This is a genomic window from Pseudoscardovia radai (assembly GCF_002259605.1).
In the GTDB taxonomy this organism is placed as follows: domain Bacteria; phylum Actinomycetota; class Actinomycetes; order Actinomycetales; family Bifidobacteriaceae; genus Pseudoscardovia; species Pseudoscardovia radai.
On record NZ_MWWR01000002.1, the window covers coordinates 57,672 to 173,014 of the forward strand.

A 115,343-nucleotide genomic window follows, 5' to 3' on the forward strand; every position below is an offset into this window, starting at 1 on the left:
CGCACCGTTCTCATCGGTCGCGATGAGGGCGGCGATGGACGGCGGGAGCTCGGCGGACTTGCGATGGGCGTAGATCTCGACGTGCGGACCGGAGATGGTGGCGAACTGGCCGATCTTCACGTGCTCGTGGAAGAGCGCGCCGGCCTCCTCGACGGTCTCCTTGACCGTGCCGGACTTGGACGGGGCGGCCTCGACCTCGGCGACCGTGGTGGCGCCGGCCTTGACGATGTCAGCGATGACCTCGTCGCCGAACTCGACGAACTGCGGGGTCTTGGCGACGAAATCGGTCTCGGAGTTGAGCTCGATCGCGTAGCCGATCTGACCGTCGGCGACATCGGCGACCTGGGAGGCCACGAGGCCTTCCTGAGCCTCGCGGCCCTCGCGCTTGCCGGCCGCGGCGATGCCACGGGCGCGGATGATCTCCTTGGCGCGGGCGATGTCGCCCTCGGCCTCGGTGAGCGCCTTCTTGACATCCATCATGCCAGCGCCGGTCTCGTCGCGCAGCTCCTTGATGAGCTTGGCGGTAATCTGTGCCATCTGTTTTGCTCCTTCATAGCTTCCCCATGCCATGCGGCACGGGAATCTTTCAAGCCTCGCGGCTTGCAATACGTCGGAAAGGGTCCCGACCGGCGAACCGGAGGGGACCCGATGCTCACTCGGCCTTGGCCTCGTCAGCCGGCTTGGCCTCGTCCGCGGCGTCGTTGGTCAGGAGGTTCTTCTCCCACTCCGCCATCGGCTGGGCCTCGCCCTTGTCGTCCGCCTTCTCAGCCTTGCCGTTGCGCTCGAGCAGGCCGTCGGCCACGGCGTCAGCCATGAGCGTGGTCAGCAGCTCGACGGCGCGGATGGCGTCATCGTTGGCCGGAATCGGGTAGTCGACGCTCTCGGGGTCGGTGTTCGTGTCGGCAAGGGCGACCACCGGGATGCCCAGGATGTGGGCTTCCTTGACGGCGAGCTGCTCCTTGTTGATGTCCACGACGAACAGAGCCGACGGCACGCGGTTCATGTTGCGGATGCCGCCAAGCTCCTTGACGAGCTTGTCCTTCTCGCGCTCAAGAAGGAGGAGCTCCTTCTTGGTCAGGCCGCTGGCGTGCACGTCGGTGAAGTCGATCTTCTCGAGCTCCTTCATGCGCGCGACGCGCGTGGAGACGGTCTGGAAGTTCGTGAGCATGCCGCCGAGCCAGCGCTCGGAGACATACGGCATGCCGACGCGGGTTGCCTGCTCGGCGATCGTCTGAGCGGCCTGCTTCTTCGTGCCGACGAAGAGAACGGTGCCGTTGTGGGCGACGGTCTGCTTGATGAAGTCGTACGCCTGGTCGATCTTCTCGAGGGAAGCGAACAGGTTGATGATATGGATGCCGTTGCGCTCCATGAGGATGTACTGCTTCATCTTCGGGTTCCAACGGCGGGTCTGATGACCGAAGTGGACACCAGCCTTGAGCATCTGGCTCATGGTGATCTGTGCCATGATTGACCTTTCTTGTCGGTTGTTTCCTGGCCATGCGAACCTGAGTGCAGCCTCTCCCCCACGGGTTTGGCCGACCGACACAGGCCGTCGCCGACATGGCGCGTATTTGGCGCATCATAGACGATAGATCGCGCCCCGTCGGCCTGCGACTGCCGGCGGTGCGCATAGGCAATGCACCACCGGGGATTATACAGGGTTTCCCCGGAAAAACACAACCGCCCCGTCACGGGTGACGGGGCGAGGCGGTTACGGGGCGGTTTGGGGCGGTTGCCGGGGCGCGGCGCGGCGCGCTTTGACTGCGTTCAAGGTGTGCCGTGGGCGCGCGGCGACCCAGGACGGGGCGGCGGGGCTTGGGCCGACGGCTGTGTCAGGTGCGGCTACGGGCGGAGCAGACGACGGCTCCGGCTGAGCCGGAGGCGTCAGGCCGCGTGAACCCTCATGTAGTGCATGGCGGCCTTGCGCTGGTCCTTCTCGAGGCGGTCGATGTAGACATGGCCGTCGAGGTGGTCGGTTTCGTGCTGGAGCATGCGAGCCATGATGCCCTCGCCCTCGAGTACTACGCGCTCGCCCTTGAGGTTGATGCCCTCAACCTTCGCGTAATTGGCACGACGCGTCTTGAACCACAGGCCGGGAAGCGACAGGCATCCCTCGTCACCGTACTGCTCCCCCTTGAGCTCCAGCACCTTGGGGTTGAGCAGGTAACCGATCTTGCCCTCCACGTTGTAGGAGAAGGCGCGCAGGCCCACGCCGATCTGGTTGGCCGACACGCCGGCGCGGCCGGGGTCATCGACGGTGTCGAGAAGATCGCGCACGAGCCTTTCGACACCCGGCGTGATCTTGGTAATCGGATCGCACGGCGTGCGAAGCACCGGATCGGGGACGACGCGAATCTCTCGAACAGTCACAGCGGACTCCTGTCTCGTATTTGTTTGTTGCATGACGCATCGAAGGATGCCGCAGGTGCATAAGGACGCGCCGGGGGGCGCGCCGTCAGGCATCCGCGTGGGCATCCGACGATAGCGGACCTTTCCCGATAATAGTGCTCCCGCCCGGACGGGGCGGGAGCACTGAGCCCCATAAGGGTACGGGGGCAAGGCACGGGTCGAGGGCACGGGGCAGCATGTGGACGGAGCGGCGAAGCGGGGCGTCGTCCATACGGGCGAGGCCCCGCCTAGTCAGTCCAGCGATGTCAGCCCCAGCGATGTCAACCCACGCCGATATCAGCCCACGGCGATATCAGTAACCGCGATATCAATCAACGGTGGGTTGGGTCTTCGCATCGGAGGACGGTGCGGCGCCCGTCGCCTCCGTGCCGCGAGCCACACCATCGTCGGTGCGCGCAGCGGAATCCGCCGCGGCATCGTCGGACGGGGCATCATCGCCGGTTGCCACATCGTCCGAGGCCCCGTCACCGGACGGGGCGGCGGACGATGCGCCGAAACGGTCCTTGACCTGCGCCGCAGTCTGGCCGATGCGCTCCTTGGCCTGGTCGAGGTAGGGGCTGATGGCGTCGATCGTCTCCTCCGCCTTGTTCTGCGCGATCTGTCCGGCCTTATCGGTCGCGTCGAGAATCTTGGCGCTGAACGGGGCGGGGATGGTGCTCGGCTTGGGCGCGTACAGCACCGTGTCGATCAGCGAACGGTACTTCTTGATGACGGCGGGGCGCACCACCTTGAGGCTCGGCGTGAGCGTGCCGTCGTCCGTCGTGAACTCCTCGGGGAGGATTTCGAACTTGCGCACGGACTCCGCACGCGACACCGTGGCGTTCGCCTTGTCGACGTACTGCTGGACGAAGGCGCGCACGGCGGGGTTCGATGCCGCCTGCTCCAGCGTCATCGTGGTGTCGAGGCCCGCGGATTCCAGCCATGTGGCGAGCATGCCGGGGTCGAGCGTCACGATGGCGGAGACGAAGGGCTTTCCGTTGCCCAGCACCACGGCCTGTCCGACGACGGGGCAGGATTCGATGATCTCCTGGAGCGGCTCCGGCGATACGTTCTTGCCACCGGCCGTGATGATGATGTTCTTCTTACGTCCGGTGATGGTGATGTAGCCGTCGTCGTCGATCGAGGCGAGGTCGCCGGTCAGAAGCCATCCGTCCCTGAAGGCCTCGCGCGTGTGCTCCGGATCGTTGCGGTAGCCGAGGAATACCATGGGGCCCTTGATCTCGAGCTCGTCATCGTCCGCGAGGCGAACGCTGATGCCGGGGCCGGGGCACCCGACGGTGCCGATCTTGTTAAGCGCCTGGGTGTTGACGACGCACGGGGCGGACGTCTCGGTCATTCCGTAGCCCTGGATGAACGTGATGTCATCCAGTCCGTTGAAGAAGTGGCCAAGGTCCTCGTTAAGCGGGGCGCCGCCGCAGGCGAGCCAATGCAGGTTCGGGCCGAGGGCGGTGCGCAGCGATCCACCGACGGCGCTCTGATAGAAGCGGTGGCGCAGGCGCTCGATGGGGCCGTGCATACGCCCCTCCTGCTCCGCCTTGTCCCAGGCGACGAAATGCTTCGTCGCACGGGCGAAGACGCGTCCCTTGAATCCCGCGCCGGCCTTCTGCGATGCGGCGTTGTACACCTTCTCGAACACGCGGGGCACGCCGAGCAGCAGCGTGGGCTTGAACTCGCGCAGGTCCACCAGCAGGTGGCGTGCGTCGGAGACGTAGCCGATGATGCCGTTGCCGCCCATCATGGTGTACTGGATGTACCGGGCGAAGCAGTGCGCCAGTGGCAGGAAGAGCAGGAGGCGCGCCGTGTCGGTGCCGGGGGCGCCGAGCATGTCGGGCAGCACGTCGTATCCGTCGAAGGCGACGGAGAGGAAGTTCCGGCTTGACAACATGACGCCCTTGGGTTTGCCGGTGGAGCCGGAGGTGTACACAATGGTGGCGAGGTCGTCGGCCTTGACCTGGGCGATCGCCTCGTCGAGGGTGGCCTCGTCGACGCCGTCGCCGAATTCTCGGACCGCCTCGATGCCGCCGGACTGGAAGTTGAAGACGTAGGTGAGGCGCACCCCATCCTCACCGCGCACGGCCTCGAGGGTGTGCGTGCGCGCGTCGCCGTAGGTGAAGGCGACGATGGGGTCTACCTCGCGCGTCAGGGCGGAGGCCTGTGCTTCGGAATCGGTCTCGTAGATCGGAACCGTCACCGCGCCGATGGCGTTGGATGCGAAGTCGATAAGGCCCCACTCGTAGCAGGTCGGCGAGTAGACGACGATGGCGTCGCCCTTCGACACGCCGAGGGCGAGCAGGCCGCGGGCGACGGAGCGCGCCTCGGCGAGCATGTCCTCCGCCGTGACGTATGTCCATTCCTGGCGGGGGCCGCTTTTGTGGGCGGCGACGTAATCGGACGGCAGCCGATCCGCCCTGTTGGCGAGCAGGGAGTAGATGGTGTCGTCATCGGTGGTCTTGCTGATGGCTGGAACTGAGAATTCACGCAACATGCCACCAATCATATGCGTCCGGAAATGCCGTGCTTTGTAGCTTTTTCCAATTGTTCACACCGTGTCGGAGCCGATGGCGGGCCGCAATGGAGCCGGAGACGGACAGCGCAGAGGCGGGACGGGGCAGACGATGGGAGGGCAGACGATGGGAGGGATGGGGCGAGCGACGCGGAAAGGCGGAGGGGATCTGCGACGGGGCCGGACGATGGGGTCCGGCGGGGCAATGCCCCGACGGTCGGCAATGCGCAGCGACGGCGCGGCGCATGGCATCTGCCATCGGCCACGCCGTCGCTGTGCCGGCCGCTCCGTCAGCCGATGTCACACAGGGTGCACATCCAGCGGCTCCCCTGCCTCTCCCATTTCATGCTCGACCAGCATCGCCTCACATCCACCATCATGGACACATTGATGTCCATGATGTCGCGCGATTTGACGATGGACCGGACCCGGCGCGAGACAGGCGGCGCCTCGACGCCGCGGAGCTTGCCCATGCGGCGGCACAGCCAGCTGGTTTTCTTCGATGAGATATACGGCTGGCATTCCGCAATAAGCGAGGACAGTGACACGAGTTTCGTGACATAGCTCCCTTCGATGAACCGATGCAGGCCGTCGGGGCTGAGACGGCCGCGGACCACGTCGATGACGAGGGTGGCGATGGACGCCGCCACGTAGGAGACGCGCAGGGATTCGTCGATGTCGAGGTCCTCCTCGGAGACGTAGCTCACGCGTATCGGCACCGGCTGGGGAGACAGGCCAATGGGCAGATGGGCCTCGATGTATCCGTCGCCGATCAGACACGTGGTGGCGTCGACGACGCGCCGTGCGCTTTCCCAACTGGTCTCCGAATGCAAGGGGCTGCGTCTGCCGGGCGAAGCCGGCTTCGTCGGCGCATGCGTCCGGTCCGGATGTGTCCGTTCTGAGGGATGTGAGGGATGGGTCATGGTGCTCTTCTCTTTTTCTCTCGCGCATGGGCTGCCATGCGTGCAGCCGGCTGCATGCCTCGGCGCGACGTCCCTATCAATAATCCGTCACAGCCGTTGTGGCCTGCCGTCGGTCTACGGCTATCAGGTTTCCGTCCATCCGACGCCTTCTGGGCGCCCTCAGGCGACGTCCCGCTCCCCCGATGGCGCTGTGGCGCCGACGACGTCGCGATACGCGCGGCATCCCGACGGTCCACCCTTGCGCCCGTCGAAGCGCCGCACCCTCCATTGTGACGGATGAAGGGACGCGGCAGGAGCCAAAATCGAAAAAACGCACACTTTGGGGGTCGAGTGTGCACGAACAGACACGAAACGTTCGATAAAGGCGATGCGCGATGCGCACGAGGCGGAACGCACGGACCATCTGGCACACCCCGACCCATGGACGCGACACGCCTCGAACGGTGCGGGTCCGCCGCCGACAATAATCGCGCCCATGTGCTCAGGAAAGATGCAGATCAGACAGGCCACGTCACCGCACACGGAAACACGAATCCGCGGCACGCCGCGGATTCGAGGCGTGTCGGCATCTAGGACGGAATATTGGGAGCGGAAAGACGAGCGCGACGGGCCGGGCATCCGGGTCCCGTCGCCAAAACGCACGGACTCGACGCCCTGGACGGCGGCTCATTCGCGCGCCACTGCGGACACGGTGTTACTCACGGCATGGGAACAACGAAAACGCCCCGTTCCATGCAACGGGGCATGGAACGGGGCGACAAGGCACGCCATCGGCGGAACGGCACCGTGCGGCGGCACCAGCGACGGAGGCGGCGTCAGGAATTGGCGACAACCACCTGGGCGCGCTGGAAATCGTGCAGACCGACATAGCCGGTCGATGCCATGGCGCGACGCAGGGCGCCGATGTAGTTCGTCGAACCGTCGACCTGATGGCTGGGGCCGAACAGAATCTGCTGGAGCGACCCCACGGTGCCGACCCTGGCGCGGCGTCCGCGCGGGAGGGTGGGATGCACCGCCTCATGACCCCAGTGGGTGCCGTGGCCGGGCGCCTCCGTGGCGCGCGCCAGCGGGGTGCCGAGCATAACCGCGTCGGCGCCCAGGGCGAAGGCCTTGATGAAGTTTCCGGAATCGCCCATGCCGCCATCCGCGATGACCTGCACGTAGCGGCCGTCGGACTCCTCCATGTAATCCTTGCGAGCCGCCGCGATGTCGGCGATGGCCGTGGCAAGCGGGACGTGGATTCCGGTGATGGTGCGCGCCGTGGAGACGGCGCCGCCGCCGGAACCGACGAGGATGCCCGCGGCGCCCGTGCGCATGAGGTGCTTGGCCGCGCGGTAGTTGGCGGCGCCGCCGACGATGACGGGGACGTCGAGGTCGTAGATGAACTGCTTGAGGTTCAGCGGCTCGTGGCTCTTGGAGACATGCTCGGCGGAGACGGCGGTGCCGCGGATGACGAACAGATCGACGCCGGCATCGAGCACCGTCTGGTACAGGTCCTGCGTGCGCTGGGGAGACAGGGCGCCGGCGACGGTGACGCCGGCATCGTGGATCTCATGGAGGCGATCGGCGATGAGACCGGGCTTGATGGGCTCGGAATACACGCGCTGCATGTATTCCGTCGCCTCGTCATCGGGGCATTCGGCGATGTTCTCGAGGATAGTGGTCGGATCGTCGTAACGCGTCCACAGGCCTTCGAGATCGAGGACGCCCAGACCGCCCTGCTTGCCCAGTTCGATCACGGTCTGGGGGCTCATGACGGAATCCATCGGCGCACCGATGACCGGAATGTCGAATTCGTAGGCATCGACCTGCCACGACGTGTCCACGTCCTCGGGGTCGCGGGTGCGCCGCGTCGGGACGATGGCGACATCGTCAAGGGAATAGCTCATGCGGCCGGTTTTGCCCAGGCCAATCTCGATATCCTGAATCATGCCTCCTAACCTACTACCGCGCCACGATGACGGGACGCCGCTAGGGCCGCATCGCGGAACGGAGGGGTGGCCCCCGTCCAAGCCCCCATGCCGGACGGCCCCGTCACGACGCTCCCCGTTCGCCCCGTGCAGGCACCTGTCATGGACACATTGACGCATTCGTAGCACGGGGCGGCCATAATGGTCGTGTCTCATCACAGAATGTGCAAGTCCCAAGGAGAAATGCATGTCGAAGATTGCAGTCAAGGGGAAAATCGTCGAACTTGACGGCGACGAGATGACCCGCGTGATCTGGAAGCAGATCAAGGACCGTCTCATCCTCCCCTACCTTGATGTCGACCTCGATTACTACGACCTCGGCATCCTGAACCGCGACGCCACCGACGACCAGGTGACCATCGACGCCGCGAAGGCCATCCAGCGCGAGCACGTGGGCGTCAAGTGCGCCACCATCACGCCCGACGAGGCCCGCGTCAAGGAGTTCGGTCTCAAGAGGATGTACCGTTCCCCCAACGGCACGATCCGCAATATCCTCGGCGGCACGATCTTCCGCGAGCCCATCGTGATCTCCAACATCCCGCGCCTCGTCCCTGGCTGGACGAAGCCGATCGTCGTGGCTCGCCATGCTTTTGGCGACCAGTACAAGGCCACGGATTTCCGCGTTCCGGGCGCCGGCCGCCTCACGGTGACCTTCACCCCGGCCGACGGCTCCGAGCCGATCGAGCACGTCGTGTACGACTATCCGGGCTCCGGCGTCGCGCAGGTGCAGTACAACCTCGACGACTCGATCACCGGCTTCGCCCGCGCCTGCTTCAACTACGGCCTCATGCGCGGCTACCCCGTGTACCTGAGCACTAAGAACACGATTCTCAAGGCCTATGACGGCCGCTTCAAGGACATCTTCGCCAAGGTGTACGAGGAAGAGTACAAGGACAAGTTCGAGGCAGCGGGCCTGACCTACGAGCACCGCCTCATCGACGACATGGTGGCCTCGTCCCTCAAGTGGCACGGTGGCTACATCTGGGCGTGCAAGAACTATGACGGCGACGTGCAGTCGGATTCCGTGGCGCAGGGCTTTGGCTCCCTGGGCCTCATGACCTCCGTGCTCATGACCCCCGATGGCAAGACCGTCGAGGCCGAGGCGGCGCACGGCACCGTGACGCGTCATTACCGTCGTTGGCAGAAGGGCGAGAAGACCTCCACGAACCCAATCGCGTCCATCTACGCATGGACCGGCGGCCTCAAGCAGCGCGCCAAGCTCGACGAGACCCCCGAGGTAGCAGACTTCGCGAAGACGCTCGAGAACGTCATCATCAAGACCGTCGAGGGCGGGCAGATGACGAAGGACCTCGCCATGCTCGTCGGGCCGGAGCAGAAGTGGCTCGACACCGACGGCTTCATGGACGCGCTCGCCGAGAACCTCGACAGGGCGCTGTCCGCCAAGGAGTAGCGAATCCCGTCGCATAGCCCGCGACGCTGCGGCGCCGGACGCTGCGACGAATCCCAGGGCACGGGGCCCGTCGCGACCGCAAGGTACGCGGCGGGCCCCGTGCGTTCCTCCCCCGATTCCGCCTTGCCCACACTGCGGCCTGCCTGCTCCGTGACCTGCCTACACTGCGGCCTGCCCACACCGTGGAGTAGGTTTATGTGTGTTCACAGGCGGTCCCACGGGAGGGACCCCGGAAGCGAAGGACCATTGTGAAAAAAGCATCCACAGCACGACGCATCATCGCGATGTGTGCGACCGCCGCGCTTCTGATCGCAGGCGCCGGCGCCTGCAGCTCGTCGACAACGCCCCAGACGGGGCAGTCGGCATCGGACGGAACGGGACAATCCATGGGCACGGTGGCCATGTTCGTGCCATCCGACGGATTCACGCTGAGCAATTCGACACCCCAGAACACGTGGAAGGCCTTGGCCGATGACACCCAAAGCGAGCTCGAGTCCATCGGCATGGACGGCGGCTCCATCTCCGTGCAGACCGCGTCATCGCTGACAGACCAGACGAAACAGCTGGATGAGTACCTCACCGGTCTTGGCGTCGACACGTCTCAGGTCTCGTCACCCACGATGACAGCCTCGGCCTCCGGCACCGAGTCATCCGATACGGCATCATCCGACGGATCCGCCGATACGTCGGCGGCGTCATCGTCCGACGGCACCGCCTCATCGGATGCCGCCTCGTCCTCCGCAGACACGACGTCCGCAGACACGACGCCGTCAGGCGCCACCCCGTCCGCGACGTCCGCTCCGTCGGCCTCGGGGCCGGCCTCCGGCACGACTATCCTCATCGCGCCGGCGATATCGTATTCGAACGATGACAAGCTCTACGGCGATTACGTGCCGCATGACGCGGCGGACAGCGACTCCACGGAGAGAAACGACCTGGCCGAGCTCGCGGTCCTCCTCACCACGGCGCAGGACAACGGGGCGTCCGTGATGCTCATGTCCACGCAGCTCGAGGACTTCTCCCCCTCCGTCTTCGTCGACCTGTCCAGCGCGCGCGGCATCGGCCGGCTCCAGGCACAGTACGTCGTGAACAAGCTCAGGCTCGTGGCGAACAGCGACGCGGGCGCCAAAGCGGTCGAGATCCTGCTCCCCTATGACGACGACACGGAATTCGTACGCGAGGCGTTCCTCGGCATCTGGGACGTGCTCGGCCCCTATTACCGTGACGGAAGCATCTACAGCCCCTCGGGCAAGATCACGGCGTCCTCGACTGACGCATCGTGGCAGGACGTGGCGTACAAGGCTTCCTCCGACGACGGCACCAAGAACGAAATCACCTCACGCCTTGACGCCAGCGCCTACGGCAACGTGACGACGATGAAACTCGACGCGCTGATCTGCCTCAACGACAAAGTGGCATCCACGGCCGTCTCCACGCTCAAATCCCTGGGCTACACCGGCACGAGCGCCACGATCAACCCGAACACGTCGGTGACGGGCATCATCGACAACATCCGCGGCAACAAGGACGTCTCGAAATCCGAGGTGCCGGCCCCGTCGACCGATGCCGGCAGCAAAAGCAAGCGCTCCTCGCTCAGCGCCGACGCCATCGACCAGATCAGCGCCGTGCTCCGCTCGCAGAACGATGACGACCAGTGGCCCCTCGTCACCGGATATGGGGCCTACAAGTCGCAGCTGCCGTCAATCGTGAACGGCACCCAATGGATGACGGGCATCGAGAACCGCAAGCAATACGCCAGCGCCATCGCCCACACCGCCATCGGCCTCAACGAGGGGCAGACGACACAGGCCCTGTCCGGGCAGATCGCGGCGCTCAAGGAGACGGACGGCTCGAATCCCTCCCTTGGGCCGGCGATTCTGTCGATGTCGCTGCTGGGCGTCACGGCAGACAACATCAAGGCGGCGCTTATCGATCCGGGCTACGTCTCCGCGGCCGACGCCGATCTGTGACGGGTCGGGGCGCCCTCTGCGGCGCCTCACCCCGCCCCGTCAGGCAATGCCCGCCCCGTCACGCCCAGGCGGCGATGCAGGCTCAGTGACCGTTGGGAATATGGTTGTGCCCCGGAAGGAATCCTTCCGGGGCACAACCGTCCCTTTCCCCTCTGTGAGTGCGGGAGCCTTGTCGGCTCCCTTCTCTGTGACGCCGCAGAAGAGGGCTGTCAGGCCTTCTTACGCGGCACGTAGATGACGTTGTCGATCAGGTCCTTGTAGTGCTTCGTGATGACGGCGCGCCTCGTCTTGAGGCTCGGCGTCAGCAGGCCGTTGTCCACGGTCCACACGTCGGGCACGATCTCGAACTTGCGAATCGATTCGGCGCGGGAGACGTTGTCGTTCGCGGCGTTGATGACGCGGTCGACCTCGGCGCGCACGAGCTGGCTCTTCGACGCCTCCTCGAGGTCGGCGCACGGCTCGCCGCCCTGGTCCTTGAGCCACGCGTTGACACCCTCGAGGTCGAGGGCGACGATCGCGGCGACGAAGGGCTTGCGGTCTCCCACCATGAGGCAGTGATCGATGATCGGGCTCGTCACGATAAGCGATTCCAGCTTATCAGGTGATACGTTCTTCCCGCCAGCCGTGATGATGAGATCCTTCTTGCGCCCCGTGAGGCGGATGAAGCCGTCGTCATCGATGCTGCCCAGATCGCCCGTATGCAGCCAGCCGTCGACGATTTGCTCCTTCGTGATCTCCGGGTGGTTGTGATACCCGCGGCACACGGAGGGGCTCTTGATAAGCAACTCACCGTCGTCGGCGATAGCGAAGCTCATGCCGGTGAACGGGCGGCCGATGGTGCCGATGCGGAAGGCGTCGAAGGTGTTGACGGCGCACGGGGCGCACGTTTCGGTCATGCCGTAGCCCTCGAACAGGGGCAGGCCGCAACCGTTGAAGAAATGCGCCAGCTTATGCGAAAGCGGCGCGCCGCCGGAGATGGCGCACTTGGTGTCCCCGCCGAACACATCGAGAATCTGGCGGTAGACGAGCTTGGAATACAGGGTGTGCTTGGCGCGCGCCGCAAGGGAGGGGCGGCGCCCGTCCTGCGTGGTGACGCTCCATTCGCAGGCGGCGCGGGCGGCGCGGGCGAACACCTTGCCCTTGAAGCCCGACCCGACGCGCTGCGTGGCGGCGTTGTACACCTTCTCGAAGATACGGGGCACCGACAGGATGTACGTCGGCTTGAAGTCGGCGAAATCCTTGAGAATCGTCTTCATATTCGACGTCAGCGCCATAACGCAGTTGCCGCCGATGCACAGGAACTGCATGTAGCGGGCGAAGACATGCGCCAGGGGCAGGAACAGCACGAGGCGGTTGCCCGGATCGTAGGTGACCTCGGGAAGCGTCTGGTAGCCCGCGTCGATGCAGTACATGAAGTTGGCATGGGTCAGTTCGATGCCCTTGGGCGTGCCGGTGGAGCCCGACGTGTACACGATGGTGGCGAGCATATCGCCGTGCGTGGCGTTCTTGCGCTCCTCGAACTCTTCGTCGCTCACGCCGCGCCCCAGCTCCACCATGGCGTCGATGGCGCCCAGCTGGATGACGAGCACGCCCTTGAGGGTCGGCGCCTCGTCCATGATGGAGTCGACCTTGTCGCGCTGCTCGTCATCCTCGGCGAAGATGTAGGAGATCGTGGAATCGCTGCAGATGGATTTGATCTGCGCAGGCGAGTCGGTCTCGTAGATCGGCACGGTGACGCAGCCGATGGAGACGAGGGCCATGTCGATCGCCGTCCACTGCCAGGAGGTGTGGGCCAGGATGCCGACGGAGTCGCCGGGCATGAGGCCCTTGGCAATGAAGCCCTTGGCGATGCCGATCACCAGATCGCGGAACTCCGTGGCGGTGAAGCCCGCCCAGGCGCCGTTCTCGTCGCGGTATTCGATGATGGTCTGGTCGGGCGTGCGCGACACGCGGTCCTCGAGCAGCCAGAAGATGTTCTTGTCCTTGTCGATCGGACGCTTGAGCGGCGTCGTGTATTCCTTCACCATCGTCATGTGCGGTTCCATATCCCTTCGCCGTCTTTCGACGGGCGTGTGCGCTTCCTCGCGGCCGCGAGGACCAGTCCTGCGACTGCTGACAGTGTACCGTCGCGGGACGGTTTCGCGCGCTACGGGAAGCGACAAAAAATCCGCGATCGCTTTGTTAGGTGCTACAAAACGATGGTGTGACGCCGCGAGCGCGCTTCGTCTCGACCGAGGCGGAGGGCATGCCGTTTCGGAGCTCCATACGTCGGGCACGATTCCGAATTTGCGGATGGCTTCGGCGCGGGGCACCGCATCATTGGCCTTAAGGCGGCGTGGTCGACCTCGGAACGGCTCACGTGACGATATGCCCGCACCGGGCGCATCGTCTGGCGTTTCCCACGGGCTCGCCGCTTTGCGCGGAGGATCCGCTGCCGCTCGGTCTTTCCGGATGGGGGGAGCCGAAACGGAACCGATAGGGCCGCGTCCACCCGGGTGGCGTCCCGTCGCGTGACGCTGTCATGCCGCTTCCTTGCGTCCCGGTCCTTTGCGTCCGGGAGCCGCGCATTCGGGAGCCGTGCATTCGGGAGTTTCGTATCCGATAACCCGCGGTGACGGGGCTATCCGCATCGTCGCGAGGATTCACAGCGTCTCGGGGATTCACATCAGCTCGGGGATTCAGTGGGACGGCGGACAGGAGAGCGCGCGCCGAGGCGATTCGCACGGCGGAGAACGCGCCGATCTCCTTGCCCAGGTGCATGCGGACCAGCAATGCGCCGGACATGCGTTCGAATCCCGGTTCCAGGGAGGTCGGTTTGAGAACGATGCGCGATCTCGAGACATACGCCGCGGGGTCCAGATATGTTTTCTTTCCCCGGCGCAGGCCCCAGTGGAGGCATTGGTCGGCGCAGTGGTCCGACCCGCCGTCCACATGTGCGACGACCTGCCCTCGGCGCACCGCGGCGCCGACCGGCTCGACACCCGTGGCGGGTTCGAATGTGGTAACGAGATCCCCGCCGAGCGACAGGGAGACGACGTTCTTCCCCGCCACCATGCCGCTGAAACGCACCGTGGCGTCGGCGGGCGCGAGGATTGGCGTACCGGGCGCCGCCGCAAGGTCCACTCCCCTATGGCCGGCGAGCCACGGCTTGCCAGGGTCATCGAAATCGTCAAGGATGGTCGGCGCATCGGCCTCGGATGCCACAGCATCGCCTGAGGTTGCGGCGCCACGGGAGGGCATCGTGTCATCGGATGCCACGGCGCCCTGGGATGTCACAGCGCCGTCGGAGGTTGGCGCGTCATCGGATGCCAGGGCACCATCGGATACTCCGGCAGGCGTCGGTTCAGACGGCGCTGCGCCGGAACGGATAGGCCACGACAGTCCGGCGGCGCACGGACTGTCGAGAGCCACTGTCGGTTTGGACCGGAGCACCGACCGGGGCACCGTATCAGGTTCGATGACGTCGGTGACAACCACCTCCGCATCGGCGGGCGCGACGGGCTCCGCATCAGAGGTTCCCTCCGGCACGACGGCGGACGGAGGAGGCGCCAGATCGGAGTCGGCATCGCATCCGGGGCCGTCGGCGGAACGACTAGCCACGTGCTTCCCTGCGACGGAGACAAGGAACGGGACAAGAAGCGACGCTGCGAACACGGCAACCGTGCAGGCGGCGACGACCATATTCAGGCGGGCATTTTTCTCATTTTCGCGGCGATATGCCCGACGCCGCTTCCAGATTGAATATCTCATAAGCACATCGTCCCTGAAACACGCCGATGACGTGGCCGACTTCGGACAATGTGGACAAACGTCAGCAAAACGGGCGAAAAAGGCCCTTTTTATCCACATTCCCCATCTCGCGAGCGCCACCTGTGCCCGTTTGGGAGTATCCGACACGCCGAAGTTGCGCGATTCGAATCCGGGGATATTATTTATGTCTTGTCAGCCGCTGAGAGATCAGCCAAGACAAACAGACATTCCCGCATAGCTCAGTTGGCAGAGCGTCTGACTGTTAATCAGAATGTCGCTGGTTCAAGCCCAGCTGCGGGAGCGGTTCAAGCCCCGGACTTCGGTCCGGGGCTTTTCGTTTTCTTCTTGACGTTGACGTCATCGTATCGCACTCCCTGCCCGGCTATTCCCTGGCTGCCCTCGACCGCGCTCCGCTCTCCGCCGCGCCGGACCTCCGGCCTGCGCCCATGGGCCCCGTATACGCGGCGGCGGGGCGCCCCAGGCATACGCCGGGCGCCCCGCCGCCGCGGTCGCGTGGGAGAACGTCGCGGCCATCAGTAGACGTATTCGGTTACGATCTGCGGCGCGTGGCGGACGTCGAACTGCTTGCCGGTGATGCGGAACGTCGCGACCGCCGGTCCTTTGTATGTGGTCGTGGTGGCGTGCAGCGACGGGTCATCGTAACTGTCGACGGTTGTGTCGGTGGTGTCGGGCGTGTCGTCGCTCTGGATCACGGTGCCGTGGGAGACGATGGCGTGGCGTCCGCGAGCGCCCTGTGGCTCGGTGATGGCGAGCGTTCCGGTGCCGGTGAGCCGGATGGTGTCGATGTGGTGTTTTTTCAGTCCGAAGGCTCCGGTGGCGTAGCGCAGGGTGGCGGCGTCGCCGAGCGGCTCTGTGTCGGCGAGGGTGTAGGCGATGGTTCCGTTGTCCGGGGTGTCGAAGGTGTAGGTGATGCCGGTGGGATACGGGGCGCCCTCGTCGTCGCCTGCGGTGGCGGTGCCGGTGACGGTGCTGTGGCAGTGGGTGTCGAGGGTGTCGGAGTATGCGAGGATGCCTCGTTCGTTGGTCAGGAAGATCATGGGGTACCGGATGTAGCCGGTGCGGTGTGCGCCGGTGATGTCGACGAGGGTGAGCGTCATGCCGTGGAAGCGCTGGGTGACGGTGAGCACGTGGTTCCAAGCGTCGGACGGGGCGATGGTGCCCCATTCGTGGGTGTGGCGGGCGTGTCCGGTGACGTGGCGGGGCATGCCGTCGATGACGATGGTTCCGCTGATGGTGGCGACGGGCATGGGGCTGAGCCAGCCGACGCAGCTCCTGGCGTCGTGTCCGTAGTCGAAGATGCCGGTTGCGGGGCGCAGGGGGCGGGCCTGGGTGTCGAGGTGCAGGTCGAAGCCGGTTCCGTGGATTGTGTAGGGGGCGTCGTCTTCGTCGTCCGTCTCCCCTGCCGTCGTGTCCTCACCGTCGGCCGTCTGATCGTCGGCGGCCTCGTCCGAAATGGCCGACGTGTCGTCGGAATCCAGGGTGAGGTCGGTGGCGGTCAGGCGCAGGGAGCGCAGGTCGCCCCGTGCGTGGCAGTCGTCGAAGCCGAGGTCGAGGCCGCCTTCGCCGAAGGTGCAGCGGTCGGCCTCGATGCTCCGGGTGGCGTGGGTGACGGTTCCGTCGGGCCCGGTGAGGGTCAGGTCGATGACGGGCGCGTCATCCGCGGATCCGATATGCGCGGGGTCCTTGGTGGCGTAGGTGATGTCGAGGAGGGTCCCGTCGTCGAGGGTGGCGCCGACAGTCCAGGTCTCCCAGGCGTTGCGGGCACGGGGGCTTCGTCTCTGCGCCTCCCAGTCCTCGACTTTCTTGGGATTGAGTCCCAGCCTCTGGTAGTCCTCCATGTCGTTCATGAGGCGCATGTCCATCCCCGTCTCCTTTCGGTCTGCGATGCGCGGATGCCGCGGGTCGCGTCGGGCGTTCCGTCTTCTACGACTATCGCACGATGAGGGGAGGACCGTGTGATTTTCCCGAAAGATTCCTGACAATCGCGACGACGGGGCCGTATGGTGCGCCCGGTACGGGGCCGGGTCTGGACGACGGGGCGGGCAAAGACAAGCCGCGCGTCGACGGCAGGCGCGCGGAGGCAGGCGTGCCGCGCGGCGTCGGGGAGATTCCGGCCGCGTCCCGGCCCGGGTCGTGCCACAGTGCAGACACTCCCCACCGGATACGGAAGACCCCGGCGGCATAAGCACGCCGGGGTCGTAAGAGTGTCCCAGGGCCTTCCCGTGAGCGTTCGGAACGCTTTCTGACAGGCCGCTGGCGCCGTTCAGGAGAAGCGCCGCTGGCGGTGCTTGACGATGGCGTTGGCGATCGCCTGCACCACCTGGACGAGCACGATCATGATGATGACCGCCGTCCACGTGACGGTCTGGTCGAACTTCTGGTAGCCGTAGGCGATGGCGAAGTTACCCAGGCCGCCTCCGCCGATGTATCCGGCCATGGCGGACATGTCGAGCAGCGAGACGAACAGGAACGCGTACGCGAGGATCAGCGGCGAGAGGGCCTCGGGGATGAGCACGGTGCGGATGATCGTGAAGCGCGAGGCGCCCATGGCGCGCGCCGCCTCGATGACGCCGGGGTCGACGGGCAGCAGGTTCTGTTCCACGAGACGCGACGTGGCCACGGTGCACATGATGACCATCGGGAAGATGGCGGCGGCAGTGCCGATGGACGTGCCGACCACCTTGATGGTCAGGGGCTGCATGGCGGCGAGGAAGATGATGAACGGGATGGGCCGGATGACGTTCACGATAACCGACAGGATCCGGTACAGCACCGCGTTCTCGAACAGGTTGCCCGGGCGCGAACCGTACAGGAGGATGCCGAGCACCAGTCCAAGGAACCCGCCGATGACCAGCGTCACGAGGACCATCTCGAGGGTCTGGCCGATGGACTGCACGAGAAGCGGCTTGAGGACGGTCCAGTTGCCCCGCGACGCGAAGGTCTGCGTACGCTCCGTCACGGCGAGGGGCGCCGCGAAAGCCGGAACAACGCCCGTTGCGATGATGCTCATTTCGTCTCCTTCCGTTCGCCGGATTCGCCGGCCTGGGCGTGGGACTCGCGGCGCGGCGCGGCGGCCGTGCCGAAATCGATGATGTCGTTGGTGCGACGCAGATCCTCGAGGAAGGGGCCGAGCGCCGCCTCCGTTTCATCGAACCCGTAGGTCAGGGCACCGATGGCGGAACCCTGCACCGTGTCCATGCCACCGTAGATGAGGCTGCTGTGCACGCCGTGGCGCGCGATAAGCGCGGAGACGTCCTGGCCGGAGGCCGGCACCGCCCCGTGCCCGTCGCGGGCCGGCACGTCCTTCTGACGCACGAGGACGCTGATGATGCGTCCCGGCCAGTCGCCACGGAGCCGTTCGATGCACGCCTCGTCCGGCAGGCCGGACACCGACGTGGCGATGAAGCGGCGCGTCACCGGGTCGTGCGGGGCGGCGAACACGTCGTACACGGGGCCGGTCTCCACGATGCGCCCGTCGCTGACGACCGCCACGCGGTCGGCGATCTGACGCACCACGTCCATCTGGTGCGTGATGAGCACGATGGTGACGCCCAGCTGCTCGTTCGCCCTCTTGAGCAACTGGAGCACCTCCCCCGTCGTCTCGGGGTCGAGCGCGCTCGTCGCCTCGTCGGCAAGAAGGATGCGCGGGTTCGTCGCCAGGGCGCGGGCGATGCCGACGCGCTGCTTCTGCCCGCCGGACAGCTGCGCGGGGTACTTGTCGGCCTGCTCCGTCAGTCCCACGAACTCGAGCAGCTTGGCCACGCGCCGCTCCAGATAGTCCTGGCGCCAGCGGTCCAGCTCAAGCGGGTAGGCAATGTTCTGCGCCGCCGTCCTCGTGGAGAACAGGTTGAACTGCTGGAACACCATGCCGATGGATCGGCGCGTCTCGCGCAGCTGCCGCTCCTTCAGGCGCGTCATGTCCGTGCCCATGACGACGACGGAGCCGGACGTGGGTTTCTCGAGCGCGTTGATCATGCGCACGAGGGTGGATTTGCCGGCGCCGGAGTATCCGATGACTCCGAAGATCTCGCCGGGCGCGATCGACAGCGAGATGTCGTCGAGCGCACGGAACGGCGTCTTCGACCCGCGCCGCTGGAATTCCTTGACCACATGGTCGAAGGTGATGATGGGTTCGTCTGCCATAAGCCTCTCCTCGGTGGCTCCTGTCTTGGATGGTTCCCGGATTGGAATTGTGGCCGCGCCGCGCCCGTCCGGGGCGGCCAACGCAGCGGGGCCCGGCGCCTTGCGGAACCGGGCCCCGTCGGGCCCCGTCGGCCGAGTGTAGCCGCGGGGCCCGCCATGCGCGCGTCACTGCGAGTTGCGCGCATCCTCCTCGATCTTCGCGAGGTACTGCTGGAGTTCGTCGGCGGTGAAGCCCGAGGCGGACACCGCGGTGTTGCCGGACTGCTCGTTGAGCTTCTGCCACACGCCGTCGGACTGGAAGATCTTCACGAGCTTGAGGTACGTCTCGTTGTTCACGTCCTCCTTGCGGCTGACGAACACGTTGATGTACGGGTGTGCGTTCTCGCTGCTCGCGTCATCGTGGTAGATGGCGTCGTTCGGGTCAAGGCCCGCGTCGGAGACGTAATCATTGTTGATGACGCCGGCGGTGACGGTCGGGTCGCCCAGGGAGTTCGCCACCTGCTCGGCCTTGAGGGCCGTGACCTTGACGACGGACTTGTCGGTGTCGATGTCATCGGGCGTCGTGAACGCGGTCCACTCGCTCTTGAGGGTGACGAGGCCGGCGGACTCAAGCACGCCGATGGCACGCGCCTGGTTCGTCTCGTCGTTCGGAATGGCGATGGTGTCGCCGGCCTTGATGTCGCTCACGCTGCTGACCTGCTTGGAGTACAGGCCGAGCGGGAAAATGGCGGTGCCGCCGATCGGCTGCAGGTCCTTGTTATTCGACACGTTGTAGTTGGCGAGGTACAGCAGGTGCTGGAACTCGTTGAGGTCGAGATCGCCCGCGTCAAGCGCCGGGTTCTCTGACGTGTAGTCCTGGAAGTCGACGATGTCCACGTAGATGCCCTGCGCCTCGGCCTCCTGCTTGAACTCCACCCACTGAGGGTCGGTGGCGCCCACGACGCCGATCTTCACGGGGTTGTCCTTCGTGCCTTTGGCAGCCGCGGCGGCGGACGTCGACGCGTTCGACGAGTTGCGGCGCACCGCCACGATGACGCCGACCGCGACGAGCACGAGGACGACGAGCGCAATGATGATGTTGCGCGCCGTGTGGCTTTCGCGCTTCGGGGCGTCGCCCTCGAGCGCCAGGGAGTTCGCCCCGTCCTGCGCCTTGCCGGTATCCGGTTCCTTGCCGTTGTTCGTATCCGCCATGTGTAGCCTCTTTCGGTCTCTTCGATGAATGATGCCGCGACGAGGGAATGGAATGGGGCGGCGCCCCGCGTCCTCATCACGTGATGAGACCAACCATATGGGCGGCGCAAGCGGAAAACGCGACGGAAGGTATACGGATTATTTATTGGAAAATATAACGATGGCCGGTTCCTCGCCTTGATCGCCGCAACCATGCCCGCGCCGCCCGCCGTCTCCCCCGGCTTTCGGAAAACGCCTACGCCTGCTTGAGCCCCTCGTCGGAGCGCAGCACCAGCTCGGGCCGGGCCGCACCGTCCACGGACGCCTTGGTGACGATGACCTCGCTCACGTCGTCGCGATCCGGGATCTCGTACATCGTGGACTCGAGGGTGCTTTCCATGATGGAACGCAGCCCGCGCGCACCCGTGCCGCGTTCGAGCGCCACCTGCGCGATGCGCTCCACCGCCTCCTTCGTGAACGTGAGCTTGACGCGTTCGGCGGCGAACAGCTTCTGGTACTGGCGCACGAGGGAGTTGCGGGGCTCCGTCAGGATGCGCGCCAGATCGATGGCGTCGAGGTCGTGCAGGGTCGTGACGATGGGAAGCCTGCCGATGAACTCGGGAAGAAGCCCGAACTCGGCCAGGTCGTCGGGCGTGGCGTGTGCCATGAGCTCCTCGGACGGCATGTCCTGCGCGCTCCAGTCCGAACCGAATCCGGAGAAGCGGCGCCCCATGCGGTTGCGCACGATCTGGTCGAGCCCCACGAACGCGCCGCCGCAGATGAACAGGATGTTATGCGTGTCGATGCGCACCTGGTCCTGCTCGCGGTGCTTGCGCGTGCCCTCCACCGGCACCGTGGCGACGGTGCCCTCGATGATCTTGAGCAGCGCCTGCTGCACGCCCTCGCCGGACACGTCGCGCGTGATCGACGTGTTCTCCCCCGATTTGCGCGCGATCTTGTCGATCTCGTCGATGTACACGATGCCCTGCTGCGCCCGCGACACGTCGCCGTCGGCCGCGTCGATAAGCCTCTGGAGAACCGTCTCCACGTCGTCGCCCACGTAGCCCGCCTCGGTGAGCGTCGTGGCGTCGACGATGGCGAAGGGCACGTTCATGACCTTCGCGAGCGTCTGCGCCAGATACGTCTTGCCCGTGCCCGTGGGGCCGAGCATGAGGATGTTGGACTTGGCCACCTCCACGTCGCGCAGCGGGTCCGCAGGCACGTCCGGGGAACGGCGCCCCGCCTTCCTGTCGAAGGGGCTGCCGTCGAAGGGGCCGCCGGAGCGCGACGCATCCTGGAAACCCCCGTCGCGCGACCCGTGCGCCGGCAGGGCGGCGGCCTGCGCGATATCGAGGTTCACGCGCTTGTAGTGGTTGTACACGGCCACGGACAGCGTGCGCTTGGCCTCGTCCTGCCCGATCACGTAGCGGTCGAGGAACTCACGGATATGGCTGGGCGATACGAGGCGGATACGGCTTGCGTTGGCGTCCTTGCGCCGCTCGTCGGAGATGATGTCGACGCACAGGCCGACGCATTCCTCGCAGATGGCGACGCCAGCACCCGTGACGAGCTTGTCGACCTCATGCTCGGTCTTGCCGCAGAAACTGCAGCGCGGAATGTCGTCGCTGTAGCTGACGATCTGTCCCATGGAACCTCCCGGCTTCTGCACGTCCCGCCGACGGGGCGGACGTGCGGCGTATCCGGGCCAGAGCGCCCGGACGGCGACGCCTGTCTATGCGAAAGGCGCCGGTGCAGGCGGCACCGGCGCCCCGTATGTGGCGCGCCTACTCGCGGCTTGCGAGAACCTCGTCCACGATACCGTACTCCTTCGCCTCCTGGGCGGTCAGGATCTTATCGGTCTCGATATCCTTACGAATCGTCTCGACCGTCTGCCCCGTGTGCTTGGCAAGGGTCTCCTCGAGCCACGTGCGCATGCGCAGCATCTCGTTGGCCTCGATCTCGATCTGCGTGGCCTTGCCGAAGTCCTGCTCCATGGCGGGCTGGTGGATGAGCACGCGGGCGTTCGGCAGCATGAGCCTCTTGCCCTTCGCGCCGGCGGCGAGCAGCACGGCCGCGGCGGAGGCGGCCTGCCCGAGGCACACGGTCTGCACGTCGGGCTTGATGTACTGCATCGTGTCGTACACGGCGGTCATGGCCGTCATGGAGCCGCCGGGAGAGTTGATGTACATCATGACGTCGCGCTGCGGGTCCTGGCTTTCCAGGACGAGCAGCTGGGCCATGATGTCGTCGGCGGACGCGTCGTCGACCTGCACGCCGAGGAAGATGATGCGGTCCTCGAACAGCTTGGAGTACGCGTCGGTCGTCTTGTAGCCGTACGGCGTGCGCTCCTGGAACTGCGGCATGATGTACCGCATCTGCGGGCCGGCGAGGCGCCCCGCGCGGGAGATGAACTGTGCTTCTTGGCTTGCCATGTGTCCTCCTAAGCCTCGGCGCCGTCGGTGCTCATCGTTCCGGGCGTCGTCACGATCTTGTCGACGAATCCGTACTCGAGGGCCTGCTGCGCGGTGAACCAGTGGTCGTATTCGTTGTCGCGGTAGATCTCCTCGAGCGTGTGCCCGGTCTGCTCGGCGGTGAGCTCGGACAGCGTCTTCTTCATGTCCATGATGAGCTCGGCGCTGATGCGCACATCCGTCTGGGTGCCGCCGATGCCGCCGGACGGCTGGTGCATGAGCACGCGCGCGTGGCTCGTGATGAAGCGCTTGCCCTTGGTGCCGCTCGACAGGAGGAACTGGCCCATGGACGCGGCCATGCCGACGGCGACGGTCGCGACGTCGGGCTGGATCAGCTGCATGGTGTCGTAGATGGCCATGCCCGCGGTGATGGAGCCGCCCGGGGAGTTGATGTACAGCCAGATGTCCTTGTTCGGATCCTGTGCGGCGAGCATGAGCATCTGCGCGCAGATGACGTTCGCGTTCTCCTGCTTGACCTCGTCCCCCAGCCAGATGATGCGGTCCTTGAGCAGGCGGGAGTAGATGGGGTTCATCATCCCGCCCATCGCGGGAGCCTCCTCGTCTTCCATCGACGGAAGCGCGGGAAGCATCGGTGACGTCATGGTGGTCACTGTGACTCCTTCTGTTGTTTCCTTGTTGTCTTGAGATTAGCGCGTTCAACCGACGCATGCTCGCGATTGCGCTGCGCGCGGAACGCCTGCTCGCGCCCCCGTGGGGCGCCCCGCATGCCCGGCGGCGAGGGGAAGCTCGGTGACGGGCGCCATGCGGGCGAGCACAAGGCGCGCCACGATGGTGGCCACGATGCACGCCAGACCGACGGGCAGCGCGAAGCCGACGGGCAGCGCGCACAGTTCGAGAAGAAGGCACGACGCCATGAGCGGAGCCTGCTGGGAGCCGGCGAGAACGGCAGCGGCGCCGACGAGGGCGCACGCGGCCACGCTGTCGGACGGGACAAGCGCCGTCCACCCCAGGCCGAGGGCGGCGGCAAGGCACGCTCCGATGGCGATGGCGGGTGTGATGACGCCGCCCGACGCGCTGGCGCGGATCGTCAGGAGCGTCAGGACGGCCTTGAGCGCGGCGAGGGCGAGAAGCGTCCCGACAAGCGCCGCGACACCCGTGCCCCGCGCCCCGGAGGACGAGACGTTGAACGCCGTCTGGGCGGCGGCGCGGCCGTTGCCGCAGACCTGGGGGAAGACGATGGCGACGCCCGCCGTCACGAGCGCCACGAGGGGCAGCATCCACAGAATCGTGGCGCCCCGCGCATGACGCGAGCCGGCCCACTGGTTGCCGCGTCGGAACAGGGCGCCCGCCACGCCCCACAGCGGGGCGGACAGGAGGGCGAAGACGACGAGGGTGGGCGTGGGCGTCAGGTCGAGCCCCGGCAGCACGTAGAAAGCGTCGCGCCCCTTGATGAAGCCCGACACGTAGGCGCTGACGCAGGAGGAGCCCAGGGCGACGGCGACGGTGCGCCAGCTCGAGTCGACCAGAAGCATCTCGATGGCGAAGAAGGCGCCCGCCAGGGGCGAGTTGTATACGCCGGCGAATCCGGCGCCCGCCGCGGCCGCGGTGATGAGGCGCCAGTCACGCTCGTCGAGGTGCATGGCCTCGGCGTAGCGCTGCCCCATCATGGCTCCCAGCTCACGGGGCGCCGTCTCACGTCCGATGCTCATGCCGCAGCCGACGATGCCGATCTGGAGCAGCACGTGCACGACGGTGGGCACGAGGGGCATGCGCGAGCCGGAGACGGCGCGCGCGACGGAGGGCACGGGGGTGCACCTCGACCTCAGGAACCACCAGCACAGCGCCGACAGGACGCCCGCCGTCAGGAGGCTGGCGACGAGGCGCCACGCCGGAACGCCGACGGGGCCGGGCATGACGGGGCTCTCCGTGTAGCCGAGGAAAACGCCTTGCACGAGGTCGAGCACGAGGTACAGCACGCCGGCGGCGCAGCCGATGAGGGCGCCGACGAGCAGGACGAAGCCGGCGAGCTTCCAGCCCTGGGCAACGGAGCCGGGGCGCGTATCCCGCCCCGTCGCGTCCTTTGCGCCCGTCGGGCCCGTTGCATCGTCCCGCCCCGTCGCCGGTGTGCTCGCCATGGATTCCCTCCGTCCGCTCGATATCGTGACCATTGTGCCACGCACGTCGGGCAACCGCCCCGTCGCCCAGGCATAACGAAAGGGGTCGGAACCCTTTCGGGCTCCGACCCCTTGATACCCTGCGGAATCTCAATCCGCAGCATTACGAATCCGCAACGTCATGCGGCGGATTCTCGGCAACGTCCGCCGAATCCGGCGGCATTACACCGCCCCGTCCGGAGATGCGCCGCATCGGGCTGCGCCCGCCGCGCCTTACTCGGCGTCGGCGGCGTCGCCCTCCTTGGTGGCCTCGGCGGCGACGGCGGCAGCGGCCTCGGCGGCCTGCACGCTCGCCTGCTCGTCGGCGGCGGCCTCCTGCTCGACCTGCTCCTCTTCCTCACCGAGGAACTTGCTCAGGTCCACGTCCTCGCCATCGTGCTGGAACGTGACGGCGCGCATGGCGGCGAGCAGGCCCTTGGAGCGGGCCACCTCGGCGGCTGCGCCCTGGAGCTGGCCGTTGCGCACGACGGAGCTGATGAACTGGTTCGGGTCCATGCCGTACTGCTGGGCGACGGACGCGAGGAAGTTGATGACGTCGTTCTGGGAGACCTTAACATCGAGGCTCTCGGTCAGGGCGTCGAGGAGGATCTGGTCGCGCAGCTGCTTCTCGGCCTGCTCCTCGGCCTCCTTCTTCTGCTCGTCGGTGGCCTTGGACGGGTCGGCGACCATGGAACGCAGGTTCTGGTCGGCGGTGCGCTCCTTGAGGCCGGACGGAACCGGGATGTCGAGGTCGTCCTCGAGCTTGCCGAGGAAGGCGTCGCGGGCCTCGGTGGCCTGGCGGGCCTCGGCGACCTCGGCGCTGTCCTTGCGCAGCTGCTCCTTGAACTCCTCCAGCGTGTCATACTCGGAGGCCTCGGTGGCGAACTCGTCGTTCAGCTCCGGAAGCTGCTCCTCCTTGACGCTGTTGAGCGTGACCTTGATCTGGGCCTTCTCGCCCTCGTGCTCGCCCGCTTCGAGGGTGCCTTCGAACGTGGTGTCCTCGCCGGCGGAGAGGCCTTCGAGCGCCTCGTCCATGCCGTCGAGCATGGTGCCGGAGCCGAGCTGGTAGCTCACGCCCTCCTGGGAGTCGACCACGTCGCCGTCGATGGTGGCCTCGAGGTCGATGTTGGTGAAGTCGTCGGCCTTGGCCGGGCGGTCCACGCTCACGAGCGTGGCGTAGGACTTGCGCAGGGTCTCGAGACGGTTGTTCACGTCGTCGTCGGTGACCTCGGCGGCCGGGATCTCGATGACGAGGGAGGACAGGTCGGGCAGGTCGAACTGCGGGCGGACCTCGACCTCGGCGGTGAACTCAAGCGGGGTCTCGGAGGTCTCGGAGTCCGGCGTGGAGGTCACGTCGAGCTTCGGCTGGTCCATCGGCCTCAGGTCCTTGTCCTGGATGGCCTGGTTGTAGAACTCCGGCACCGCGTTCTGCACGGCCTCGCCGGCGATGGCGCCGAAACCGAAACGCTGCTCCACGAGCTTGCCCGGAACGTGGCCCTTGCGGAAGCCAGGGAGATTCACCTGCTTGGCGATCTCCGTGCGGGCATCGTCAATGTACGGCTTCAGCTCGTCGTTATCGACGGTGATGGTGAGCTCGACCTTGGTCGGCTCGAGGTTCTTCACGCTGATTTTCACTCTGCGCTCCAATTCGTGTTGATACTCTTCGCCCTAAGGCAACCGTTACATAGTATATCCAATCGCGGACGGCCGCCCCTCGTCGCGTCGCGGGGTCGCGCATCGGAACCCGTCATACGATTGCGCCGCCCGCTGCCTGCATCGAACCGGCCCGCTCCGGCGCCCCGTGTCCCTGCGGCTCCCAGGCCTGCCGGTCCTCCTGAGTCTGACGCTCCTGCGCTTCGCGCATCTGCACCGCCAGGGGGCGCGACAGAAGCGACACCTGCCAGGGGCGCGCGTCCTGCGAGCGCAGGAATCCGGCGACGGCGTCCTCGGAGGCTTCGACGAAGCCCTCCCCCGCCTGCCAGCACAGGTTGCGCAATGCCTGGGGCCTGAGCAGCACGTCGACGGGCGTGTTCGTATCCTGCGAAATGACGTTGAGCCTGGCGCGCTCGTGCTCCAGAAGGTCGAAGCGGTCGGGGTGGTGGACGCGCCAGTACTTCATGGAGCGGGGCGCGTTCGTGCCCTCCTCGACGCGGTCCTGCCCGCCCGAGGCGGAGGGCAGGTCGGATTCGGGCAGTGCGAGGGCGCGCAGGATGGCGTTCTTCCACACGGAGGGCTTGACCTTGCGCTGGAGCGGGGCGTAGCGTTCGAACATCTTGTCGCGCTCTCCGCCCACATGCATGCGCACGCGCTCGTTGAGGATGCGAATCTGGGAGAACTGGCGCGAGTTGCGCGGCTTGGCGACGGCGGCCTTGATCAGGGCCGCGTCGGGCAGCAGGAGGGTGGGCGCGATGTCGAGCTCGCGGGCGAGGGCGTCGCGCTCCGTCCACAGTTCCCTGACGATGGCCAGGCCGCGGCGGTCGTGGTTGAGCTGGGTGATGTGGCTCGTGCGACGCCACGGCTCCTCGGGCGGGTCCTTGGGCGTCGTGCCTTTGCGCAGCAGATGGGCGAATTCCTCTCGCGCCCAGCCTTCCTTGCCCTGTGATTCGATGTCATCGACCATCCTGGCGCGCAGTTCGATAAGCACCTCGACGTCAAGGGCGGCGTAGTCGCGCAGGTCGCGCCCCAGGGGGCGGTACGACCAGTCGGCGGCGGAATGCTCCTTGGCCAAGGTCAGGCCCAGGTAATGTTCGGTGCAGGCGGCGAGGCCGAAGCGCTGGCGGCCCAAAAGGCGCGCCGCGAATTCGGTGTCGAACAGGGCCTTCGGGGCGAGGCCGATCTGCACGAAGCCGGGCAGGTCCTGCAGGGAATCGTGGATGATCCATTCGGCGTCGCCCACCGCCTCGTTGAACGGGCCCCAGTCCACGCCGCGCTGTGCGAGGGCGACGGGATCGACGAGGGCGATGCCGGCGCCGGCGCGCTTGAACTGGACGAGCCAGTCCTGCTGGCCGTACCGGTACCCCGACGCCCTTTCGGCGTCGGCGGCGAGAGGGCCGTCCGCCGCGGCGTATCGGTCGACCATGCGGAAGAACTCGTCAGGCGTATCGATTACATCGGGAACGCCTTCACGCGGTTCCTTGAGAAGAACGGGTTCCTGAGCTGCCATGACGGGACGAGGGCCTTCTTTCACATCATCGTTGCCCCTCCGACGGCGCGACGGCGCGCGACGCGGAACAATCTGTACCAATCTCTAAGCAGTATAGCCATACGGCGGAAGACGCGGGATGCGGGGCGGGCACGCCATGAGGCGGAGTCTGTGCGCCCATCGTGAACATTGCGCCCCGCTTCGCCCCGTTCAGAGAGCGAGGGAGACGGCGTCGCCTATAATCTGAACGACACACGCGCCCCGCGCGGCACAGGACCGCGCCCCTGCGCCGACCGCACGCCCCGCGCGGAGCGACGCGAACCACGAGGCGACGGCCCATGAAACGACGAACCACGGAGCGATACGCCACGGGGCGATGACCCAAGAGGAGATGCACGATGACCACAGGATCGGACGAGCACGACCGCACGCCGCAGACAGCCGATTCCGCCGCCGGCTCCTCCGCGGGCCCCGCCACCCCGTCGGACACGCGCCGCCTGCGCCTGCGCATCGCCGCTGCCGTTGTGGCGGCGCTTCTCGTCCTGGGCGTGGTGACGTTCCGCATCGTCGCGTCGCTGAACTCGCCCGAGAAGGTCATCAAGAACTACATGGCGGCGCTCGCAAGCGGCCGCTACGGAGATGCCGCGGACCTGTCGCAGCTGACGCTGGACGACGGGCAGCGCGCCCTGCTGACCAACGAGGTGGGCGAACAGTCCGCCCAGTACCTGACCGACTATTCCATCGGCGAGCCGCTGAGCGTCGACGGGGGCCTCGCCTACCCCATCACCTACCGTCTGGGCAACGGCCACTACACCGATACCATCACGGTGGCCCGCCAGGGCCGGGACGGCCTCGTGACGCGCTGGGCCGTCGACGGGGGCCTCATCGGCACCCTCATGGTGTCGAACCCGGGCAAGGACTACGGCACGGGGCTGTCCGACGGCTACGCCTTCTCCATCAACGGGGCGGCGGTCAGCCCCGACGACACCTACACGGTGTCTGACGGCGCGTCCGGCGGCACCGACGCCGCCCCGTCATCCACCCCGTCCGGCGACACGATGAGCTTCGCCGCCTTTCCCGGCTCCTATACGCTGTCGGTGGACACGGGTACGAGGTGGCTGACGTGGGCGTCCGAGACGGAGAGCCTGGCGGGCGGCCCCACCACCCAGGGCAGCGGCGCGTCCATCGACACCGCGTATTTCTCGAGCGAGCCGCGCATCAGCTCCGGCCTGTCGACCTATGTGGCGAACCTTATCGACGACCACGTGGCGTCGTGCATCTCCTCGGCGACGTCCTACGACCTCGCCTCTCTCGACTACTCCTGCCCCGTCCCCGAGATCCTCGCCATGAAAGGCGACGCCTCCGCCTCCGTCGCGACGGACGGCGGCACGACGGCGCTGCGGACGGATACCGGTATCTTCCGATACGATTCCCTGGCCCAGCAGGACAAGACCTCGGCCACGGTGGGACTGGACTCCGACGGAGCGGGCTTCGTCGTCTCAGCCGCCAGCGGCTCCCTGACCGCGGCCTACACGACGGCCGACGGAAAGGATGGCGCCGCGCAGGACGGACAAACGCAGGACAACCAGCACAGCACGAGCGCCGTGACCCGGTACGACTACGCCGGCATTCCGCTGACGATCAGCGGTGATGACGTGACCCTTGATTGGAAGGCCGTCGATGCCTCGATGAGCGCATACGCGGCCACCACGGCCGGCACCGCGGTTCCGCTTCTGGCCGACGGCGCGACGTCCCTGCCCACCTATCTGCACTGCTCCGTGGAAGACGCCGCCTCCGCGGAAAGGTAGGCGCAAGACGGGGCGCCCCGATATGCGCCCCGCGCCCCAATCGCCGCCCGCCCCTATACAACCTCATACGCCCCCCATTCGCCCCCATATACTCGCCACGGCGCATGAACGGCACTCCCCCGTTCATGCGCCGTGGCGTTTCGTGGCAACTCCCCCGGCTCCCGCGAAATCTCAGAACACCACGAAGCCGTGGTCCCTGAACTGACCGCGCACGCGGTCCAGAAGCGCCGCATCGGGGCCCTTGGCCGTCTCGAGCGGATAATCGTAGCGCAGCGCATGCCATTTCGGACGCCCCAGCTGGTGGAACGGCAGCACGTCGATATGCTCCACCGCGTCGCCGAAGCTTTCGCAGATTCCGGCCACGTTCTCGACATTCTCCTCCGAATCCGTCAGGCCCGGCACGAGCACGAAGCGGATCCAGATCTTGACGCCGTGCGCGCTCAGGCGCCGGCCGAAGTCGATCGTCGGGGCCAGCGCCCCGCCCGTGACCTTGTGGTACGTGGCCTCGTCGCCGCTTTTGACGTCGAGCAGGCACAGGTCGATGTCCTCGATCTGCTTGTCGCTCCACGTGGCCCCGAGGAACCCCGACGTGTCGAGGCATGTATGCACGCCCATCTGCTTGGAGGCGTGGAACACGCGCGAGACGAACGCCGGCTGCATCATGGACTCGCCGCCGGAGAAGGTGATGCCGCCGCCCGTGTACTGGAACACGTCGGCGTAACGTTCGATCTTCTTCATCATCGCGTCGAAGTACACGGGTTTGCCGTCGCGCATCTTCCACGTGTCGGGGTTCTGGCAGTACTGGCAGCGCAGGGGGCATCCGCTCATGAAGACGGTCATGCGCGTGCCGGGGCCGTCCACCGACGTGTTGAGGTCCCAGGAATGCACGAAGCCGAGGTCGCCGGTGCGCAGTGCCTCGATGCGGTCGCGCCTGTCGAGCCCGACGGGCGATTCGAAGCCCGACAGGCCGCCCATGAGGGTCTGGCGCTGGTATTCCTTGTCGGTGCGCAGCATATGCGGCGTCGTCGTGCGAAACTGTGACATCGCTGTCTCCTTCCGTATGCTTCCGTATGCCGCCCGCCCGGAAAAGGCCGCGGGGCCGGCAGACGCTTAGGTCCGGCCGGCCCCGCGGGATTTGGGGCGGGTGTCAGTCCGTCGGGTATGGGCCCGTCAGTCCGTCACGGCGCCGTTGTGGAACGTGCGGGAGATGACGTCGAGCTGCTGCTCGCGGGTCAGGCGCACGAAGTTCACGGCGTAGCCGGAGACGCGCACGGTCAGGTGCGGGTACTTCTCCGGGTTGTTCATGGCGTCCTCGAGCTGCTCCTTGCGAAGCACGTTGATGTTCGCGTGGTACAGCCCATGGCCGTTGCCGGAGTCGAGGATGCCCACGAGGTTCGTGATGCGGTCGTCCTCGTCGCGGCCCAGGCCCTCCGGCGTGATCGTGTTCGTCAGCGAAATGCCGTCGAGCGCGTCGTCGTAGTCGATCTTGCCGACCGAGAACATGGACGGAAGCATGCCGTGGGTGTCGCGGCCGTTCTCCGGGTTGGCGCCTGGGGCGTACGGCGTGCCCTTGTGGTGGCCGGACGGGAAGGAGCCGGTGTTCTTGCCGTATTCCACGTTCGACGTGATGGTGAGGATGGACTGCGTCGGCACCGCGTTGCGGTACACCGGCAGGCGGCGCACCTGGCCCATGACGGTGGACACGACCCACTTGGCGAGGTCGTCGGCGCGGTCGTCGTCGTTGCCGTAGATCGGGTAGTCGCCCACGGTCTTGTAGCCCACGATGAGGTCGTCCGGGCCGTTCTCGCAGTACTCGTCGGTTCCCTTGGCATCCTTGTTGTAGATCGGGTACACCTTGGCGTACTTGAGGGCGGAGAGCGAGTCGGCGGCGATGGACAGGCCGGACATGCCGCAGCCGAGCGTGCGGTAGACCTCCTTGTCGTGCAGCGCCATCTCGATGGCCTCGTAGGCGTACTTGTCATGCATGTAATGGATGATGTTCAGCGCCTCGACGTAGGTCTCGGACAGCCACTCGAGGGCCTTCTCGTAGTTCGCCTTGACCTTCTCGAAGCTCAGCGTGCCGTCGGCCTCGGGCTTGACGGGGTCGATGTAGCCCTCGTCGATGACGCGCAGGCCGGTCATCTCGTCGATGCCGCCGTTGATGGCGTACAGCAGGGCCTTGGCGGAGTTCACGCGGGCGGCGAAGAACTGCATCTGCTTGCCCACGCGCATCGGGGAGACGCAGCACGCGATGGCCGCGTCGTCGCCCCAGTGTCCGCGGATCTGCTTGTCGGACTCGTACTGGATGGCGGAGGTGTCGATGGAGATGCGGGCGCAGAAGCGCTTGTAGCCGTCGGGCAGCTTCGGATCCCAGAAAATCGTGATGTTCGGCTCGGGGCCGGGGCCCAGATGGTCGAGCGTCAGCGTGTTGAGCAGACGGAACGACGTCTTGGTGACCATGCAGCGGCCATCCTCGCCGAAGCCGGCGTCGGACCAGGTGGCCCAGTACGGGTCGCCGGAGAAGATCTTGTCGTAGTCCTTGGTGCGCAGGAAGCGCACGATGCGCAGCTTCATGACGATGTTGTCGATGATCTCCTGCGCGTCGGTCTCGGTGATGAGGCCCTTCTTCAGGTCGCGCTCGAAGTAGATGTCGAAGAACGCGGAGAGGCGGCCGATGGACATGGCGGCGCCGTCCTGGCTCTTGACGGAGGCGAGATAGCCCATGTAGGTCCACTGCACGGCCTCCTGAGCGGTCTGCGCCGGGCGGGACAGGTCGAGGTTGTACTCCTGGCCGAGCTTGATGAGCTTCTTGAGGGCCTTGATCTGCTCGTCGTGCTCCTCGCGGAAGCGGATCCAGTGCTCGATCTCGGTCTCGGTGAAATCGTTGCGGTAGGGCACGGAGTCCTTGTCGCGCTGCTTGAACTTAATCAGCGCGTTGACGCCGTACAGGGCCACGCGACGGTAGTCGCCGATGATGCGGCCGCGGCCGTAGGCATCCGGCAGGCCGGTGAGGATCTTGTTGTGGCGGGCGCGCTTGATGCGGTCGGTGTACACGCCGAACACGCCGTCGTTATGCGTCTTGCGATAGCGGGTGTAGATCTTCTTGACCTCGGGGTCGACTTCCTTGCCGGCCTCCTTGATGGCCTGCTCGACCATGCGCCAGCCACCGTTCGGCATCATGGCGCGCTTGCACGGGACATCGGTCTGCAGGCCGACGATGACGTCGTCCTGGTCATCGATGTAGCCGGCCGGGAAGGCGTCGATGTCCGCCGGGGTGTGGGTGTCGACGTCGTAGACGCGCTGCTTGCGCTCGACGGCGAGGTAGTTGTCGTCCAGCGTCTTCCACAGATGCTTGGTCTTGGCGGTCGCCGGGGCGAGGAACGATTCGTCTCCCTCGTACGGCGTGTAGTTCTTCTGGATGAAGTCGCGGACGTCGATGTCCTCCTGCCAGTGGCCACCGGCAAAGCCCTCCCAGGCCTTGTCGTTCAGCTCCTGCTGGGTCGCTGCTGTCTGGCTCACCACTTCTGCCATAAGGGCTCCTTTACTCGGTTGGTGATGACGACGCTGCATTGTGTCGCCCTGTACTGGCCATTTTATCGGCCCGCGCCGCAAAATTGGCTGGGAAACGACGTGATGTACATCACACCGCGGCGTGACGCGGTGTGACGACGGGGCATGGCGCGGCAGCAGGGTGCGATGCATCGCATGACGGGGGCGGCGCGGGAATGACGAGGCGCAGAGAAAATGCGGCGGCGACACGATTCGGCGACATGGCAAAACCGGCGTGCCACGGCGCACGACACGCCGCGACACGCCGGTTCCCGTCGCATCGCCCCGTCAGGCGGAGGGCACCCCATGGCGCCGCACCGCCCGACGGGCATCATCTACGAACGCCACTCGCGATCGTCCTTCTCCCACTTCGCGTTGCGCTCGCGCACGATCTGCCACGCCTTGAGCGCGGCCTCGCGCGACTTGTACGGCCCCAGGCGCACGTTGGCCGGGGATTTGGGCCCCAGTTCGGGCTGCCCCGTCTTCGTGTTGAAGAACCACTGATCCTTCATGTCGGTCATGCATTCCTTCTTTCCGCCCGGCATGCCGGGCAACGGCTATTCGCGGAACGCGCTGGTGACGGGCAGACGCCGGTCGCGTCCGAAGGCGAGCGCCGTCACCTTGGGTCCGAGCGGGTACTGGCGGCGCTTCCATTCGGCGCGGTCGACGAGGCGCATGACGGTGTCGACCGTCTTCTCGTCGAATCCGTCCGCGAGCAGGTCGGCGCGACCGTGCGCTTTCTCGATGTAGGCGGCGAGCACCTTGTCGAGCAGGGCATATTCGGGCAGGGAGTCGGAGTCCTTCTGCCCGGGGCGCAGCTCAGCGCTCGGCGGCTTCGTAATGGAGTTCTCGGGGATGGGGGGCACCTGGCCGAGCCGGCGCGCCTCGTCGTTGCGCCAGCGGGCGAGCTCCCAGACGCGGGTCTTGAGCAGGTCCTTGATGGGCGCGTATCCGCCGACGGCGTCGCCGTAGATGGTGGAGTATCCGCAGGCGAGCTCGCTTTTGTTGCCCGTGGCGAGGGCGAGGGCGCCCTTGGAGTTGGAGTAGGCCATGACGATGACGCCGCGGATCCTGGCCTGGAGGTTCTCGGCGGCGACGCCCTCGAGCCCCAGCTGCTTCTCGAAGGCCGTGAACAGGGGCTCGATGGGCTGCACGTCGTAGTGGGCGCCGAGGTTGCGGGCAAGCTCGGCGGCGTCGTCCTTGGACCCGTCGGAGCTGTACATGCTGGGCATGGAGATGCCGTAGACGTTGGCGCCGCCGCACGCGTCGGCGGCCATGGTGGCGACAAGGGCGGAGTCGATGCCGCCGGACAGTCCCAGGGTGACGGAGGTGAAGTGGTTCTTGGCCATGTAATCGCGCAAGCCCAGCACGCAGGCGCGGTACACCTCTTCGTCGGCCCCCATGGCGGGGGCGAGGGTGGAGACGGAGGACGCGAGGGCGCGGGCGTCGTATGCGGAGGTGGCGGGCAGCGTCCAGTAGTCGAGGGATTCGGTGAACTGGGGCGAGCGCTCGAGGGTGGCGCCGTTCGGGGAGACGACAAAGCTGGCGCCGTCGAAGACGAGGTCGTCCTGCCCTCCCACCTGGTTGACGTAGATGACGGGGGCGTCGACCTCCTGGGCGCGGCGCACGCACAGGTCATGGCGCGTATGGGTCTTGCCCTCCTCATAGGGCGAGCCGTTGATGGTCAGGAGCACGTCGATGCCGCGGTCGGCGAGGTCGGCGACGGGGCCGCCTTCCTGCCAGATGTCCTCGCAGATGGCGACGCCGATGTGGCGTCCGCGCACGTCGAACACGACGGTGCGGTCGCCGGGCGCGAAAATGCGGAATTCGTCGAATACGCCGTAGTTGGGCAGGAAGTGCTTGTCGTATCCGGCCCAGACGAGGCCGTTATGCAGAACGACGAGCCTGTTCTGCGGCAGCTCCCCGTTGCTTGCGGTGCCGACGGTGCCGACGACGACGTAGAGGTCACCCAGACCGTCGTCCGACAGCCGGGTGGCGAGCTCGTCCGCCTTGCGCCATGCTGCGCGGCGGAAGGTGGCGCGGAAGGCGAGGTCCTCGATCGGGTAGCCGGTGAGCGTCATCTCGGGGAAGACGACGACGTGGGCGCCGTGGCGGGCCGCCTCGCGGCAGTTCTCGAGAACCTTTGCGGCGTTCCCGTCAAGGTCGCCGACGCATGTGTCGATCTGGGCTAGGGCGAAGGTGACGTCGCGCGGGGCGGCTCCCCCGTCGGCGCGGCCCGTCGGCGATTCGGTGTGTGCTGTGGTCTGCTCTGTGCTGCTCATAGGCACCATCGTAGACCCGCCGCCGCACGCGTTTGCAACGCGCCGCCCCGTCATCGCGCATTCCGGGGGTCCGGACCGTCATCGGTCCGAGCCCCGTCGCATATCCAGAGCGTCTCATCGCCGATACCGGACGCCGCCATGGGGCGCGGGACGGGCCACAGATCAGGCGGCGCCTGCCGTGCCGTCGACGTCATCGCCGGGCGCCGCGGAACCATCGTGTTCCCCGCCGCCGTCGGACGTCTGCGAATGCAGGATCCGCCTCACGGCGTTCAGACGGCGCCCCACCTCGCGCTCGTAGCCGCGGTCACTGGGAGTATAGTATTCGCGGCCGCGCAGCTCCTCGGGCATGTATTCCTGCGGCGCCACCGCCTGGGGCCAGTCGTGCGCGTAACGGTAGCCCTCGTGGTTGCCCCACTGCTTCATCAGCTTGGTCGACGCGTTGCGCAGGTACAAAGGAACGCTGCCTATGTGGCCCGCATCGATATCCGCGAGCGCGTCGTTGATGGCTTTGTAGCTCGCGTTGGATTTGGGTGCCGTGGCGACGGCGATGGTGGCCTCGGCGAGGATGATGCGCGCCTCGGGCATGCCGATCATGTCGACCGCCTGCGCCGCCGCGACGGCTACCTGGAGGATCTGCGGCTCCGCCATGCCCACTTCCTCGCTGGCGGCGATCATGATGCGGCGGGCGATGAAACGGGGGTCCTCCCCCGCCCGCAGCATCTGGGCGAGGTAGTGGATGGCGGCGTCCGGGTCGGAGCCGCGCATGGATTTGATGAAGGCGGAGATGACGTCGTAATGCTGGTCGCCGTCCTTGTCGTAGCGCACCGTGGCCACGTCCATGACGGACGACACCACGTCGGTGGTGACGAAGGGGCGGCGCGCACCCTTGCGCCGCTCCCTGTCGCCGGTGACGGCGCCGGCTGCCGCCTCGAGAATCGTCAGCGCCTTGCGCGCGTCGCCGCCCGACATGCGCACGATCTCGTCCATCGCATCGTCCCTGACGCGCACCTCGTCGGCAAGGCCCTGGGGTGCATGGACGGCGCGGTCGAGCACGGTGCGGATGTCGTCGGACCCCAGGGAGTCGAGTTTGACGACGACGGAGCGCGACAGGAGGGGCGAGATGACGGAGAAGCTGGGGTTTTCCGTAGTCGCTGCGATGAAGGTGACGTCGCGGTTCTCGACGCTGGGCAGCAGCGCGTCCTGCTGGGATTTGGAGAAACGATGCACCTCGTCGATGAACAGCACCGTCTCGCGCCCTTCGGAGACAAGGCGGTCGTGGGCGCGTTTGAGCACGTCGCGCACGTCCTTGACGCCGGAGGTCACGGCGGAAAGCTCCTCGAACGCGCGTCCCGACTGACGCGCCACGATGTAGGCAAGCGTCGTCTTGCCGACGCCGGGAGGTCCGAACAGGATGATGGAGGTGGGGGCGGTCGGGGAATTCGCATGAGCGGGTTCGGCCACGCGGCGCAGCGGGGATCCGGGCGCGAGGGCGCGCTCCTGCCCGACCACGTCGTCGAGCGTCTGGGGCCGCATGCGCACCGCCAGGGGGCGCGTCATGGCATTGTCCGCGGCATCGGAAACATCGAAAAGGTCCTGCATGGCTTCCACGATAGCAACACGTCGGATCGACGACGACCGGTTCCACGCCGTGGTCGAGGGCCCCGGAAAATACGTCGATAAACTGAGCCCCTATCGCTTCGTGCTGACGCCCGACGTATCGCAATACGCTGACCTGCCGCTGTGCTGGCAAATCACGGCCGTGGAGCGGAACCGGATGTGCGGGGCCATGTGGCAGCAGAACGGGCTCGTGGTCATTCCCACGGTCAGCTGGGGGTCGAGGGATTCCTATTCCGTTTCCTTCCTAGGAATCGAGAAAGGATCCATCGTCGCCGTCGCCACATACGGATGTCGGAAAAGGGAAAAGGCATTCCTGGAGGGATACAAGGCGATGCTCGAGGCCATCGAGCCCTGCGCCGTCATCTGCTACGGCGCCCCGTTCGATGGCATGGAAGGCACGATATTCGAGGTCGACCCCATGGCCTCGAGAAAGGTGGATCGAAATGGGAGGTAGGGGAACCTACTCCACCGGGCAGGAGCCCGAACAAAAATACCATGCAGTAGGCGAGATCGACGGCGTCAAGATCCTGGAACCCATCGACGGGAAACAATGGAGACTGCCGGAGGAAAACCATTCCAGTACCGCATACATCCTCCTGCATCCCGACGGCACCTTCAAACGGTACCGCGAATACAATGAGGACCACACCGCCAAATTCGACATCGACTACCACCCCGAAGACAAGGCACTGGGCACGGGCAAACGCCCCATCCTCCACATACACGAATATCACATGAAGAAAGGCACTTTAGTCCGCGAACCTGCCCGCTTCATGACTGAAGAGGAATACACCACTTACAAGCGATTCTTCGTCAATGTACCGGAAGGAGCATACCTGCCATGAAAAACGAATCACACGCCGAATTCGTAGAGGACCTCCACTTTCAGGAACTCGCCATCCAGTACAAGGACCAGAAATGGTTCCTCGACTGCGGACTATGGTGCAGGCAAGGCCTGAGCAAGGAATACCCCGAAGAACACTTCGAAACGCATGCCTTCGGTCTCACCGACAACGTCGCGGACAAATCGTTCACCTACGTCGGGGAAACGATCGAGGAGTGCTTCAAGAACTTCATCAACGGATTCCGCGAACTCGACGGCAAGACCATCTTCGAAGCCGAACCCGAACTCGAAATCGTCGACGACACCCCCGAACTAGAAGACATCGACTGACCGGAAGGAGCAAACCTGCCATGAAAAACGAATCACACGCTGAATTCGTCGAAGACCTGCACCGTCAGGAGCTCGCCATCCAGTACAAGGACCAGAAATGGTTCCTCGACTGCGGAATGAGCTATCTAGCGGGGCAAGACAAGACGCACCCCGAACCGCATTTCAAAACGTTCGTCTGGGGCATCACTGACAACGTCGCAGACAAAGATTTCGTCTATCTGGGAAACACCAATGAGGAGTGCTTCGAGAACTTCATCAATGGATTCCGCGAACTCGACGGCAAGACCATCTTCGAAGCCGAACCCGAACTCGAAATCGTCGACGACACCCCCGAACTCGAAGACATCGACTGAGCAAACCGCATAACTTCATGCCAATGCCATATTCGGAGCCACTATCGGACTCCGGGAAAGGTCAGCATCATGGGAGGTAGGGGAACCTACTCCACCGGGCAGGAGCCCGAACAGAAATACCATGCCGTAGGCGAGATCGACGGCGTCAAGATCCTGGAGCCCATCGACGGGAAACAATGGAGACTGCCGGAGGAGAACCATTCGAGCCACGCGTACATCCTTCTGCATCCGGACGGCACCTTCCACCAGTACCGCGAATACAATGAGGACCACACCGCCAGGTTCGACATCGACTACCACCCTGCGAAAAAGGAACTTGGAACCGGACGGCAGCCAATCCTGCACATCCACGAATACCATATGAAAAACGGCTTTTGGGAACGTGGTCCTGCCCGATTCATGACCGAAGAGGAATACACCACATACAAACGGTATTTCGTCAACGTACCGGAAGGAGCATACCTGCCATGAAAAACGAGTCACACGCCGAATTCGTCGAAGACCTCCACAACGAGGGATTAGCCATCCAGTACAAGGACCAAAAATGGTTCCTCGACTGTGGAATGGCATACCGAGAGGGCGACGACAAGGATCATCCAGAACCCCATATCCAGACCAACGTCTGGGGCCTCACCGACAACGTTGAGGACAAGTATTTCACCTACGTCGGTGCGACAGACGAGGAGTGCTTCGAGAACTTCATCAACGGATTCCGCGAACTCGACGGCAAGACCATCTTCGAAGCCGAACCCGAACTCGAAATCGTCCAACCCACCACCGAACTCGAAGACATCGACGACTGACAGGAAACCGCGCCGCACGTTGGGCAACGCGCCCCGCGCGCAAAGACACCAAGGGAACCACACCAAGGAACGGACCATGGGGAAGAACATCATCGACATACAGACGCTGGGATACCGCATCCGCCAGGCACGCACCGAAGCCGGCTACGCGACGGCGGAGGATTTTGCCAACGCCATCACGGAGCAGACAGGCGTTCCAGTGTCGAAGCAGACGATCTACAACATCGAAAGCGGCAAGCAGGAGCCCCGTCTGACCCTCTACCTCGCCATGCTGCGTCTGCTCCATCCCGACGAGCAGCTCCCGATCGACGAGATGCTGCGCAGCACGCTTCCGCCGCGCTGGCGCATTCCCCTGAACGCCGCGCAGGCAATCGAGGCCCTGCAGGACGCCGATGCCTCAGAGACGGCGGACGAAGCGGCGAACGATGCGCACGGCGAGGACGACGGAACCATGCACCGCAAGTTGACCATCGACGACGCCGCGAAAACCTATGATGCGATCAATGCCATGGCGATGAACACCCTGTACAACGCCAACGTGCAGAACGCAATCAGCGAAATCACAAAAAACATAGGGACGTACCTCATGCAATCCGGTATGCAGGACACCTTGCACAAATCCCTGTCCCAGATAAGCTCAAGCATGTCGAAGCTGGCGCTCGGCAACATGGCGAAGGCCTTGGAGAGCGCCGACACCCCCGGCAACAGAACCGACGGGGCGAAAGACAAGAAGTAGGACGCGCCTCTACCCCGCCATGCCTATTGGCACCGCCTATCGGCACCACCCGGCTTGCGAGCAGCCATCGTCACCCGTCACTTCCATGCGCGGTTCAGCGACGCAATGCCCTTGGTGAGCGGTCGGCACTGCGGATGGCGCAGACCCACGACGCGCATCATATGCGCCACGCCGCGTCGCCCGGGCCACTGCTCGATCGTCTGCGTCAGGTAGCGGTAATCCGACGGATGCCCCGTCAGAAGGCCGCCGACAAGGGGCAGGACGATGGCGTCATACAGGCGGTATGCGTTCGATAGAAGGGTACCCGAGGGCATGTCGAAGTCCAGGGTCACGATGGGGGCGCCGGGCCTGGCGACACGGCGCATCTGCTCCAGGGCAGCGACGGGGCTGGGCATGTTGCGCAGTCCGTAGCAGCAGGTCACGGCATCGAAACGGTTGTCTGCGAAACCCATGTCGCATGCGTCCGCGATGCAATAGGTGACGGCGCCGCATCTCCCGTCCGCGCGGGCGGTGACCACGTCGCGCCCCGTCTCGCGACGCCGTGCCTCGGCGACCATGCCTTCGGACACGTCGCATCCGATGACGTCTGCCCCCAGCCGTGCGAGCGCGCGGCTGCTGGTGCCCGTGCCGCAGGCGACGTCGAGGATATGCAGGCCCCGGAGCGGAAGCCGATTGAGTGCAGGGCTATTGGACACGGGGCTATCACCGGGGCGCCCTTCCGCGCGGTCCACGCTCGTCGCGTCCGCATCCGCCCGCTCCGCATCCGCGGGCCCCGCATCTACAGACTCCACGACGGCGCGGGCGAAGGCGCGCGTCCATCGCCGGCTGCACCCCAGGGAGGCCACGTCGTTCACCAGGTCGTAGCGATCCGCGATGCGATCGAAACGATGCGCCTGGCGCTCGGGGTCGCGCGACCCCTCGTCGAAATACGCTCCGAACATCCGATCCTCCTTTTGCACCTTCGTCTCGCTACTGCGCCGTCGTCTCGAACGGGCCGAGCTGGTCGACGGCGCCCACCCTGTAATCGGCGAACACCACGTCGGAGCCCTCCTGGGTGGCGTCGAGGTCCACGTAGGCGTCGATCGCCCAGTCGTGGTCGCCCTCCCAGTCGGCGAGAATCTGCCGTACATGCCACACGTGGCCGGAGCGTTCGCGGGTGTCGTCGAGAAGCACGTACTTGGAGCTGCGCGCGTCCATGTCGGTGTCGAGGCCCTCGTGGGCGTCGTAGAACATGTCGAGCGCGTCCTCCCACGCGTGCACGCCCATGCCCCAGTCCTTGTCGAGCGCGCCAAGCGCCTCGGGGTCGTCGTTCGCGATGAGCTGGACGCGGCGGAACAGGGCGTTGCGCACGAGCACGGTCAGGCCGCGACGGTCGGAGACCACCTGGTCCTTCGGCACGGGCGGCGCGCCCGCACCCGCGGAACCGGCGGCGCCCTCCCCCGTTCCGCGAGGCGCCCCGCTGACGGCGCTCTCCCATTCGTCCACGAGGCTGGAGTCGATGGAGCGCACCATGACTCGCAGCCACGAGATGATGTCGCGCAGGTCATCGTTGAGCTTGTCATCGGGAATCGTGCGGGACAGCGAACGATACGCGTCCGACAGGTATCGCAGCAGCGTGCCCTCGCTGCGCGCGATGCCGTAGCGTGCGATATACCCGGTGAAATCCGACGCCGTCTCGATCATGTCGCGCACGACGGACTTGGGGCTCAGCTCGTAGTCGTTGGCCCAGGGCACGTCCTTCTTGTACCGGTCGAAGGCCTCGTCGAGAAGCTCCTTGAGCGGCATGGGGTACGTGACCTCCTCGAGGCGCTCCATGCGCTCCTCGTAGTCGAGCCCCTCCTCCTTCATGCGCCCCATGGCCTCGTCGCGCGCCTGGCGGCGCTGCGCCTTGAGCACCTGCTTGGGGTCCTCGAGCGTGGCCTCCACCATGGAGATCAGGTCGAGGGTGTAGCCGGGAGACTCGGGGTCGAGCAGCTCGATCGCGGCGAGCAGGAACGGCGAGAGCGGCTGGTCGAGGGCGAAGTCCTCGGGAAGGTCCATCGTCGTCGTGTAATCCATGCTTCCGTCGTCGAGCTCCCACTTCTCCACGACACCCGAATCCATGAGAGTGCGGAAGATCTCCGCGGCGCGCTGGAACAGACGCTCCTTGCTCTCGTCGCTCTGGTCGGATTCGTCGATAAGTGCGCGCACGCGGTGCCACGCGTCGCCTCCCTGCGCCACCTCGGCGAGCACCATGGAGTGGGTGATGCGCATCTGCGGGACGAGGGTCTCCGGCTGGGCGTCGATGAGCTTGTGGAATGTGGCTTCGCTCCAGTTGACGAAGTTCTCCGGCGGCTTCTTGCGCTTTATCTTCTTGAGTTTCTTCGGGTCGTTGCCCGCCTTCGCGAGCGCCCGGCGGTTCTCGATCTCGTATTCGGGCGCCTCGGCGATGACGAGGCCCTCGGTGTCGAATCCGGATCGGCCGGCGCGGCCCGCGATCTGGTGGAATTCACGGGCCTTGAGACGGCGCATGCGCGTGCCGTCGTATTTGGTCAGGGCCGTGAGAATCACCGTGTGGATGGGCACGTTGATGCCCACGCCGAGCGTATCGGTGCCGCAGATGACGGGCAGGAGGCCCTGCTGCGCGAGCTGTTCGACGAGCCTGCGGTAGCGTGGCAGCATGCCGGCGTGGTGCACGCCCACGCCGGTGGTCAGGAGGCGGTGCAGGATCTTGCCGAAGGCGGTGGTGAACTTCGTGCCCTTCATGGCCTCCTTGATGGCGTCGCGCTGCTCGCGCGTGGTCACGCCGGCGGCGCTGAGGTTCTCGGCGGTTTCGAGGGCGGCGTCCTGCGAGAAGTGCACGACGTAGATGGGCGCATGCCCTTTCGACAGCTCGTCGGACACCGTATCGACGAGCGGCGTGTCGACATACTCGTAGCTCAGGGGCACGGGGCGGGGCGCGTCGGCGATGATGTCGACGGCGCGGCCCGTGCGCCGCTCCAGCGACTGCGCCAGATGCGACACGTCTCCCAGCGTGGCGCTCATGAGCAGGAACTGCGTGTGCGGCAGCGTGATGAGCGGCACCTGCCAGGCCCATCCGCGCTCGGGGTCGCCGTAGTAGTGGAACTCGTCCATGGCGACCATGCCGATGTCGGCGCCTGCCCCCTCGCGCAGCGCCTTGTTGGCTACGATTTCGGCGGTGCAGCAGATGATGGGCGCGTGCGGGTTGATGCTCGAGTCGCCGGTGACCATGCCGACGTTGCGGGCGCCGAACACCTCCATGAGGTCGAAGAACTTCTCGTTGACGAGGGCCTTGATGGGCGCGGTGTAATACGATGTCCTGCCCTGGCACATGGCCTGGAAGTGCATGGCGAGGGCGATAAGGGACTTGCCCGAGCCGGTCGGCGTGTTGACGACGACGTGGTCGCCCGACAGCAGGTCGAGCGCCGCCTCCTGCTGGTGTTCCCACGGCTCGATGTGCTTCGTGTCGGAGACCCATGCGAAGAAGCGTTCGAAGATCTCCTCGTCGTCCAGACGCTCCCCCTCGTCGGGCAGATAGTTCACGATGGTCCCGGTCGCCGCATCCGGCGGCGCCGTCCACCCGTCGCCGTCCTCGTCCTCGTACCGGCGTTTCGCCGCCTTGTCGAAGGCCGCGAAACGGCCGTCGTCGATCTGGTCCATGTCACTCATGCCTCCCAGTGTATCGAGATGGGCGCCGGGCGGGCGGGACCCCGCCCATGTGCACAGACGAAAGGGCGTCTCATCACGCATCGCATGATGGGGCGCCCTTGAAAACCGGAACAGGAACCGGCGCCGCGGGACGGCGGACCGGACTGGTCCGAGTCCTCCGACTAGTCCTCGTCTTCCTCGTCCGGGTCGTAGTCGACGCCGGTCTCGGCGCGCTGCTCATCGGAGATCGGGGCCGGCGCTCCGGTCAGCGGGTCGCGGCCGCCGCCCGCCTTCGGGAAGGCGATGACGTCGCGAATCGTGTCGGTGCCGGCGAGCAGCGACACGGTGCGGTCCCATCCGAGGGCGATGCCGGCGTGCGGCGGGGCGCCGTACTTGAAGGCCTCGAGCAGGAAGCCGAACTTCTCGTCGGCCTCCTCCTTGGAGATGCCGAGCACCTTGAGCACACGGTCCTGGATGTCGTCGCGATGGATACGCACGGAGCCGCCGCCCATCTCCTCGCCGTTGCACACGATGTCGTAGGAGTCGCTCATGGCGTGTTCCGGATCCTGGTCGAAGGTGTCGATCCAGTCCTTGCTCGGCATCGTGAACGGGTGATGCATGGACGTCCACTTGGAGTGGCCCACGGCCACGTCGTCGTCATCGGGGTCGTCGGTGGGCTTGAACAGCGGGAAGTCCACGACCCACGTGAAGGCGAACTTCTTGGGGTCGAGCAGGCCCTCGCGGCGTGCGATCTCGACGCGCGCGGCGCCGAGCAGCAGCTGGGAGGATTCCTTGGCTCCGGCCGCGAAGAACACGGCGTCGCCGTCCTCGGCGTGCACGGCCTCCTTGAGGCCCTCGCGCTCGGCATCCGACAGGTTCTTGGCCACGGGGCCCTTGAGCACGCCGTCGGCGGTGAACTGCACGTAGGCCAGGCCCTTGGCGCCGCGCTGGCGCGCCCACTCCTGCCATGCGTCGAACTGGCGGCGCGGCAGGTCGGCGGCGCCCTTGTACACGACGGCGCCCACATACGGGGCCTGGAACACGCGGAACGGGGTGTCCTTGAAGTACTCGGTCAGGTCGACGAGCTGGTTGCCGAAACGCAGGTCGGGCTTGTCGGAACCGTACTTGTCCATCGCGTCCTTCCAGCTGATGCGCTGGATCGGCAGCTGCACGTCGTAGCCGGCGACCTTCCAGATGGCGGCGATGACCTTCTCGGCCATGGCCATGACGTCCTCCTGGTCGACGAAGCTCATCTCCATGTCGAGCTGCGTGAACTCGGGCTGGCGGTCGGCGCGGAAGTCCTCGTCGCGGTAGCAGCGGGCGAGCTGGTAGTAGCGCTCGACGCCGGAGACCATGAGCAGCTGCTTGAGAAGCTGCGGGGACTGCGGCAGCGCGTACCAGGAGCCGGGCACGAGGCGGGCCGGCACGAGGAAGTCGCGGGCGCCCTCCGGCGTGGACTTGATGAACGTCGGGGTCTCCACCTCGGTGAAGTCCATCTCCTCGAGCGCATGGCGGGCGGCGCGGGCCATATCGCTGCGCAGCTTGAGGTTGGCCTGCATCTGGGGACGGCGCAGGTCGAGGTAACGGTACTTCAGACGCGTCTCCTCGCCCGGCAGCTGCTGCTCGGTCTCGTTGGCCAGGGCCGTGGAGACCTGGAACGGCAGCGCGGCGGACTTGGCGAGCACCTCGATGGAGTCGGCCACGATCTCCACCTTGCCGGTGGCGAGGTGGTCGTTCTCATTGCCCTCCGGGCGCAGGCGCACGTCGCCGGTCACCTGCACGACGAACTCGCTGCGCAGCGGGCGCGCGAGCTCCTCGTCGTAGACCACGACCTGCACGAGCCCCGAGGCGTCGCGCACGTCGAGGAATGCGACGCCGCCGTGGTCACGGCGACGGTCGACCCAGCCTGCGATCGTGACTTTCTGGCCGGCGAGGCTCTCGTTCACCTCGTCGACATGATGCGTTCTGTAAGCCGTCTGATGGCTCATCGGTTCCTCTATTCCGTTGTGTCGTTGATGCGGTGGGCGGTGCGCTCGCGCCGTTTGCCGCGTTAACCGCGCACTACCCTACCGCAAGCCCATGAAGTGGGCCAATCGTCGGTGTCATTGCCCCGCGCGCGTGGCGCGGACACCCGCGGTCACTCTTTCCCGAGCACGACGCCCTGGGCGGCGTAATCTTCCGCGGGGTTCCAGGTGGCGGCGTCCGCCTGCTCCTGATCGCCGGTCACGATGTTCTTGACCTCGTCGGGCGCCCCGGCCTCGTCGTTGGCTCCGTTGGGGAACCACACATACGGGATGCCCAGCTTGTCGGCGTACTTGATCTGCTTGCCGAGCTTGGCGGCGGTGGGCGCCACGTCGGCGCTGATACCGCGGGCGCGCAGGGCGGCGGCGATGCGGTTGGAGTCGAGACGATGCTCCTCGTCCCACACGGCGATGAGCACGGAGGACGGGGAGACGCGCGTGGCCGTGGCGTGCGCGGTGTGCAGCATGTACGACACGAGGCGCGACAGGCCGATGGACAGGCCGACGCCCGGGTACTTGCGGTTGCCCTGGGAGGCGAGGTTATCGTAGCGGCCGCCCGAGCAGATGGAGCCCAGCGATGCGGCGCCGTCGAGGAAGGTCTCGTACACGGAGCCCGTGTAGTAGTCGAGGCCGCGGGCGATCTTGAGGTCGGCGATGACGGAGCCGGGGCGGATGGCGGCGGCTTCGTCCACGATCATGGCGAGGGTGTCGACGCCTTCGGATGCGAGGGCGTAGGCGTCGCCGTCGCGGGCGATGGAATGCGCGTCGCACAGCGCGTCGAATTTCTCGCGCAGCTGCGCGCCGTCGGCCGCTGTCATGTCGGCCAGATCGAGGCAGGCGGCGGCCTGGGCCTCGGTGGCGCCGCATTCGGAGACGAGCAGCTTGGTGACCTCGTCGGGGCCGATCTTGTCGAGCTTGTCGATCTCGCGCAGCACGCCCTCCACGTCACTCAGGCCCAGTCCGCGGTAGAAGCCCTCGGACAGCTTGCGGTTGTTGGCGTGCACGGTGGCCTTCGGCAGGCCGTACTCGCGCAGGGCCTCGAGCGCGGAGACCATGACGAGGGGCAGCTCCACCTCGTAGTGGTCGGGCAGGCTGCCGTTGCCGACGACGTCGATGTCGGCCTGCACGAACTCGCGGAAGCGGCCCTCCTGCGGGCGCTCGCCGCGCCACACCTTCTGGATCTGCCAGCGCTTGAACGGGAAGGCGAGGTCGCCGGAATGCTCCACCACGTAGCGGCTCAGCGGCACGGTGAGGTCGAAATGCAGGCCGAGCCTGTCCTCGACCGGGGTGTCGTTCTCCTCGCCGGCGGTCACTTCCTGGAGGCGGGACAGCAGGTAGATCTCCTTGCTTGTCTCGCCCTTCTTGAGCAGGCTCGCGCCGGTTTCCACCGCGCGGGTCTCGATTCCTATGAAACCGTTGAGTTCGAATATGCGCCGCAGGGTGTCGATGACGCGCTGTTCGACGACGCGTTCCTGCGGGAGCCATTCGGGGAAACCAGATATTGATGCACCTTTAGCCATGATTCCATATAATAAGTTATGTTGTGGAAATCCGCGGCCCCGCGAGGCCCCTTCGGACACCCGGACATCGTCCCGGGCACCGCCCCGCCGCGCCTCTTCCTCCCCTCATCTATGCCAAGGAGATGACCATGTCCGAAGAGACTGTCACCACGCCCGATAACGAATCCGCCGACGCCGCGCAGGCGGCGGGAACCACTCCCGCCACGCCCAAGGCAGCGAAGCCCGCGCAGCCGGCCACCCCGAAGAACACGCCGAAGCCGGGCGCGCATCCGTCGCCCGCCGCCTTCGCGAAGAAGGCCAAGAAGGCGTCCGTCAAGCCCGTCGCATCCACCACGTTCTCCCCCGAGGACGTCAAGGCCGCCGAGGCCTTCGGACGCGTCGGCGACGACGGCACGGTGTTCGTCAAGGACGGGGACAACGAGCGCGCGGTCGGCCAGTACCCGGGCGCCGAGAAGGACAAGGCACTCGAGCCCTACGCCCTGCGCTACCTCGAGCTCAAGGCGACGCTGGAGCAGTTCGCGGCCCGTCTCAAGGGCTCCTCCGTCAAGCCCGGCGAGATCACCCGCACTCTCGCCCAGCTGCAGTCCGACGTGGCCGAGCCGCAGGTCGTGGGCGACCTCGACGCGCTGCGCACCGTCTTCGGCGAGATCAAGGTGGCCGGCGAGGCCAAGCGCGCCGAGCTCGAGAAGTCCCGCAAGGAGGCGTACGACAAGGCTCTCGCCGAGCGCACCGCCATCGTGGAGAAGGCCGAGGCCATCGTGGCCGGTCTGGGCGACAACACCAACTGGCGTAACACGGGCGACGAGCTGCAGAAGGTCTTCGAGGAGTGGCAGCACCACCAGAAGACCACGATCCGCCTGAACAAGCAGGACGCCGACGCCCTGTGGCACCGCTTCTCCTCCGCGCGCTCCACCTTCGCCAGCCGCCGCCGCAAGTGGAGCCAGGCCCGCGACGCGCAGCGCACGCAGGCGAAAACCGCCAAGGAGCAGATTATCAAGGAGGCCGAGGAACTCAAGGATTCCAAGGAATGGGGCGAGACCTCCCGCAAGTTCAACGACCTCATGGCCCGTTGGAAGAAGGCCGGCCACGCCGGCCGCCAGGAGGACGACGAGCTGTGGTCCCGCTTCCGCGCCGCCGCCGACGTGTTCTACGGCGCCCGCCAGGCCGACCGCGACAAGGAGAACGAGGGCGAGAAGGAGAACCTCGCCAAGAAGGAGGAGCTGCTCAAGCAGGCGCAGGCCCTTCTTCCGGTCAAGGACATCAAGGCCGCCAAGCAGGCGCGCCAGAAGCTGAGCAAGATCCAGGAGCAGTGGGACGAGATCGGCTTCGTGCCGCGTTCCGACGTGCACCGCATCGAGTCCGCGCTCGACGACGTCGACAAGCAGATCAAGGCCGTCGAGGACACCGAGTGGACGCAGTCCGACCCGGAGACCGAGGCGCGCAAGTCCGACTTCGAGCGCCAGCTCGAGGAGCAGCTCGCCGAGCTCGACAAGAAGATCGCCGCCGAGACCGACCCGAAGAAGAAGGCCGACCTCGAGGCCGAGAAGGCCACGAAGGAGAAGTGGCTGTCCGTCGTCAAGTGATCGGCCGCGCCATCAGGCGCGCCGCGGCCATCGTCGCCGGCGCGGCATCGTCCGATTGCATTCGCGCAGCGCGGCCCGGGGCCGGGCCCGCCGCGCGAATGGGCGCGGATGCGACCGGCAGCCTGCGGCAGTGCGACGCATGACGAGTGGCGATAGGGAAACGAACGGGGCGGGTTCCGCATTGCGGGCCCGCCCCTGTTTTTGCCTGTTTGGCGTTGTTCGGCGATTTTCGTTTTCCGTCGTCCGCTCTCCGCCCGACGGATCCGGGTCAGTGGATGTTGCGGATCCTGAGGGAGTCCTGCGAGGACTGGCCTGTCAGGCGGTAGCAGTCGAAAACGCCGTCGATCTTGCGGATGTCGGCGAGCAGGCGGTCGAGGTTCTGCGGATCGGCCATCTCGAAGGTGAACTGCTCGATGGCCACGCGGTCCTCGCCCGTGGTCTGCGAGCCCGACAGGATGTTGACGCCGTGGTCGGCGAGCACCTTCGTGATGTCGCTGAGCAGATGCCCGCGGTCGAGCGCCTCGGTCTGAATCTTGACGAGGAAGTTGCCGCGGTTGCTCGTCCACTCCACCTCGACGACGCGGTCGGGCTGGCTTTTGGCGAGGTTGATCATGTTCACGCAGTCGGCGCGGTGCACCGACACGCCCTGCATGCGCGTGACGAAACCCATGATCTTGTCTCCCGGAACGGGCATGCAGCATTTGGCGAGCTTGACCCACACGCCGTCCACGCCCTTGACGGACACGCCGACGTCGTCCTTGCGCTGGTTGTGCTTCGGGGCCGACGGCAGCGCCGCGTGCTCCACCTCGCGCACCGCTTCGTCGGAGCTCGAGTCCTTGACCATATGGGCGATGACGTTCTGCGTGGAGATGACGCCTTCGCCGATGTTCGCAAACATCGTGTCGGAGTCCTGGAAGCCGAGCTCCTCCGCCACGCGCGTGACGCTCGCCGCAGACATGAGGATGGCGACGGGCATGTTGCGCCGGCGCATGGCGTGCGTCAGGTCGTCGCGGCCCGTGTCGATCATCTCGGTGCGGCGCTCCTTGGTGAACCACTGGCGAATCTTGTTGCGGGCCTTGGGGCTTTTCACGAAGCTGAGCCAGTCATGCGACGGGCCGGCGTTCTCCGCCTTCGACGTCAGCACCTCCACGGTGTCGCCGTTCTGCAGCTCCGTGTCGAGGGGCACGAGGCGGCCGTTGACGCGCGCGCCCATCGTGTGGTGCCCCACCTCGGTGTGCACGGCGTAGGCGAAGTCGACGGGCGTGGCCTGGGCTGGCAGCGCCACGATCTTGCCCTTCGGCGTGAACACATACACCTGCGCGGAGCCCAGGTCCTCCTTGAGGGTTCCGAGGAATTCGTCGGAGTCCGGCGTTTCGCTCGTCCAGTCGGCGAGCTGCTGGATCCACTTGAGGTTGTCGGCCTCGCTGAGCTCCTCGCGCGAGGCGGAGTCGGCGGACTGAAGCTGCTTCTCGCGCTTGCGGTCGGAGGTGTCGGGCTTGCTCAGCGCGCGCCCCGCCTGCCCGTTCTCCTTGTACTTCCAGTGCGCGGCGATGCCGAACTCGCTGCGCCGGTGCATCTCCCACGTGCGGATCTGGATCTCGACGGGCTTGCCGCCGGGGCCCACCACCGTGGTGTGCAGCGATTGGTACATGTTGAGCTTCGGCATGGCGATGTAGTCCTTGAAGCGCCCGGGCACGGGGCTCCAGCGGGCGTGCACGGCGCCGAGGGCGGCGTAGCAGTCGCGGATGGAATCGACGATGATGCGCACGCCGAGCAAATCGTAGATATTCTCGAACTCGATGCCGCGCACCACCATCTTCTGGTAGATGCTGTAGTAGTCCTTGGGGCGGCCCGTCACATACGCCTTGACGCCCTGCTCCGCGAGATCCTCGGTGATCTCGTCGATGACCTGCTTGAGGTAGACCTCGCGCTGACCGGCGCGGTGCTTGACGAGCAGCACGATCTCGTTGTAGATCTTCGGCTCGAGCGTTTTGAACGACAGCTCCTCGAGCTCGGTCTTGATGGCGTTCATGCCCAGGCGGTTGGCCAGCGGCGCGTACACGTCGAGCGTTTCGCGCGCCTTGCGCTGCGCGCTGGAGGTCTTGACGTAGCGCCACGTGCGCGCGTTGTGCACGCGGTCGGCGAGCTTGACGACGAGCACGCGCACGTCGCGGCTCATGGCGACGACCATCTTGCGGATGGTTTCGGCCTGGGCGGATTCGCCCACGTCCATCTTCGTCAGCTTCGTGACGCCGTCCACGAGGCCGGCGACCGTGTCTCCGAACTCCTCCCGGCACTGGTCGAGCGTGTAGTCGGTGTCCTCCACCGTGTCATGCAGCAGACCCGCGGCCACGACGGTGGGGCTCATGCCCAGGTCGGCGAGGATCTGCGCGACGGCGAGCGGATGGATGATATAGGGCTCGCCCGACTTGCGCCTCTGCGAACTGTGCTGCCTGACGGCGCGCTCGTAGGCGCGCCTGAGGATCGACAGGTCGACGTTGGGATGATGCTCCTCGCACATGCGCCAGATCGGCAGCAGGGGGTCCGTGGGATCGGAGCTGATCTCGCAGCCGAGTTTGCTGGCGGCGATGCTCATGTTGTCCTTCAGGTCTTTGTTGTCGCCCATGTCGCTGCTCTCCTTGCTCCACCGATTCGCATCGATTGTTCACATCACATCATAGTGTGCCATACCGCGCGCCGTTCATCGTGATGCGGGTATGAGAACACGCCAGCGCATGCGTGGCCGCGTTGCGCGGCGCGCATGCGCTGGCGCGAGTTCGGGACCCGTCCCCGTCAGTCCTTGGACGACGAGCTCGCGGACGACGACAAAGAGGACTGCGAAGAACCGTCCGGCAGCTGCGATTCCTCGCCGGGCAGAAGGATTTCCTGATTGTTCGAGTCATACACGATAACCTTGTAGTCGGGCCATCCCTGCTTGGCGAAGGAGCGGATGAAGGTGACGGCATTCTGCTGCGCCGCGTCCATGGCTCCGTTGTTGGTGGCATCCCGCTCGGCGGTCTCCTTGAGCTGCTTCACGGCATCGTTGTTCTCCTGAAGGGAGATGTTGTTGAGCGGGCTCTCGTTCTCCTCGTAAACCGTCAGCGAGTCATAGTCCACCTCGTCGCTGAGCACTTCCGTTTCAGGAAGATGCACCGAGATGACCTTGCTCTCTTGGTCCACGTCCTCCGTGGCTTTGGTGAAGTCATACCCGAACTTGATGACGACGTTGTAGCTGTACAGGTATTTGCTCTCGGTAAACGGAAGCCCCCAGCTGAAAAGATGCTTCGAATCATCCGTTTGGTTGACAACCGTCATGTAGGCGGATTCCGTGGCGAACTCGCCGATGTTCTTAAGGCCCAGCGACACCGACTGGCTCTTGCTCTCCGGCTCCTGGACCTGCTGCGTCTGGTCCGCGTGCATCTTCAAACGGACATACAGCGCACGCCCGGCCAGAAAAGCGATCACAATCACAACCAGGAAGACGATCAGCTTCCCCTTCAGCGGAAGCCGCTTCCACTTTTTTGTGAACCAATTGGGTCTCTTACCTACCCACCGGCCGCATTCATAGCGATCGTCATAGTAGTCATCGTCATAGTCGCTCATTGTCTTCTCCCCTGTCAGTTCTCTTCTTCTCAGTTGTTCCGCCCGAGGCGCCATCGGATCGTCGCCGATCCAACCGCTCCGCAACGAAACGGTTAGAGTATAGCGCCGGATTGCAACCATCTGAATCGTCATGCGCACGACGTCAAGCGACGCATTCACTCACCTGTAATCCCCTGCGACCACACCCCGGCAATGCCTTCGCCTTGGCAACCGACATATGTACGAGGCCCGCGTCGATGAACGCGGGCCTCGCGCGAAATCGCCTCATGCGAAATCCATGTGCCGGCTGTTCCCGTCTCACACTCCCGTCGATCCGAAGCCGCGCTCGGCGCGGTCCGACCCCGGCAGCGTGACCGCGGGCACGAAGCGCGCCTCGACGTAGCGCTGGATCACGAGCTGGGCAATGCGGTCGTTCTTGTGGAACACGGCGGTCGTCTTCGGGTCGAGATTGATCAGCGGCACCTTGATCTCCCCTCGGTAGCCCGCGTCAATCGTGCCCGGGGCGTTGAGCACCGTGATCCCCTGCTTCGCGGCCAGGCCGGAGCGGGGATGCACGAGGCCGACGTAGCCGTTGGGCAGCGCGATGGCGATGCCGGTGGGCACGAGGCGGCGTTCGAAGGGCGCGAGGGTGAAATCCTCGGCGGCGCGCAGATCGACGCCCGCGTCTCCCGCGTGGGCGTACACAAGATGCGCGGCGTCACCGCCGTCGGAAAGGAGGTCCTTGACGAGGACCTCGACGTTCTCCGGCTCGCAATAGGCCTCGTCGTACATCAGGCGGCGCACTCCTTGCACACCATGTCGCCGTCCTCGGTGGTGTAGGCCAGCTGGGTGCGGTGCTTGACAAGGAAGCACTCGGAGCACACGAACTCGTCGCCCTGCATCGGCACGACGGTGACGGAGGTGTCCTCGTTGCTCAGGTCCTCGCCCGGCAGCTCGTAGTTCTCGGCGATGGCGGTCTCGTCATCGTCCATATCCGTGCTTTGGTTCTGGCTCTCCCCACTGAGGGCCTCGACGGCTTCCTGGTCGTCGTCCTTGTTGCGCGGAGCATCGTAATCCTGAGCCATGCCAGGTCCTTTCGATAAGTGTCTGTACTTGCTCTACGCGGCATAGAATACACGATTTATGCACCGGTACGTGCGGCAGTTCCCCTTTTGCATCAAAACGCTCCCGCAACGGATAATATAAAGGGAGAAATTCAAGGAAAGTTGGTGCACAGGATGACCGAAGATTCGCTGCAGCGTGCGACCTTCATCCGTACGGACGAGGACGGGCTTCTCGAATTCCGCGTCGACGACGGGCGTCTGATCTCCGTCGAGGTCACGGATGAGCTGGAGCGCGGCATCATCGAATCCAAGCAGATTCTGGCGGAGCTGCGCGGCACGCCGTCGCCCCATTCCGAGAAAGCCCTGCCCATCTCGACGATCCAGACGCTTCTGCGAGCGGGCGAGGACCCGCAGGCCGTGGCGGAGGAATACCATCTGAGCGAGCCGCTCGTGCGCCGTTTCGCACGCCCCGTGGATATCGAGAAGCATTACCAGATCGACCAGTTCCGCCATGCGCATATGCCCGGCTCGTCCGTGCCCCACGAAACCGTGGAGTCGGCGCTCCAGGCGCAGCTGCTGCAGTCGGGCGTGCGCTTCACCGACGTGACGTGGGACGCCACGCGGCACGGGCACGAACCGTGGCGCATCAAGGCCAGCTTCCCGCAGTCGGGGCGCACGTACACGGCCGAGTGGGCCTTCGACACACCGCGCGGCACGATCACCTGCCTCGACCAGGTCTCCAAGCGTCTGTTCTCCGCCCCCACGATTCCCGCGGCGCTCCCCGAGTCCGAGGATGACGACACACGGCAGGACGCGCAGTCGCGGGGCGTTGTCGCCTCCGACGAGCGCCCCGTGGCCTCGTCCCAGCAGCGCCGTGCGGCGCAGGATCCGCGCGATGACACGGACCCGCGCCCCGTCACCCTCGCCTCGGGCATCACGGTGGCGCAGGGCGTGGGCATCGTATCGGACGAGGACCTCGAATCCACGCAGCGCATCCCGGGCGAACCCGCGCCCGTCTCCCTCGAACCGGCGCGCGCGACCGACATTCCCGTCGCCAGGCGCCAGGGGCAGGCCGATCCCTCCGACCGACACGGCGGGACGGCGAGTGCCGATGGCGCTGCCTCCGGCACCGGCGGAACCGGGGCGTCGGCAAATGCCGCGGCCGGCGACGAGACGGCGCAGTCTCACCAGCCCAAGCGCCCCGTGTTCCGCAAGTGGGACGACATCATCTTCGGCGAATAGGGTTTACGCGTCGGATAGGGTTTACACGAGGTCGACGAGGAAGGGGATGTCGACCTCCATCGTGGTGCGCGAGCCGTGGACGCTGGGAAGGCGCGTGGCCTTGTCGCTCTGGCTGCGCGAGTCCACGATGGTGACGCGCCCGTTCGCCGTGGCGATGACGTCGCCGATCATCGGGCGCACGTCATCGCGCACGGGGCCGTACATGCCCTTCGAGATCGCCTCGTCGCGCGTGAACACGTCGGCATCGTCGCCGAGGCTGTCGCGCCATCGCGCCGCCACGTCGGCCGGATCCACGCCATCCTCCACATAGAGCATGGGGGCGCGGGGCTCGCCTCCCACGAGGCGCACGCCCTGCGCCAGTTCGCGGCGCTCGGCGATGTCGATGCGCTGCTCGGGATCGGTCTGCACCATGCCATGGTCCGCCACGATGACGATCAGCGTGCCTTTCGGCGCCTCGTCGTGCAACTGGCGCAAGTATCCGTCGAGGCGTTCGAAGGTGCCGACCCATTCGTCCGAGATCCACCCGTAGTTGTGGCCGATCTTGTCGCAGCGGTCCACGTACAGGTAGGTCAGGCCCGGTTCGCGCGCCGACTCGGCCGCGACGTGCACAAGCGCGTCCATGCGGCGGTTCGCCACGTACCGGGCGCCGTGGAGTGCGGCCACGGTGAGGGCGGAGCCGGCGAACTTGGGCAGGCCGCTGAAGGTGACGCGCACGCCGCGGTCCGCCAGCGTCTGGAACACGCTGGGCTGCGTCTGAAGCTCCTCGGGGCTCATGGCGTCGCGGAAGGCGATGAGCTGGCAGATCTTGCCGTTGCGCGGATTGAGCTGGGAGTAGCCGGTCATGCCGGTCAGCCCCGGGCAGGTGCCGGTGCCGAAGGTGCCCATCGCGGCCACGGTGGTGGCCGGGAAACATGTGGAGATGGGGCGCGCCCCCGTGGACTCCCCCAGCAGAGAGCGCAGGTAGGGCACGTGGCCGCGCCGGATCGACAGGTTCCAGAAACCCAGGCCGTCGACGAGAACGACGATGGCGGAGCGCACCTGGGGCAGGCCCAGTTCGCGGCGCAGGCGGTCGGGGTCATCGTGCAGCGCCGTGGCCACCGGGGAGCCGATGGCGGCGGACAGGGCCGGAAGGACGCAGCTCAGATGCCTCGCTCCCCCACGCGGGGACGGTGCGACGGCATCGTCGTATGACACAATCGGTTGCAGCTCGTAAAGTCCTTCGGTCTCGGTATCCATACCCACCATTGAACCACCGCATGTGCCCGAACGGGACGACGGGACCATGGAGCGGCACGACACGGCCCCGTGCGACTCCCCTGAGCACGGTGCTTGGAGCAGCGTCGTGGTAGTTTGTAAGACCGGGACAAAAGGAGCTACATGGCACAGCGCAAGAAGAACGCATCATCGTACGATCCGCGCCAGATCACGGAGAAAATCGTCGACACCCCGCTCAGCGAGGAAATGAGCACATCGTTCCTCGAATACGCGTACTCGGTGATCTACGCCCGCGCCCTGCCCGACGCCCGCGACGGCATGAAGCCGGTGCAGCGGCGCATCGTCTACCAGATGGGGCAGATGAACCTCACCCCCGACCGCCCGTACATGAAGTCGGCGCGCGTGGTCGGCGAGGTCATGGGCAAGCTGCACCCCCACGGCGACTCCGCCATCTACGAGGCCATGGTGCGCCTCGCCCAACCCTTCGCCATGCGCCTGCCCCTCGTGGACGGCCACGGCAACTTCGGCTCCCTCGACGACGGCCCCGCAGCCTCCCGATACACCGAGGCGAGGCTGGGGCCGGCGGCGCTCGCGATGAACGCCGCGATCGACGAGGACACCGTCGACTTCACCCCGAACTACGACAACAAACTGCAGGAGCCCACCGTGCTGCCCGCCGCCATCCCGAACCTCCTGGTCAACGGGGCCTCCGGCATCGCCGTGGGCATGGCCACGAATATGCCCACGCATAACCTCGCGGAGGTCATCGGCGCGGCCAAGTACCTCATGAAGCACCCGGACGCCACGGTGGACGAGCTCATGGAGTACGTGCCCGGCCCGGACCTTCCGGGAGGCGGCATCATCATGGGCCGCTCGGGCATCCGTGACGCCTACGAGAAGGGCCGCGGCATGTTCGTGACGCGCGCCCGCACGCATATCGAGAACGTGACGGCGCGCAAGAAGGCCATCGTCGTCACGGAGCTGCCGTTCATGGTGGGCCCCGAGAAAGTGCTCGAGAAGATCTCGGAAGGCGTCAAGAACAAGAAGCTCGACGGCATCTCCGGCGCCATCGACCTGACGGACCGCCACAACGGCACGCGCCTCGTCATCGAGATCAAAACCGGCTTCGACCCGCAGGCGGTGCTGGCGCAGCTGTTCCGCCACACCCCGCTCGAGGACTCCTTCGCCATCAACAACGTGGCCCTTGTGGACGGCCGCCCGCACACGATGGGGCTCAGGGACCTGCTCGAGGTGTGGGTGGGGCACCGCCGCACCGTCATCACCAGGCGCAGCGAGTTCCGCAAGCGCAAGGCCGAGGAGCGCCTCCACCTCGTGGACGGCCTGCTCCTGGCGCTTGTCGACATCGACGAGGTGATCCAGGTGATCCGCACGTCGCAGAACGCGGACGAGGCGAAGACGCGCCTCATGGCCGTGTTCGACCTCGACGAGCAGCAGGCGCAGTACATCCTCGACCTGCGCCTGCGCCGCCTGACGAAGATGAGCCGCATCGAGCTCGAGGCGGAACGCGACGACCTGCGCCGCCAGATCGAGCAGCTGGGGCGCATCCTGTCGTCCGACGCCGAACGCGACGCGGTGGTGGTGCGCGAGATGGACGAGGTGGCGCGCGACTACGGCACGCCGCGACGCACCGTGCTGCTGGACGTGGACGAGGACGGCGGCATGGAGCCCGTCGTGTCCAAGGCGGTGCCGGCCCAGCTGTCGCATACGGATGCGCTGGAGTCCGCCGTGGCGTCGGTCAGCGCCCGCGTGACGCGCGAGGACGCGAAGGGTTCGGCGCAGCTGGAGGACAAGCCGTGCGTCGTGCTCATGGGCGGCGACGGCCTCGTGGCGCGCGCACCGGACAGCGCGTGGGATGCGTTCCACGCGCGCAGCTCTTCCACCCCGCGGACGTCCGGCGACACCGTGACGTCGATCATCCGTACCTCCACGCTGTCGACCTTCGGCATCGTGACGAGCGCGGGGCGCCTGGTGGTGGCGCATGTGGCGGATCTGCCGGCGCTTCCCGGCGGCGGCCCCGTGACGGTGAACGGCGGCGTGAAGGCGGACGAGCTTATCGTCTCCACGCAGAGCACCGAGCCCGTCGAAGGCGAGCACGCCGTGTGCGTGGTGGCGCTCTCCCCCGCCCCGTCCATAGGCGCGGCGGGTACGGCGGATGGCGCGGGGCGCAATGGTGCCGATGGCGCTTCGGATGGGGCGGCGGCGCAACTGGCGCCCTTGGCGATCGGAACGCGCCACGGCGTGGTGAAGCGGTGGAACCGCGAGGCCCCGACGACGATGGATTCCTGGCCCGTCATCGAGCTCAAGGACGGCGACGAGGTGATCGGCGCTGCGGATGCCGCGGACGGCGACCGCATCGTGTTCATCTCCACCGATTCGAGCCTTCTGACCTTCGACGCCTCGTCGGTCAGGCCCCAGGGTCGCACGGCGGGCGGCATGATCGGCATCCGCCTCGCACAGGGGGCGCAGGTCGCGGCCTTCGCCGTCGTGCCCGCGGGGCAGGTGTCGTGGACGTATGACGCGGATGACGAGGGCGTGAGCTCCATGTCGGGCGCCGTGGTGCTTACGGTGGCCGGCGATACCGACGCGCTTCCGGGACTTGACCCCGGCTCGGCCAAGGTGACGCCACTGGAGCAGTACCCCACGAAGGGACGCGGCACGGGCGGCGTGCGCTCCCACCGCTTCCTCAAGGGGCAGAACGCGCTGATCCTGGCCTATGTGGGGGCCTGGCCCCTGTTCGCCTCCACCGCGTCGGGCTCCCCCGTCGACCTGCCGTCGGTGGATATGCGCCGCGACGGGTCGGGAACGGAACTGCCGACCGCCATCGCCACGGTGTCGTGATTGCTGCGGTGTCGTGATTGTGACGACGATTGTTGCGGCGCTCCCCATGATGCGCCGCAACAATCGTGAAGCTTCGTCAGCCGTGAAGCCTCGTCGGCGCACCGAACCTTATCGGCGCACCGTCTCCTGCGCAACCGTATTTCAACGCGACTTTAGCGCGACAGCCTCTTCGTGCTTTCGTAAACGGCGGCCTCGCGCAGCACATTGGCCATCTGGTCGTCCTGCGGCACGCCCAGGCCCTGGTCGTAGAGATCCGCGAGACGCATCATGGCGTGGAACTCGCCGGCCGACGATGCCTTGGCCAGAAGGTCGGCGCCTTTCTCGTAGTCCTGCTCCACTCCCTTGCCACGCACATACATGATGCCGAGACGCCACAGGGCGGTAGGGTCGTTGTGCTTGGCGGCCTCCTCGTACAGCACGCGCGCGTTGTCGAGGTTCTTCTCCACTCCCATGCCTTGCTCGTAGAACACGCCGAGGTTCGTCTGCGCCTTGGGATCGTCGAGCTCCGCGGCGCTGGCGAACCAGTCGAAGGCGAGGTCGTAGTCACGCTCCACGCCTTCGCCGAAGGCGTACATCATGCCGAGGTTCGTCTGCGCACGGCCGTCCCCGTGCGCGGCCGCCTCCTGGTACAGGTCCACCGCCTGGGCGTAGTCCTGCTCCACGCCGGTGCCGCGTTCGTAGAGCACGGCGAGATGGAACTGTGCATCGGTGTCTCCGTGCTCGGCGGCCTTGGCGTACCACGAGGCGGCCTGCGTCATGTCCTTGCTCACGCCGTGGCCGAGGCGGTACATGTCGCCGAGCGCGCCCTGGGCGATGGCGAAGTCCTGCTGGGCGGCCTCCCAGAACCAGTACCCGGCCTTGCGGAAATCGCGCTTGATGCCGCGACCCTCGTAGAAGGCGCGTCCGAGCGCGGTCTCGCCGTGTGGCAGGCCCTGGTGTGCGGATTCGACGAACCACGCCACGGCGCCCTCGAGGTCACGCACCACGCCGATGCCCGAGTATTTCATGATGCCGATCTTGAACTGCGCGATGGCGTTGCCCTGCCGGGCGGCGCGTTCGAAGTACTCGGCGGCCAGGCCGAGGTCCTGGCGGCCGGCGCGTCCGTTGAACAGCAGCGTTCCCAGCCCCAGTTCGGCTACGGCGACGCCCTGGTCGGCGGCCTTGGCGAACCATTCGGCGGCGGCCTGGGAGTCACGCTCCACTCCCTCGCCGCCGTCATACAGCAGGCCGAGGTTGGCCTGGGCGCAGGCGTTGCCCGCCTGGGCGGCGGTGCGGAAAAGCTCGGCGGCGCGGCGCTTGTCCTGGTCGGTGCCCTCGCCCCGGAACATCATGATGCCCAGCGCGTTCTGGGCGTCGGTGTTGTTCAGGTCGGCGGCGCGGCGGTACAGGTCGTAGGCGGTCGACAGGTTCTTGCGCACGCCGATGCCGAGCGTGTACAGATCGGCGCTGGCGAGCATGGCCTGGCTATCGCCGTATTTGGCGGGCTGGCGCAGGCGCTCGACGGTTTCGGCGGCCTTCACCGACAGCGCGATGTCGCTGGCTTTGGGCGTCGTGTCGGCCTTCTGCGTCCCGGTCGCCTCCTCGGGATCGGGAATGCGCGGCGGGGCGGGCATGAGGTCCTCGGGCACGGCGTAGACGCGCGCGAAATCGAAGGCGGGGAAGGAAATCGTGTCATGGGGCATCTCCGCATGCTGGGCGGAATGGCCCATGTCGTCGTCGTTCGTGTCATGCCCCGACAGCGCGCCGCGCGTCAGAAGGCCGAGCCCATGCGCGAGCCCGTCCGAATCCTGCGGATCGATGCTTTCCGATTGCAGGGCCTGGTCCGCGTCCTCGCTATCCGCCGACATGTCGCCGGCCGCCGTCGGGCCGGATTGCGATGGGTTCGACGCAATGCCGCCATGCTCCGATGCATGGACGTCATCCGGTCCCCGATCCGGGGTTCCCTGTGTAGTGGTCATGTCTCTCAGTCCCTCGGTACGTTCCCTACGTTCCCTGGTCGGCCCTGCGAGGCGCGGCTTGTGCCTCGCAGGGCCCTTTTCCATTGTAGGCCATGTGTGATGCATGTGTGAAGACGGCGTTCATCGTGTCGCGGTATTCCGCCGTGTTCCACGCGTGTTCCAGGCGTGGCGGCGCCTGTCACTCGCCGAAGGGGTTCTCCCACTGCGGGGTCATGGCGAGGGCCGGGCCGCGGTTGTAGAACAGCAGCCTCCAGCGCTGGCCCGCCGCCTGGCTTTCGAAGGGTATGAGCTCGGCCCAGTGGTCGTTGCGCATCGTGGAGAAATTCGCGATGCCCGACGTGGAGCCGACGGGTTCGAGCATGCAGTCGATGGTTTCGGCGATGCATGCGCCGTGTGAGAAGAAGAGAATCGTCTGGTCGTCGCTGGCGCGGCGCACCCAATCGTTGACGGCCTGCATGCCGCGCTCCCCCAACGCCGCGCGGGACTCGGCGCCATGGCGCAGCTCGCCGCCCATGCCGTCGCGCCACGCACGGTAGTCCTCGGGGTACTCGGCCTCGGCCTGCGGCAGCGGTACTCCCTCCCATTCGCCGAAGGAGCGTTCGCGCAGGCGCGGCTCGGGATGCACCTCGAGGCCCCAGGGGTCGGCGAACGCGTGGGCCGTGGCCATGGCGCGGCTGAGGTCCGAGGACACGACGAGCAGATTGGCGGCCGGGTCGAAGGCCTCACCCGTGTCGGGCAGCGTGGCGCCGCTGGCGGGGGCGATGCGCTGGTTGAGGCCCTGCAGCTCGCGCAGCGCCTCGCCGGTGCGCTCGGCCTGCCATCGGCCGACCTCGTCGAGGGGGATGTCGATCTGACCCTGGAAGCGGTTCTGCGCGTTATACGCGGTGCGTCCGTGACGGATGAGCAGGATGGAGCGAACCATGCGTTTCCTTTCCCCGGCCGTCCGCGGTGGTGCGGCGGCGTGCCGGTGCGTGTTGGTATGCCGGCGTGTGCCGGCGCGGCGTCGCCTTGCGGCGGCGTCCCTCGGCGCGGCCCCGTGTGGCGCCGCGCATGTCAGGCGTCGATGTTGGACCTGTCGAAATCCTCGGCGTTGTCGATGATGAACTGCCGGCGGGGCGGCACGTCGTCGCCCATCAGCAGCTCGAAGATCTGGGATGCATGCGCGGCATCCTCGAGGCGGATGCGGCGCAGCGTGCGGGTGCGCGGGTCCATCGTGGTGTCGGCCAGCTGGTCGGCGTCCATCTCGCCCAGGCCCTTGTAGCGCTGCACGTCGGGGTTGTAGTCGATGCCCTGCGCGCGCAGCTTGGCGAGGCGCTCCTGGAGCTCCTCCTCGGAATACGTGTAGACGTACTCGCCCTTATGCCTGCCGGCGAGCGCGATGCGGTGCAGCGGCGGCACGGCGGCGTAGACGTGGCCGGCGGCGACGAGCGGGCGCATGTAGCGGTAGAACAGCGTCAGCAGCAGCGTGCGGATATGCGCGCCGTCCACATCGGCGTCGGTCATCATGATGATCTTGTTGTACCGCGCCTGCTCGAGGTCGAAGGTGGAGCCCGACCCCGCGCCCACCACCTGGATGATGGCGGAGCATTCCTTGTTGCCCAGGATCTGCGCGGTCGAGGCCTTCTGCACGTTGAGAATCTTGCCGCGGATCGGCAGCAGCGCCTGGAACATGGAGTTGCGCGCCGCCTTCGCGGTTCCGAGGGCGGAGTCGCCCTCCACGATGAACAGCTCGGCGATATCGTCGTTGCCCGGCTGGCAGTCGGAGAGCTTGGCGGGCATGGAGGCTGACTCCAGCGCGTTCTTACGACGCGTGACCTCCTTGGTTTTGCGCGCCTGCACGCGGGCGTGCATCTCCCCGGCGATTTTGCCGAGCACACGGCCCGACTGCTCCTTGTAGCCGCGCTTGGAGCCCGACAGCATCTGGCCGAGCTGCTCGTCGCACATATGCGTGACGATGGGCTTGACCTGCGCGGTGCCCAGAACATCCTTGGTCTGCCCCTGGAACTGCGGCTCGGCGATGCGCACGCTGACGACGGCCACGAGGCCGGTCATGACGTCGTCGCGCTCGATGCGCATCGAGGAGTCCTTGAGGTTCACCTTGAGCTTGCGCGCGTTCGCCTCGACGTTCTTGCGCACCTGCTTGACAAGCGAGGCGAGGAAACCGTCGAGATGCGTGCCGCCGCCGGGGGTCTCGACCACGTTGACGAAGCTGCGGATCGTCGTATCGTAGTCATCCACCCAGCGCAGGGCGATGTCCACGTCGCAGCGGCGCGTCACCATCGCGGCGTGCAGGCCTCCGTCGGCGTCGACCTCCTGCGTCTCCTCCTCGTAGGTGTCCTGCCCCGTCACATGCCACACGTCGCACACCGGGGTGCCGTGCGAGAGGAAGTCCACGAAGTCGACGACGCCGCCCTCGTGGAGGAATTCCTGGACGCGCGGATGCGAGGCGGGCGCGGGGACGGCGGAAAGGGAGGCCTCGGCCGGCGTGTCGGCGGCGGCGGCGCCGTCTGCGTCATCGGGGGTCGCGTCGGCGGCGGCCGTTGTGTCGGCGGCGCTGGCATCGTCGGCGCTGGCATCGGTGGCATTTTCCACGATGGCACCATCGTCGGTGGTCTCGGCAACGGTGGTCTCGGCATCGGCCGCCTCGGTGCCGGAGGCAGAAGGTGCGTCCAGCGGTTCGTCCACTTCGCGGCGGTCGTCGATGGACGCGTCGCCGGTTTCGGGAATGGTTTCGTCCACGACGATGATGCGCAGGCCGGGCACGAGGAATGTCGTCTGGCGCACGCGGTCGATGAGCTCGTCGTACTGGAAACTGGCCCCGGCGTTGAAGATCTCGGGATCGGCCCAGTAGCGGATGCGCGTGCCCGTGTGCTTGCCGCGGTATGTGCCGATGACGCGCAGCTCGGTGGGCCGGCCCTTGCGCGTTTTCTTGAACGGGGAGTCGGGCGACGGGGCGGCCGGGTCGGCGTCCATGTACACGCCCGGATGCCCCTGGTGGAACTCCATGCGGTACGTCTTGCCGCCGCGGTCCACCTCCACGTCGAGACGCGAGCTGAGCGCGTTGACGACGGAGGAGCCGACGCCATGCAGGCCGCCGGAGGCGTTGTACGCCTTGTTGCCGAACTTGCCGCCGGCGTGCAGCTTGGTGAGCACGACCTCGACGCCCGTGAGCTTGGTCTTGGGCTCGATGTCGACGGGGATGCCGCGGCCGTTGTCCTCCACGGTGATGGAGCCGTCGGCGTGGAGCGTCACCTGGATCCTGTCGCAGAAGCCGGCGAGCGCCTCATCGACGGAGTTGTCGATGATCTCCCACAGGCAGTGCATGAGGCCCTGCGTATCGGTGGTGCCGATATACATGCCGGGGCGCTTGCGCACGGCGTCGAGTCCTTCGAGGACCGTGAGGTCCGCCGCCCCGTATTTCGGCTTCTGCGATGTTTCCTGCTTGCCCTGTGCCACGGTTTCCTTTCCCTGGTGTTCCGGCCTGGTGTCCCGGCCTGGTGTTCCGGCGCGTCCGGCCCCTGTGCGAACGAAGGCCCGCCGAAGCGGGCCTGGGGACGACGGAGTGTTACTTGCTGAGGAAGTCGCGCAGCGTCTGCGACCTCGAGGGGTGACGCAGCTTCGACATCGTCTTGGACTCGATCTGGCGGATGCGCTCGCGGGTCACGCCGTACACGCGGCCGATATCGTCGAGCGTCTTCGCCTGGCCGTCCTTGAGGCCGTAGCGCATCTCGATGACGCCGGCCTCGCGGGGGCTGAGCGTCTCGAGCACCTGCTTGAGCTGCTCCTGGAGCAGCGAGAAGGCCACGGCGTCGGACGGGGCGATGGCGTCGGTGTCCTCGATGAGGTCGCCGAACTCGGAGTCGCCGTCCTCGCCGAGCGGGGTGTGCAGGGAGATGGGCTCGCGGCCGTACTTCTGCACCTCCTGCACCTTCTCCACCGGCATGTCGAGCTCGCGGGCGAGCTCGTCCGGCGTGGGCTCGCGGCCCAGGTCCTGCAGCATCTGGCGCTGCACGCGGGAGAGCTTGTTGATGACCTCGACCATGTGCACGGGCACGCGGATGGTGCGAGCCTGGTCTGCCATGGCGCGCGTGATGGCCTGGCGGATCCACCACGTGGCGTAGGTCGAGAACTTGAAGCCCTTCTTCCAGTCGAACTTCTCCACGGCGCGGATCAGGCCGAGGTTGCCTTCCTGGATGAGGTCGAGGAACAGCATGCCGCGTCCCGTGTAGCGCTTGGCGAGGGACACGACGAGCCTGAGGTTCGCCTCGAGCAGGTGGGACTTGGCCTTCTGCCCGTCGTTGGCGGCCCACTTGAGCTCGCGGCGGCGCTTGAAGCTCAGGTCGTCCTCGGTGTCGAGCAGGTGCTGGGCGTACAGGCCCGCCTCGATGCGCTCGGACAGGTCGACCTCCTGCTCGGCGGTCAGGAGGTTGACGCGTCCGATCTGCTTGAGGTAGTCCTTGACCGGGTCGGCCGTGGCACCCGTCGCGACGACGCGACGCTTGGGGTTGCCCGTCGGCGTCAGGTTGTCGTCGTCATCGTCGGTGTCGGAGACGACGAAGGCACCCTTCTCCTTGGGCTGTTCGGGGACTTTCTTCTCGTCGTCATCCTCATCGTCCTCGTCTTCCACGGACTCGTCGATGACGTCGTCATCCTCGTCGCCGTCCTCGTCCGTGGCGTCCTCGTCGGCATCGGAGAACTCGTCCTCGATGTCGTCGAAGTCATCGCCGAGCTCGTTCTGCTCCTCGACAAGGTCGTCGCTGAGATCCTCGTCCTTGGTCTGCGCCTCCGCTTCCTCGGCCTCCGCCGAGCGACGACGAGTGGCGGCCGATGCCGACTTGGCGGCGGACTTCGCCGTCGTACGGCGGGTCGTCTTGCCCGTCGTCTTCTTCGCGGCAGCGGTTTTCTTCGTCGTGCTCTTGGCGGTGGTCGACTTCGCACGCGTCGTACGGGTTTTCTTCGCCGTCTTCTTCTCGGAAGACGCCTTGTCAGAAGACGCGGCCGTCTTGGCGGTCTTCTCGGTGTCCCGTGCGTCGCTGCCCGTCTTCGCGGTTGCTTTCTTAGTGGCCAAAGCCCCTCCTCACGCGCTCGCCGTCCTTACGCTCGCAAGGCAGACTTATGGCAAGCGCAACATTCCTTCACAAATATAGCGCATCCCTCCGTCTAGGCCTCACCTCCCGCCGCGATTGCGTCGTAAGCGTAATCCAGCCACGCCGGCACGACGCCGAAATCCACGGCCGTGCGGATGATGCCGGCAAGGGAACACGACGGGTCGTTCCGCCGGGCGCGCAAGCTAAGCTCCGACGCCTCGTCGGTCAGCCCCAGCCACCAGCACACATACGCCGTCGACGCATAGGCGTTCGCGCGGTCCCTTCCGGGAAGCGCCGCGGCGAGCCTCTCGTACAGGCGCAGGCCGCTCAGGCACCTGGACACGTCGGGACGGTTGGACCTGCGGCGGAACACCCCGTTGAGGGATTCGAACACGATGTCGACACTGACGGCGTCATGCGGGTCGCCGGCAACGCGCAGCATATCCGATGCGCCGACCGGCGCAAGGACGGAGACGAGCAGCGCGTCGCGGATCGACAGCGTCTCCCGCGCGCCCGCGCCGATATCGAGGATGACGTCATCAGACAGCACGGGGCGCCCTGACTCCAGCGCCGCGGCCCATTCCCCGACCGCCGCGCGGAACCATGCGGTGTCCGTGGCGACGATGCCTTCCTCGCTGCGGCGCTCGTGGAAGCGTCGGCGCCGTTCCGCGAGCGCGTCGTTGTCATACACGCGCCCCGGCGCTTTCGGACGGTCGCGCCTGAGGCGTCCCACGCAGGCGAGGATGCGCCGGAAGGCGTCCATCAGGTCATGGTCGTCGGGCCACGGCCGCAGCCCGCCGTCCTGGGGGCCGCGCCCGGACGGATTGCCGCCGTCGCCGGCGGCACCGGCACCGCTGTCAGCGCCATCGGCGCTTCCATGCGCGCACAGGCGCAGGGCGGAGACGACGAACCCCGCCTCCTTCATCTCGTGGGTGCTGTCCCGTATCCCGATGGCTGGCGCCGCACCGGCATCGGCGGCTGCCGCGGCGTCCGGTGTTGCAGCCGCCTCGGTGTCCGCTGCGGCGTCCGCATGCGGCTGGGCGTCGCAATCCGACGCGCCCTCCAGCCCGCCGTCCTGCGAGGTGCCGCGTGCCTGAACAGGGTCGTGTGCCTGAGTAGGGCCGGCCGTCTGCGCAGCCCGTTCCTCCTGCGTCGGCCGGTCGTCCTTCTCGCCCCGCGGATGCGCGGAGCCCTTGGCGTTCCGTGTCATGGTCTGTCCTTTCTCGTCGCGGGACGTCGCCCGCATATTCCGGGCCGTGGCCCGCCGGCGCACCGTGCGACCGGTGGCTTCACGATGCCATCGTGTGAAACGACACTCCGGGGCATCCGGACAATGTGGACGAAGGTCACGCGCATGCACGGCCCTGTGGATAACCTGCCTGAGCATTCCGCCCGGCCGCCGCGTGGCATACGATGGGGGTGTGAAACTCTTGACGCGCGGGCAGATCGACGCCCGCATAGAAGACCTCGTGGCCCGCTACTGCGCCGTTCCTGACGCCGACGGCGCCCAGGCCGTCGTGTCCCTCGTCGCCGCGCAGGCGGTCGCATCGTCGAAAGGCGGCAAGCGTCTGCGCGCCCTGCTCGAGCTCGGCGCCTTCGCAGCCGCGGCGCCGGAAGACGCCGACCCGACGCCCGCAGCCGACGTGGCGTGCGCCATCGAGATCTTCCAGACCGCCGCCCTCGTGCACGACGACATCATCGACGACTCGGACCTGAGGCGCGGCGCCCCCTCAGCGCACCGCGCCCTGTCGGATGCGTTGAGGTCGCGCAGCCGCGGCGACGGGCTCGGCCTTATGCTCGGCGACCTCCTGGCCACTGCCTCGGTCCACGTGCTGCATGACGCGGCGCGCACACTGCCGCACGGTGACGCAATCGACTCGGTGTTCCTCGCAATGCAACGCGAGGTCGAGGTGGGCCAGATCATGGACGTGGCGATCGAGACGCTGCCGCTGGACGACGACCGGACGCTGCTCGACACGGTGCTGCGCACGGACCGGAGCAAAACCGCCAGCTACACCACCATCGCGCCGCTGGAGCTGGGGCTCCTGTGCGCGGGAACGGACCCCCGGGCGGCTCATGAGGCGGCCGTCCGCATCGGCGAGCCGCTGGGCGTGGCGTTCCAGATCAACGATGACCTCATCGACGTAACCGGTACGACGGCCACGACCGGCAAGCCGGTGGGCGGCGACATCCGCGAAGGCAAGCGCACGGTGCTTCTGGCCGACACGCTCTCCCACCTGTCCGGGGCCGAGCGCGAAAGCCTGATCGAGGCCTACGGTGCGCCGGACGAGTCGGCGCGCGACACCCAGGCCATCATCGGCCTGTTCCGCTCCAGCGGCGCCATCGACGATTCGCGGCGCCGCATCGCGGGGCTGTGGACGGCGGCCGAGACCGCCTTGGACGAACAGTCGCGCCTTCTGGGGCTCGACGCGGACCGGGCCCGCGTGTTGCGCGACCACTGCGCCGCGATGCTCCCCGGCTTCGCGCTGTAGCTGCCGGCGCCGCGCCGCCCGGCACAGCGACCTGGCAGAACGAAGAAAGACCTGACAGAACCGAGAAAGAAAGAAGACTGTGGATTCCTTGGGCGCGTTCCCCCGATCGGCCCCGCGGATCCACGCCATCCCCCTACCATGACAGACATGACACCAGCGAACAACGGGCCGATAGGAGAGCTCATCGACGGCCGCTACTCCGTCGTGCGCCGCATCGCCGACGGCGGCATGGCCACCGTGTACGAGGCGACCGACGTGCGCTTGGGACGCACCGTCGCCCTGAAGATGATGCACACGCAGCTCGCCCAGGGCCCGCACCGGGACCAGTTCATCCGCCATTTCCGCCGCGAGGCGCGCTCCGCCGCGCGCATCGCGAACCCGCATATCGTGCAGGTCTACGATTTCGGTGAATGGCGCGGCCTCGACTTCCTCGTCATGGAGTACGTGGACGGCAGCAACCTGCGCTATGAGATGGCGCGTCAGGGCCGCTTCAGCGTCGAGCGGATGCTTCATGTGGTGGGCGAGACTCTCGACGGCCTCGCCGCCGCGCATCGCGAGGGCGTGGTGCACCGAGACATCAAGCCGGAGAACATCCTGCTCAACCGGCGCGGCCATGTGCAGATCACCGACTTCGGCCTTGCGAAGGCCGCCTCCCAGGCCACGATGGCGACGACGGGCATGCTGCTGGGCACCGCCTCGTACCTGGCGCCGGAGATGATCGAACGCAACCTCGCCACCAAGCAGGGCGACCTGTACTCGGTCGGCGTCATGGCGTGGGAGCTGATCTGCGGCGTGGTTCCCTTCGAATCCGACAACGTCATGACGGTTGTGTTCAAGCATGTGCATGACGACATCCCCGATCTGAAAACCATCTACCCCGATATCCCCGAGAAGGTCTCCGCCTTCGTGCGCCATCTGACGATGCGCGCGCCCGAGGCGCGGCCGAAGGACGCGGACGCCGCGCTCGAGGAATACCACGCCCTCGTGCAGGCACTGACGCCGGGACAGCTGGCGTGGCGCGCGCAGCAGGCTCCCTCGCCCCAGGCCGTGGGCTCGACGATGTCCGGACTGGCGGGCCTCGTGGCGAATCCCGCCACCGACGGGGCCGCGGCGCGCGGCATGGCGATCAACCCCACGACGGGGCAGGTCGAGGACATCGCGGTGGCGACCGCCGCGACAAACGAAACGCCCGCCGTGCCCGCCCCTCCCGCATCGCCGGCCGACGGCGCCGGGCGGAACGGCGCTGCACAGGCCGCAGCCGACCAAGCCGGTGCGAAATCGACGGATGGCGCGGCGGAGCAGATGGTCGATACGGCGCGCATCCCCCGCACCGCCGGTTCGCGCCCCGCCCACATGCCGACTGTGCATGAGCAGGACGACGATACGGCACAGTACGACACGCCGGACACGCCGGCAAACGGGGCGCCGACCCCCACCCCGTCGGCATCCGACACGCCGTATGACACTCCGGAGACTGCTCCGGCCGACACGCCGGCGTCCGGCCCCTCGGCTCCCGTCCCGCCCCGCTCCGTCCCCGCTCCCCCACGACGCAGCACGCCCTCCGCCCCGTCCCCGGCGGCGCCCCTTCCAGACGGCATCGTGGCGGACGCCTTCACCTTCGCAAGCGACACCGCGCCGGATGCACCCGGCGCACCGTCGACGTCAGCGCCTGCGCCCGCCCCGTCCCACGCATCCTCCGGCGTGTTGCCCGCCACGGAGCCCGGGGCCACGACGCGTCTTCCGAACGCCGCTCCGCTGCAGCGCACCACGCTGTTCGACACGCCGAGCGGCACGACGGCGCCGCAGGATTCGCGCACGCTCGTCTACGCCGCCTCGTCCGATGCGGAGGCGGCACGCGACATGCCGACCGAACCCATCGACAGGAAGGCTGCAAAGAAGCACACCGGGGTCAAACTCGCCGTCACGCTGCTGCTCACTCTGCTCCTGTTGGCGGGAGCCAGCGCCGTATGGTGGTTCTTCTCCGGCCCCGGCAGCTACAACGAGCTGCCCGCGGCATCCGACGTGGAATGCGCCGCCGGCGCGCAGTGCACGGTGGAGGGAGCCGGTTGGGATTCCTACCGGCAGACACTTGACGACCTCGGCATCGTTTACCAGGTGACGGAGCGCAACGACGACACGGTGGCCGCAGGCCATATCATCTCCACGACGCCGTCCACCGTGGGCAGCCATGTCTCGATCCGCGGCGGCATCGTCGACGTCGTCGTCTCCCGGGGCCCCGTCATGGTCACGGTGCCCTCCGACATCCTCGACGCGTCCTCCGCGAACGGCTCCGACCCCGTGACGGCGCTGACGAACGCAGGATTCACGAATGTGGTGCATGACGGGTCGAACGACCAGTACTCGCTGACCGTGCCCGAGGGCGCCGCCATCTCCGTCGATCCGGCACCCGGCACGACGGTGGACCATAACACGCAGGTGACTGTCGTGCTTTCGCGCGGCCCCAAGCCCGTCACCTTCCCCGACGTGGTCGGCAAGACGCGTCAGGACGTCGAGAAGGCGCTGTCCGATGACCAACTGAACGTGACGTGGAAGGAGGAGTACTCCGACTCCGTGGAATCCGGCATCGTCATCTCCGCCTCGAGCTCCGCGGGCGACACGCTGCACTGGGGCGACTCGGTGACGGTCACCGTTTCGAGGGGCCCCGAGATGGCGACGGTGCCCAACGTGGTGGGCAAGAGCTACGATGACGCGGCCGCCACGCTCAGCGCCCTGGGCTTCCAGGTGCAGAAGAAGACGACGATCCTGGGCGACTGGACCGACCAGGTGCGCCAGCAGTCCGTTTCGGCGGGCGACACGGTGCGCATCCGCGACACGAACGGCAATCCCACCGTTATCGAGCTCACTGTGGTGTGATGAACCACGCCGGCGGATGCGGAAGGGCCCCGGATGCCAGCGGCATTCGGGGCCCTTCCATTCGAGGCCTCACGCGGGAGGTCGGCGTCATGGGACACGCCGCAATCGTCAGGCGTCTGCCGCGCTCTTGCCATCGCCGTCTGATTCCGCGGCGCCGTCCTTGAGCATCTTCTTGTACGTCTGGGCGTACATATCCACGTATTCCTGTCCGCTCATCTCCTGGATGCGGCGCATCATGCGGTCCGTGAGCTCGCGGATCTCCTCGTGGGTGAGCTCGGAGGCATCGTGTTTCTCCACCTCGATGGGCTCGCCGTAGATCACCGTCACATGGCCTTTGCTGGGCATGACCTGGCCGGGCTGCTGCAGGTCGCGGGTGCCGATCAGCGCCGTGGGGATGATGGGGGCGCCGGTTTCGAGCGCGAGGCGCGCCACGCCGGTGTGCCCGCGGTACAGGCGTCCGTCGGGGCTGCGGGTGCCCTCGGGGTGGATGCCGAACACATGGCCGTTCTCGATGATCTCGCGCGCCGTCTCCATGGCGCCGAGCGACTTGGAGCCGCCGGAGCGATCCACGGGGAACACCCCGGCCTGGGTGAACCACCACTTCTTGAAGCGACCCTTGATGCCCTTGCCCTCGAAATACTCGGCCTTGCCCATGAAATGCACCATGCGGGGCGACGTCATGGGGATGACTGCGTCATCGATGACGGCGAGATGGTTCGCGGCGATGATGGCGCCGCCTTCCTTGGGGATGTTCTCCACGCCCACGCAGGTGGGATTGAATCGCCGGCGGGCGAGGGGGCTCAGCGTCTTGACGAAGAACCAGTACAGCATCGTTCCTCCCTTACGCCGCGTGCTGCCGTGGCGATACAGTTGTTTCATGACCGAATTCAAGAATACCAGCGACCACGGCTATCCCGACGACGGGCAGGCGGCGCGCGGAACCGACGCCCGGGGCGCGGCCTCGTCCGACGGCGCGGCACAGTCCCCGGCGGATGACGACGCGGCGTGGGAATCCTTCCTCGCCGATCATGCGGACGATCTGGGCGCGCTTGACGGATCGCGCGCGGCGCGCCGTTTCGAACGCGAGGCACAGAAGCAGGACCGTCTGCGCCACGAGCGCTACAAGGAGGAGGCGCGCCGGGAATACGAGGAGATGTCGCGCCCCGACACCGGCGATGGACCGCGCGACTTTCGCACCAGTGCGCTCGATGACCATCCGGACGATCACTTCACTCCCCCGGATCCGAAAATCGACACCGATTCCTACACGGTGGCGTATGTGGCGCTGCTCGTCCTGGGTGTCGCCATCACGCTGGTGGCGCTGCTTGTGCCCGCCGTGCCCCATGCGCTGTGGACGGTGGGCGGTCTGCTCATGCTGCTGGGCGTCGTGGCGCTTGTCATGCGCCGGCGCTGACGGCGCCGCGGCCGCCTATGCCCCGGCGGTGACGCCACGAAAACAGCGACGCCACATTGACAGCGACGCCACGATGGTGGAACCACGATGGCGATGCCGCGGGCACAGCCGGAACGCGAATGCCCGGCCCCGTCACCGACGGGGCCGGGCATTGCCGTTGTGATTGCGGAAAGGTACGACCTCCGGCGCGTCTCAAGCGCGCTCCGGGCCTCTCGGACCTACCGGACGGACAGGTTCGCGGCGCCGATCATGCCCGCGTCCTGGCCGGCCTGGGCCGCCACGATCTGGGCGTGCGGACGGTAGGCGCTGGCCTGGAGGAAGCGGTCATAGGCCTGGCGGGCCGGCTCGAGCAGAATGTCGCCGACGGCGATGACGCCGCCGCCGATCACATACAGGTCGGGGTCGAGCACGGCGGAGATGGCGGCCATCGTGCGGCCGAGCCACTCGCCGATCTTGTTGAACGCATACAGACCCAGCACGTCGCCTTCCTGGGCGGCGCGGGAAATCATCGGTCCGCGCAGGTCCTCCACGTTGCCGTTGCACAGCTCCATGAGGCGCGTCGCGTCCTTCGGACGGCGGCGGATGGCCGCCTTGGCGAAGCGTTCGAGGGCGGAACCGGAGACATAGCGCTCGGCGCAGCCGCGCAGACCGCAGCCGCAGGTGTCGCCGTCCGGCACCATGGGCAGGTGGCCGAGCTCGGCGGCCATGCCGAAGGAGCCGCGGTACAGCTCGCCATTGAGCACGATGGCGCCGCCCAGGCCGGTTCCGACCGTAAGCATGACCATATTCGTGCTGCCCTTGCCGGCGCCGTGCACATATTCGCCCCAGCCGGCGCAGTTCGCGTCGTTCTCGACGACGACGGGCACCTTCTTCGACAGAAGGTCCTCGATGTGACCGGACAGGTCGTAGTTGATCCAGGCGGGGATATTCGCGGAGAAGTTCACCGTGCGGCGGTCCTGCTTGACGTTGCCGGCGGCCGACACGCCGATGGCGGCGATGTCATCGAAGGACTCGAGGGCCTTCTCGTAGAGTCCGGCGATCGTCTCGTTGATGCGGTCGGCGTCGTTCTCGGTCGGCACGGTCCACGAGCGGACGATCGTATCGTTCTCGTCGCAGACGCCGACGGCCACCTTCGTCCCACCGATATCAACAGCAAGCGTATGCATAGTTCCCTCCATCTGGGCATCGATTACACGGTCGGTCTTCCTTGGGCGGCCGCGACACATTCACCATACCATGAGACACGCCGCGCCACGGCCGCGTTCCGGGGTTCGACCCCACATCGTGTCAACGAGACCGCGCCTTCTTACCCCCACGCGCTGAAGCCGCGTCGCGTCGGGCAACGCAAACGGGGCCGGGAATCGTATCCCCGGCCCCGCCGTCATGCCGTCGAGACCTCGACGGCGCCTCGCTCAGGCCTTGGCGGCCTTCGCCGCGGCGATCCACTCGTCGAGCTTCGCCTCGGCCTTGCCGGAGGCGACGGTTTGCTTCGCGATGTCGTAGGCCTCGCGGAAACGGTCGGCGATCGGCGCGTCCTGGTCGGACAACAGATGCCCGTCGACGACGATGGCGGCCGCCGCGTTGAGCAGGATGGTGCTTGTGCAGGGCAGCTGCTTGCCGGAGATGACGTCGCGCGCCACCTGGGCGTTGTATTCGGGCGTGTCGCCGCGCAGGTCCTCCACCGCGACCTTCGTAAGGCCCAGGTCGGCGATGGGGTCGAAGGACGCCGTCTCGACCTTGCCGTCGCGCACCAGCCACAGCGAGACGGGGCCCGTCGGCGCGAGCTCGTCCATGCCTTCGGAGGACGTGAACACCATGCCGCTGGCGCCGCGCTTGGCGAGAACGTCGGCGATGATGGGGCTCATGGCCTTGTCGGCGCTGCCGATGGCGAAATGCGCCGGCTTGGCCGGGTTCGTGATGGGGCCCAGCAGGTTGAACACGCACGGCACGCCGAGCTTGGCGCGGATGGGGCCGACGAAGCGCATGGCCGGGTGGAAGGTGCGGGCGAAGGCGAAGGTGATGCCGGTTTTCTCACCGACGGCGGCGACCTGCTCGGGCGTCAGGTCGAGCGGGATGCCGAGGGCCTCGAGGCAGTCGGCGGCGCCGGACTTGCTGGAGGCGGCGCGGTTGCCGTGCTTGGCGATCTTGACGCCGGCCGCGGCGGCGATGATGGAGCCCGTGGTGGAGATATTGACGGTGGCGAAGCCGTCGCCGCCCGTTCCGACGATATCCGTCGTCTCCCCCGTCAGCTCGAGCGGGATGGCGTGGGACACCATGGCCTGCGCGGCGCCGGCGACCTCATCGGCGGTCAGGCCCAGCTGCTGCTGCGTGGCGAGGACCGCGGCGACGGGCACGGGGTCGGCGTTGCCGTCCATGAGATCGTTGATATACCACTCGCTCTGCTCCTCGGTGAGATGCTCGTGCCTGACGACGAGCTGGGTGAGAATCGACTTCCACGTGAATTCCGCCACGGCCATCCTCCTTCTTGTATCGATGTATCCGGAAACGTCTTCATAGTAAACGCCTGTGTTAACGCAATATCACGCGTGACCACATTCCGGCAATCACCGCATGGAGTACGGCTGGAGTGCGGCGTGAGGGCGCGCATCACGATGCCGCCGCCCGGGAATACGACGCGGAACGCGACAGGAAAAGCGCCGCGGAATACGAAACGGCGGCCGCCCGGAGGCGGTCGCCGTCATCGTGTTGTATCCGGGGCCGGGGGCCCGAGGAGAGGAAAACCTTACTCGGCGGACTTCGCGTCCTTCTCGGCTTCCTTCTTCTCGTTGCGGCCGTGGCACATCTTGTACTTGCGGCCGGACCCGCACGGGCACTTCTCGTTCGGCTTGGTGCCGGGGAACGTGCGGCCGTCCTGCCACGGCGAGTGGGCCTCGACGTTCTTCGGGCGCTTGTTGGCGGGAACCTTGGCGTCCTCGTGCGTCATCGGCTGGTAGCCGACCTGGCCGCGCGGAGCCGAGTAACCGTCGTCGTCCACGTCCTCGGTGGCCGGTTCAAGACCGAGGTCGTCGCCGTCAACATGGCCGTCGGCCAGATCGTCGACGGTGTTGGCCTCCGTCTGGTCACCGCTCGTGGCATCCGGATCGGACGGGGCGGAGTACTGCACGTCGTCGTTATCGCTCTGCTCGACGGCCTGCTCGAAGCGGGACAGGTCGATGTTGAACAGAAGCTGGACCGTCTCCTCCTTGATGCCCTCGACCATGCGGTTGTACATCTGGTAGCCCTCGCGCTGGTACTCGACGAGCGGGTCGCGCTGGCCCATGCCACGCAGGCCGATGCCGTCCTTGAGGTAGTCCATCTCGTACAGGTGCTCGCGCCACTTGTGGTCGAGAACGGCCAGGAGCACGCGGCGTTCGGCCTCGCGCATGGCCTTCTCCCCCACGGTGTCCTCGCGCTCGTCGTAGGCATCCTGGGCGTTGGCGATATACGCGTCGGCGACGATCTTGCGCGCCTTGTCGCCCTTCGGTCCCTTGCTGTGCTTGCGCGGGGCCTGGGTCTTCTCGGCGTCGTCGGCCTTCTCAGCCTTCTCGGCGTTCTCCGCCTTGTCGTCCTCGGCGGCCTCGATCTCGTCCGGCTCGTCGACGACGATGCCGAGGGACTCCTCGAGCTCCTCCTCGTCCACGCCGTCCACCGGGCAGATCTTCGCGAGGTTCTCGCGCAGCTCCTCGAGATTCCAGTCCGACGGCTTGTCGGAGCCCTTGGTGGCCTCGCGCACGTAGGAGCGGATGGTTTCCTCGATGAACAGCTGGATGTCCTCGGACACGTCGGCGCCCTTGAGCACGATCTGGCGCTCCTCGTAGATGACGGTGCGCTGCTTGTTCATGACATCGTCGTACTTGAGGACGTTCTTGCGGATCTCGTAGTTGCGCGACTCCACGGCCTTCTGCGCATTGCGCACGCCCTTGGAGACGGACTTCGACTCGATCGGCTCGTTCTCGGGATACCCCTTGGCCATGATGCTCGCGACGAGCTGCGTGTTGAACAGGCGCATGAGGTTGTCTTCGAGGGACAGGTAGAAGCGGGACTCGCCCGGATCTCCCTGACGGCCGGAACGGCCGCGCAGCTGGTTGTCGATCCGGCGGGACTCGTGGCGCTCGGTGCCGAGCACGTACAGGCCGCCCAGCTTCTTGACCTCCTCGTGCTCGTCCTTGACCTGCTTCTTGATCTCGTCAAGGGTCTCGGGCCACAGCTTCTCGTACTCCTCCGGTGTGTCGTCCGGGGAGTAGCCCTGCTGGCGCAGCTTCTGGTCGGCGAGGAACTCGACGTTGCCGCCAAGCATGATGTCGGTGCCTCGGCCTGCCATGTTGGTGGCGACCGTGACGGCGCCCTTGCGACCGGCGACGGCAACGATGGCCGCCTCGCGCGCGTGCTGCTTGGCGTTCAGCACCTGATGGGGGATGTCGAACTGGTCGAGCAGGTTGCTGACGAGCTCGGAGGACTCGACGGAGGCGGTGCCGAGCAGGACCGGCTGGCCCTTCTCGTGGCGCTTCTTGACATCCTTGGCGATGGCGACGAGCTTCTCCTTCTTCGTGCGGAAGATGAGGTCGTCCTTGTCCTCGCGGATCATCGGACGGTTCGTCGGAATCGGGATGACGCCGAGCTTGTACGTGTTCATGAACTCGGCGGCCTCGGTCTCGGCCGTACCGGTCATGCCGGCGAGCTTGTCGTACATGCGGAAGTAGTTCTGCAGCGTGATGGTGGCGAAGGTCTGGTTCTCCGGCTTGACCTCCACGCCCTCCTTGGCCTCGATGGCCTGGTGCAGGCCCTCGTTGTAGCGACGGCCGGGCAGGATGCGGCCCGTGTGCTCGTCGACGATAAGCACCTCGCCGTTGGTGACGACGTAGTCCTTGTCGCGCAGGAACAATTCCTTGGCCTTGATGGCGTTGTTGAGGTAGCCGATGAGGGCGGTGTTGCTGGGCTCGTACAGGTTGTCGATGCCCAGGTAGTCCTCCACCTTGGCGATGCCGGAGTCGAGGATGCCGATGGTCTTCTTCTTCTCGTCGACCTCGTAGTCCTCGTCGCGCTTGAGCTTGGTGACGAGGCGCGCGAACTGGCGGTACCAGCGCGTCACGCCGCCCTCGGCCGGGCCGGAGATGATCAGCGGGGTGCGGGCCTCGTCGATGAGAATCGAATCGACCTCGTCGACGATGGCGAAGTTGTGGCCGCGCTGCACGAGGTCGGACTTGTTCCAGGCCATGTTGTCGCGCAGGTAGTCGAAGCCGAACTCGTTGTTCGTGCCGTAGGTGATGTCGCAGTTGTACTGCTTGCGGCGCTCCGCCGGCTTCTGCTGCGTGATGATGCAGCCGGTGGTCATGCCGAGGAAGCGGAAGACGCGGCCCATGAGGTCGGACTGGTAGCTCGCCAGGTAGTCGTTGACGGTGACGACGTGGACGCCCTTGCCGGTCAGCGCATTCAGGTACGACGGCAGAGTGGCGACCAGGGTCTTGCCTTCACCGGTTTTCATCTCGGCGATGTTGCCCCAATGCAGCGCCGCGCCGCCCATGAGCTGCACGTCGAAATGCCTCAGGCCCAGCGTGCGGCGCGAGGCCTCGCGCACGGTAGCGAACGCCTCGGGCATGAGCTTGTCAAGGCTCTCGCCGTTGTCGAGACGATCCTTGAACTTGGCGGTCTGGCCCCGCAGCTCGTCATCCGAAAGCGCCTTCATGTCGCTTTCGAACTTGTTGGTCTCCTCGGCCACTCCCTTCAGCTTGCGAAGCTGAGCGCCTTCGCCCACACGCAGGACCCTGTCCAGTATTGCCACGTCTTACTCCTCGGACTAGGACACGACGCCCGACGATCGCCGTCGGGGCCGTTATGTACACAGACTTATTTCATAATACGCGACCCGCGGAAAAACAAATCCGCCGTCCGCGCCGCCCCGGACACACCAATGCCCCGCTTTCGCGGGGCATTGGCTTCCAGGACCTTCGGCCGCCGGACTCCGAATCCCCGGATCGTCCGGCCGACCTATGTCAATCCGACGTCGTCACTTCTCCTTGGCGACGTTCTCGGGCGTATCGATCTCGAACACGCCGTAGCTCCAGCCGTGACGGTGGTAGACGACGGACGGACGATTCGTATCCTTGTTCACGAACAGGAAGAAATCGTGGCCGATGAGCTCCATCTCGTACAGGGCCTCGTCGATGGTCATCGGCTCGGCGATGTGGAGCTTGCGGCGGATGACGATCGGGGTGTCGCCGACCTTGACCTCGACGGACTCGCCGGGGCCCAGATCGCCCGCGACGGCCTCTCCGGCGCTGGTGCTCGGCTCCTCCTCGGCCTCGGTTTCCTCGACCTGCGACGGCACGTCCACCGGACCGTTGTCGACGATCTGCGTGTAGCCGCGGCGGTGGTCCTTGCGGCGGTCACGCATGCGGCGCAGACGGAGGGTCAGCTTGTCCATCGCGATGTCGAGGGCGCTGAACTCATCGCTGCTCGACGCCTCGGCGCGCACCACGGTGCGGCCTGCGATGACGGTAATCTCGACGCGCTTGGCGGTGTCCGCCTGACGGGGATTGCCCTCGTGGGAAAGAACGACTTGTGCACGCTCCGCATCCGGTGCGATAGCGGTGACACGGTTCATCTTGGTCTCGACGACGTCACGGAACTTCTGCTTCACCTGCGTGTGGCGACCGGTAACGACGATTTCCATGATGGACCTCCTTTACTAGGTACGGCCGAAGCCGCTTCGAACAATTGCACCCGGCCTCATTGCCAAGTGGTAGGTAACATCATAGCCCAAATTCCATGAATGTCACTTTTCGGAAGCGTTCGGGCGTGGCACGACTCAGGGTTGTCCCGGCCACGGCTTAGGGTTGTGCGCTCGAGACCCCGCGATGGCCGCGGCGCAAGCTGAGGAACTTCCGGGCTCCGCAGAGCACGATGGCGGATAACGTCCGCCCAGGGTGACCTGAGAGATAGCGCAGCAGAGAACAGACCGCCCGCCTCGCGCGGGTAAGGGTGAAACGGCGGTGTAAGAGACCACCGGGCCTCCGGCAACGGTAGGCCGCATGGCAAGCCTCATCGGGAGCAAGGCCAAGCAGAAGGCGTCAAGTGTTGCTCGCACGTGCCTTCGGGTAGGCTGCTAGAGCCTGGCGGCGACGCCAGGTCGAGATGGATGGCCATCCATCCGTTCGCGGATGACAGAACCCGGGGTATGCGGGGTCTCGTTTTCCTTTCATTGACATGTGGGCGGCGGCCGGAGCAATCCGGTCGCCGCCCACATGCGTCAGGGGCCCATGCATCAGGCCCTCATGCACCAAACCCTTATGCGTCGGGCTCGTCGAACACGCCGTCGTCCACCACGGCCCTTAGATCGGCGGGGCTATGCCCTTTGCGGCCGCCCGCGGACCAGAAGCGGCGCAGGCGCACGGCGCGGTCGAGCCCCTCGGTGCGGCCCGCGACCTGCCGTCCGAGACGGTAGGCGGAATCCACGAAAAGCCCCTGTTCCTCGGCCTCGCGCGTCACGCGGTCGGCCAGATGGCGGTCGACGCCTTTGCGTACGAGCTCGGCGACGGTTCCCCGCCTGCCCATGCAGCGCGTCAGACAGTACCTGACCGCGTCCTCGGCATACGATTCGTCGTTGAGCAATCCCACGCGCGTGAGATTCGCGATGACGGTGGCGATGGTGTCGGGCGCGTAGCCTTTGCGCGCCAGGCGCTCCTCCATGGCGCCCGTCGATCGGGCGGCCGCGTCGAGAAGCGTCAGCGCGGCCTCCTGGCACATGTCGACGTTCCGCGCCTCGTCCTCACCCAGCTCGCGCGGACCGTGCCTCCCCGACCTGCGAGAGCGGCCGCGGCCCGCCCCCTCCCCCGTCGGTTTGCCGAAACGGGATGAATCGCGCGACTCGGAACCCGCCGAACCAAAGGACGCGGCGGAACCGAAAGACGCAGAACCGAAAGACGCCGCGCCACAGGATGCGGAGCCATAGGACACGGAGCCATAGGACGCAGTGCCGACGGATGCCGGCGTGGTCCGGCCGGCATCCGATTCGATGCCTTCCGCCGCAGGACCGGCGGCCGCCGATTCCGCGGCAAGCGTTCCCGCAGCCGATGTTTCCGCAGCCGACGATTCCATGACCGTTGTTTCCGTATCAGGGCGCGATGTCTCTTCGACCGGAGGCACGGGGGTTCCCGTGCGGGCGAGGAATTCCTCGACGGAGATCATGCGGCGACCGGTGCCGACGCGGCGTCAGCGGGCTTGCTGCTTGCCGCCTTACCCTCGGCTGAGGCCTTGCCATCGGCTGCCGCCTTGCCGGCCTGGGCGGAATCACCGACGTTCTGGCCGGCCCTGCCCGCTTGGCTGTTCGCCGGAGCGGTACCGGCTTCGCCGGCTGCGTCGGAATCCTCGGCATCGGGATCGGAGATCAGGCCGTAGTGGATGCGGATCTTGCGCTCGAGCTCGTCGGCGATGTCGGGGTTTTCGCGCAGGTAGGTGCGGCATTTCTCGCGGCCCTGGCCGAGCTGCTCGCCGGAGGCGAAGGTGAACCACGAGCCGGACTTGCGGATGAGGTCCGCCTCGAGGCCCATGTCGATGAGGCTTCCCTCGCGGCTGATGCCTTCGCCGTACATCATGTCGAACTCGGCCGACTTAAACGGCGGGGCCATCTTGTTCTTGACGATCTTGACGCGCGTGCGGTTGCCCACGGCCACGTCGCCTTCCTTCAGCGTCTGGATGCGGCGGATGTCGAGGCGCACGGAGGCGTAGAACTTGAGTGCGTTGCCGCCGGTCGTGGTCTCGGGGCTTCCGAAGAACACACCGATCTTTTCGCGCAGCTGGTTGATGAAAATGGCCATCGTGTTCGTCTGGGCCAGCGCCGGCGTCAGCTTGCGCAGCGCCTGGCTCATCAGACGCGCCTGGAGGCCCACGTGGCTGTCTCCCATGTCTCCTTCGATCTCGGCCTTCGGCACAAGGGCCGCGACGGAGTCGATGACGATGACGTCGAGGGCTCCCGAGCGCACGAGCATGTCGGCGATCTCGAGGGCCTGCTCGCCGTTATCGGGCTGCGAGACGATGAGCTGGTCGGTGTCGACGCCCAGCTTGCGCGCGTACTCGGGGTCGAGGGCGTGCTCGGCGTCGATGAACGCTGCAACGCCACCCTTCTTCTGGGAGTTCGCGACGACGTGCAGGGCGAGGGTGGTTTTGCCCGAGGATTCGGGGCCGTAAATCTCGATGACGCGCCCGCGAGGCAGACCGCCGATGCCGAGGGCGAGGTCGAGCGCGATGGATCCGGTCGGGATGACGTCGACCTGCTGGTGGGGATGGTCCCCCAGGCGCATAACGGATCCCTTGCCGTAGTTCTTCTCGACGTTGGCCATCGCCGTGGCGAGTGCCGTGGCGCGGCTATCACGCGCCTTGTCCGCGGCTTTCTTCGCCGAGGCGTCGGCTTTCTTGGATGTCTGGGCAGCCATAGCATCTCCTTTTCCTAAGTCTGTCCGTATATGGGTGCCGTACCGCATATGGATTCGCATATGGGCACGCGGGCGGCGGCCGGAGCCATCGCCCCGCGTGCCGACAACGCTACGCGAGGCGGCACGCCGACACGACGGGGCGCGGCCGATGTGGACAAGCGTCGACGTGACACGCCGCGCGCGGCGAATCTGTGGATAAGTATAGTCGAACGTGCGTTCGAGCGCACGCGCGACACGCCGTCATCGGCGAAAATTCCCGCGTGCCCCTCGTCCCCGGCGCCATCCGGGAATCGTGTCGACGAAGCGTTCAGGCGGCGGGCATGGGCGGCGCGTTGTGGTCCTTGCCCCAGCGCCGGGAATCGGGGATGTCCATCTGGTCACACAGCACATTCCACACGACACGCGGCTCCTCGCCGTCCGCCAGCGCCTCGACCACGGTGCGGTCGCCCAAGCGGAACAGCCTCTGGTCGCGCGACAGCGACCTGCCGTAGCTGCGCCCGAAAACCTCTTCGAGCAGTTCCCAGAACTCACGCTCGCGCATGCTCATGCCAGGCCTCCCGCCTCGTCGTATCCGTGCATATCGTACGCCCGCCGGTCACCGCGGCGAGTCCCGCCGATCCGCCGAAACCGAAAGGTGCGGCCGGCACGGAAAAGGCGGGCATGGAAAAACGGCAGGGTCTCCCCTGCCGCCGACAACGATAGGCGTAGTCGAACAGCCGCGTATCAGGCGGCGTCGTAGGCCTGAACCTGATGGTCCTCATGCGCGTGCAGATCGGGGCGCCCCTGGGCGTTCTCCACCTGCTCCACGCGCTGGGCGATCATGGTCAGGACCTGCGACAGACGCACGCCGAGGGCATCGGTGATGGACACGAGCAGTTCGGAACTCGCCTCCTTCTGGCCGCGCTCCACCTCGGACAGATAGCCGAGCGATACGCCGGCCTTCTCCGAAACCTCGCGCAGCGTCTTGTGATCGGAGGTCCTCAGTTCACGCAGCACCTCGCCCTGGATCTTGCGCAGCGAGAACATGGTCTCGCCAGGAACCGGCTGCTTGACCGGCGCCGCGGCATGCGGGGCGGGCGCATCCTCGCGCTCCTGGCGCTCCCAGACGCTGCGCGCCTGCTCGCGCTCGGCCTTGAGCATACGGTTCTTCTGCGCGAGAAGAATCTGCTGACGACGCATGGCGACCGCTCGCCTCTGCTCGGGTGTCAGCTCGCGCGTCATCTGGCTGCGCTGCTGCTGAGAGGCGCCGAGTGTCGCACCGCTCTGAATACCCTCGCGCATCTGCGTCCCCTGGTGCATCTGCGCGGCCTTCGTCTTCGTCGCTTCGTACGTTCCGGTCATATCGGCCTCCGTTCCTTTCGTCGTCATGTCTGTTTGCGTTCGCGGCGTCGCCTCGCGGCGGACCGTCGTGGTTCCCGGCGTGTGCGCGCCGGCCATGCGTTCTATGGACTCCGTTCATCCTCCTTGTGGTTGCTTAACCGGTGTGGTTGCGTACCGTGTCCATTGTACAAACCGCCGACACCCAAAGTCAAAACCTGAGTCTGGGTCTAGCAAGTTTTTGCATTGCGGCAACGATATCACGTTCCGCTGCGACACACCAGAGAAAAAGGCGTTTTTGCAAAACGTACACGATTCGTACACACGTTCGACATATTTCATACCCCCGGCGGTGTCCCGACGCACGCCATCGGCATGTCGGGCACCCCCATCGGCACGGTCGCTCCACCATAGCGCGGCCGAAAGGACGGCGTGTCGCGTCAGGCGGCGAGGCGTGAGGCGAGGGACCTCAGCACATGGAGCACCGTGTCTCGGCGAATCTCGGCGCGGGTGCCGGACAGGTCGAGGCGCTCCGCCTCACTGTGCAGACCCTCGGGGCCGGGAACGGCGAATCCGATGTACACCAGGCCCTCGGGCTTGTCCCCGTCGGGGCCGGGGCCGGCGACGCCGGTGGTCGACAGACCGATGACACGGCCATCGCGGGAGGCGGGCACGCTGTAGGCGGCCACCGCCCCGACCGCCATCTGCTTGGCCACGTCGGGATGCACGGCGCCCTCGCGCTCGAGCAGGCCGGAGCTGACGCCGAGGATATGCGCCTTGGCTTCGATGGCGTAGGTCACGGCCGAGCCGAGGAACACGGCGGAGGCGCCGGGGATGCGCACGAAGGCGTCGGCGAGCAGGCCGCCGGTCAGGGATTCGGAGGCGCAGACGAACAGGCCGCGCGTCCGGCAGGCCTCGAGGATGCGGGCGGCGAGCTCGTCGCATTCCTTCTGCATCGTGGCAAGGGCGCGCGCCTCGGCATCGGACCCCGGCGCGTCATGCGCCGCGGGCGCACAGCCCGCGTTTTCCTGAGTCTTCGCGCACTGAGACGCCGCGGAATCAGCAATCGTGGAATCGGTCATCGTAATCCTTTCCTGCATGTCGCCCTGGCATGTCGCCGTGGCGTGTCGCCCCCCCGGCGCGAGCCGTCGCGCAGGCCGCGCGCCGAGGCGTCTATACCCTGCGGCGGCGTCCGCCCGCGTCGTGCGCATCGCGTCCGCCGTTACGCCCGCCGTCATGGCTCCGGTCCGGACCGCCGTCATGGTCGGCCATGCGCCGGGCGCGCAGCACCTGGAGCACGTAGACGGCGCCCGAGTACAGGCACAGCACCAGCGCCACGAGGATGACGGCGTAGGTGAGCCAGTAGTAGGCGCGTTCGAAGGCGCCGCCGCGCGTGACGATGCTCCACATCGGGAAGATGAGCATGCCCAGGCCCACGCATTCGAAAAGGGTTTTGAGTTTGCCGGCCTGGTTCGCGGCGATGACGAGGCCGTCGGTGTCGAGCACGAACAGGCGCATGACGGTGATGCCGAGCTCGCGCAGAAGGAAGAGGACGGTGATGATCCATCCGCCGGGGTTGAGCTCGCCGAAGGCGGCGAGAACGACGAGGGCGCCGCAGACAAGCAGTTTGTCGGCGATGGGGTCGAGCAGCTTGCCCAGGTCGGTGACCATGTCATAGCGGCGCGCCAGATATCCGTCGAGCTTGTCGGAGAGAGCGGCGAGGGTGAACAGGCCGAAGCCCCACCAGCGGGCGGCGAGGCTGTGGTGGCCGTCGGCCCCGGCGAGGGACAGCACGATGAGGAAGACGACGACGAGCACGATGCGCGTCATCGTCACGATATTCGGAACGGTGCGCCATTGGTCGGCCAGCGTCAGCCGACGCCTGGCCGGGGCGTCCGGCTTGCCTCTGCGCGACATATCCCCATGCGGCATGCCGCTCCGGGCCGCATCGCGCTCCGTCCCGCGGCGCTCACCGCGACGTGCGGCGTTCCTGTGCTCGGCGCCATCGGATGTCCGTTCCGGCGCCCTGTGCTTCATGCCCTGTGCCATCGTGCTGTCGGCCCCTTCCCATCGTCCGTCATGCGCCCAGCCAAGTGTACGGCGTCACGCGTCATATCCGGCCCCCACGGGGTCTGCGTACGAGTCACCGTACGAATCGCAGTACGACCCGTAGTCGTCGTTTCCATAATCATCGTACGCGTCCTGCGGCGCATCGTCACCAGCACCCGCCGACGCGCCCGCCGACGGCCCCGCGCCAGCGCCGCCGGCCGACGAGATCTCGTCGGCGTCGCCGCGGATGAAGGCGAGCACCTGCGGCAGGTCCTCGGGCTTGACGAGCACCTCGCGCGCCTTGGAGCCCTCGGAGGGCCCCACCACGCCGCGCGATTCGAGCAGGTCCATGAGGCGTCCGGCCTTGGCGAAGCCGATGCGCATCTTGCGCTGGAGCATGGATGTGGAGCCGAAGCTCGAGGTGACGACGAGCTGGGCGGCCTCGAGCAGGTCGTCCATGTCGTCGCCGATGTCCTCGGTCATGGTCTTCTTCTCCGCCTCCTTCTCCGCGCGGTCCGCCATCTCCGCGATGTCCTTGCGGTACGAGGGCTTGCGCTGCTGGCGCACGATGTCGACGGCACGGCGGATCTCGGATTCCGACACCCACGAGCCCTGCACGCGCGTGGGCTTGCTGGCGCCCATAGGCAGGAACAGGGCATCGCCCTGGCCGATCAGCGTTTCGGCGCCCGTGGCGTCGAGGATGACTCGCGAATCCGTGGCCGAGGACGTGGCGAAGGCCAGGCGCGAGGGGATGTTCGCCTTGATGAGACCGGTGACGACGTCGACGGACGGGCGCTGCGTGGCGAGCACGAGGTGGATGCCGGCGGCGCGCGCGAGCTGCGTGATGCGCTGGATGGAGCTTTCCACGTCGTTCTTGGCCACCATCATGAGGTCGGCCATCTCGTCGACCACGATGAGCAGGTACGGATACGGCGCCACCTTGCGCTTGGAGCCGGCGGGCGCGTGCACCTTGCCGGCGAGCACGGCCTCGTTGAAGTCCTTGATGTGGCGGAAGCCGAAGAAGCTCAGGTCGTCGTACCGCGCCTCCATCTCCTTGACCACCCATTCGAGCGCCTGGGCGGCGCGCTTGGGATCGGTGATGATGGGCGTGAGCAGATGCGGGATGCCCGAGTAGGCCGACAGCTCCACGCGCTTGGGGTCGACGAGGATCATGCGCACCTGCTCGGGTGTGGCACGCATGACGATGGAGACGAGCATGGAGTTGATGAAGCTCGACTTTCCGGAGCCGGTGGCGCCGGCGACGAGCAGATGCGGCATCTTCGTCAGGTCGCATTTGACGAAATGGCCTTCGATGTCCTTGCCCACGCCGCAGACCATGGGGTTGGGGTCGTCGCGCAGGATGTCGCTGCGCAGCACGTCGCCCAGGTGCACGATTTCGCGGTCGACGTTCGGGATCTCGATGCCGATGGCGGATTTGCCCGGGATCGGCGACAGGATGCGCACGTCGGGGCTGGCGACGGAGTACGCGATGTTGCGCCTGAGGCTCGTGACCTTCTCCACCTTGACGCCGGGGCCGAGCTCGACCTCGTACTGCGTGACGGAGGGGCCGCGCAGGAAGCCGACGACGCGCGCGTCGACGTTGAACTGCTCGAAGGTGGTGTTGAGCGCGGTGATGACGCGGTCGTTCTCCTGGGTGCGCGCCGCGTGCGGCTTGCCTTTCTCGAGGATGTCGAGGTCGGGCAGGTGGTACGGCTCGAGGCCCTGGGCGTCGGCGTCCGCACCGGTGCGGGAGGCCGTCTCGGCATTGGCGCGCGCGACCTTGGCAGCGGCTTCGGCAGCGCCGCGCGCCGCTTCGTCGTCATCGGAACCGTAGGCCCCGCCGGCAACCACGACTGGCTCGGCGGGAACGGTGGCGTCGGCGCTGCGGGCGGCGGGAACGGTGGCGGGAGACTGCGCGGCCGGGCGCACGACGGGCACGGCGGAGCTTTCGACGCCCTGCTCGCGGATGCGCAGGGCCCGCGTGCGGTCGTCGGCGTCCGCGTCGGCGGCATCGTCATAGCCGTCGGCATAATCCGTGTCGGCAGCCCCGTCATAGCCATCGCCATAACCGCCCGGCGTGTCGCCGTAGCGCGTGTCATAGGCGTCGGCGGGCGCATCGTCCCACGGGTCGCCTCCGGTAGCTTCGTCCGTCACGGCGCCGCGGCGGGGGCGCACGGACTGGCGGCGGTCCACGGCGTCGCGGTCAGCGGCGTGGTCGAAGGCGCGGTCGGCCTCATAGGAGTCGAGGGAGGCGTCGTCGCCGGTTTTGCGGCGGCGGGAGAAGAAGCCGCGGATGGAGTCGAGCACGGAGCGGCGGGGCGCGTCCTGCACCTCGTCGTCGGTGCCGTCGTGGGCGGGGACGCCTTCGGCGAAGCGCAGCGAATCGTCGCCCACCTTCACCTCGGTGGGGAAATCGTCGTCCCCTCCGCGCGCGGAGGACTGCTCGTCGTCATCCGACATGAGGGCGGCCCGCATGCCTCCGGCGTGGGCGATGTCATCCACGTGGAGGTTCGCGATAAGCAGCACGGCGAACAGGGCGATGACAACGAACACGATGATGGCGAAGGGCTTGGTCAGGCCTTTGGTCAGGGGCGTGCCGATGATGAAGCCGAGCACGCCGCCTGCCTTCTGCACGAGGGGCAGGTCGAAGCCGGGCGCGTCGGCGGCGACGGCGGCGTCGATGATGGAGCACACCGACCACAGCAGCAGGCTCCATCCGCTGACGGCGTGCGGGTCCGAGATCGCCGCGGCGCGCCCACGGAACAGATGCCACGCCAGCAGGAGGAAGACGACGGGCACGGCCACCGACATGACGCCGAACAGCGTGGAGGCGACGGTGTGCAGGGCGGCGCCGAGCCAGCCCTGGACGCGGAACCATTCGGAGGCGATGAAAAGAACCGACAGGATGACCATGAGGAAGCACAGCCCGTCGCGGCGGCGGCCGGACGGGGCGGCGCCGAAGCCCAGGGCGCGGGGCACGGCGAGGAGGGCACGCTTCCAGCCGGGCTCGCCGGCCACGGCCATGGAGTTGCCGTCGACGATGGTCTCGTCGTCGTCCGAGGGTTTCGCGGAACGCGCCTTCGTCGACCGGGACGAGGCGCTCGAGGACTTCCTGGGGTTCGATTCACCAGGCCTGCGTGAGGATGAGGTACGTGCTGCCATAACGTGGCTCAGAATACCAAATTCGCCGCACGAACGTCGTGTTCGCGCGGCGACATTCACGGGAACGTCCCAATATGCGGGCCTGATGGCGGGCCCTGCATGCGGGGCCCGCGCCCGGCCGGGAGCGGCTCAGCCGAGGCGTTCGGTGCGCAAGGTTCCGAGGTGGTGCTGCACGTACTCGTCGGCGTGGGCGTCAATGGCGTCGTAGGCGCCCCGGTCGGCCTCGTGCACGATGGCGGCGGCCCGCTCGGCCAGGCCCGGGGATCCGGCCGTCAGCCAGTGGATGCGCGGGTCACGGCCGAACCACCCCATCTGCTTGCGGGCCAGACGGCGCGTTTTCTGCGCGATGAGGGCGAAGGCCTCGTCCTCGTCCATAAGCCCGTCGAGCACGTCGGCGATCTGCTGGTATCCCAGGGCGCGGGACGCAGTGACGCCCAGATGCGGGCGCAGGCGCTCCACCTCGTCGACGAAACCCTGCTCGCGCATGAGCCGGGTTCTTTCATCGATGCGCCGGTCGAGCTGCTCACGGCTCATATCAAGCCCGATCTGCACCGATGGTATGACGTAGTGATACCTAGGCAGCGTGGAGGAATACGTCCGCCCCGTCAGCTCGATGACCTCGAGGGCGCGCACCGTGCGGCGCACGTTCTTCGGGTCCATATGAGCTGCCGCCTCCGGGTCCTTCCCGCGCAGGCGCTCGAACAGGGCGTCGGGGCCGATGTCCTCGGCCTCCTTCTCGAGACGAGAGCGCACGGCGGGGTCGGTGGGTGGAAAGGAGATATCGTCGATGGCGGCCCGCGCGTACAGGCCCGACCCGCCGACAAGGATCGGCCGCACTCCCCTGCCCTGCAGCTCGCGGATGCAGCGGCGAGCCATGTCCTGGAACAGCGCCACCGACATGTTCTCGTCCGGGTCGATGCAGTCGATGAGGTGATGCGGCACCTCGGCGCGTTCCTCGGGCGTCGGCTTGGCCGTGCCGACGTCCATGCCGCGGTACATCTGGTAGGCGTCGGCGTTCACGATCTCGCACGGGATGCCGTCGGCCTGCGTCAGGCGGCGCGCAAGGTCGATGCCCAGGCGCGTCTTGCCCGACGCGGTGGGCCCCACGATGGACACGACGCGCACCGCCGCGGCGTCGGACGGCTTCGCATCGTCCTGGTCCGCAGCATCCGACTTCTCCATGCCCGCCATCTCAGTGCCTGACCTCGTAGGTCTGGCCGGCGGCCGGATCGGGGTCGGCGATGAGGTCGTGGCTGGCGGCATGCGTGACCGTGGCGGTCACGAGGTCGCCGGGACGCGGCATGGGGCGCCCCTCGGGAACGCCCACATGCACGAGCACACCCGTGCGCTCGCGTCCGGTCACGCGGTGCGTCAGGGCGTCCTTCTTGCCCTGCTGACCCGTCACAAGCACCTCGACGTCCCTGCCTTCGAAGCGTGACATGATGTCGGCTGTGATGGCCTCCTGGACATCGTGGAGGCGTTCGAAACGCTCCTGCGTCACCTCGTGCGGCACCTGCTCCATGACGGCGGCCGGCGTGCCGGGGCGCGGCGAGTACTCGAAGGTGTAGGCGTTGGAGAAGCGCGCCTGGCGCACCACGTCGAGCGTCTGCTCGAAATCCTCGTCGGTCTCCCCCGGGAAGCCCACGATGATGTCGGTGCTGATCTGCGCGTCGGGCATGGCCTGGCGCACCTTGTCGAGGATGCGCAGGAAGCGGTCGCGCCGGTAGCTGCGGTGCATCGCGCGCAGGATGCGATCGGAGCCCGACTGCAGCGGCATATGCAGCTGGTGCATGACGTTCGGCGTCTGCGCCATGGCCTCGATGACATCGTCGGTGAAAGCCGCCGGATGGGGCGACGTGAAGCGCACGCGCTCCAGGCCCTCGATCTGCCCGCAGGCGCGCAGAAGCTTGGAGAAGGCGAAGCGGTCGCCGCTGGCGTAGCCGTAGGAGTTCACGTTCTGCCCCAGCAGCGTGACCTCCTTGGCGCCCTGGTCGACGCAACGCTGCACCTCCTCGAGCACGTCACCGGGACGGCGGTCGCGCTCGCGGCCTCGCACGGAGGGCACGATGCAGAAGGTGCATGTGTTGTTGCAGCCCACCGAGATGGCCACCCACGACGACACCTTCGAGGCGCGGTCGACGGGCAGATTCGAGGGGAAGTAGTCGACGGAGTCGAGGTCGGAGAACACGCCGACCTGCGGCCCCTCGCCACGGCGGGCGGCATCCAGCATGCCCGGCAGCTCGCCGATGTTCTTCGTGCCGAACACGGCGTCCACCCACGGGGCGCGCCTGACGATGCGGTCGCGGTCCTTCTGCGCCATGCAGCCGCCGACGGCGATCTGCAGATGCGGGTGGGTGCGCTTGAGGTCGGCCCACTGGCCGACGGTTCCGTACATGCGCTCGGTGGCGTTCTCTCGCACGGCGCAGGTGTTGAGGACGAGCAGGTCGATGTCGCGTCCCTCGATCTGCTCGGGCGTGGCGGGTACGTACCCGTCGGCCTCGAGGACCCCGGCGATGCGCTCGGAGTCATGCACGTTCATCTGGCATCCCAGCGTGTGGATGGCGAACACGCCCTTGCCCCGGGCCGGGGCGGCGTGCGTGGCGTCGGACGGCGCGGATACGGAGGCGCGCTCTTCGTCGGTCATCATGTCTTCGTTCATGACTCACGATGATACGTCCGCGCCGGCGCGCAACGCCAGACGGGGCGGGAAAGGACGCTAGACAAAGACGACAGGGACGCCGGGCCGCCCGCCCGTCGCCGCCTCCACATGCCGTCCGCCTGCTTCCCTCCATGCACACGGTTCTGCGCTACGATGGAGGGGACATCGTTTTGCGCCGCGCCGCGGTCCCTCCGCCGGCAGCCGGCGCGCGATCGGACGCATGCCTCTGATTACATGTGCATGATCGGACGCATGCATGATAGGAAAGGAAGAATCGTGGCAGACAACTATCCGTACCAGGCGAACGACCCCGCCACGGGCTTCGCCGCCTCACCGGCGCAGACCCCCGCCTACGCCGCGCAGTATGCGCAGCAGCCGTACGCGGGAACCGCGTCGGGCGCACAGATGGCCAACGCGCAGATGGCCAACCCCACAGCCGTGTTCGTCGCCCAGAACAACGCGATCACGCGCACCTACCTCGAGATGACCATCGCCCTCGTCATCACGGCCCTCACCTCGTGGGCCACGTATGCCAGCGGCATCGTCACGTCCATGAGCACCGACACTCTCGGCGTCACCATGATCGTGCTCGCCATCGTCGAAATCGCGCTGGCCTTCATCATCCCCCGCGTCGCCGAGAAGCTCAACGCAGGCGTCGCACGCGCCCTGTTCTACGGATTCGCGGTGCTTAACGGCCTGACGCTGTTCTCGATCTTCTACTATTACGACATCACCTCCATCGCGCTCGTGTTCCTTATCACCGCGGGCTTCTTCTTCGCGCTGACGATGCTCGCGCTGACCACGCGCAAAAGCATGCTCGGCCTGGGCCCGATCCTGCTGACCGCGCTTATCGTGCTCATCATCGCCGAGATCGTGCTCATGTTCGTCGTGCCCTCGGACGGCGTGACCAAGCTCATCGCCGCCATCGGCATCGTGATCTTCGCTGGCTTCACCGCCTATGACACGCAGGCCATGCGCGCCGTCTTCGCGCACTGCGGCTCCGACACCAAGAGCATCGAAAGCTACTCGGTACTGTTCGCGCTGTCGCTGTACCTCGATTTCATCAACCTGTTCCTCTACCTGCTGAGGCTGTTCGGCAGCAACAAGTGATGCGGCGGACGCGCGGATTCGCACCGCGCGCAGACCGCGTATATGCGACGGCGGGGCGCTTCTTTCGGGAGGCGCCCCGCCGTCGTTTGCGATGGTGTCGTGTGCGTTGCCGTCGTTTTCTATATTGTCTGGCTACCACAGAAGGCCGATGACGAGGAACACGATGGCCGCGACGAGCTCGATGCCGCCGAGAAGCAGGAAGGTCTTGGTCATCGAGGACGACGGGCACATGCGGATCACATACGCGCGCGACGGTTTGTCCGGGTCGTAGAACACCGGCACGCGGCGCCCTTCGGGGAAGGGCTCGGCCAGCGCGTTGCCCATGCGCTCGCGCGGGGCGTCGGAGAAATCGTAGACCTTCAGCCCGTCGGGAAGGTCGTCGATGTCGGTGATATTCGTGCGCTGCAGGCGGTGGCCGTCGCGCGTGCCGTCGCCCTTGACGGTGCTCGCCGTATAGGAGGCGAAGGTGGGGCCCGTCACCGTGTGGCTCTCCCCCGCCACGTGGTACGCCACGACGGGCAGGAAGGTGGAGCCGGTGATCTGCTGGGACGTGGAGTAGCCGGTCACCTTCCCCTCCGTGCGCTCGGTGCAGTGCGAACGCAGCATCGAGTCACGGCGCCAGCGGCCGATGCCCATGCCCAGGCAGAAAACGGAGCCGGCGAAGATAATCGCCGCGAACCAGAACAGAAACGTGCTGAAAACCATGGAAGCCTTTCGGGTCTTTCGAACGGATGCCACGGCGCCGCAGGGCGCCCGCACCGAGCATAGGCCATGCGACTGGGAGGACGCGGACGTATTCCATGCGCGGCGCCGCAGGGCGTCACGATGCCGGTACGGAACGCCAATGACGGCGACGCGACACGCCGGATTTGCGTCATCGGGCGGGATTCGGTATCTTTACATCTCGTTGCGCACGACGCACATGCGGACATAGCTTAGTTGGTAAAGCGCGACCTTGCCAAGGTCGAGACCGCGGGTCCGAGTCCCGTTGTCCGCTCCCTCAAAATGCCGGCTTTTGCCGGCATTTTTCATATCCGCGGTTCCCTTCGTAAGTTCCCTTCGTATCCGTGCTCCCCATCGTGTTTCCGCCGCGCCTACCCCGTCGCCGCCTTCTCCTTCGCTTTCTCTCGACGGCACGGCGCCTAGCGCTTCCGAACCCAGCCGTGCGGCATGAGGTACAGCGCGAACGCCGCCATGTAGATCTGCGTGAGCTGCGTCACCATTTCCTGCGTCGTCTGCGGCAGCGCGCCATGCAGGTAATGGCCCACCACGTCCATCGTCAGGTCCACCAGGAACTCGGCGTACAGCGCCAGCTCCCCGCGGTGCCCCGGATTACGCGCGTCGAGGATGTCGACGCAGATAGGAATGAGGCCGCCCCTGACGGCAGATGACAGGCACGCCCTGTTCTGCTGGTCGTCGACGAAAACGTGCGTGAGCAGAAGCGTCCGATCGCGGTCCACGGCCTCGATCAGCCTTCGTAGAAAGCTGCCGGGATGCCGCGGGTTCATGTCGTCGGCGGCCTCGAGCATCGTGGCGCGCGTGCGTTCGAGTACGGCGCCGATGAATTCCTCGAGCAGGTTGTCCGTGGAGGAGAAATGCGCGTAGAAGGTGTTGCGGGCCAGGTCGGCGCGCCTGGTGAGCATGGTCACCGTGATCTGCGGGAACGGCAGCTCGTTGAGAAGCACGGCCAGGGCATCGTTGAGAAGCGCGACGGAACGCGCGGCATTCCTGTTCGCGTTGCCCGCGCAATAGCGGTTCTTCACGACGTACCGGCGCCGCTCGTTGGGCCGCATCCGACGTGCCACAGCAGAGGGATCCCGGAAGTGCACGGCCTGCGGCTTCGCAGGTTGCGCCGGGGCACACTGCGCCGGCGGGCCGACGGATTCGGATTGGGCGGACGGCTGCCGCTGGGCGGATCTCGATGCCGCTGTCTGCTGGCGTGCCCGGCGCGATGGCGCGCGTCGGGACGATGACCGCCTGGCGGATGGCTGCGCCCGGTACCGTGGCGCGGACGATGGCTGGTCGGCACCCTGTGCGGCTGAAAAGGAAGCCGAGGACGGCGTCTGCGCGCCGTCGCGACCCGCGTTGCCCACTGTTTCGTTGCGCCTCGTTCCGTTGCGCCCAATGCCGTTGTGCGCAGTGTCGTTGTGCGCTGCGTTGCGCTCTGTGCCGTCGTGTGCTGCGTCGCGTGTCGCGCGTTGTCTGCCGTGCTGTCCTCTGGCGGCGTCCATACGATTCCCCCAATCCTGCGACTGCCATGCCCGTCATCGGGCACCCGCATGCCCCGGCCGCGCCGGATTCGCGTCCGTCACGCCCGTTGCGTCCCGGTCTTCCGGGCCGTCCATTCAGATTCCCACTCTACCTGCCCGCCGTGGGAGGAGCCGGGAACGACACGCCGGAAGTTCCTTCTGACGGTGAAATCCCACGCCGCTTTTGCAATAAGTCCAAACCCCACGTACACTATGTGTGTGATCAGCGGTGAATCTGATTGGTTCCTTTCTCTCCCTCACCAACACCGTCTGACACCGGGTTCGTGCGGGACCGTCGAGGCGATTCTCTTCCCATCTATCCCCGACTCGCGGTACCCAAGTCCCAGTGCTTCATCGCTGTGGACACACCCCCGAGAAATCAGGGGGCGCTCGCATCCCTAGAGCGCCCCCATCTTCATACTTATCCCTACTTATAGAGAACCCCAAACCTAGAGCGCGGAGACGATTCCGCCCCGCTCCCCGCCAACAGTGCCTCTCACTGGCACGGAACCGACCAGCGAGACCGACCGTTGGCTGGCCATGGATGATCGGGCGCTACACTCCCCGAGTCCAGACTGTGGAACCAATAACAGAGGACCGGTCTTCGCACAACGAGGCGCGGATATGCCATGATGGAGGCGGCGAATCGTCCGCACGGAAGGAACGACATGGAACTCAAGCAGCTGCGATACTTCTACGACGTACTGCGCCTGCACAGCTTCACGATGGCGGCGCGCGCCAACCACGTGTCGCAGTCGGCGGTGTCGCAGAAAATCAAGGCCCTCGAGCAGGAGATGGGCGTCGAGCTGCTCAACCGCCAGGGCCGCGAGTTCAGCGCCACGGCTGCCGGCACGAGGATGTTCGAATATGCGCAGTCGATCCTTGCAGCGTCGCAGGAGGCGATCGAGGATGTCAAGCGCACGGCGGCCGGCCAGGCGCTTCCCCGTTTCACCATCGGCATCCTCGCCTCGCGCAAGATCTGGGAGCCGGTGGCCGCCGCGTCGATGTTCGCACAGGCGCATCCCGAAACGGACGTCGCGATGCGCTTCGGCACAAGGATCCAATTGCAGCGCTCGCTGCTCAATGGCTCGATCGACGTGGTTTTCGCGGATTCCGGCAGCACCTTCGCGGACTATTTCGCCACAAGCACCGTGGCCACGCGCTACCCCACCATCGAAATCGCCCGCTCCGTCATCGCAGGTCTGCCGTCCACCACGCTGGTGCCGGCGATCGATGAGGTGGGCGTCGGCCCGCTTTCCGAGGTGGCGTGCATCATGCCGGTTCTGACGGATGACGAGGCGCAGCAGATCGCGCCGGACTGGGACCCGGGCATAGAACCCGAGCCCGCGCCGCTGTCCCCGTCCATGCGCATCCTTGGCCGAGACACGCGCGACACCGAGAAACTGCAGACGCGTCTGCTGCCGGACGGAACGTACACCGTGGTGCGCAACCCCGGGGTCGCCACACCGGACGCCGAAGAGGACGGCGACGATGACCGGCCCGAGCTGAAACCGACGGCGCATGCGATCCGCACCGTGGAGCAGACGTATCTGCGCACGATGCTCGGCTTCACCTCGCCCATCACCGAGGCCCCGAGCCATATCGAGGCGCACCGGATGGTGGCGGCTGGCCGCGGCTTCATGGTGTCCGAATCACCCCGTCCGGTGCGCGGACACGGCGCGCTTATCCGCTATGTGCCGCTGGTGGACGCCAACGGCCCCATCAGGCACGAGTACATGCTCATCGCTGTGCGCGGGCACGGCGGAACGCATGCGGAGGAATACGAGAAGATGCTGCGCCAGATTTTCATCGACTCGCAGAGCTGACGATTTTCCCAACGCTTGTAGCCACGATTTTCGCTACGATGGCCGCGCCACCATCCCGGCCGGCCACGCGCGCCGAAGCACCCGTCGCGGAACGCATAAGGGGTGGTGACACACAGTGTCACCACCCCTTGTTCATGCCTGCAATCCGCGGCGTGTCGCCATGCGACCGGCTCATGCGGCGTGTCGCCAGGCGGCCGGCTGCATGGCCTGCCGGTCAGGAGGCCGCACCCTCCCCCGCCGACCGGTCCTTGCCGTAGATGTCGGGGATGAACCGGTGCTGGTCGTGGAGCTTGCCCCAGAGCACGACGGTGCCTTGGGCGAGCGAGGCGCGCACGTCGATGACGCGCTGGTTCCTCGACCCGCGGAACTGCAGGAGGGAGTCCTTCTGCGCGGCGATGAACCGACCGTCCACGAGCACGTCGACGTAGTCGAGCAGTTCGCGCTTGTCGGGCGTCTCGCCCGGACGCATCAGCTCCTCCCACGTGTAGCCGGTCCAGCACCAGATGTCCTTGGTGTGGCCGTATTCCTCGCGCAGACGGCGCACGAGGCGCAGCAGCATCGGCGTGTTGAGCATGGGCTCGCCGCCGAGAAGGGTCAGGCCCTGGATGTAATGCGGCTTGAGGTCGGCGATGATGGCGTCCTCGAGCGCATCCGTGTACGGGTGTCCCGCCTGGAAATCCCAGATCGACGAGTTGTAGCACTCGAGGCACCGGAACGGGCAGCCGCTGACGTACAGGGAGTTGCGGATGCCCTCGCCGTCGGTGACGACCATGCGCTTGTAGTCGGCCACGATGGACCGGCTCAGTTTGCGTCCGTCCCACTGGCCGGCAGCAGGGTTGTTGCTGCTCGCGTACGGGACGCCGGGCCCGCGCCCCGGCTCGCCGTCGGCGAAGTCGCGCCACGAGGCCTTGTGCCGGCGCCCGGCCTCCGCCTCGGTGCGGATCCATCCGTCGCCTTCGGAGACGATGGACGGATCGGCGCCGGAGGAATCGGAGGCCAGGCCGGACGCACCGGCGACGCCGTCGGAATCGTTGAGATCGCTCACTTCTTCCTCGGCTTTCCGACTACTGCTCGTCCTTGTCGTCCCACCACGTCTTGCTCGTGCCGTCGGCCAGGGTCACGTGGCCGGTCTCGCCCTCCATGTGCTTGACGCGATGCGCAATCTCCTCGTGGCGGCCGTGCACCATCGGACGCTGCACCGGGTTGCCCAGATAGCCGCACGTGCGCTTGGTCACGTTGCACTTGTCGGGATCGCAGTTGCCGCACTCCGGGCACTTGAAGCCATCCTCGGTGGGCTCGAAGTCGCCTTCGTAGCCGCACACGAAGCAGTGGTCGATCGGGGTGTTCGTGCCGAGGTAGCCGATGCCGATCTGGTAGGCGTAGTCCCAGACGGCCTCGAGGGCCTTCGGGTTCTGCTGCAGGCTCGGGAACTCGCAGTAGTTGATGAAGCCGCCGGCCGCGTAGTACGGGAAGTCCTTCTCGTAGTCGAGCTTCTCCATCGGGGTCGGGCGCAGCCACACCGGGTAGTGGAAGCTGTTGGTGTAGAAATCGTGGTCCGTCACGCCGGGCACCTTGCCGAACTTCTGCTGGTCCATGCGGCAGAAGCGGTCGGTGAGGCTTTCGGCGGGCGTGGAGTACACGGAGTAGTGGTAGCCCTCTTCCTTGGCCCACTTCTTGCACAGCGCATCCATGCGGCGCACGATCTCGAGGGCGAACTCCTTGCCGTCCGGGTCCCACGTGTGGTCGGTCATCCAGTCCTTGCCGTAGAACACGCTCGTGGCCTCGTACAGGCCGATGTAGCCCAGGGAGACGGTCGCGCGCTCGTTGCGGAAGAGCTGGTCCACGGAGTCGGTCGGCTTGAGGCGGCCGAAGGCGCCGTACTGGAACAGCGTCGGGGCGTTGATCGGCGTGGCCTGCTTGCAGCGCATGATGCGGAACTGCAGGGCGTGGTGGGCCACGGCCATGCGCTCGTCGAAGATATGCCAGAAACGGTCCTTGTCGCCGCGGGATTCGAGCGCGATGCGCGGGATGTTCACGGTGACGACGCCGAGGTTCATGCGGCCGTCCTCGACGTCCTTGCCCGTCTTGGGGTCGGTCCAGCCCTGGAGGAAGGAGCGGCAGCCCATCGGAGCCTTGAAGGATCCGGTGATCTTGACGATGTTCTCGTAGAACACCACGTCGGGGTACATGCGCTTGGTGGAGCACTCGAGGGCGAGCTGCTTCATGTCGTAGTTCGGGTCGCCCGGGTCGGCGTTGAGGCCGTGCCTGATGGTGAACACGAGCTTGGGGAAGATGGCGGTGTGGCGGTCCTTGCCCAGGCCGCGGATGCGCACGAGGAGGATGGCGCGCTGGATCTCGCGGGCGAACCACGAGGTGCCTAGGCCGAAGCCGACGGTCACGAACGGCGTCTGGCCGTTGGACACGCGGTTGGAGTTGATCTGGTACTCCATCGTCTGCATGGCGTCGTAGATGTTCTTGCGCGTCATGATCTTGGCGTAGATCTGACGCAGCTGCTCGAGCTCGGACACCGTGCCGTCGAAGGGCACGTCCGGCTCGATGGTCTGGCCCTCCTCGAGGTGCAGGCCCTTGGGCTCGCGCTCGCGCATCTGCTCGACGAGGCGGCGGGCGGCGTCGACGGGCATGCCGTCGGGCATGATGAGCTCGGCCATGTCGAGGTTCTTGCGGTAGTCGATCTGCGCGTAGCGGCTCATCATCTCGTCGCAGCGGTTGACGGTCTGGCCGCCGTACTGGGAGCTGGCGATGTCCTTGATGATCTGCGTGATCTGCGTGGCGGCGGTCATGATGGACTTCGGGGAGTCCATCATCGCGTTGCCCAGCGCGAAGCCGTGCTCGAGCATGTCGCCGAAGTCGGGCAGGGAGCAGTTGCTCTGCGCGGTGAACGGCGAGTAGTCGGCGTCGTGGAAGTGGATGTCGCCCTTCATATGCGCGTTCGAGACGTCCTTGGGCAGCATGCTGAAGGCCGTGGCTTTGCTGACGGCGCCGGCGAGCAGGTCGCGCTGCGTGGCATAGACGTTGGAGTCCTTGTTCGCGTTCTCGCGCACGAGGGATTCGTCGCGGGAGGTCAGGCGCTTGACGGCCTCGTTGATGTCGGTGGCCTTGGAGCGCTCGATGTCGCGGTTGAGACGATACGACGTGTAGGCGCGCGCGACGTCGTACTCGTGCTCGTTGATGAGCGCGTGCTCGACGAGGTTCTGGATGTCCTCGATCTTGACGGGCTTGGTGTAGCGGTCGGAGATCTCCGATTCGACCTGATCGACCATGGCGTTGATGACGCTGCGCTCCTGGCCGCCGATCGGCTTGTTGAGCTCCTTGTAGGCCGCCGCGATGGCGTTGTAGATATTCACCGGGTCGAAGTCGACGATGCGACCGTCGCGCTTCTCGACCTTGATTCCGGTCGCGCCGGTGCCGTCAAGCACACCGACGCCGCCCGACTTATCGTCGATGGCGGTATCCGTCAGCACATTGATCTCCATGTCTCCTCCTGGTTTCGGTGTCGTTCCCGGGATTGGGCCGCCCGGTGTCGGCCGGCGCTCAGCGCGCGCCGCGCAATGCCATGTTTGTTTGGCAAGGAATACAATAGCGCAGCCCGAAGCGGAAAAGAACCCACATATAGGCCACGGTTTTTGCCCCTCCCCTACATCTAGTGTTTTCATGGGATTGAGAATTCCGGCGTTTCCGCGAGAACAGGCGGCGCTCCCCTCTGGCACGATTCCTATATGTGGTTTTCCGGCCTGCGGCGAAAATCGTCTCCCTAGGGCGTGTCGTGCCGTCGAACCCCAGATATAGGGGTTTGCGCTCGCACGAGGTATCACCGATGGTGCCGCGGACACAGACGACGGCGCCTTGGACACCATCTCGCCGGATGCCCCTGCGACGTCCGAAAAGGCCCCGAGAAACGCGCGGGAGCCCCGGGAGGCATGCAAGAGAGGCATTCGGGGCACCTGGGCCCTCCGGAGGCATGCAAGGGCCCCGCACCCGTCGCACGGACGGATGCGGGGCCCTGGAAAGCACGAGGCCGGCACGTGGCGCCCTTGGGGTGCCGCCGACCGGCGCGGGACGCGCCTACTTGCCCTGTGCCATGAGGTTGCGCAGCACGTACTGGAGGATGCCTCCGTTGCGGTAGTAGGCGGCTTCGCCGGGCGTGTCGATGCGCACGGTGGCCTCGAAGCTCGTCACGGAGCCGTCGGCCTTCGTGGCAGTCACCGTGATGGTGCGCGGCGTGGGGCCGTCGTTCATGGCCTCGAGGCCCTCGATGGCGTACGTCTCGGTGCCGTCGAGGCCGAGGCTTTCGACGGACTCGCCCTCGGGGAACTGCAGCGGGAGCACGCCCATGCCGATGAGGTTCGAGCGGTGGATGCGCTCGAAGCTGCGCGCGATGACGGCCTTGACGCCGAGCATCATCGTGCCCTTGGCGGCCCAGTCACGGGACGAGCCGGTGCCGTACTCCTTGCCCGCGAGCACCACGAGGGGCACGCCGGCCTTCTTGTAGTTCTGCGCGGCGTCGAAGATCGTGCTCGGCGCGCCGGTGGTGAAATCGTAGGTGTAGCCGCCGGGGGTGACCTCCTCGCCCACCGAGGCGAGCAGCTGGTTGCGCAGGCGGATGTTGCCGAAGGTGCCGCGCACCATGACCTCGTGGTTGCCGCGGCGCGAGCCGTAGGAGTTGAAGTCGCGCGGCTGCACGCCGTGCTCCACGAGGTACTTGCCGGCGGGGCTCGACGCCTTGAAGGCGCCGGCCGGCGAAATATGGTCGGTGGTCACGGAGTCGCCGAGCAGGGCGAGCACGCGCGCGCCGGAGAAATCGGCCACGGGGTCGGGCTTGGCGCCCATGCCGTCGAAGAAGGTCTGGCGGCGCACGTAGGTGGAGTCCGGGTCCCAGGCGAACAGCTCGCCGTCGGGCACGTCAAGGCCGCGCCAGCGCTCGTCGCCGTCGAACACGGAGCTGTAGTCCTTGACGAACATCTCACGGCTCAGGGAGGAGGCGATGGTCTGGGCGATGTCGGCGTTCGACGGCCAGATGTCGCGCAGGAACACGTCCTTGCCGTCCTTGTCCTGGCCGAGCGGCTGGGTCTCGAAGTCGAAGTCCATCGTGCCGGCCAGGGCGTAGGCGATGACGAGCGGCGGCGAGGCCAGGTAGTTCATCTTGACGTCCGGGCTGATGCGGCCTTCGAAGTTGCGGTTGCCCGAGAGCACCGCCGTGACGGCGAGGTCGTTGTCGTTGATCTCCTGGGAGATGGCCGGGTCGAGCGGGCCGGAGTTGCCGATGCAGGTGGCGCAGCCGTAGCCGACGAGCTGGTAGCCCAGCGCGTCGAGGTCGTCCTGCAGGCCGGACTTGCGGTAGTAGTCGGTGACGACCTGGGAGCCCGGGGCGAGGGAGGTCTTGACCCACGGCTTGGGCTTGAGGCCGAGACGATGCGCGTTGCGCGCGAGCAGGCCGGCGGCGATCATGACCGACGGGTTCGACGTGTTCGTGCAGGAGGTGATGGAGGCGATGGCCACATCGCCGTTCTTGATGTCGAAGTCGCCCTTGGCCGGCGAGGAGACGGGCACGTCGCCCGTGGCCGTGCGGTCGGTGACGTAGGCGGGCAGCGTCTTCTCGAAGGTCTGCTTGGCGTCGGACAGCAGGATGCGGTCCTGCGGGCGCTTGGGGCCGGCGATGGACGGCTTGACGGTGCCCAGGTCGAGCTCCATGTACTCGGAGTAGGTCGGCTCCACGTACTCGGGGTCGGTGGTGTCGCCCCAGAGCCTGTTGGCCTTCGCATAGGCCTCGACGAGGGCGATCTGCTTCTCGCTGCGGCCGGTCAGGCGCAGGTAGTCGAGCGTGACCTGGTCGATCGGGAAGATGCCGCAGGTCGAGCCGAACTCGGGGCTCATGTTGCCGATGGTGGCGCGGTTGGCCAGCGGCACGGAGGCGACACCCGAACCGTAGAACTCGACGAACTTGCCGACGACGCCGTGCTGGCGCAGCATGTCGGTGATCGTGAGCACGACGTCGGTGGCGGTGACGCCCTCGGGAATCTCGCCCGTGAGCTTGAAGCCGACGACGCGCGGCACGAGCATGGAGATCGGCTGGCCGAGCATGGCGGCCTCGGCCTCGATGCCGCCCACGCCCCAGCCCAGCACACCCAGGCCGTTGACGGTGGTGGTGTGCGAATCGGTGCCGACGCAGGAGTCGAGGTAGGCGAGGGTGGAGTCGCCCTGCTGCTTGGTCATCACGCATTTGGCGAGGTACTCGATGTTCACCTGGTGGATGATGCCGGTCCCCGGGGGCACCACGCGGAAGTTGTCGAAGGCCTGCTGGCCCCAGCGTAGGAACTGGTAGCGCTCCTTGTTGCGGCGGTATTCGATGTCCATGTTCTGTTCGATGGCGTTCGGCACACCCGCCACGTCGATCTGGACGGAGTGGTCGATGACCATCTGCGCGGGAACCTGCGGGTTGATGACCTCGGGGTCGCCGCCGAGGTCCTTGACCGCGTCGCGCATGGTGGCGAGGTCGACGATGCACGGCACGCCGGTGAAATCCTGCATGACCACGCGGCTCGGCGTGAACTGGATCTCGTGGCTCGGCTCCGCGTCGGCGTCCCAGTCGAGAAGCGCCTTGACGTGGTCGTCGGTGATGTTCTCGCCGTCGATGTTGCGCACGAGGTTCTCGACGAGAACCTTCAGCGAATACGGCAGATGGTCGATGCCGGGAAGATTCGCGATCGAATAATAATCGAACGCCTTCCCGCCGACCTCGAGCCGGGCAAGCTGTGTATCGCGATAGGACATAGGGCCTCCGTTTGTTTGAATGTTCCTTACCATTATGGCCCATGCCGCGCATTATGTCGGACGATGGACGCATGGCGGAACGCTGCGCGTCGGACACGGCGCGCGACGGGCGACGGAGAGGCAGGCGGTACGATGGCCGCATGCACTGGGGTCACAGCTTGAGGATGTCGAAGAAATCCCACATGCGGAAGAACAGCGTGGTGTTGGAATCGTCCGAGAAGAAGGCGACATCGTTGTTCGGCCCCATCGCCATGAACGCGGCGAACAGCAACGTCACCATGCACAGTGCGCCAAGCAGGCGGTATCGCCGCAGCGACGGCGTCAAGCTGCGCCAATTCGGACGAGCACCCCTGGGCATGGCCTTCGTCGTAGACGGTCATCACCTCGTGCAGGGCGCATGCGGAGTCGGATTTCTCGGTCAGCTCAGGGGCGCCGTCCGCCCTCTGCCGCGCTTCCTCGCGCGCCTGCCACGCGCGCCCCTACTGCGCCTTGACCGCCGGTGCGACGCGGCGGCCGATGGCCGCGCCGATCATGACGCTGGCGGCCATGATGGCGGCGCCGATGCCGAGTGCGGCGACGGTGGGCGTCACAAGCGCCCCGACGGGCAGGGCCACTTCGAAGAAGGCCGCGACCTGGGGGATGACCATACCCGCCACGCCGGCGGCGGCGCACAGGGCCACGAGGCCTCCTCTCCACGAGGCGAGCGGGCTGGCGACGCGTGCGAGCACGATGAGGCTCAGTGCGAACAGCACGATGACGCAGGTGGCGCGCAGGTCCGAGAGGTCGGCGGCCCGGGAGAGGTCCCAGCCCATGACGCCGGGCAGGATCCATGAGCAGCACAGCAGCGAGATGGCGATGCCCGCCCCGTTGGGTATGGAGAAGCGCAGCACGCGCCCCAGGAAGCCGGGGATGTAGCGGCGTGTGTTCGGGGCAAGCGCGAGGAAGAACGCGGGGATGCCGATGGTCAGGGAGCCGATGTAGGTGATATGCCGCGGCAGGTACGGGAAGGGTATGCCGGTGAGCACGACGCCAAGGGAGACGATGGCCGAGTACGCGGTTTTCGTCAGGAACAGGCTGGCGACGCGCTCCATGTTGGCCATCACCTGGCGGCCGCGGGCGACGACGTCGGGCAGGTGGGAGAACTTCGAGTCGACGAGCACCACCTGCGCGACGGCTTTGGTGGCGGGCGCGGCGTTGCCCATCGCGATGCCCAGGTCGGCCTCCTTGAGGGCCAGCGCGTCGTTGACGCCGTCGCCGGTCATGGCGACGACATGCCCGCGCCGGTGCAGTGCCTGCACAATGGCCTTCTTCTGATTGGGCAGCACGCGGCCGATGACGTCGACGTCCTCGAGTACGTCGGCCAGCTCATCCACGTCATCGGGAAGCGTACGCGCGTCGATGGCGCGCGGCTCGGCATCGCCGCGTAGGCGCACGCGGCGCGCGATGGCGGCGACGGTCAGCGGGTTGTCGCCGGAGATGACGCGGCAGCGCACGCCCTGCTCGCGGAACCACGCAAGCGTCTCCTGGGCGTCATCGCGCACGGATTCGGAGCACACGGCGAGGGCGACGGGGCGCGCGCAGGCCGGGATCACGGCAAGCGCGGAGGCCGGACCGTCTGCGGTGCTGGCGCCCATGCCATGGGCGGCGTCCGCATCATCGACGGGGGCGGCGAGAAGCAGAAGCACGCGAGCGCCCGTGGCGGCGAGTCCGGCGACCGTATCGGACAGTTCGGTCAAGGCAGGCGCCGATGCCGCCGGCGACGCGGAGGAATGCGCCTCCTGCATGCGGGCCATCAGAACCTCGGGGGCGCCCATGAACCAGGCCGTTAGCGCGCCGTCCCGGCCGCGTTCGAGCACGGCGCTGAATTTGCGCGCCGAGGAGAACGGAAGGCGGGCTACCACGTCGCCGCGCGAGGCGACCGTCGGGGCGAGGCCGCGGCGCGTTCCGTCCGGGGACAGCAGATCGACGCCCCCGTCCGCGGCGGTGTGGCCGTCGGCGCCGCTGTCGGCTCCACGGCCCGCGCCGCGCAGGCCGTCGAGGATGGCGCGGCCGGTGGCGTTCGGCGTGTCTTCGTCGCAGGCGTCGTACAGCGCCTGGGCCACGTCGGCCACCGGGCGGGAGTCGTCGACGAGACGCAGCGCGTTGAAGTCGATGCCTCCGTCGGTGATGGTGCCGGTTTTGTCGAGGTTGAGGCAGTCGACGCGGGCGAGCGTCTCGACGGCCTCGAGCTCCTGGACAAGCGTGTTCTTGCGCGCCAGGCGCATGGCGGCGATGGCGAAGTTCAGCGAGGTCAGCAGCACGAGGCCCTCGGGGATCATGCCGACGACGCCGGCGACCGACGAGACGACCGCGTCGCGCCACTCGCCGCTGGCGATGGCGGCCGACCAGCCGCCGTAATGGTTCATCTGCGTGATGATGAGCAGAATGCACAGGGGCACGACGATGAAGGTCATGGCCTTGAGAATCCGGTTGATGCCGTCCTGCAGGTCGGAATGCGTTTTCGTGAAGACCTTCGCCTCGGCGGTGAGCTTGGCCGCGTACCCGTTCGAACCGACGGCGGTGACACGCGCGAGCGCGAGGCCGGAGACGGCGGTGGCGCCCGACAGCGCCATGTCCCCCGGCTTCTTGGGAACCGTGCGGCTCTCCCCCGTGAGCATGGATTCGTCGAGTTCAAGGCCCCACGATTCGACGATCCGCGCATCGGCGGGCACCTGCTCGCCCACGCGGATCCACAGGGTGTCGCCGAGCACGATGTCCTCGAGCGCCACCTCCACGTTGCGCCCGCCGCGGCGCACGAGGTTCTTCGATCGCACGAGGATGGACAGCCTGTCGAGCGTGCGCTTGGACTTGAGCTCGGTGAACACGCCGATCAGTGTGTTGATGATGATGACGAAGCCGAAGACGGCATCCTTCCACCGCCCCGTGAGAAGCACCACGACCATGCAGGCCAGGATGATGCCGTTGAACAGGGTGAAGACGTTGGAGACGATGATCTGGCCGACCGTGCGCGTCGTGCGGGTGCGCTGCACGTTGGTCTCGCCGGCGGCGACATGACGCGCCACCTCCTCGGGGCCAAGGCCCGGCTCGTCGACATGAGGCATGCGTTCGCCGGCATCGGCGGCCCGTGCGCCCGGCCCGGTCCCCTGCGACGTCCGCTCCGTGACCTTCGCCGCATTCCGCGTCACGCGCGTGCGATCGGTTCTCGCCATCGTTCCTCCTTCGGCGTCGTTATGCGCGCCATCGTCCGTGCCGTCCCATCCGCCCTGGGTTTCCCGGCGCTACATCCGCACGTACATCTGCTTCTCATGCGCGTCGGCGTTGATGACGGCCGCGAGCGCATGGTAGAGCGAGTACACGTTGTTCTCGATGTCCTCGTCGCTGTCGGTGGGAATGAAGTCTGCGGCGTACAGAAGCTGGTTGTCCGGATCGATCTGGCCGTCGAGCAGGATGACGGGGATGCCGGCGTCACGCGCCACTCCAAGGGATTTCTCCCATGCCTCGCTTGTGGATGCGTCGGAGGTGTCGTCGGGATGCACCACGATGAACGTGACCTTGCGCTTGGCGAAGTCCTCGACGGCCTTGCGCTGCTGCTCCCCCGTGGCCGCCTGCGCGTAGAACACGGACAGGGAGCTGTTCTCGGCGCCCGCGCGGAATTTCTGGACGAGGTCGTCGTCGGTGCCGCTGCCGACGAGGGCGACGCCATAGTCGGAGCGGTCGATGTAATCGTGCGAGATCGTGGCCTGCGTGTCCTGGGTGTCCCCCACGGCGCGGCCGCGCGGAGCACAGGACGACAGGCAGACGATGGCGCACAGAAGGGACGCGGCGAGGGCCAGCAGACGCAGGGGGCGTCCGGCGGCACGCACGGGCAGGGTTCCGTTTACCGGCGCGGATGCCTCGCGAGCGGAGGTTGCGTCTGCGGTGTGATGGCGATATCGCATGGCCGTCCTTTCGACGTCGCTGGGAATGCCCGGAACCAGACCGGATCTGCAACCCTACTCTAGTGGAGACCTGCGCCCTCGGAGGTTTTTCAGCGCTGCACGAAGTCCGCACGATATGGCGCAACCGGAACTATGGCGTAGCCCCGCCCATGACGGAACCGGCCCGGATATGGCGAGAATACGACGAGGCCGCCCCTTGGAAGGGGCGGCCTCCGAGCTATTTCCCCACGGCACGCCACGTTAGGCACGGCACGCCAAATTAGGCACGGCGGGCCGAGCCTCGGCGGGTCGGGCACGCGCGCGTGTTCGTCGGCGCATCGCCGAGCGCCTCGTTAAGCGCGACCAGCACCTCGCGCAGGCTCGCGATCTCGATGGGACTGCGCCCGCTTTTCGCGATGACCTCGCGCATCGTGGCCTCGACAAGGGGCTGGGCCTTGTCGAAGGCCCGGCGCCCGGCGGGCGTGACGGCGATCAGCGAAGACCTGCGGTCCTGCTCGTTCGGCTGCCGTTCGAGCAGCCCGTCGCGTTCCATACGGTCGAGCACCTTCGTCATGCCGCCTGACGTGATGCCCAGGTGCGCGGCGATGTCGCCCGGCCGGCATGTCCCGAGACTCAGGAGCGTGCGCAGCACGTCATAGGAGGTGACCGATATCGCGTCGCCCTCCTCGAGACGCTGTTCGACCAGAGCCCACAGGCGCGTTTCGACGCGCACCGTCACATCGAAGATATCCGTCAGATCGGTATCCGTGATGGCGGTATCCGGTTTCCCCGGCTCTCGCGCCGTCGGTCCCGCCGCATCATCATTGGCGGATGCCATGTGTCTGCCTCCTTGCCTCGCCGATCATTCTTTGATCTCGTTCTCTTCTTTGATGTCGTTCTCTGCTTACTTGAACAGAACGAAGCCGTCGGTCCAGGCGATCCGCTCGCGGGCGGCCAGGGAGATCTGGAGATAGCCAAGCGCCTCCATCTCGTGGGCGCGCTGCAGGGAGCCGGCATCGAACACCGTGGCGCCGGATGCCGCGACGACGTCCGCAAGCGCCTTCTTGGCGTCCGCGTCGTCTCCCGCCACCATGACGCTCGTCTTCTTCTGGCCGGCAACCTCTCCGGAGGCGAGGGTGGCGGCGAAGTTCGTGTTGAAGGCCTTGACGACATGGGCGTTGGGAATGAGCGCCTGCAGCTCGGCGGCGGCGCTGCCGGCCTCGACGGCCAGCGGTTCCATGGTGGAGAAGTCGACCGGGTTCGTGATGTCGACCACGGTCCTGCCGTCGAAGGCGGCGCCGGCCTTGCCGGCGATATCCGCGAGCGCCGGGTACGGGACGGCGAGGACGACGATGTCGCCGTACTCGGCGGTCGCGACCTCGTCGTGGCCGACGAAGGTGACGGTGGCGCCGGCGCGCTCGAAAAGCTTCGCGAGGGAGGTGCCCATATTGCCCTTGCCGATGATGGAGATTGCGGTCATGATGATCCTTTCGCTTGTGCGTGTGCCGGGTTGCCGGAAAGGCCGCCGGAACTTGTCTTGTCGGCTTGTATCTTACGCGCAAGCAATCATCGTGTCAACAATCTCGCCCTCTCCCCGCCCTTCCGGCGTGTCGCACCCTGCGCCACCTGCCCTCAGGCCGTCACGGCAAGCAGCAGAAGCATCGAGACGCCCTCGCTCACCAGCGGTACCATGCCCGCCACATACCCGTGTCTGCCGCGCAGACGGTAGTACAGCGCGTACATGACGACGCTCACGACGAAGGCGAGGGCGAGCGCCACGTCCATCGTCACGGCGCCCGTATGCGTCATACGCCCGGCGGAGCGCAGCACATCGACGGCGGCGTATTCGAGCGCCGTCCATCCCACGATGAGAAACAGCTCGCAGGTGAAGCGCCGCCCCAGGGCGAGGACGGTCACGGCGAGCAGGACGAGGAACAGCCCGACGCCAAGCGAGAGAATCGTGCGCCCCGGCACGATGCGCTCCCCCGGCGCGTCGAGGACGCTGACGAAGCTCATGCACAGGCCGGCGGCACCTGCCCCGATGGCGCCGGCAAGCAGGATGACGATGGCGGGAAGGTTCCGGCCGTGGCGCCGTCCGGGGCGGAACGCGACCGCCCACCACGCCAGGTAGAACAGACAGCAGACGACGAGCAGCCTCTGGCCCGTCACAAGATTCGCCGCGGCATACGCGGGATCGTACAGATGCGACATGCGCCCTCCTTATGCGGCCTTACACGGCGCCTCCCCGCGCCGTGCCTCCAGCATAGGCGCGCTCAGGCGAACAGGAGCAGCACGAGGCCGGGCGGGAACACGGCGCAGACGAGGGACATGGCGGGCGCGTACGTGCCGATGGTCCAGAACACCGGGCACAGCACGAATTCGCTGACGAGAATCGTGAAGGCGCAGCTGACGAAGGCGCCGCGCGAGCGCACGAGGCGTTCGAAGCACATAACCCATAGGTCGGCCAGCGGCACCAGGACGAGGATGCAGCACAGGTCGCGCCACCACGCGATGCGGTCCGTCTCGAGAAGGCGCGTGGCGGCGAAGGCGACGATCGCGGGCACGATGGCGTGCGCGAGGTTCGCCGCGTACTCCCATGCGAAGCGCGCCCCGCGCGTCATGGCCATGCCCGGCCCGCCGTGCCTCGTGCGCGCTCCGACGGCGAGGAACAGGTCGAGGAACACGAGGATAAGCGCCATGGATCGCACGGGCTGCACGCGCGCCAGGGCGCCGCCGTTCATGGCGGACGCTAGGCCTTCCACATGCACGGTTTCGAAATCGGCATGGAACACGCTGCCCCCGGCCAGGAAGTCCTGGTAGCGCCGTGCGAGCTCCTGCCGTTCCTGCGGGCTTGACATGCCCAGCTGGGAGGAGGCCTCGTTCTGCAGAACCGTCAGCGCACGCCGCTGCCAGATGACGGCGAAGACGGTTTCCTTGGCCTCGCTTCCCAGCGAGGTGAAAGGCGAGTCGACATAGGTGATGGCGCCGGAGATGTCTTGCTCGTCGCCGGCCTCGATGCGCGAGGTGGCGCCGGGCGAGATGACGAAGCCGCATTGCGCCTGCCCCGTCTGGACCTCGTGGATGAGCTCCTGCTCGCTCGAGGCCTCGCGGAAGTCATACGACGAATCCGCGGCCTCGATCTGCTCGACGAGCTGGTGGCCGCTGTCGCCGTCCTCGTTCCACAGGAGCACGGTCCACGATGTTCCCGCCGGCACGGAGACGACGGAAATCATCCACAGAACAAGCGCCATGAGAACGGCCGCGATCCAGCAGGCGGGGCGGCGCAGCTGGCCCTTGAGCGACAGCGCGAACCACAGGAGCCCTTTCTTCAGCGCCTTCATCGGGCCGCCTCCCCGTCCTTCGGCGCCATGCCGCCGGGCGCCGCGGCGACGGCACGCGGTCGGCGCCCCCGGCTTCCCCGGCGCCCTGTGCGCAGGCGGGGCAGCTCATGGTGCCGCGCCTTGTCGCATACCACGGCCACGCAGACCATCAGCGCACCGACTGCGAGAACCACGAGGACATCGGTCACGGGCATGCGTCCGGCGGTCAGCGCGTCGGCCGCGTACCCGCGCTCGATCGCGAGGGGCAGCACATCGCCCACGGCCGCCACCGGTGCGGGCAGGAAGGTGGACGGCAGGAGGCACCCGCCCGCGAACACCATCACGAGTCCGACGAGCAGGAAGATAAGCCCCGCGTGCTCGCTGCGGCGGGTCAGCGTGTACATCATGGTGTCGAACGCGCCCATCATGAGGGCGCCGGGAAGAAGCCTGAGCGCCACAAGCGGCAGCGACGCGCCGAGCACGATGCCGCCAGAATGCGCGAGCAGGGCGAGGACCGGTGTCAGGAGCACGACGGCGACGGCCCACAGCGCAAGCCCGATGACGCCCGTTTTGATCAGCGCGTCGAGCCACGCCGACACGCCGTATACGCGCAGCTTGCGCTCCATCTCCTCGTCTTCCCCTGTGAACAGGAAGCCGAAGTTAAGTCCGATGCCGAAGGTGAGCAGCGCCACGACCACCGACAGATAGTATTCGTGCAGGCCCATGGTGCCGACCGGCGAGTACGTGCGCTCGGAGAAGATGCCCAGGCGCGCGAAGCAGGCCTTCGCGTAGGCCATCGCGAAGACGCCGCCCATCTGCTCGGGGTCGGATACGTCCGCCCGGGTTTCGCGCACCTGCTCGATGGCCGAGTAGGTGCCGGCCTCGGATGCGCTCAGAAGGCTGACGAAATCGTCGACCACCTCGCGAAACAGGCGCGTGCCCATGGCGCCGCTGTCGGGAAGGTAGATGACGGCGGGCGTGTTCGTGCCGTCGACGAGGTCATCGTAGAAACCGTCGGGAAGCCAGATGGAGGCGCTGCATTCGCCGCTCGCGACCATATCCCGCGCCTCGTCCTGCGTGTCGATGTAGCGCAGGGTGCCGAGGCTCACGCCCTCCTGCGAGCCGGCGACGGCTTGCATGATGGCCGACAGTCGCGGATCCGACTTCACGCCGGCCATGCACACGGTGATCGGCGAGACGGACGAGGAGCGCGTCATCAGTGACGACACTCCGAGCGCTGCGCCGACGAGCACGGCGGACATAAGCACGATTCCCACGAGCATATGCCCCAGCGAGACGACGACCCTCTTGGCCTCGATCCTCGCATAGCGGCGGGCGATGGAGGTTCCGTCCCCGCGCCGGGTGTGTCGGTTGCGTGTCATGCATCAGATCCTGTCAGCCACGGTCCTGCATCGAACGCGGCGGAATGTCCGGCGCCGCCGATAGGCGTGCACCGGCGGTTGAGTCAGTTGTACTACTTGAGCTGGTCCGCGGCGCGCTGCACCTGCTGCTGAAGGTCCTCCAGATCGCTCGAGGTGGCGGTGGAGAGGTCAAGTGCATTGCTCGCATCCACGGTTTTGATGGAGGCGTCGGGAGAGACGGAGATAGCCATGTTGTCGATGGATACGTCGGAGTCCGGCTCCACATGCGGCACGGTGAAGGTGAAGGCGTTGCCGTCCTTCTTCGTGGTGCCGCTGATGCTCCAGGTGTCGGCCCCGTCAAAGGACGTCAGGGTCAGCGTGCCGTTCGACGAATCATAGGAGTAGCCGTAGCCGGCGTTATCCGACGGGCCGTGGGAGTAGCCGTACCTGGCGTTATCCGACGGGAAGCTCGCGGTCCACGTCTCGGTGCTGCCGTTCGTCGACCCGCTCCATGCGAAGGTTTGGCTGTATCCGCCGTCGGTGTACGTCATCGTGCAGTTCTGCATCGCGAAGTCGCCACCCTTGAAGTCGATCTCGTACGACGGGCCGTCGGACGCAGACACGGCGAGCATGGCCAGCTGGCCGCCCTTGACGTAATAGGTCAGCGTGGCCGAGCCGTGGACGTCGGCGAGTTCCTGCTTCGCGGACGCGATGGCGGCCTGGAGCCTGGCGATCACATCGGCCTTGCCGCTGACGTCGTACATCTCCTGCAGCATGGCGTCGGTGAACACGGTGTCGGATTGCACGATGCCCGTCAGCGCATCCGAATAGGTGCCCAGCCACACCGACAGGTCGGACGCGGTGACCTGCGCCGTGTAGCCGGAGCAGCCGACGGTTTTGCCATTGACCTCGAGGTCCTTCTTGTCGGCCTTGCTCCACGTCAGCTTGTCGAGGTTCGTCTCGGTGGCGGTCAGCAGCTGCGAGAGGGCGTCCGCCACTTCCACGAACAGCATCGGGCTTGCGAGGCCGAAGGAATCGCCGACGGCCTTCGTCTCGTTGCTCGAATCGATGTCGAAAGTGTTGGCCACGGACTGGCTCAGCGAGCCGTGTGCGTAATCGTAGGTGATGGGGCGCGAGTACAGGGCGGGCACGTTGAGCGTGGCGCGCGAATCGTCGCCGTAGAGGGTGGCGTTCGTGGTGAAGCCACCGAAGTTGACCGTGCCGTTGAGCGAGTGCCGCTTGGCCTTGAGATCATAGGAGTACGAGGCATCGAGCGTGCCGGATGTGCCGTCCGAGTCGATGGTGCCGGAGAAGCCGAGGTCGGCCGTGCGGTTGGCGAGGATTTTGTCGAGGTGCATGTCCTTGCCCAGCTGGCCTTCCTCGACGGACGAGAGCGCGGCCGTCAGGCCTTCGACGAGCTCCTGGCCGCGCGTCTTGCGCGAGCCGATCTTATACCCGACGAATCCGGCGACAAGCGCCACCACCACGATCGCCGCGATGAGGGTGACGATGCGTGCCGGACGCGACATGCCTCGCTTGGCCGGCTCCTGGTCGGTGTCCGGCTGCGATGCGATCGGCAGGCCCGTGGCGGGGTCGAACAGAGCCATCGTCTGGTATGCCTGCGTCGGCTGCGCGGAGGCGTCCGGCTGGCCGTAGGTGCCGGCGGCGCCATACGATGCGCCCGGCGCGCCCGGCTGCTGTGCGTCATACTGCGGCGCGTCATACTGCGGCGCGGCTCCATATGATGCGGAGGCCGCGGAATCGTATGCCTGCCCCTGCTGGTAGGAGCCGGACTGGTAGGCGTCCTGCGCGTACTGACCTTGCTGATACTGGCCCTGCTGATACTGGCCCTGCGCATACGGGTCGGCGGCAGCGGTCTGCGCCGTCTGTACTGTCTGCGCCGTCTGCGGAGTCTGAACCGTCTGCGCGACAGGCTGCGCATACTGCTGCGTCGCGTACTGCTGCGGCATGGGCGCCGCGGCCCCGGGATTGCGGGGAACGCCTGTCGACGGATCGAAATTCCACCCCTGGTTGTCTGTCATCGTCCTTCTCCTTTCTGGCTCCGGTTCCGTTCTCGGCCACATATTCTCCCGACCGGGAACAACCGTCACAACGCCTATGATAGCGGCGGCTCGTTCCCGGCCGCGCCATCGGGCCGCCATAGGGCGTCCCCCGGCGTCCACGGCGTCAGGGTTCCGCCGTCGAGCAGATAGCAGCGGCTGGAGGCGCGGATCTCCGCGTCGTCGTGCGTGGCCACCACAATCGTGCCGTTGCCCTGGCAGTACCAGCGCATCCAGTCGCGGATCTCACGGCGGTAGTAGATGTCGAGCGCGGCGGTCGGCTCGTCCATGATGAGAACGGGCGGCTTGCGCACGACGGCGCAGGCGATGCTCACGCGGCGCTTCATGCCGCCGGAGAGGCTGCGCACGGGCTTGTTCAGGATGTCGCGCAGGTGGAAGACGTCGAGGATCGACGGATCGACGGCGCGGATGCTGCCGCTCCACAGCGCCACGTTGTCCCGCACCGTGAGCTCCTCGGCCAGCGGATTGCCCTGCGGCAGGTACCCGCAGAAACGCGTGAGCTCCCTAGGGCGGCGCGTCACATCGTGCCCGTAATAGACGATGCGCCCCGCGTCCGGACGGATGATGCCCGCCATGATCTGCAGCAGCGTCGATTTGCCGCTTCCATTGCGGCCGATGATGGCGATCTGCTCGCCCGGCATCGCATGCATCGAGACATCATGCAAGATCGTGTGCCTGCCATACGACGCCCCCACGCCGTTGACGTCAACCGAATGCATCGGCTCCCCCGCCTGCCCGGCCGCCCCCGCGGGTTGCGCGGCCTCCTGGCACCCGGCGCCGTCCTGTCCGTCCGCGGCGCCCCTGGAGCCGCCGTCCTCGCTCGTCGTCATCTGCCGCACCTCCCGATCGCCCGCGGCGTTCCGCGGCCCACAGCCGGAAGTCTAGCATCGCGCGGGAACACCGTCCCCTATCCGGCGACGCCGCGCCATCGTGTCATCGCCATCGTGTCATCGCCATCGTCACAGCGCCATCGTCACAGCGCGCCGCAGGCACGCAGCAGCTTCTCGATTTCGGTGCCCTGCACCTTCTTGAGGAACTCGCGCAGCGCCAACCTGTCCTTAAGCGGCAGGTCCATTTCGGGCAACGTCTTGCCGTCGGCGAGCTTGACGGCCGAGGTGATGAGGTCGCGCAGGTCGAACACGCTGCCCCCACACCTCCGGCACGCCGCGGTCCACGTTGCACAGCGTGTAGACCGTC

The 115,343-nt window shown here is 66.6% G+C and carries 84 protein-coding genes, 2 tRNA genes, 1 other RNA gene and 1 pseudogene (1 of these 88 only partly in view); 21 read left to right on the forward strand and 67 right to left on the reverse strand.

The window, feature by feature from the left end:
• From tsf to PSRA_RS00390, 6 genes are all read right to left on the reverse strand, one after another.
• Positions 1 to 537 carry the 5' portion of a translation elongation factor Ts gene (gene tsf, locus PSRA_RS00365; protein WP_094659886.1) on the reverse strand. It extends 339 nt beyond the left edge of the window, so the window shows 537 of its 876 coding nt (coding positions 1-537); its start codon is at positions 535 to 537; the stop codon falls past the left edge of the window.
• Positions 538 to 652: 115 nt separating this feature from the next.
• The gene (rpsB, locus tag PSRA_RS00370; RefSeq protein ID WP_094659887.1) at positions 653 to 1,465 is read right to left on the reverse strand and encodes a 30S ribosomal protein S2; all 813 of its coding nucleotides are present in this window, start codon (positions 1,463 to 1,465) and stop codon (positions 653 to 655) included.
• 419 nt (positions 1,466 to 1,884) lie between these two features.
• Positions 1,885 to 2,370, reverse strand: a complete 486-nt coding sequence (locus PSRA_RS00375; RefSeq protein ID WP_094659888.1) for a peptide deformylase — start codon at positions 2,368 to 2,370, stop codon at positions 1,885 to 1,887.
• A gap of 346 nt (positions 2,371 to 2,716) precedes the next feature.
• Positions 2,717 to 4,894, reverse strand: coding sequence for an AMP-dependent synthetase/ligase (locus PSRA_RS00380; RefSeq protein ID WP_094660018.1), 2,178 nt, complete (start codon positions 4,892 to 4,894; stop codon positions 2,717 to 2,719).
• 308 nt (positions 4,895 to 5,202) lie between these two features.
• Positions 5,203 to 5,745 carry a hypothetical protein gene (locus tag PSRA_RS00385; protein WP_094659889.1) on the reverse strand — a complete coding sequence of 181 codons (543 nt, stop codon included), beginning with the start codon at positions 5,743 to 5,745 and terminating at the stop codon, positions 5,203 to 5,205.
• A gap of 905 nt (positions 5,746 to 6,650) precedes the next feature.
• On the reverse strand, positions 6,651 to 7,766 hold the full coding sequence (locus PSRA_RS00390; RefSeq protein WP_094659890.1) for a GuaB3 family IMP dehydrogenase-related protein: 1,116 nt from the start codon (positions 7,764 to 7,766) through the stop codon (positions 6,651 to 6,653).
• A 226-nt stretch (positions 7,767 to 7,992) separates the two neighbouring features.
• Between PSRA_RS00390 and PSRA_RS00395 the strand changes: the two genes are divergently transcribed.
• Positions 7,993 to 9,216, forward strand: a complete 1,224-nt coding sequence (locus tag PSRA_RS00395) for an NADP-dependent isocitrate dehydrogenase (protein WP_094659891.1) — start codon at positions 7,993 to 7,995, stop codon at positions 9,214 to 9,216.
• Positions 9,217 to 9,464: 248 nt separating this feature from the next.
• Complete coding sequence (locus tag PSRA_RS00400) at positions 9,465 to 11,186, forward strand: type 1 periplasmic-binding domain-containing protein (RefSeq protein WP_143516278.1); 1,722 nt, start codon at positions 9,465 to 9,467, stop codon at positions 11,184 to 11,186.
• Between the two features lie 209 nt (positions 11,187 to 11,395).
• On the opposite strand, the gene PSRA_RS00405 is transcribed toward PSRA_RS00400, so the two are convergent.
• Together PSRA_RS00405 and PSRA_RS00410 are read right to left on the reverse strand one after the other, a co-directional pair.
• Positions 11,396 to 13,213 carry an AMP-dependent synthetase/ligase gene (locus tag PSRA_RS00405; RefSeq protein WP_094660019.1) on the reverse strand — a complete coding sequence of 606 codons (1,818 nt, stop codon included), beginning with the start codon at positions 13,211 to 13,213 and terminating at the stop codon, positions 11,396 to 11,398.
• 328 nt (positions 13,214 to 13,541) lie between these two features.
• Positions 13,542 to 14,786 carry a M23 family metallopeptidase gene (locus PSRA_RS00410; protein WP_158216269.1) on the reverse strand — a complete coding sequence of 415 codons (1,245 nt, stop codon included), beginning with the start codon at positions 14,784 to 14,786 and terminating at the stop codon, positions 13,542 to 13,544.
• 378 nt (positions 14,787 to 15,164) lie between these two features.
• On the opposite strand from PSRA_RS00410, the gene PSRA_RS00415 reads away from it, so the two are divergent.
• Positions 15,165 to 15,237 (forward strand) — tRNA-Asn (locus PSRA_RS00415).
• Between the two features lie 232 nt (positions 15,238 to 15,469).
• Here PSRA_RS00415 and PSRA_RS00420 read toward each other — a convergent pair.
• The 10 genes from PSRA_RS00420 to PSRA_RS00465 form a co-directional block, all read right to left on the reverse strand.
• The gene (locus PSRA_RS00420) at positions 15,470 to 16,819 is read right to left on the reverse strand and encodes a hypothetical protein (protein WP_094659894.1); all 1,350 of its coding nucleotides are present in this window, start codon (positions 16,817 to 16,819) and stop codon (positions 15,470 to 15,472) included.
• Between the two features lie 401 nt (positions 16,820 to 17,220).
• A complete protein-coding gene (locus PSRA_RS00425; protein ID WP_245834813.1) occupies positions 17,221 to 17,826 on the reverse strand; it encodes a methionine ABC transporter permease in 606 nt (201 codons plus the stop codon).
• 137 nt (positions 17,827 to 17,963) lie between these two features.
• Positions 17,964 to 19,100, reverse strand: a complete 1,137-nt coding sequence (locus PSRA_RS00430) for a methionine ABC transporter ATP-binding protein (RefSeq protein WP_094659896.1) — start codon at positions 19,098 to 19,100, stop codon at positions 17,964 to 17,966.
• A gap of 165 nt (positions 19,101 to 19,265) precedes the next feature.
• Positions 19,266 to 20,291, reverse strand: a complete 1,026-nt coding sequence (locus tag PSRA_RS00435) for a MetQ/NlpA family ABC transporter substrate-binding protein (protein ID WP_094659897.1) — start codon at positions 20,289 to 20,291, stop codon at positions 19,266 to 19,268.
• Between the two features lie 235 nt (positions 20,292 to 20,526).
• Positions 20,527 to 21,918: an ATP-dependent Clp protease ATP-binding subunit ClpX gene (gene clpX, locus PSRA_RS00440; RefSeq protein ID WP_094659898.1), complete on the reverse strand. Its 1,392-nt coding sequence runs from the start codon at positions 21,916 to 21,918 to the stop codon at positions 20,527 to 20,529.
• 136 nt (positions 21,919 to 22,054) lie between these two features.
• Positions 22,055 to 22,702 (reverse strand): ATP-dependent Clp protease proteolytic subunit, encoded by a 648-nt coding sequence (locus PSRA_RS00445; protein WP_094659899.1) that lies wholly within the window; start codon positions 22,700 to 22,702, stop codon positions 22,055 to 22,057.
• 8 nt (positions 22,703 to 22,710) lie between these two features.
• Positions 22,711 to 23,310, reverse strand: coding sequence for an ATP-dependent Clp protease proteolytic subunit (locus PSRA_RS00450; protein WP_211280469.1), 600 nt, complete (start codon positions 23,308 to 23,310; stop codon positions 22,711 to 22,713).
• A gap of 87 nt (positions 23,311 to 23,397) precedes the next feature.
• On the reverse strand, positions 23,398 to 24,837 hold the full coding sequence (locus PSRA_RS00455) for a chloride channel protein (protein ID WP_094659900.1): 1,440 nt from the start codon (positions 24,835 to 24,837) through the stop codon (positions 23,398 to 23,400).
• Positions 24,838 to 25,089: 252 nt separating this feature from the next.
• Positions 25,090 to 26,490, reverse strand: coding sequence for a trigger factor (tig, locus tag PSRA_RS00460; protein ID WP_094659901.1), 1,401 nt, complete (start codon positions 26,488 to 26,490; stop codon positions 25,090 to 25,092).
• A gap of 112 nt (positions 26,491 to 26,602) precedes the next feature.
• Positions 26,603 to 28,018, reverse strand: a complete 1,416-nt coding sequence (locus PSRA_RS00465; RefSeq protein WP_094659902.1) for an HRDC domain-containing protein — start codon at positions 28,016 to 28,018, stop codon at positions 26,603 to 26,605.
• A gap of 377 nt (positions 28,019 to 28,395) precedes the next feature.
• Between PSRA_RS00465 and PSRA_RS00470 the strand changes: the two genes are divergently transcribed.
• Entirely contained in the window at positions 28,396 to 29,805 is a 1,410-nt protein-coding gene (locus tag PSRA_RS00470; protein WP_094659903.1) for a hypothetical protein, read from the forward strand.
• A gap of 171 nt (positions 29,806 to 29,976) precedes the next feature.
• Here PSRA_RS00470 and pflA read toward each other — a convergent pair whose 3' ends face one another.
• The 5 genes from pflA to PSRA_RS00495 form a co-directional block, all read right to left on the reverse strand.
• Positions 29,977 to 30,849 (reverse strand): pyruvate formate-lyase-activating protein, encoded by an 873-nt coding sequence (pflA, locus tag PSRA_RS00475; protein ID WP_094659904.1) that lies wholly within the window; start codon positions 30,847 to 30,849, stop codon positions 29,977 to 29,979.
• A 126-nt stretch (positions 30,850 to 30,975) separates the two neighbouring features.
• Positions 30,976 to 33,336 carry a formate C-acetyltransferase gene (gene pflB, locus PSRA_RS00480; protein WP_094659905.1) on the reverse strand — a complete coding sequence of 787 codons (2,361 nt, stop codon included), beginning with the start codon at positions 33,334 to 33,336 and terminating at the stop codon, positions 30,976 to 30,978.
• 353 nt (positions 33,337 to 33,689) lie between these two features.
• Positions 33,690 to 33,875 carry a hypothetical protein gene (locus PSRA_RS00485; RefSeq protein WP_094659906.1) on the reverse strand — a complete coding sequence of 62 codons (186 nt, stop codon included), beginning with the start codon at positions 33,873 to 33,875 and terminating at the stop codon, positions 33,690 to 33,692.
• 36 nt (positions 33,876 to 33,911) lie between these two features.
• Positions 33,912 to 35,636: an NAD+ synthase gene (locus PSRA_RS00490; protein WP_094659907.1), complete on the reverse strand. Its 1,725-nt coding sequence runs from the start codon at positions 35,634 to 35,636 to the stop codon at positions 33,912 to 33,914.
• A gap of 162 nt (positions 35,637 to 35,798) precedes the next feature.
• Positions 35,799 to 37,235: a replication-associated recombination protein A gene (locus tag PSRA_RS00495; RefSeq protein WP_094659908.1), complete on the reverse strand. Its 1,437-nt coding sequence runs from the start codon at positions 37,233 to 37,235 to the stop codon at positions 35,799 to 35,801.
• Between PSRA_RS00495 and PSRA_RS00500 the strand changes: the two genes are divergently transcribed.
• From PSRA_RS00500 to PSRA_RS00530, 7 genes are all read left to right on the forward strand, one after another.
• Positions 37,234 to 37,707, forward strand: coding sequence for a DUF4417 domain-containing protein (locus PSRA_RS00500; RefSeq protein ID WP_158216270.1), 474 nt, complete (start codon positions 37,234 to 37,236; stop codon positions 37,705 to 37,707). The two genes, PSRA_RS00495 and PSRA_RS00500, sit on opposite strands and share 2 nt — an antisense overlap.
• The gene (locus tag PSRA_RS00505; RefSeq protein WP_094659910.1) at positions 37,697 to 38,098 is read left to right on the forward strand and encodes a hypothetical protein; all 402 of its coding nucleotides are present in this window, start codon (positions 37,697 to 37,699) and stop codon (positions 38,096 to 38,098) included. The genes PSRA_RS00500 and PSRA_RS00505 overlap by 11 nt, the downstream gene beginning before the upstream one ends.
• Complete coding sequence (locus tag PSRA_RS00510) at positions 38,095 to 38,427, forward strand: hypothetical protein (RefSeq protein ID WP_094659911.1); 333 nt, start codon at positions 38,095 to 38,097, stop codon at positions 38,425 to 38,427. Before PSRA_RS00505 ends, PSRA_RS00510 begins: the two co-directional genes overlap by 4 nt.
• 20 nt (positions 38,428 to 38,447) lie before the next feature.
• Positions 38,448 to 38,780: a hypothetical protein gene (locus PSRA_RS00515; protein ID WP_094659912.1), complete on the forward strand. Its 333-nt coding sequence runs from the start codon at positions 38,448 to 38,450 to the stop codon at positions 38,778 to 38,780.
• A gap of 69 nt (positions 38,781 to 38,849) precedes the next feature.
• The gene (locus PSRA_RS00520; RefSeq protein ID WP_094659913.1) at positions 38,850 to 39,251 is read left to right on the forward strand and encodes a hypothetical protein; all 402 of its coding nucleotides are present in this window, start codon (positions 38,850 to 38,852) and stop codon (positions 39,249 to 39,251) included.
• Entirely contained in the window at positions 39,248 to 39,583 is a 336-nt protein-coding gene (locus tag PSRA_RS00525; protein ID WP_094659914.1) for a hypothetical protein, read from the forward strand. The genes PSRA_RS00520 and PSRA_RS00525 overlap by 4 nt, the downstream gene beginning before the upstream one ends.
• A gap of 76 nt (positions 39,584 to 39,659) precedes the next feature.
• Complete coding sequence (locus tag PSRA_RS00530) at positions 39,660 to 40,319, forward strand: helix-turn-helix transcriptional regulator (protein ID WP_094659915.1); 660 nt, start codon at positions 39,660 to 39,662, stop codon at positions 40,317 to 40,319.
• A 77-nt stretch (positions 40,320 to 40,396) separates the two neighbouring features.
• Here PSRA_RS00530 and PSRA_RS00535 read toward each other — a convergent pair whose 3' ends face one another.
• From PSRA_RS00535 to hisS, 4 genes are all read right to left on the reverse strand, one after another.
• Positions 40,397 to 41,260, reverse strand: a complete 864-nt coding sequence (locus PSRA_RS00535) for a class I SAM-dependent methyltransferase (RefSeq protein WP_094659916.1) — start codon at positions 41,258 to 41,260, stop codon at positions 40,397 to 40,399.
• Between the two features lie 28 nt (positions 41,261 to 41,288).
• On the reverse strand, positions 41,289 to 43,988 hold the full coding sequence (locus tag PSRA_RS00540) for a DEAD/DEAH box helicase (protein ID WP_245834807.1): 2,700 nt from the start codon (positions 43,986 to 43,988) through the stop codon (positions 41,289 to 41,291).
• A gap of 161 nt (positions 43,989 to 44,149) precedes the next feature.
• A complete protein-coding gene (aspS, locus tag PSRA_RS00545) occupies positions 44,150 to 45,955 on the reverse strand; it encodes an aspartate--tRNA ligase (protein WP_094659918.1) in 1,806 nt (601 codons plus the stop codon).
• Positions 45,956 to 46,104: 149 nt separating this feature from the next.
• Positions 46,105 to 47,508: a histidine--tRNA ligase gene (gene hisS, locus PSRA_RS00550; protein WP_094659919.1), complete on the reverse strand. Its 1,404-nt coding sequence runs from the start codon at positions 47,506 to 47,508 to the stop codon at positions 46,105 to 46,107.
• 128 nt (positions 47,509 to 47,636) lie between these two features.
• On the opposite strand from hisS, the gene PSRA_RS00555 reads away from it, so the two are divergent.
• On the forward strand, positions 47,637 to 49,091 hold the full coding sequence (locus PSRA_RS00555) for a DUF349 domain-containing protein (RefSeq protein WP_094659920.1): 1,455 nt from the start codon (positions 47,637 to 47,639) through the stop codon (positions 49,089 to 49,091).
• Between the two features lie 268 nt (positions 49,092 to 49,359).
• Here PSRA_RS00555 and PSRA_RS00560 read toward each other — a convergent pair whose 3' ends face one another.
• The 4 genes from PSRA_RS00560 to PSRA_RS00575 form a co-directional block, all read right to left on the reverse strand.
• A complete protein-coding gene (locus PSRA_RS00560) occupies positions 49,360 to 51,717 on the reverse strand; it encodes a RelA/SpoT family protein (protein WP_094659921.1) in 2,358 nt (785 codons plus the stop codon).
• Positions 51,718 to 51,884: 167 nt separating this feature from the next.
• Complete coding sequence (locus PSRA_RS00565) at positions 51,885 to 52,694, reverse strand: DUF4230 domain-containing protein (RefSeq protein WP_158216271.1); 810 nt, start codon at positions 52,692 to 52,694, stop codon at positions 51,885 to 51,887.
• Between the two features lie 297 nt (positions 52,695 to 52,991).
• A complete protein-coding gene (dut, locus tag PSRA_RS00570; protein ID WP_094660021.1) occupies positions 52,992 to 53,468 on the reverse strand; it encodes a dUTP diphosphatase in 477 nt (158 codons plus the stop codon).
• Entirely contained in the window at positions 53,465 to 53,758 is a 294-nt protein-coding gene (locus PSRA_RS00575) for a DUF4193 domain-containing protein (RefSeq protein ID WP_094659923.1), read from the reverse strand. Before PSRA_RS00575 ends, dut begins: the two co-directional genes overlap by 4 nt.
• Positions 53,759 to 53,911: 153 nt before the next feature.
• On the opposite strand from PSRA_RS00575, the gene sepH reads away from it, so the two are divergent.
• Positions 53,912 to 54,979, forward strand: a complete 1,068-nt coding sequence (gene sepH / locus PSRA_RS00580; RefSeq protein ID WP_094659924.1) for a septation protein SepH — start codon at positions 53,912 to 53,914, stop codon at positions 54,977 to 54,979.
• A gap of 21 nt (positions 54,980 to 55,000) precedes the next feature.
• On the opposite strand, the gene PSRA_RS00585 is transcribed toward sepH, so the two are convergent.
• Entirely contained in the window at positions 55,001 to 56,224 is a 1,224-nt protein-coding gene (locus PSRA_RS00585; RefSeq protein WP_094659925.1) for an alkaline phosphatase family protein, read from the reverse strand.
• 132 nt (positions 56,225 to 56,356) lie between these two features.
• Here PSRA_RS00585 and PSRA_RS00590 point away from each other — a divergent pair, with 132 nt between their 5' ends.
• Entirely contained in the window at positions 56,357 to 59,053 is a 2,697-nt protein-coding gene (locus tag PSRA_RS00590; protein ID WP_094659926.1) for a DNA gyrase/topoisomerase IV subunit A, read from the forward strand.
• A 152-nt stretch (positions 59,054 to 59,205) separates the two neighbouring features.
• On the opposite strand, the gene PSRA_RS00595 is transcribed toward PSRA_RS00590, so the two are convergent.
• The 5 genes from PSRA_RS00595 to PSRA_RS00615 all read right to left on the reverse strand — a co-directional run bounded on the left by PSRA_RS00595 (position 59,206) and on the right by PSRA_RS00615 (position 67,308).
• Positions 59,206 to 61,011, reverse strand: coding sequence for a tetratricopeptide repeat protein (locus tag PSRA_RS00595; protein WP_158216272.1), 1,806 nt, complete (start codon positions 61,009 to 61,011; stop codon positions 59,206 to 59,208).
• A gap of 178 nt (positions 61,012 to 61,189) precedes the next feature.
• Positions 61,190 to 61,933, reverse strand: coding sequence for a histidine phosphatase family protein (locus PSRA_RS00600; protein WP_094659928.1), 744 nt, complete (start codon positions 61,931 to 61,933; stop codon positions 61,190 to 61,192).
• Positions 61,934 to 62,064: 131 nt separating this feature from the next.
• Entirely contained in the window at positions 62,065 to 64,467 is a 2,403-nt protein-coding gene (locus PSRA_RS00605; RefSeq protein ID WP_094659929.1) for a DNA gyrase/topoisomerase IV subunit B, read from the reverse strand.
• A gap of 109 nt (positions 64,468 to 64,576) precedes the next feature.
• Positions 64,577 to 66,079 carry an RNA polymerase sigma factor gene (locus PSRA_RS00610; protein ID WP_094659930.1) on the reverse strand — a complete coding sequence of 501 codons (1,503 nt, stop codon included), beginning with the start codon at positions 66,077 to 66,079 and terminating at the stop codon, positions 64,577 to 64,579.
• A 92-nt stretch (positions 66,080 to 66,171) separates the two neighbouring features.
• The gene (locus tag PSRA_RS00615; RefSeq protein WP_094659931.1) at positions 66,172 to 67,308 is read right to left on the reverse strand and encodes a DUF4192 family protein; all 1,137 of its coding nucleotides are present in this window, start codon (positions 67,306 to 67,308) and stop codon (positions 66,172 to 66,174) included.
• A 211-nt stretch (positions 67,309 to 67,519) separates the two neighbouring features.
• Between PSRA_RS00615 and PSRA_RS00620 the strand changes: the two genes are divergently transcribed.
• Both PSRA_RS00620 and PSRA_RS00625 read left to right on the forward strand, forming a co-directional pair.
• Positions 67,520 to 68,590: a polyprenyl synthetase family protein gene (locus tag PSRA_RS00620; RefSeq protein ID WP_158216273.1), complete on the forward strand. Its 1,071-nt coding sequence runs from the start codon at positions 67,520 to 67,522 to the stop codon at positions 68,588 to 68,590.
• 147 nt (positions 68,591 to 68,737) lie between these two features.
• Positions 68,738 to 71,464 carry a protein kinase domain-containing protein gene (locus PSRA_RS00625; protein ID WP_094659933.1) on the forward strand — a complete coding sequence of 909 codons (2,727 nt, stop codon included), beginning with the start codon at positions 68,738 to 68,740 and terminating at the stop codon, positions 71,462 to 71,464.
• 108 nt (positions 71,465 to 71,572) lie between these two features.
• On the opposite strand, the gene PSRA_RS00630 is transcribed toward PSRA_RS00625, so the two are convergent.
• The gene (locus tag PSRA_RS00630) at positions 71,573 to 72,295 is read right to left on the reverse strand and encodes a lysophospholipid acyltransferase family protein (protein ID WP_094659934.1); all 723 of its coding nucleotides are present in this window, start codon (positions 72,293 to 72,295) and stop codon (positions 71,573 to 71,575) included.
• 46 nt (positions 72,296 to 72,341) lie between these two features.
• Between PSRA_RS00630 and PSRA_RS00635 the strand changes: the two genes are divergently transcribed.
• Complete coding sequence (locus PSRA_RS00635; RefSeq protein ID WP_094659935.1) at positions 72,342 to 72,878, forward strand: hypothetical protein; 537 nt, start codon at positions 72,342 to 72,344, stop codon at positions 72,876 to 72,878.
• 218 nt (positions 72,879 to 73,096) lie between these two features.
• On the opposite strand, the gene PSRA_RS00640 is transcribed toward PSRA_RS00635, so the two are convergent.
• The 4 genes from PSRA_RS00640 to hpf form a co-directional block, all read right to left on the reverse strand.
• On the reverse strand, positions 73,097 to 74,044 hold the full coding sequence (locus PSRA_RS00640; RefSeq protein ID WP_094659936.1) for an ROK family glucokinase: 948 nt from the start codon (positions 74,042 to 74,044) through the stop codon (positions 73,097 to 73,099).
• Positions 74,045 to 74,290: 246 nt separating this feature from the next.
• A complete protein-coding gene (gene trpD, locus PSRA_RS00645) occupies positions 74,291 to 75,349 on the reverse strand; it encodes an anthranilate phosphoribosyltransferase (RefSeq protein ID WP_094660022.1) in 1,059 nt (352 codons plus the stop codon).
• Positions 75,350 to 75,621: 272 nt separating this feature from the next.
• Positions 75,622 to 78,657, reverse strand: coding sequence for a preprotein translocase subunit SecA (secA, locus tag PSRA_RS00650; RefSeq protein WP_094659937.1), 3,036 nt, complete (start codon positions 78,655 to 78,657; stop codon positions 75,622 to 75,624).
• 225 nt (positions 78,658 to 78,882) lie between these two features.
• Positions 78,883 to 79,548, reverse strand: coding sequence for a ribosome hibernation-promoting factor, HPF/YfiA family (hpf, locus tag PSRA_RS00655; protein WP_094659938.1), 666 nt, complete (start codon positions 79,546 to 79,548; stop codon positions 78,883 to 78,885).
• 172 nt (positions 79,549 to 79,720) lie between these two features.
• Between hpf and rnpB the strand changes: the two genes are divergently transcribed.
• Positions 79,721 to 80,069: RNase P RNA component class A (gene rnpB, locus PSRA_RS00660), an RNA gene on the forward strand.
• Between the two features lie 93 nt (positions 80,070 to 80,162).
• Here the strand turns inward: rnpB and PSRA_RS09520 are convergent.
• From PSRA_RS09520 to miaB, 9 genes and pseudogenes are all read right to left on the reverse strand, one after another.
• Complete coding sequence (locus tag PSRA_RS09520; protein WP_245834809.1) at positions 80,163 to 80,972, reverse strand: regulatory protein RecX; 810 nt, start codon at positions 80,970 to 80,972, stop codon at positions 80,163 to 80,165.
• An 86-nt stretch (positions 80,973 to 81,058) separates the two neighbouring features.
• Positions 81,059 to 82,306, reverse strand: coding sequence for a recombinase RecA (gene recA, locus PSRA_RS00670; protein WP_094659939.1), 1,248 nt, complete (start codon positions 82,304 to 82,306; stop codon positions 81,059 to 81,061).
• 307 nt (positions 82,307 to 82,613) lie between these two features.
• Positions 82,614 to 82,847 (reverse strand): DUF3046 domain-containing protein, encoded by a 234-nt coding sequence (locus PSRA_RS00675; RefSeq protein WP_094660024.1) that lies wholly within the window; start codon positions 82,845 to 82,847, stop codon positions 82,614 to 82,616.
• A gap of 182 nt (positions 82,848 to 83,029) precedes the next feature.
• Entirely contained in the window at positions 83,030 to 83,647 is a 618-nt protein-coding gene (locus tag PSRA_RS09525; protein WP_245834810.1) for a helix-turn-helix domain-containing protein, read from the reverse strand.
• 416 nt (positions 83,648 to 84,063) lie between these two features.
• Positions 84,064 to 84,579: a CinA family protein gene (locus tag PSRA_RS00685; RefSeq protein WP_094660026.1), complete on the reverse strand. Its 516-nt coding sequence runs from the start codon at positions 84,577 to 84,579 to the stop codon at positions 84,064 to 84,066.
• Between the two features lie 316 nt (positions 84,580 to 84,895).
• Positions 84,896 to 85,540 (reverse strand): annotated as a pseudogene (gene pgsA / locus PSRA_RS00690) (CDP-diacylglycerol--glycerol-3-phosphate 3-phosphatidyltransferase); the annotation flags it as partial.
• 186 nt (positions 85,541 to 85,726) lie between these two features.
• The gene (locus PSRA_RS00695) at positions 85,727 to 88,834 is read right to left on the reverse strand and encodes an FtsK/SpoIIIE family DNA translocase (protein ID WP_211280462.1); all 3,108 of its coding nucleotides are present in this window, start codon (positions 88,832 to 88,834) and stop codon (positions 85,727 to 85,729) included.
• 129 nt (positions 88,835 to 88,963) lie between these two features.
• Positions 88,964 to 90,016 carry a tRNA (adenosine(37)-N6)-dimethylallyltransferase MiaA gene (gene miaA, locus PSRA_RS00700; protein WP_094660028.1) on the reverse strand — a complete coding sequence of 351 codons (1,053 nt, stop codon included), beginning with the start codon at positions 90,014 to 90,016 and terminating at the stop codon, positions 88,964 to 88,966.
• A gap of 10 nt (positions 90,017 to 90,026) precedes the next feature.
• Positions 90,027 to 91,493 carry a tRNA (N6-isopentenyl adenosine(37)-C2)-methylthiotransferase MiaB gene (gene miaB, locus PSRA_RS00705; protein WP_094659941.1) on the reverse strand — a complete coding sequence of 489 codons (1,467 nt, stop codon included), beginning with the start codon at positions 91,491 to 91,493 and terminating at the stop codon, positions 90,027 to 90,029.
• A gap of 276 nt (positions 91,494 to 91,769) precedes the next feature.
• Here miaB and PSRA_RS00710 point away from each other — a divergent pair, with 276 nt between their 5' ends.
• Positions 91,770 to 92,603, forward strand: a complete 834-nt coding sequence (locus PSRA_RS00710; protein ID WP_158216274.1) for a Bax inhibitor-1/YccA family protein — start codon at positions 91,770 to 91,772, stop codon at positions 92,601 to 92,603.
• Between the two features lie 132 nt (positions 92,604 to 92,735).
• Here the strand turns inward: PSRA_RS00710 and PSRA_RS00715 are convergent, their stop codons facing one another.
• Positions 92,736 to 93,308, reverse strand: a complete 573-nt coding sequence (locus PSRA_RS00715; RefSeq protein ID WP_094659943.1) for a DUF3592 domain-containing protein — start codon at positions 93,306 to 93,308, stop codon at positions 92,736 to 92,738.
• A 219-nt stretch (positions 93,309 to 93,527) separates the two neighbouring features.
• On the opposite strand from PSRA_RS00715, the gene PSRA_RS00720 reads away from it, so the two are divergent.
• Positions 93,528 to 93,600, forward strand: a tRNA-Gly gene (locus tag PSRA_RS00720).
• Between the two features lie 145 nt (positions 93,601 to 93,745).
• On the opposite strand, the gene PSRA_RS09285 is transcribed toward PSRA_RS00720, so the two are convergent.
• Positions 93,746 to 94,408 (reverse strand): TetR/AcrR family transcriptional regulator, encoded by a 663-nt coding sequence (locus PSRA_RS09285; protein WP_158216275.1) that lies wholly within the window; start codon positions 94,406 to 94,408, stop codon positions 93,746 to 93,748.
• Positions 94,409 to 95,520: 1,112 nt separating this feature from the next.
• Between PSRA_RS09285 and PSRA_RS00730 the strand changes: the two genes are divergently transcribed.
• Positions 95,521 to 96,678 carry a LysR family transcriptional regulator gene (locus tag PSRA_RS00730; RefSeq protein WP_158216276.1) on the forward strand — a complete coding sequence of 386 codons (1,158 nt, stop codon included), beginning with the start codon at positions 95,521 to 95,523 and terminating at the stop codon, positions 96,676 to 96,678.
• A 214-nt stretch (positions 96,679 to 96,892) separates the two neighbouring features.
• Here the strand turns inward: PSRA_RS00730 and nrdG are convergent, their stop codons facing one another.
• The 14 genes from nrdG to PSRA_RS09075 all read right to left on the reverse strand — a co-directional run bounded on the left by nrdG (position 96,893) and on the right by PSRA_RS09075 (position 115,287).
• A complete protein-coding gene (gene nrdG, locus PSRA_RS00735) occupies positions 96,893 to 97,621 on the reverse strand; it encodes an anaerobic ribonucleoside-triphosphate reductase activating protein (RefSeq protein WP_094660029.1) in 729 nt (242 codons plus the stop codon).
• A gap of 121 nt (positions 97,622 to 97,742) precedes the next feature.
• A complete protein-coding gene (gene nrdD, locus PSRA_RS00740) occupies positions 97,743 to 100,172 on the reverse strand; it encodes an anaerobic ribonucleoside-triphosphate reductase (RefSeq protein WP_094659946.1) in 2,430 nt (809 codons plus the stop codon).
• Positions 100,173 to 100,761: 589 nt separating this feature from the next.
• Entirely contained in the window at positions 100,762 to 103,467 is a 2,706-nt protein-coding gene (acnA, locus tag PSRA_RS00745) for an aconitate hydratase AcnA (protein WP_094659947.1), read from the reverse strand.
• Positions 103,468 to 103,618: 151 nt separating this feature from the next.
• Positions 103,619 to 103,825: a hypothetical protein gene (locus PSRA_RS09070; RefSeq protein WP_143516281.1), complete on the reverse strand. Its 207-nt coding sequence runs from the start codon at positions 103,823 to 103,825 to the stop codon at positions 103,619 to 103,621.
• A 121-nt stretch (positions 103,826 to 103,946) separates the two neighbouring features.
• Positions 103,947 to 106,568: an HAD-IC family P-type ATPase gene (locus tag PSRA_RS00750; RefSeq protein WP_094660030.1), complete on the reverse strand. Its 2,622-nt coding sequence runs from the start codon at positions 106,566 to 106,568 to the stop codon at positions 103,947 to 103,949.
• Positions 106,569 to 106,745: 177 nt separating this feature from the next.
• Positions 106,746 to 107,405, reverse strand: coding sequence for a type 1 periplasmic-binding domain-containing protein (locus PSRA_RS00755; RefSeq protein WP_143516282.1), 660 nt, complete (start codon positions 107,403 to 107,405; stop codon positions 106,746 to 106,748).
• Between the two features lie 259 nt (positions 107,406 to 107,664).
• Complete coding sequence (locus PSRA_RS00760; protein WP_094659949.1) at positions 107,665 to 108,222, reverse strand: MarR family winged helix-turn-helix transcriptional regulator; 558 nt, start codon at positions 108,220 to 108,222, stop codon at positions 107,665 to 107,667.
• Between the two features lie 66 nt (positions 108,223 to 108,288).
• Positions 108,289 to 108,864, reverse strand: coding sequence for an NADPH-dependent F420 reductase (locus PSRA_RS00765; protein ID WP_094659950.1), 576 nt, complete (start codon positions 108,862 to 108,864; stop codon positions 108,289 to 108,291).
• Positions 108,865 to 109,016: 152 nt separating this feature from the next.
• Entirely contained in the window at positions 109,017 to 109,595 is a 579-nt protein-coding gene (locus PSRA_RS00770) for a hypothetical protein (protein ID WP_094659951.1), read from the reverse strand.
• A gap of 62 nt (positions 109,596 to 109,657) precedes the next feature.
• Positions 109,658 to 110,725, reverse strand: coding sequence for a hypothetical protein (locus PSRA_RS00775; protein WP_094659952.1), 1,068 nt, complete (start codon positions 110,723 to 110,725; stop codon positions 109,658 to 109,660).
• Entirely contained in the window at positions 110,722 to 112,086 is a 1,365-nt protein-coding gene (locus PSRA_RS00780) for an ABC transporter permease (protein WP_094659953.1), read from the reverse strand. The genes PSRA_RS00775 and PSRA_RS00780 overlap by 4 nt, the downstream gene beginning before the upstream one ends.
• A gap of 92 nt (positions 112,087 to 112,178) precedes the next feature.
• The gene (locus tag PSRA_RS00785) at positions 112,179 to 114,107 is read right to left on the reverse strand and encodes a hypothetical protein (RefSeq protein WP_094659954.1); all 1,929 of its coding nucleotides are present in this window, start codon (positions 114,105 to 114,107) and stop codon (positions 112,179 to 112,181) included.
• Positions 114,108 to 114,181: 74 nt separating this feature from the next.
• Positions 114,182 to 114,976, reverse strand: a complete 795-nt coding sequence (locus tag PSRA_RS00790; protein WP_211280463.1) for an ABC transporter ATP-binding protein — start codon at positions 114,974 to 114,976, stop codon at positions 114,182 to 114,184.
• A gap of 143 nt (positions 114,977 to 115,119) precedes the next feature.
• Entirely contained in the window at positions 115,120 to 115,287 is a 168-nt protein-coding gene (locus PSRA_RS09075) for a hypothetical protein (RefSeq protein WP_211280464.1), read from the reverse strand.
• Positions 115,288 to 115,343: the final 56 nt, after the last annotated feature.

What these genes read in the sequence shown, in the direction of transcription:
- rpsB (WP_094659887.1), bottom strand. Translation starts at nt 1,465, where the DNA reads ATGGCACAGATCACCATGAGCCAGATGCTCAAGGCTGGTGTCCACTTC.
- PSRA_RS00380 (WP_094660018.1), bottom strand. Translation starts at nt 4,894, where the DNA reads ATGTTGCGTGAATTCTCAGTTCCAGCCATCAGCAAGACCACCGATGAC.
- PSRA_RS00390 (WP_094659890.1), bottom strand. Translation starts at nt 7,766, where the DNA reads ATGATTCAGGATATCGAGATTGGCCTGGGCAAAACCGGCCGCATGAGC.
- PSRA_RS00395 (WP_094659891.1), top strand. Translation starts at nt 7,993, where the DNA reads ATGTCGAAGATTGCAGTCAAGGGGAAAATCGTCGAACTTGACGGCGAC.
- PSRA_RS00405 (WP_094660019.1), bottom strand. Translation starts at nt 13,213, where the DNA reads ATGGTGAAGGAATACACGACGCCGCTCAAGCGTCCGATCGACAAGGAC.
- PSRA_RS00420 (WP_094659894.1), bottom strand. Translation starts at nt 16,819, where the DNA reads ATGGACATGCGCCTCATGAACGACATGGAGGACTACCAGAGGCTGGGA.
- PSRA_RS00425 (WP_245834813.1), bottom strand. Translation starts at nt 17,826, where the DNA reads ATGGTCCTCGTGACGCTGGTCATCGGCGGGTTCCTTGGACTGGTGCTC.
- PSRA_RS00430 (WP_094659896.1), bottom strand. Translation starts at nt 19,100, where the DNA reads ATGGCAGACGAACCCATCATCACCTTCGACCATGTGGTCAAGGAATTC.
- PSRA_RS00435 (WP_094659897.1), bottom strand. Translation starts at nt 20,291, where the DNA reads ATGGCGGATACGAACAACGGCAAGGAACCGGATACCGGCAAGGCGCAG.
- clpX (WP_094659898.1), bottom strand. Translation starts at nt 21,918, where the DNA reads ATGGGACAGATCGTCAGCTACAGCGACGACATTCCGCGCTGCAGTTTC.
- PSRA_RS00445 (WP_094659899.1), bottom strand. Translation starts at nt 22,702, where the DNA reads ATGGCAAGCCAAGAAGCACAGTTCATCTCCCGCGCGGGGCGCCTCGCC.
- PSRA_RS00450 (WP_211280469.1), bottom strand. Translation starts at nt 23,310, where the DNA reads ATGGAAGACGAGGAGGCTCCCGCGATGGGCGGGATGATGAACCCCATC.
- PSRA_RS00455 (WP_094659900.1), bottom strand. Translation starts at nt 24,837, where the DNA reads ATGGCGAGCACACCGGCGACGGGGCGGGACGATGCAACGGGCCCGACG.
- PSRA_RS00465 (WP_094659902.1), bottom strand. Translation starts at nt 28,018, where the DNA reads ATGGCAGCTCAGGAACCCGTTCTTCTCAAGGAACCGCGTGAAGGCGTT.
- PSRA_RS00470 (WP_094659903.1), top strand. Translation starts at nt 28,396, where the DNA reads ATGACCACAGGATCGGACGAGCACGACCGCACGCCGCAGACAGCCGAT.
- pflA (WP_094659904.1), bottom strand. Translation starts at nt 30,849, where the DNA reads ATGTCACAGTTTCGCACGACGACGCCGCATATGCTGCGCACCGACAAG.
- pflB (WP_094659905.1), bottom strand. Translation starts at nt 33,336, where the DNA reads ATGGCAGAAGTGGTGAGCCAGACAGCAGCGACCCAGCAGGAGCTGAAC.
- PSRA_RS00485 (WP_094659906.1), bottom strand. Translation starts at nt 33,875, where the DNA reads ATGACCGACATGAAGGATCAGTGGTTCTTCAACACGAAGACGGGGCAG.
- PSRA_RS00490 (WP_094659907.1), bottom strand. Translation starts at nt 35,636, where the DNA reads ATGAGCAGCACAGAGCAGACCACAGCACACACCGAATCGCCGACGGGC.
- PSRA_RS00500 (WP_158216270.1), top strand. Translation starts at nt 37,234, where the DNA reads ATGGCTTCCACGATAGCAACACGTCGGATCGACGACGACCGGTTCCAC.
- PSRA_RS00495 (WP_094659908.1), bottom strand. Translation starts at nt 37,235, where the DNA reads ATGCAGGACCTTTTCGATGTTTCCGATGCCGCGGACAATGCCATGACG.
- PSRA_RS00505 (WP_094659910.1), top strand. Translation starts at nt 37,697, where the DNA reads ATGGGAGGTAGGGGAACCTACTCCACCGGGCAGGAGCCCGAACAAAAA.
- PSRA_RS00510 (WP_094659911.1), top strand. Translation starts at nt 38,095, where the DNA reads ATGAAAAACGAATCACACGCCGAATTCGTAGAGGACCTCCACTTTCAG.
- PSRA_RS00515 (WP_094659912.1), top strand. Translation starts at nt 38,448, where the DNA reads ATGAAAAACGAATCACACGCTGAATTCGTCGAAGACCTGCACCGTCAG.
- PSRA_RS00520 (WP_094659913.1), top strand. Translation starts at nt 38,850, where the DNA reads ATGGGAGGTAGGGGAACCTACTCCACCGGGCAGGAGCCCGAACAGAAA.
- PSRA_RS00525 (WP_094659914.1), top strand. Translation starts at nt 39,248, where the DNA reads ATGAAAAACGAGTCACACGCCGAATTCGTCGAAGACCTCCACAACGAG.
- PSRA_RS00530 (WP_094659915.1), top strand. Translation starts at nt 39,660, where the DNA reads ATGGGGAAGAACATCATCGACATACAGACGCTGGGATACCGCATCCGC.
- PSRA_RS00535 (WP_094659916.1), bottom strand. Translation starts at nt 41,260, where the DNA reads ATGTTCGGAGCGTATTTCGACGAGGGGTCGCGCGACCCCGAGCGCCAG.
- PSRA_RS00540 (WP_245834807.1), bottom strand. Translation starts at nt 43,988, where the DNA reads ATGAGTGACATGGACCAGATCGACGACGGCCGTTTCGCGGCCTTCGAC.
- aspS (WP_094659918.1), bottom strand. Translation starts at nt 45,955, where the DNA reads ATGAGCCATCAGACGGCTTACAGAACGCATCATGTCGACGAGGTGAAC.
- hisS (WP_094659919.1), bottom strand. Translation starts at nt 47,508, where the DNA reads ATGGCTAAAGGTGCATCAATATCTGGTTTCCCCGAATGGCTCCCGCAG.
- PSRA_RS00555 (WP_094659920.1), top strand. Translation starts at nt 47,637, where the DNA reads ATGTCCGAAGAGACTGTCACCACGCCCGATAACGAATCCGCCGACGCC.
- PSRA_RS00560 (WP_094659921.1), bottom strand. Translation starts at nt 51,717, where the DNA reads ATGGGCGACAACAAAGACCTGAAGGACAACATGAGCATCGCCGCCAGC.
- PSRA_RS00565 (WP_158216271.1), bottom strand. Translation starts at nt 52,694, where the DNA reads ATGAGCGACTATGACGATGACTACTATGACGATCGCTATGAATGCGGC.
- PSRA_RS00575 (WP_094659923.1), bottom strand. Translation starts at nt 53,758, where the DNA reads ATGGCTCAGGATTACGATGCTCCGCGCAACAAGGACGACGACCAGGAA.
- sepH (WP_094659924.1), top strand. Translation starts at nt 53,912, where the DNA reads ATGACCGAAGATTCGCTGCAGCGTGCGACCTTCATCCGTACGGACGAG.
- PSRA_RS00585 (WP_094659925.1), bottom strand. Translation starts at nt 56,224, where the DNA reads ATGGTGGGTATGGATACCGAGACCGAAGGACTTTACGAGCTGCAACCG.
- PSRA_RS00590 (WP_094659926.1), top strand. Translation starts at nt 56,357, where the DNA reads ATGGCACAGCGCAAGAAGAACGCATCATCGTACGATCCGCGCCAGATC.
- PSRA_RS00595 (WP_158216272.1), bottom strand. Translation starts at nt 61,011, where the DNA reads ATGACCACTACACAGGGAACCCCGGATCGGGGACCGGATGACGTCCAT.
- PSRA_RS00600 (WP_094659928.1), bottom strand. Translation starts at nt 61,933, where the DNA reads ATGGTTCGCTCCATCCTGCTCATCCGTCACGGACGCACCGCGTATAAC.
- PSRA_RS00615 (WP_094659931.1), bottom strand. Translation starts at nt 67,308, where the DNA reads ATGACACGGAACGCCAAGGGCTCCGCGCATCCGCGGGGCGAGAAGGAC.
- PSRA_RS00625 (WP_094659933.1), top strand. Translation starts at nt 68,738, where the DNA reads ATGACACCAGCGAACAACGGGCCGATAGGAGAGCTCATCGACGGCCGC.
- PSRA_RS00630 (WP_094659934.1), bottom strand. Translation starts at nt 72,295, where the DNA reads ATGCTGTACTGGTTCTTCGTCAAGACGCTGAGCCCCCTCGCCCGCCGG.
- PSRA_RS00635 (WP_094659935.1), top strand. Translation starts at nt 72,342, where the DNA reads ATGACCGAATTCAAGAATACCAGCGACCACGGCTATCCCGACGACGGG.
- PSRA_RS00640 (WP_094659936.1), bottom strand. Translation starts at nt 74,044, where the DNA reads ATGCATACGCTTGCTGTTGATATCGGTGGGACGAAGGTGGCCGTCGGC.
- hpf (WP_094659938.1), bottom strand. Translation starts at nt 79,548, where the DNA reads ATGGAAATCGTCGTTACCGGTCGCCACACGCAGGTGAAGCAGAAGTTC.
- PSRA_RS09520 (WP_245834809.1), bottom strand. Translation starts at nt 80,972, where the DNA reads ATGGAATCGTCGGCTGCGGAAACATCGGCTGCGGGAACGCTTGCCGCG.
- recA (WP_094659939.1), bottom strand. Translation starts at nt 82,306, where the DNA reads ATGGCTGCCCAGACATCCAAGAAAGCCGACGCCTCGGCGAAGAAAGCC.
- PSRA_RS00675 (WP_094660024.1), bottom strand. Translation starts at nt 82,847, where the DNA reads ATGCGCGAGCGTGAGTTCTGGGAACTGCTCGAAGAGGTTTTCGGGCGC.
- PSRA_RS09525 (WP_245834810.1), bottom strand. Translation starts at nt 83,647, where the DNA reads ATGACCGGAACGTACGAAGCGACGAAGACGAAGGCCGCGCAGATGCAC.
- PSRA_RS00685 (WP_094660026.1), bottom strand. Translation starts at nt 84,579, where the DNA reads ATGCAGAAGGAATGCGACGAGCTCGCCGCCCGCATCCTCGAGGCCTGC.
- PSRA_RS00695 (WP_211280462.1), bottom strand. Translation starts at nt 88,834, where the DNA reads ATGGCAGCACGTACCTCATCCTCACGCAGGCCTGGTGAATCGAACCCC.
- miaA (WP_094660028.1), bottom strand. Translation starts at nt 90,016, where the DNA reads ATGGAGAAGTCGGATGCTGCGGACCAGGACGATGCGAAGCCGTCCGAC.
- miaB (WP_094659941.1), bottom strand. Translation starts at nt 91,493, where the DNA reads ATGAACGAAGACATGATGACCGACGAAGAGCGCGCCTCCGTATCCGCG.
- PSRA_RS00715 (WP_094659943.1), bottom strand. Translation starts at nt 93,308, where the DNA reads ATGGTTTTCAGCACGTTTCTGTTCTGGTTCGCGGCGATTATCTTCGCC.
- PSRA_RS00730 (WP_158216276.1), top strand. Translation starts at nt 95,521, where the DNA reads ATGGAACTCAAGCAGCTGCGATACTTCTACGACGTACTGCGCCTGCAC.
- nrdD (WP_094659946.1), bottom strand. Translation starts at nt 100,172, where the DNA reads ATGGAGATCAATGTGCTGACGGATACCGCCATCGACGATAAGTCGGGC.
- acnA (WP_094659947.1), bottom strand. Translation starts at nt 103,467, where the DNA reads ATGTCCTATCGCGATACACAGCTTGCCCGGCTCGAGGTCGGCGGGAAG.
- PSRA_RS09070 (WP_143516281.1), bottom strand. Translation starts at nt 103,825, where the DNA reads ATGCCCAGGGGTGCTCGTCCGAATTGGCGCAGCTTGACGCCGTCGCTG.
- PSRA_RS00750 (WP_094660030.1), bottom strand. Translation starts at nt 106,568, where the DNA reads ATGCCTCATGTCGACGAGCCGGGCCTTGGCCCCGAGGAGGTGGCGCGT.
- PSRA_RS00755 (WP_143516282.1), bottom strand. Translation starts at nt 107,405, where the DNA reads ATGCGATATCGCCATCACACCGCAGACGCAACCTCCGCTCGCGAGGCA.
- PSRA_RS00760 (WP_094659949.1), bottom strand. Translation starts at nt 108,222, where the DNA reads ATGGCATCCGCCAATGATGATGCGGCGGGACCGACGGCGCGAGAGCCG.
- PSRA_RS00765 (WP_094659950.1), bottom strand. Translation starts at nt 108,864, where the DNA reads ATGACCGCAATCTCCATCATCGGCAAGGGCAATATGGGCACCTCCCTC.
- PSRA_RS00770 (WP_094659951.1), bottom strand. Translation starts at nt 109,595, where the DNA reads ATGTCGCATCTGTACGATCCCGCGTATGCCGCGGCGAATCTTGTGACG.
- PSRA_RS00775 (WP_094659952.1), bottom strand. Translation starts at nt 110,725, where the DNA reads ATGAAGGCGCTGAAGAAAGGGCTCCTGTGGTTCGCGCTGTCGCTCAAG.
- PSRA_RS00780 (WP_094659953.1), bottom strand. Translation starts at nt 112,086, where the DNA reads ATGACACGCAACCGACACACCCGGCGCGGGGACGGAACCTCCATCGCC.
- PSRA_RS00785 (WP_094659954.1), bottom strand. Translation starts at nt 114,107, where the DNA reads ATGACAGACAACCAGGGGTGGAATTTCGATCCGTCGACAGGCGTTCCC.
- PSRA_RS00790 (WP_211280463.1), bottom strand. Translation starts at nt 114,976, where the DNA reads ATGACGACGAGCGAGGACGGCGGCTCCAGGGGCGCCGCGGACGGACAG.